Source organism: Bacillus sp. DX3.1 (genome assembly GCF_030292155.1).
In the GTDB taxonomy this organism is placed as follows: Bacteria; Bacillota; Bacilli; order Bacillales; family Bacillaceae_G; genus Bacillus_A.
In genome coordinates, this window is record NZ_CP128153.1 from 1,980,054 (window position 1) to 2,095,396 (window position 115,343).

General features: G+C 35.9%; 117 protein-coding genes and 9 pseudogenes (1 of these 126 only partly in view). 86 read left to right on the forward strand and 40 right to left on the reverse strand.

Annotated elements, in window-relative coordinates:
• The first annotated feature begins 279 nt into the window (after window positions 1–279).
• Complete coding sequence (locus tag QRE67_RS09540; protein WP_286124634.1) at window positions 280–1,113, forward strand: VanW family protein; 834 nt, start codon at window positions 280–282, stop codon at window positions 1,111–1,113.
• Window positions 1,114–1,368: 255 nt separating this feature from the next.
• Here QRE67_RS09540 and QRE67_RS09545 read toward each other — a convergent pair whose 3' ends face one another.
• Window positions 1,369–2,331, reverse strand: coding sequence for a patatin-like phospholipase family protein (locus QRE67_RS09545; protein WP_286124635.1), 963 nt, complete (start codon window positions 2,329–2,331; stop codon window positions 1,369–1,371).
• Between the two features lie 89 nt (window positions 2,332–2,420).
• Window positions 2,421–2,552, reverse strand: a complete 132-nt coding sequence (gene yjcZ / locus QRE67_RS09550; protein ID WP_286124636.1) for a sporulation protein YjcZ — start codon at window positions 2,550–2,552, stop codon at window positions 2,421–2,423.
• Between the two features lie 237 nt (window positions 2,553–2,789).
• On the opposite strand from yjcZ, the gene QRE67_RS09555 reads away from it, so the two are divergent.
• Entirely contained in the window at window positions 2,790–3,563 is a 774-nt protein-coding gene (locus tag QRE67_RS09555) for a YwqG family protein (protein ID WP_286124637.1), read from the forward strand.
• Window positions 3,564–4,057: 494 nt separating this feature from the next.
• A complete protein-coding gene (locus QRE67_RS09560; RefSeq protein ID WP_286124638.1) occupies window positions 4,058–5,218 on the forward strand; it encodes a transglutaminase domain-containing protein in 1,161 nt (386 codons plus the stop codon).
• 335 nt (window positions 5,219–5,553) lie between these two features.
• Here the strand turns inward: QRE67_RS09560 and nadE are convergent, their stop codons facing one another.
• On the reverse strand, window positions 5,554–6,372 hold the full coding sequence (gene nadE / locus QRE67_RS09565; protein ID WP_286124639.1) for an NAD(+) synthase: 819 nt from the start codon (window positions 6,370–6,372) through the stop codon (window positions 5,554–5,556).
• Between the two features lie 424 nt (window positions 6,373–6,796).
• Here nadE and QRE67_RS09570 point away from each other — a divergent pair, with 424 nt between their 5' ends.
• Entirely contained in the window at window positions 6,797–8,677 is a 1,881-nt protein-coding gene (locus QRE67_RS09570) for an FtsX-like permease family protein (protein ID WP_286124640.1), read from the forward strand.
• A gap of 231 nt (window positions 8,678–8,908) precedes the next feature.
• Entirely contained in the window at window positions 8,909–9,859 is a 951-nt protein-coding gene (locus QRE67_RS09575) for a S8 family peptidase (protein WP_286124641.1), read from the forward strand.
• Window positions 9,860–9,896: 37 nt separating this feature from the next.
• Here QRE67_RS09575 and QRE67_RS09580 read toward each other — a convergent pair whose 3' ends face one another.
• A complete protein-coding gene (locus QRE67_RS09580; protein ID WP_286124642.1) occupies window positions 9,897–10,205 on the reverse strand; it encodes an ArsR/SmtB family transcription factor in 309 nt (102 codons plus the stop codon).
• 107 nt (window positions 10,206–10,312) lie between these two features.
• On the opposite strand from QRE67_RS09580, the gene QRE67_RS09585 reads away from it, so the two are divergent.
• Both QRE67_RS09585 and QRE67_RS09590 read left to right on the forward strand, forming a co-directional pair.
• Complete coding sequence (locus QRE67_RS09585) at window positions 10,313–11,248, forward strand: aldo/keto reductase (protein ID WP_286124643.1); 936 nt, start codon at window positions 10,313–10,315, stop codon at window positions 11,246–11,248.
• 55 nt (window positions 11,249–11,303) lie between these two features.
• Window positions 11,304–12,491 (forward strand): annotated as a pseudogene (locus QRE67_RS09590) (MFS transporter).
• Window positions 12,492–12,678: 187 nt separating this feature from the next.
• Here QRE67_RS09590 and QRE67_RS09595 read toward each other — a convergent pair.
• Window positions 12,679–13,536, reverse strand: a complete 858-nt coding sequence (locus QRE67_RS09595) for an alpha/beta hydrolase (protein ID WP_286124644.1) — start codon at window positions 13,534–13,536, stop codon at window positions 12,679–12,681.
• Window positions 13,537–13,750: 214 nt separating this feature from the next.
• On the opposite strand from QRE67_RS09595, the gene allC reads away from it, so the two are divergent.
• The 9 genes from allC to arcC are packed head-to-tail and all read left to right on the forward strand — an operon-like array spanning window position 13,751 to window position 24,120.
• Window positions 13,751–14,983, forward strand: coding sequence for an allantoate deiminase (gene allC, locus QRE67_RS09600; protein ID WP_286124645.1), 1,233 nt, complete (start codon window positions 13,751–13,753; stop codon window positions 14,981–14,983).
• A 12-nt stretch (window positions 14,984–14,995) separates the two neighbouring features.
• Window positions 14,996–16,270 (forward strand): MFS transporter, encoded by a 1,275-nt coding sequence (locus tag QRE67_RS09605; protein WP_286124646.1) that lies wholly within the window; start codon window positions 14,996–14,998, stop codon window positions 16,268–16,270.
• 26 nt (window positions 16,271–16,296) lie between these two features.
• Entirely contained in the window at window positions 16,297–17,082 is a 786-nt protein-coding gene (gene allE / locus QRE67_RS09610; protein WP_286124647.1) for a (S)-ureidoglycine aminohydrolase, read from the forward strand.
• Between the two features lie 41 nt (window positions 17,083–17,123).
• A complete protein-coding gene (gene allD / locus QRE67_RS09615; RefSeq protein WP_286125236.1) occupies window positions 17,124–18,176 on the forward strand; it encodes an ureidoglycolate dehydrogenase in 1,053 nt (350 codons plus the stop codon).
• Window positions 18,177–18,192: 16 nt separating this feature from the next.
• Window positions 18,193–19,242 carry an ureidoglycolate dehydrogenase gene (gene allD / locus QRE67_RS09620; protein ID WP_286124648.1) on the forward strand — a complete coding sequence of 350 codons (1,050 nt, stop codon included), beginning with the start codon at window positions 18,193–18,195 and terminating at the stop codon, window positions 19,240–19,242.
• 14 nt (window positions 19,243–19,256) lie between these two features.
• On the forward strand, window positions 19,257–21,023 hold the full coding sequence (gene fdrA / locus QRE67_RS09625; RefSeq protein ID WP_286124649.1) for an acyl-CoA synthetase FdrA: 1,767 nt from the start codon (window positions 19,257–19,259) through the stop codon (window positions 21,021–21,023).
• A gap of 21 nt (window positions 21,024–21,044) precedes the next feature.
• Complete coding sequence (locus QRE67_RS09630; RefSeq protein ID WP_286124650.1) at window positions 21,045–22,307, forward strand: YlbE family protein; 1,263 nt, start codon at window positions 21,045–21,047, stop codon at window positions 22,305–22,307.
• A gap of 22 nt (window positions 22,308–22,329) precedes the next feature.
• Window positions 22,330–23,157 carry an oxamate carbamoyltransferase subunit AllH family protein gene (locus QRE67_RS09635; RefSeq protein ID WP_286124651.1) on the forward strand — a complete coding sequence of 276 codons (828 nt, stop codon included), beginning with the start codon at window positions 22,330–22,332 and terminating at the stop codon, window positions 23,155–23,157.
• 21 nt (window positions 23,158–23,178) lie between these two features.
• On the forward strand, window positions 23,179–24,120 hold the full coding sequence (gene arcC / locus QRE67_RS09640; protein ID WP_286125237.1) for a carbamate kinase: 942 nt from the start codon (window positions 23,179–23,181) through the stop codon (window positions 24,118–24,120).
• 129 nt (window positions 24,121–24,249) lie between these two features.
• Here arcC and QRE67_RS09645 read toward each other — a convergent pair whose 3' ends face one another.
• From QRE67_RS09645 to QRE67_RS09655, 3 genes are all read right to left on the reverse strand, one after another.
• Window positions 24,250–25,917 carry a PucR family transcriptional regulator gene (locus QRE67_RS09645; protein WP_286124652.1) on the reverse strand — a complete coding sequence of 556 codons (1,668 nt, stop codon included), beginning with the start codon at window positions 25,915–25,917 and terminating at the stop codon, window positions 24,250–24,252.
• Between the two features lie 411 nt (window positions 25,918–26,328).
• Entirely contained in the window at window positions 26,329–26,553 is a 225-nt protein-coding gene (locus QRE67_RS09650; RefSeq protein ID WP_286124653.1) for a hypothetical protein, read from the reverse strand.
• 84 nt (window positions 26,554–26,637) lie between these two features.
• The gene (locus QRE67_RS09655) at window positions 26,638–26,985 is read right to left on the reverse strand and encodes a DUF4257 domain-containing protein (RefSeq protein WP_286124654.1); all 348 of its coding nucleotides are present in this window, start codon (window positions 26,983–26,985) and stop codon (window positions 26,638–26,640) included.
• A 487-nt stretch (window positions 26,986–27,472) separates the two neighbouring features.
• On the opposite strand from QRE67_RS09655, the gene rsgA reads away from it, so the two are divergent.
• The 3 genes from rsgA (at window position 27,473) to QRE67_RS09670 (ending at window position 29,601) form a co-directional block, all read left to right on the forward strand.
• Window positions 27,473–28,522, forward strand: coding sequence for a ribosome small subunit-dependent GTPase A (gene rsgA, locus QRE67_RS09660; protein ID WP_286124655.1), 1,050 nt, complete (start codon window positions 27,473–27,475; stop codon window positions 28,520–28,522).
• A 202-nt stretch (window positions 28,523–28,724) separates the two neighbouring features.
• Window positions 28,725–29,039 carry a hypothetical protein gene (locus QRE67_RS09665; RefSeq protein ID WP_286124656.1) on the forward strand — a complete coding sequence of 105 codons (315 nt, stop codon included), beginning with the start codon at window positions 28,725–28,727 and terminating at the stop codon, window positions 29,037–29,039.
• A gap of 193 nt (window positions 29,040–29,232) precedes the next feature.
• Window positions 29,233–29,601, forward strand: coding sequence for a DUF3979 family protein (locus tag QRE67_RS09670; RefSeq protein WP_286124657.1), 369 nt, complete (start codon window positions 29,233–29,235; stop codon window positions 29,599–29,601).
• Window positions 29,602–29,629: 28 nt separating this feature from the next.
• Here the strand turns inward: QRE67_RS09670 and QRE67_RS09675 are convergent, their stop codons facing one another.
• On the reverse strand, window positions 29,630–30,670 hold the full coding sequence (locus tag QRE67_RS09675) for a YkvI family membrane protein (protein ID WP_286124658.1): 1,041 nt from the start codon (window positions 30,668–30,670) through the stop codon (window positions 29,630–29,632).
• Between the two features lie 423 nt (window positions 30,671–31,093).
• Between QRE67_RS09675 and QRE67_RS09680 the strand changes: the two genes are divergently transcribed.
• Both QRE67_RS09680 and QRE67_RS09685 read left to right on the forward strand, forming a co-directional pair.
• Window positions 31,094–31,537, forward strand: a complete 444-nt coding sequence (locus QRE67_RS09680; RefSeq protein ID WP_286124659.1) for a Dps family protein — start codon at window positions 31,094–31,096, stop codon at window positions 31,535–31,537.
• A 97-nt stretch (window positions 31,538–31,634) separates the two neighbouring features.
• Window positions 31,635–32,090, forward strand: coding sequence for a DUF3939 domain-containing protein (locus QRE67_RS09685; protein WP_286124660.1), 456 nt, complete (start codon window positions 31,635–31,637; stop codon window positions 32,088–32,090).
• A 139-nt stretch (window positions 32,091–32,229) separates the two neighbouring features.
• Here QRE67_RS09685 and QRE67_RS09690 read toward each other — a convergent pair whose 3' ends face one another.
• Both QRE67_RS09690 and QRE67_RS09695 read right to left on the reverse strand, forming a co-directional pair.
• Entirely contained in the window at window positions 32,230–33,234 is a 1,005-nt protein-coding gene (locus QRE67_RS09690) for an LLM class flavin-dependent oxidoreductase (protein ID WP_286124661.1), read from the reverse strand.
• Window positions 33,235–33,338: 104 nt separating this feature from the next.
• Window positions 33,339–33,530, reverse strand: a complete 192-nt coding sequence (locus tag QRE67_RS09695) for a DUF3896 family protein (RefSeq protein ID WP_286124662.1) — start codon at window positions 33,528–33,530, stop codon at window positions 33,339–33,341.
• Between the two features lie 380 nt (window positions 33,531–33,910).
• On the opposite strand from QRE67_RS09695, the gene QRE67_RS09700 reads away from it, so the two are divergent.
• Window positions 33,911–35,389, forward strand: coding sequence for a flavin monoamine oxidase family protein (locus QRE67_RS09700; RefSeq protein ID WP_286125238.1), 1,479 nt, complete (start codon window positions 33,911–33,913; stop codon window positions 35,387–35,389).
• A gap of 111 nt (window positions 35,390–35,500) precedes the next feature.
• Complete coding sequence (locus tag QRE67_RS09705; protein WP_286124663.1) at window positions 35,501–36,061, forward strand: GNAT family N-acetyltransferase; 561 nt, start codon at window positions 35,501–35,503, stop codon at window positions 36,059–36,061.
• Window positions 36,062–36,430: 369 nt separating this feature from the next.
• Here the strand turns inward: QRE67_RS09705 and QRE67_RS09710 are convergent, their stop codons facing one another.
• Window positions 36,431–37,333, reverse strand: a complete 903-nt coding sequence (locus QRE67_RS09710) for an aldo/keto reductase (protein ID WP_286124664.1) — start codon at window positions 37,331–37,333, stop codon at window positions 36,431–36,433.
• 314 nt (window positions 37,334–37,647) lie between these two features.
• Between QRE67_RS09710 and QRE67_RS09715 the strand changes: the two genes are divergently transcribed.
• Window positions 37,648–38,598, forward strand: a complete 951-nt coding sequence (locus QRE67_RS09715) for a CobW family GTP-binding protein (protein WP_286124665.1) — start codon at window positions 37,648–37,650, stop codon at window positions 38,596–38,598.
• A 480-nt stretch (window positions 38,599–39,078) separates the two neighbouring features.
• On the opposite strand, the gene QRE67_RS09720 is transcribed toward QRE67_RS09715, so the two are convergent.
• Window positions 39,079–39,663, reverse strand: a complete 585-nt coding sequence (locus tag QRE67_RS09720; protein ID WP_286124666.1) for a LysE family transporter — start codon at window positions 39,661–39,663, stop codon at window positions 39,079–39,081.
• A gap of 113 nt (window positions 39,664–39,776) precedes the next feature.
• Between QRE67_RS09720 and QRE67_RS09725 the strand changes: the two genes are divergently transcribed.
• Window positions 39,777–40,331 (forward strand): helix-turn-helix domain-containing protein, encoded by a 555-nt coding sequence (locus QRE67_RS09725; RefSeq protein WP_286124667.1) that lies wholly within the window; start codon window positions 39,777–39,779, stop codon window positions 40,329–40,331.
• Window positions 40,332–40,546: 215 nt separating this feature from the next.
• Here QRE67_RS09725 and QRE67_RS09730 read toward each other — a convergent pair whose 3' ends face one another.
• The 3 genes from QRE67_RS09730 to QRE67_RS09740 form a co-directional block, all read right to left on the reverse strand.
• Window positions 40,547–41,389 (reverse strand): alpha/beta fold hydrolase, encoded by an 843-nt coding sequence (locus tag QRE67_RS09730; RefSeq protein ID WP_286124668.1) that lies wholly within the window; start codon window positions 41,387–41,389, stop codon window positions 40,547–40,549.
• Window positions 41,390–41,502: 113 nt separating this feature from the next.
• Window positions 41,503–41,970 (reverse strand): GNAT family N-acetyltransferase, encoded by a 468-nt coding sequence (locus QRE67_RS09735; protein ID WP_286124669.1) that lies wholly within the window; start codon window positions 41,968–41,970, stop codon window positions 41,503–41,505.
• A 178-nt stretch (window positions 41,971–42,148) separates the two neighbouring features.
• Window positions 42,149–43,099: a metal ABC transporter substrate-binding protein gene (locus QRE67_RS09740; RefSeq protein ID WP_286124670.1), complete on the reverse strand. Its 951-nt coding sequence runs from the start codon at window positions 43,097–43,099 to the stop codon at window positions 42,149–42,151.
• 268 nt (window positions 43,100–43,367) lie between these two features.
• On the opposite strand from QRE67_RS09740, the gene QRE67_RS09745 reads away from it, so the two are divergent.
• The gene (locus QRE67_RS09745; RefSeq protein ID WP_286124671.1) at window positions 43,368–43,520 is read left to right on the forward strand and encodes a hypothetical protein; all 153 of its coding nucleotides are present in this window, start codon (window positions 43,368–43,370) and stop codon (window positions 43,518–43,520) included.
• 126 nt (window positions 43,521–43,646) lie between these two features.
• Window positions 43,647–44,306 carry an oxidoreductase gene (locus tag QRE67_RS09750; RefSeq protein WP_286124672.1) on the forward strand — a complete coding sequence of 220 codons (660 nt, stop codon included), beginning with the start codon at window positions 43,647–43,649 and terminating at the stop codon, window positions 44,304–44,306.
• Window positions 44,307–44,396: 90 nt separating this feature from the next.
• Here the strand turns inward: QRE67_RS09750 and namA are convergent, their stop codons facing one another.
• A complete protein-coding gene (gene namA / locus QRE67_RS09755; RefSeq protein WP_286124673.1) occupies window positions 44,397–45,440 on the reverse strand; it encodes an NADPH dehydrogenase NamA in 1,044 nt (347 codons plus the stop codon).
• A 134-nt stretch (window positions 45,441–45,574) separates the two neighbouring features.
• Here namA and QRE67_RS09760 point away from each other — a divergent pair, with 134 nt between their 5' ends.
• From QRE67_RS09760 to QRE67_RS09780, 5 genes are all read left to right on the forward strand, one after another.
• Window positions 45,575–46,027, forward strand: coding sequence for a methylated-DNA--[protein]-cysteine S-methyltransferase (locus QRE67_RS09760; protein WP_286124674.1), 453 nt, complete (start codon window positions 45,575–45,577; stop codon window positions 46,025–46,027).
• Window positions 46,028–46,107: 80 nt separating this feature from the next.
• On the forward strand, window positions 46,108–47,052 hold the full coding sequence (locus QRE67_RS09765) for a DUF2628 domain-containing protein (RefSeq protein ID WP_286124675.1): 945 nt from the start codon (window positions 46,108–46,110) through the stop codon (window positions 47,050–47,052).
• Window positions 47,053–47,200: 148 nt separating this feature from the next.
• Window positions 47,201–48,859, forward strand: coding sequence for a peptide ABC transporter substrate-binding protein (locus QRE67_RS09770; protein WP_286124676.1), 1,659 nt, complete (start codon window positions 47,201–47,203; stop codon window positions 48,857–48,859).
• A 57-nt stretch (window positions 48,860–48,916) separates the two neighbouring features.
• Window positions 48,917–49,333, forward strand: a complete 417-nt coding sequence (fosB, locus tag QRE67_RS09775; RefSeq protein ID WP_286124677.1) for a FosB/FosD family fosfomycin resistance bacillithiol transferase — start codon at window positions 48,917–48,919, stop codon at window positions 49,331–49,333.
• A 156-nt stretch (window positions 49,334–49,489) separates the two neighbouring features.
• Window positions 49,490–50,107, forward strand: a complete 618-nt coding sequence (locus tag QRE67_RS09780) for a phosphoserine phosphatase 1 (RefSeq protein ID WP_286124678.1) — start codon at window positions 49,490–49,492, stop codon at window positions 50,105–50,107.
• 48 nt (window positions 50,108–50,155) lie between these two features.
• Here QRE67_RS09780 and QRE67_RS09785 read toward each other — a convergent pair whose 3' ends face one another.
• Complete coding sequence (locus tag QRE67_RS09785) at window positions 50,156–50,599, reverse strand: CotG/ExsB N-terminal domain-containing protein (protein WP_286124679.1); 444 nt, start codon at window positions 50,597–50,599, stop codon at window positions 50,156–50,158.
• 610 nt (window positions 50,600–51,209) lie between these two features.
• On the opposite strand from QRE67_RS09785, the gene QRE67_RS09790 reads away from it, so the two are divergent.
• The 7 genes and pseudogenes from QRE67_RS09790 to QRE67_RS09820 form a co-directional block, all read left to right on the forward strand.
• On the forward strand, window positions 51,210–51,827 hold the full coding sequence (locus QRE67_RS09790; RefSeq protein ID WP_286124680.1) for an NUDIX hydrolase: 618 nt from the start codon (window positions 51,210–51,212) through the stop codon (window positions 51,825–51,827).
• A gap of 189 nt (window positions 51,828–52,016) precedes the next feature.
• A complete protein-coding gene (gene uptA, locus QRE67_RS09795; protein WP_286124681.1) occupies window positions 52,017–52,619 on the forward strand; it encodes an undecaprenyl phosphate transporter UptA in 603 nt (200 codons plus the stop codon).
• A 97-nt stretch (window positions 52,620–52,716) separates the two neighbouring features.
• Window positions 52,717–54,096, forward strand: a complete 1,380-nt coding sequence (locus QRE67_RS09800) for a putative polysaccharide biosynthesis protein (RefSeq protein ID WP_286124682.1) — start codon at window positions 52,717–52,719, stop codon at window positions 54,094–54,096.
• Between the two features lie 184 nt (window positions 54,097–54,280).
• On the forward strand, window positions 54,281–55,222 hold the full coding sequence (locus QRE67_RS09805) for a magnesium transporter CorA family protein (RefSeq protein ID WP_286124683.1): 942 nt from the start codon (window positions 54,281–54,283) through the stop codon (window positions 55,220–55,222).
• A gap of 200 nt (window positions 55,223–55,422) precedes the next feature.
• Window positions 55,423–56,319, forward strand: a complete 897-nt coding sequence (locus tag QRE67_RS09810; RefSeq protein WP_286124684.1) for a permease — start codon at window positions 55,423–55,425, stop codon at window positions 56,317–56,319.
• A gap of 3 nt (window positions 56,320–56,322) precedes the next feature.
• On the forward strand, window positions 56,323–57,192 hold the full coding sequence (locus QRE67_RS09815) for a TIGR03943 family putative permease subunit (protein ID WP_286124685.1): 870 nt from the start codon (window positions 56,323–56,325) through the stop codon (window positions 57,190–57,192).
• A gap of 11 nt (window positions 57,193–57,203) precedes the next feature.
• Window positions 57,204–57,377: pseudogene (locus tag QRE67_RS09820) on the forward strand (acyl-CoA thioesterase); the annotation flags it as partial.
• A 133-nt stretch (window positions 57,378–57,510) separates the two neighbouring features.
• Here QRE67_RS09820 and QRE67_RS09825 read toward each other — a convergent pair.
• Complete coding sequence (locus tag QRE67_RS09825) at window positions 57,511–57,597, reverse strand: YjcZ family sporulation protein (protein WP_286125239.1); 87 nt, start codon at window positions 57,595–57,597, stop codon at window positions 57,511–57,513.
• A 158-nt stretch (window positions 57,598–57,755) separates the two neighbouring features.
• Between QRE67_RS09825 and cls the strand changes: the two genes are divergently transcribed.
• Both cls and QRE67_RS09835 read left to right on the forward strand, forming a co-directional pair.
• Entirely contained in the window at window positions 57,756–58,940 is a 1,185-nt protein-coding gene (cls, locus tag QRE67_RS09830) for a cardiolipin synthase (RefSeq protein ID WP_286124686.1), read from the forward strand.
• Window positions 58,941–58,972: 32 nt separating this feature from the next.
• Window positions 58,973–59,431: a spore coat protein gene (locus QRE67_RS09835; RefSeq protein ID WP_286124687.1), complete on the forward strand. Its 459-nt coding sequence runs from the start codon at window positions 58,973–58,975 to the stop codon at window positions 59,429–59,431.
• A gap of 42 nt (window positions 59,432–59,473) precedes the next feature.
• On the opposite strand, the gene QRE67_RS09840 is transcribed toward QRE67_RS09835, so the two are convergent.
• Entirely contained in the window at window positions 59,474–60,259 is a 786-nt protein-coding gene (locus QRE67_RS09840) for an SDR family oxidoreductase (protein WP_286124688.1), read from the reverse strand.
• Window positions 60,260–60,448: 189 nt separating this feature from the next.
• Between QRE67_RS09840 and QRE67_RS09845 the strand changes: the two genes are divergently transcribed.
• Entirely contained in the window at window positions 60,449–60,628 is a 180-nt protein-coding gene (locus QRE67_RS09845) for a hypothetical protein (protein ID WP_286124689.1), read from the forward strand.
• Between the two features lie 108 nt (window positions 60,629–60,736).
• Entirely contained in the window at window positions 60,737–61,357 is a 621-nt protein-coding gene (locus QRE67_RS09850) for an NAD(P)-dependent oxidoreductase (protein ID WP_286124690.1), read from the forward strand.
• 25 nt (window positions 61,358–61,382) lie between these two features.
• On the opposite strand, the gene QRE67_RS09855 is transcribed toward QRE67_RS09850, so the two are convergent.
• The 3 genes from QRE67_RS09855 to QRE67_RS09865 all read right to left on the reverse strand — a co-directional run bounded on the left by QRE67_RS09855 (window position 61,383) and on the right by QRE67_RS09865 (window position 64,341).
• Window positions 61,383–61,865 (reverse strand): DUF456 domain-containing protein, encoded by a 483-nt coding sequence (locus tag QRE67_RS09855; protein ID WP_286124691.1) that lies wholly within the window; start codon window positions 61,863–61,865, stop codon window positions 61,383–61,385.
• Window position 61,866: 1 nt separating this feature from the next.
• Complete coding sequence (locus QRE67_RS09860; protein WP_286124692.1) at window positions 61,867–63,174, reverse strand: hemolysin family protein; 1,308 nt, start codon at window positions 63,172–63,174, stop codon at window positions 61,867–61,869.
• A gap of 279 nt (window positions 63,175–63,453) precedes the next feature.
• Complete coding sequence (locus tag QRE67_RS09865) at window positions 63,454–64,341, reverse strand: hypothetical protein (protein WP_286124693.1); 888 nt, start codon at window positions 64,339–64,341, stop codon at window positions 63,454–63,456.
• Window positions 64,342–64,820: 479 nt separating this feature from the next.
• Here QRE67_RS09865 and cbpA point away from each other — a divergent pair, with 479 nt between their 5' ends.
• The 4 genes from cbpA to QRE67_RS09885 all read left to right on the forward strand — a co-directional run bounded on the left by cbpA (window position 64,821) and on the right by QRE67_RS09885 (window position 68,581).
• The gene (cbpA, locus tag QRE67_RS09870) at window positions 64,821–65,468 is read left to right on the forward strand and encodes a cyclic di-AMP binding protein CbpA (protein WP_286124694.1); all 648 of its coding nucleotides are present in this window, start codon (window positions 64,821–64,823) and stop codon (window positions 65,466–65,468) included.
• An 843-nt stretch (window positions 65,469–66,311) separates the two neighbouring features.
• Window positions 66,312–67,649 (forward strand): branched-chain amino acid transport system II carrier protein BrnQ4, encoded by a 1,338-nt coding sequence (gene brnQ4 / locus QRE67_RS09875; RefSeq protein ID WP_286124695.1) that lies wholly within the window; start codon window positions 66,312–66,314, stop codon window positions 67,647–67,649.
• A gap of 68 nt (window positions 67,650–67,717) precedes the next feature.
• Entirely contained in the window at window positions 67,718–68,047 is a 330-nt protein-coding gene (gene csaA / locus QRE67_RS09880) for a chaperone CsaA (RefSeq protein WP_286124696.1), read from the forward strand.
• Between the two features lie 18 nt (window positions 68,048–68,065).
• Window positions 68,066–68,581, forward strand: coding sequence for a DUF1572 family protein (locus QRE67_RS09885; RefSeq protein ID WP_286124697.1), 516 nt, complete (start codon window positions 68,066–68,068; stop codon window positions 68,579–68,581).
• Here QRE67_RS09885 and QRE67_RS28855 read toward each other — a convergent pair.
• Window positions 68,572–68,855 (reverse strand): annotated as a pseudogene (locus tag QRE67_RS28855) (permease). The gene QRE67_RS09885 and the pseudogene QRE67_RS28855 sit on opposite strands and share 10 nt — an antisense overlap.
• Before the next feature lie 27 nt (window positions 68,856–68,882).
• Window positions 68,883–69,176: a hypothetical protein gene (locus QRE67_RS09890; protein ID WP_286124698.1), complete on the reverse strand. Its 294-nt coding sequence runs from the start codon at window positions 69,174–69,176 to the stop codon at window positions 68,883–68,885.
• Between the two features lie 89 nt (window positions 69,177–69,265).
• Between QRE67_RS09890 and spoIIP (QRE67_RS09895) the strand changes: the two genes are divergently transcribed.
• From spoIIP (QRE67_RS09895) to QRE67_RS09910, 4 genes are all read left to right on the forward strand, one after another.
• A complete protein-coding gene (spoIIP, locus tag QRE67_RS09895) occupies window positions 69,266–70,420 on the forward strand; it encodes a stage II sporulation protein P (RefSeq protein ID WP_286124699.1) in 1,155 nt (384 codons plus the stop codon).
• Window positions 70,421–70,625: 205 nt separating this feature from the next.
• Entirely contained in the window at window positions 70,626–71,123 is a 498-nt protein-coding gene (locus tag QRE67_RS09900; protein ID WP_286124700.1) for a GNAT family N-acetyltransferase, read from the forward strand.
• 11 nt (window positions 71,124–71,134) lie between these two features.
• Window positions 71,135–71,875 (forward strand): M15 family metallopeptidase, encoded by a 741-nt coding sequence (locus tag QRE67_RS09905; RefSeq protein ID WP_286124701.1) that lies wholly within the window; start codon window positions 71,135–71,137, stop codon window positions 71,873–71,875.
• A 23-nt stretch (window positions 71,876–71,898) separates the two neighbouring features.
• Complete coding sequence (locus QRE67_RS09910) at window positions 71,899–72,342, forward strand: NUDIX hydrolase (RefSeq protein ID WP_286124702.1); 444 nt, start codon at window positions 71,899–71,901, stop codon at window positions 72,340–72,342.
• A 17-nt stretch (window positions 72,343–72,359) separates the two neighbouring features.
• Here QRE67_RS09910 and QRE67_RS09915 read toward each other — a convergent pair.
• Window positions 72,360–72,590: pseudogene (locus QRE67_RS09915) on the reverse strand (MFS transporter); the annotation flags it as partial.
• A 397-nt stretch (window positions 72,591–72,987) separates the two neighbouring features.
• On the opposite strand from QRE67_RS09915, the gene QRE67_RS09920 reads away from it, so the two are divergent.
• From QRE67_RS09920 to QRE67_RS09995, 16 genes are all read left to right on the forward strand, one after another.
• Window positions 72,988–73,416, forward strand: a complete 429-nt coding sequence (locus QRE67_RS09920; protein WP_286124703.1) for an NfeD family protein — start codon at window positions 72,988–72,990, stop codon at window positions 73,414–73,416.
• A gap of 2 nt (window positions 73,417–73,418) precedes the next feature.
• Window positions 73,419–74,387, forward strand: a complete 969-nt coding sequence (locus QRE67_RS09925) for an SPFH domain-containing protein (RefSeq protein WP_286124704.1) — start codon at window positions 73,419–73,421, stop codon at window positions 74,385–74,387.
• A 638-nt stretch (window positions 74,388–75,025) separates the two neighbouring features.
• The gene (spoIIP, locus tag QRE67_RS09930; RefSeq protein WP_286124705.1) at window positions 75,026–76,177 is read left to right on the forward strand and encodes a stage II sporulation protein P; all 1,152 of its coding nucleotides are present in this window, start codon (window positions 75,026–75,028) and stop codon (window positions 76,175–76,177) included.
• A gap of 239 nt (window positions 76,178–76,416) precedes the next feature.
• On the forward strand, window positions 76,417–77,892 hold the full coding sequence (locus QRE67_RS09935) for a 4-hydroxyphenylacetate 3-hydroxylase family protein (RefSeq protein ID WP_286124706.1): 1,476 nt from the start codon (window positions 76,417–76,419) through the stop codon (window positions 77,890–77,892).
• 157 nt (window positions 77,893–78,049) lie between these two features.
• On the forward strand, window positions 78,050–78,796 hold the full coding sequence (locus tag QRE67_RS09940) for an IclR family transcriptional regulator (protein WP_286124707.1): 747 nt from the start codon (window positions 78,050–78,052) through the stop codon (window positions 78,794–78,796).
• Window positions 78,797–78,823: 27 nt separating this feature from the next.
• Entirely contained in the window at window positions 78,824–79,372 is a 549-nt protein-coding gene (locus tag QRE67_RS09945) for an adenylyltransferase/cytidyltransferase family protein (RefSeq protein ID WP_286124708.1), read from the forward strand.
• Between the two features lie 208 nt (window positions 79,373–79,580).
• Window positions 79,581–80,120, forward strand: a complete 540-nt coding sequence (nbaC, locus tag QRE67_RS09950; protein ID WP_286124709.1) for a 3-hydroxyanthranilate 3,4-dioxygenase — start codon at window positions 79,581–79,583, stop codon at window positions 80,118–80,120.
• Complete coding sequence (locus tag QRE67_RS09955) at window positions 80,105–81,148, forward strand: amidohydrolase family protein (RefSeq protein ID WP_286124710.1); 1,044 nt, start codon at window positions 80,105–80,107, stop codon at window positions 81,146–81,148. The genes nbaC and QRE67_RS09955 overlap by 16 nt, the downstream gene beginning before the upstream one ends.
• Window positions 81,120–81,578, forward strand: coding sequence for a RidA family protein (locus QRE67_RS09960; RefSeq protein WP_286124711.1), 459 nt, complete (start codon window positions 81,120–81,122; stop codon window positions 81,576–81,578). The genes QRE67_RS09955 and QRE67_RS09960 overlap by 29 nt, the downstream gene beginning before the upstream one ends.
• A 12-nt stretch (window positions 81,579–81,590) precedes the next feature.
• A complete protein-coding gene (locus QRE67_RS09965) occupies window positions 81,591–83,060 on the forward strand; it encodes an aldehyde dehydrogenase (RefSeq protein ID WP_286124712.1) in 1,470 nt (489 codons plus the stop codon).
• A 97-nt stretch (window positions 83,061–83,157) separates the two neighbouring features.
• Window positions 83,158–83,937 (forward strand): 2-keto-4-pentenoate hydratase, encoded by a 780-nt coding sequence (locus tag QRE67_RS09970; RefSeq protein ID WP_286124713.1) that lies wholly within the window; start codon window positions 83,158–83,160, stop codon window positions 83,935–83,937.
• 32 nt (window positions 83,938–83,969) lie between these two features.
• On the forward strand, window positions 83,970–84,869 hold the full coding sequence (locus QRE67_RS09975; RefSeq protein WP_286124714.1) for an acetaldehyde dehydrogenase (acetylating): 900 nt from the start codon (window positions 83,970–83,972) through the stop codon (window positions 84,867–84,869).
• Window positions 84,856–85,881 (forward strand): 4-hydroxy-2-oxovalerate aldolase, encoded by a 1,026-nt coding sequence (gene dmpG / locus QRE67_RS09980; protein WP_286124715.1) that lies wholly within the window; start codon window positions 84,856–84,858, stop codon window positions 85,879–85,881. The genes QRE67_RS09975 and dmpG overlap by 14 nt, the downstream gene beginning before the upstream one ends.
• A 3-nt stretch (window positions 85,882–85,884) precedes the next feature.
• Window positions 85,885–86,673 carry a 2-keto-4-pentenoate hydratase gene (locus QRE67_RS09985; RefSeq protein ID WP_286124716.1) on the forward strand — a complete coding sequence of 263 codons (789 nt, stop codon included), beginning with the start codon at window positions 85,885–85,887 and terminating at the stop codon, window positions 86,671–86,673.
• Window positions 86,674–86,688: 15 nt separating this feature from the next.
• The gene (locus tag QRE67_RS09990; protein WP_286124717.1) at window positions 86,689–86,889 is read left to right on the forward strand and encodes a 4-oxalocrotonate tautomerase; all 201 of its coding nucleotides are present in this window, start codon (window positions 86,689–86,691) and stop codon (window positions 86,887–86,889) included.
• Between the two features lie 141 nt (window positions 86,890–87,030).
• Window positions 87,031–87,621 (forward strand): histidine phosphatase family protein, encoded by a 591-nt coding sequence (locus QRE67_RS09995; RefSeq protein ID WP_286124718.1) that lies wholly within the window; start codon window positions 87,031–87,033, stop codon window positions 87,619–87,621.
• A gap of 56 nt (window positions 87,622–87,677) precedes the next feature.
• Here the strand turns inward: QRE67_RS09995 and QRE67_RS10000 are convergent, their stop codons facing one another.
• Window positions 87,678–88,139, reverse strand: coding sequence for a DinB family protein (locus tag QRE67_RS10000; RefSeq protein ID WP_286124719.1), 462 nt, complete (start codon window positions 88,137–88,139; stop codon window positions 87,678–87,680).
• 171 nt (window positions 88,140–88,310) lie between these two features.
• Between QRE67_RS10000 and alr the strand changes: the two genes are divergently transcribed.
• Window positions 88,311–89,486 carry an alanine racemase gene (gene alr / locus QRE67_RS10005; RefSeq protein ID WP_286124720.1) on the forward strand — a complete coding sequence of 392 codons (1,176 nt, stop codon included), beginning with the start codon at window positions 88,311–88,313 and terminating at the stop codon, window positions 89,484–89,486.
• Window positions 89,487–89,753: 267 nt separating this feature from the next.
• Here alr and QRE67_RS10010 read toward each other — a convergent pair whose 3' ends face one another.
• The 3 genes and pseudogenes from QRE67_RS10010 to QRE67_RS10020 all read right to left on the reverse strand — a co-directional run.
• A complete protein-coding gene (locus QRE67_RS10010) occupies window positions 89,754–90,626 on the reverse strand; it encodes a GNAT family N-acetyltransferase (protein ID WP_286124721.1) in 873 nt (290 codons plus the stop codon).
• 40 nt (window positions 90,627–90,666) lie between these two features.
• Entirely contained in the window at window positions 90,667–91,083 is a 417-nt protein-coding gene (locus QRE67_RS10015; protein ID WP_286124722.1) for a GNAT family N-acetyltransferase, read from the reverse strand.
• A 156-nt stretch (window positions 91,084–91,239) separates the two neighbouring features.
• Window positions 91,240–91,443 (reverse strand): annotated as a pseudogene (locus QRE67_RS10020) (nitrate reductase); the annotation flags it as partial.
• A 177-nt stretch (window positions 91,444–91,620) separates the two neighbouring features.
• On the opposite strand from QRE67_RS10020, the gene QRE67_RS10025 reads away from it, so the two are divergent.
• Window positions 91,621–92,487, forward strand: a complete 867-nt coding sequence (locus QRE67_RS10025) for a YitT family protein (RefSeq protein ID WP_286124723.1) — start codon at window positions 91,621–91,623, stop codon at window positions 92,485–92,487.
• A gap of 214 nt (window positions 92,488–92,701) precedes the next feature.
• Entirely contained in the window at window positions 92,702–94,372 is a 1,671-nt protein-coding gene (locus tag QRE67_RS10030) for an IS200/IS605 family accessory protein TnpB-related protein (RefSeq protein WP_286123812.1), read from the forward strand.
• A 283-nt stretch (window positions 94,373–94,655) separates the two neighbouring features.
• Here the strand turns inward: QRE67_RS10030 and pdxR are convergent, their stop codons facing one another.
• Window positions 94,656–96,056, reverse strand: a complete 1,401-nt coding sequence (gene pdxR / locus QRE67_RS10035; RefSeq protein ID WP_286124724.1) for a MocR-like pyridoxine biosynthesis transcription factor PdxR — start codon at window positions 96,054–96,056, stop codon at window positions 94,656–94,658.
• 129 nt (window positions 96,057–96,185) lie between these two features.
• Here pdxR and QRE67_RS10040 point away from each other — a divergent pair, with 129 nt between their 5' ends.
• Window positions 96,186–96,611: a GNAT family N-acetyltransferase gene (locus QRE67_RS10040; RefSeq protein ID WP_286124725.1), complete on the forward strand. Its 426-nt coding sequence runs from the start codon at window positions 96,186–96,188 to the stop codon at window positions 96,609–96,611.
• A 43-nt stretch (window positions 96,612–96,654) separates the two neighbouring features.
• Here the strand turns inward: QRE67_RS10040 and QRE67_RS10045 are convergent, their stop codons facing one another.
• Both QRE67_RS10045 and QRE67_RS10050 read right to left on the reverse strand, forming a co-directional pair.
• Entirely contained in the window at window positions 96,655–97,695 is a 1,041-nt protein-coding gene (locus QRE67_RS10045; RefSeq protein ID WP_286124726.1) for an ABC transporter permease, read from the reverse strand.
• On the reverse strand, window positions 97,692–98,588 hold the full coding sequence (locus tag QRE67_RS10050) for an ABC transporter permease subunit (protein ID WP_286124727.1): 897 nt from the start codon (window positions 98,586–98,588) through the stop codon (window positions 97,692–97,694). The genes QRE67_RS10045 and QRE67_RS10050 overlap by 4 nt, the downstream gene beginning before the upstream one ends.
• Before the next feature lie 159 nt (window positions 98,589–98,747).
• On the opposite strand from QRE67_RS10050, the gene QRE67_RS10055 reads away from it, so the two are divergent.
• The 6 genes and pseudogenes from QRE67_RS10055 to QRE67_RS10080 all read left to right on the forward strand — a co-directional run bounded on the left by QRE67_RS10055 (window position 98,748) and on the right by QRE67_RS10080 (window position 102,624).
• Window positions 98,748–99,314, forward strand: a complete 567-nt coding sequence (locus QRE67_RS10055; protein ID WP_286124728.1) for a GNAT family N-acetyltransferase — start codon at window positions 98,748–98,750, stop codon at window positions 99,312–99,314.
• Window positions 99,315–99,371: 57 nt separating this feature from the next.
• A pseudogene (locus QRE67_RS10060) lies at window positions 99,372–99,533 on the forward strand (2'-5' RNA ligase family protein); the annotation flags it as partial.
• A complete protein-coding gene (locus QRE67_RS10065) occupies window positions 99,530–100,015 on the forward strand; it encodes a GNAT family N-acetyltransferase (RefSeq protein ID WP_286124729.1) in 486 nt (161 codons plus the stop codon). The pseudogene QRE67_RS10060 and the gene QRE67_RS10065, both read left to right, overlap by 4 nt.
• A 115-nt stretch (window positions 100,016–100,130) precedes the next feature.
• Window positions 100,131–100,565 carry a GNAT family N-acetyltransferase gene (locus tag QRE67_RS10070; RefSeq protein ID WP_286124730.1) on the forward strand — a complete coding sequence of 145 codons (435 nt, stop codon included), beginning with the start codon at window positions 100,131–100,133 and terminating at the stop codon, window positions 100,563–100,565.
• A gap of 429 nt (window positions 100,566–100,994) precedes the next feature.
• Window positions 100,995–101,552 (forward strand): hypothetical protein, encoded by a 558-nt coding sequence (locus QRE67_RS10075; protein WP_286124731.1) that lies wholly within the window; start codon window positions 100,995–100,997, stop codon window positions 101,550–101,552.
• Window positions 101,553–101,559: 7 nt separating this feature from the next.
• Window positions 101,560–102,624, forward strand: coding sequence for a hypothetical protein (locus QRE67_RS10080; protein WP_286124732.1), 1,065 nt, complete (start codon window positions 101,560–101,562; stop codon window positions 102,622–102,624).
• A 547-nt stretch (window positions 102,625–103,171) separates the two neighbouring features.
• On the opposite strand, the gene QRE67_RS10085 is transcribed toward QRE67_RS10080, so the two are convergent.
• The 3 genes and pseudogenes from QRE67_RS10085 to QRE67_RS10095 all read right to left on the reverse strand — a co-directional run bounded on the left by QRE67_RS10085 (window position 103,172) and on the right by QRE67_RS10095 (window position 104,625).
• Window positions 103,172–103,429, reverse strand: a complete 258-nt coding sequence (locus QRE67_RS10085) for a hypothetical protein (protein WP_286124733.1) — start codon at window positions 103,427–103,429, stop codon at window positions 103,172–103,174.
• Between the two features lie 62 nt (window positions 103,430–103,491).
• Window positions 103,492–103,662, reverse strand: a pseudogene (locus QRE67_RS10090) (SMI1/KNR4 family protein); the annotation flags it as partial.
• A gap of 177 nt (window positions 103,663–103,839) precedes the next feature.
• Window positions 103,840–104,625: a GNAT family N-acetyltransferase gene (locus QRE67_RS10095; protein ID WP_286124734.1), complete on the reverse strand. Its 786-nt coding sequence runs from the start codon at window positions 104,623–104,625 to the stop codon at window positions 103,840–103,842.
• Window positions 104,626–104,755: 130 nt separating this feature from the next.
• Here QRE67_RS10095 and ytfJ point away from each other — a divergent pair, with 130 nt between their 5' ends.
• The 4 genes and pseudogenes from ytfJ to QRE67_RS10115 all read left to right on the forward strand — a co-directional run bounded on the left by ytfJ (window position 104,756) and on the right by QRE67_RS10115 (window position 106,768).
• Window positions 104,756–105,181: a GerW family sporulation protein gene (gene ytfJ, locus QRE67_RS10100; protein ID WP_286124735.1), complete on the forward strand. Its 426-nt coding sequence runs from the start codon at window positions 104,756–104,758 to the stop codon at window positions 105,179–105,181.
• 161 nt (window positions 105,182–105,342) lie between these two features.
• Window positions 105,343–106,119 carry an oxalate:formate antiporter gene (locus tag QRE67_RS10105; RefSeq protein WP_286124736.1) on the forward strand — a complete coding sequence of 259 codons (777 nt, stop codon included), beginning with the start codon at window positions 105,343–105,345 and terminating at the stop codon, window positions 106,117–106,119.
• Between the two features lie 52 nt (window positions 106,120–106,171).
• A complete protein-coding gene (locus QRE67_RS10110; protein WP_286124737.1) occupies window positions 106,172–106,492 on the forward strand; it encodes a hypothetical protein in 321 nt (106 codons plus the stop codon).
• Between the two features lie 73 nt (window positions 106,493–106,565).
• Window positions 106,566–106,768 (forward strand): annotated as a pseudogene (locus tag QRE67_RS10115) (hypothetical protein).
• A gap of 28 nt (window positions 106,769–106,796) precedes the next feature.
• Here QRE67_RS10115 and QRE67_RS10120 read toward each other — a convergent pair.
• Window positions 106,797–107,135, reverse strand: a complete 339-nt coding sequence (locus QRE67_RS10120; RefSeq protein WP_286124738.1) for a permease — start codon at window positions 107,133–107,135, stop codon at window positions 106,797–106,799.
• Between the two features lie 363 nt (window positions 107,136–107,498).
• Between QRE67_RS10120 and QRE67_RS10125 the strand changes: the two genes are divergently transcribed.
• The 4 genes from QRE67_RS10125 (at window position 107,499) to QRE67_RS10140 (ending at window position 111,774) form a co-directional block, all read left to right on the forward strand.
• Window positions 107,499–108,176: a class I SAM-dependent methyltransferase gene (locus QRE67_RS10125; RefSeq protein WP_286124739.1), complete on the forward strand. Its 678-nt coding sequence runs from the start codon at window positions 107,499–107,501 to the stop codon at window positions 108,174–108,176.
• A 100-nt stretch (window positions 108,177–108,276) separates the two neighbouring features.
• Window positions 108,277–109,965, forward strand: a complete 1,689-nt coding sequence (locus tag QRE67_RS10130; RefSeq protein ID WP_286124740.1) for a formate--tetrahydrofolate ligase — start codon at window positions 108,277–108,279, stop codon at window positions 109,963–109,965.
• A 92-nt stretch (window positions 109,966–110,057) separates the two neighbouring features.
• Window positions 110,058–110,585 (forward strand): hypothetical protein, encoded by a 528-nt coding sequence (locus tag QRE67_RS10135; RefSeq protein WP_286124741.1) that lies wholly within the window; start codon window positions 110,058–110,060, stop codon window positions 110,583–110,585.
• Between the two features lie 19 nt (window positions 110,586–110,604).
• Window positions 110,605–111,774: a DEAD/DEAH box helicase gene (locus tag QRE67_RS10140; RefSeq protein WP_286124742.1), complete on the forward strand. Its 1,170-nt coding sequence runs from the start codon at window positions 110,605–110,607 to the stop codon at window positions 111,772–111,774.
• Between the two features lie 162 nt (window positions 111,775–111,936).
• Here QRE67_RS10140 and QRE67_RS10145 read toward each other — a convergent pair whose 3' ends face one another.
• The 3 genes and pseudogenes from QRE67_RS10145 to QRE67_RS10155 form a co-directional block, all read right to left on the reverse strand.
• A complete protein-coding gene (locus tag QRE67_RS10145) occupies window positions 111,937–112,581 on the reverse strand; it encodes an alpha/beta hydrolase (protein ID WP_286125240.1) in 645 nt (214 codons plus the stop codon).
• A gap of 293 nt (window positions 112,582–112,874) precedes the next feature.
• Window positions 112,875–113,508: pseudogene (locus QRE67_RS10150) on the reverse strand (hydrolase).
• A gap of 29 nt (window positions 113,509–113,537) precedes the next feature.
• Window positions 113,538–114,524: a quinone oxidoreductase family protein gene (locus QRE67_RS10155; protein WP_286124743.1), complete on the reverse strand. Its 987-nt coding sequence runs from the start codon at window positions 114,522–114,524 to the stop codon at window positions 113,538–113,540.
• A 365-nt stretch (window positions 114,525–114,889) separates the two neighbouring features.
• Between QRE67_RS10155 and QRE67_RS10160 the strand changes: the two genes are divergently transcribed.
• A protein-coding gene (locus QRE67_RS10160; RefSeq protein ID WP_286124744.1) for an IS200/IS605 family accessory protein TnpB-related protein crosses the window boundary here: on the forward strand, window positions 114,890–115,343 show its 5' end (the start). It continues 1,217 nt past the right edge of the window; the window shows 454 of its 1,671 coding nt (coding positions 1–454); its start codon is at window positions 114,890–114,892; its stop codon lies beyond the right edge, outside the window.

Here is a 115,343-nt window from a genome sequence, read left to right on the forward strand (position 1 = left end):
TTAATCCAAGCTTTTGTAGAACCTTTGTGATGGTTGGTTAGCAATACTTGTTGTTAACAGAGATACTTCATGAGGTATGTCTTGTAAAAGTGCGTTTTGCAACTAGTTTCAATTGTTATTCCTTTGTTTCTAAAATAATACTATAATAAATTTGACTTTCTTATACATTAATTTGTAAAAATAGTTAATAAACGGTGATTGAAAATGTAAATGAAGAAATAGTTTGCAATCTCAATGTTAACTTGGGAAAATATGAAGCCGATAAAGAGGGGAAATAAAATGAATATAGTGAACTTACGTCCTAAACAGCGGTCTAAGTACCGTATTATACTAGGAACATGGTATTACTCTACAAAGAGGTACATCCAGTGGTTAACAGATGGAAAAATATACGCAAAAACCTTACAACAAGAAAAATTACCCTGTACAGTGATTCAGCACCGAACGATACTACTTCGTAAGCTCAAGGATGTAGATATGTGGTATCAACAGAATAAAGTTGTTAATTTAAAGATTGCCATTAAACAGCTAGATGGTATCGTCATTAGACCGGGAGAAACATTTTCTTACTGGCGTTTAATAGGTAAACCTACGAGGAGAAAAGGGTATGTAGAAGGTATGATACTACATTATGGATCTTTTCAAGCAGGCATTGGAGGAGGACTTTGTCAGCTTTCAAATTTAATATATTGGATGACCTTACATACACCACTGACAGTAACAGAGCGATATCGTCATAGCTTTGACGTTTTTCCTGATTCTAAGCGTACCCAGCCGTTTGGAAGCGGAGCGACTTGTTCTTATAACTATTTGGACTTACAAATTAAAAATGAAACGGACCAATCGTATCAACTTCACCTTTGTATCACAGATAAACATTTAGTTGGTGAATGGAGAACAGCCTATCCTCAACTTTATCAATATGAAGTATATGAAAAAGAACACTCAATCCAAACTGCGTACTGGGGCGGTTATCTACGACACAATGTTATTCAACGTAGAGTATATAACCAACAGAAACAGTTTGTAGAAGATCAATATGTAACGGAAAATCACGCTATAATGATGTATGAACCACTACTAGCTTGTAATAATGAGGGAAGTGGAGATTAGTATAGCGCACTAGTAGTTTATCCCACTATTTGTGGGTAGTAAAAACCCCACCTCAAAACTTGCCAGGAAGTCAAGAAGTTAGGTGGCGGATAAACTGTCCGTAAAAGCCCGATTGGTGAAGGCGAATGATTAGTGGAAAATGAAGAAAAACCTACTAATCATTCGCCTTCACTTTATAAATAGTTCGAGCTCATACATAAGAATACCTAATAAATAAAACAATATTTTATTTATTAGGTATTTTTCTTTTCATAATTAATTTAGATGTTGACTTCGATTATTTTCTTTTCGGATCGGAGTTCCATTCCGATGTTGATTGATATATCTTTTAAAATTCCATGTTTTTAAAAATTTTTCGGCCGCGTCAAAACCAGATTGATAGAGCCATTCTTTTTCTTTATCAGTTAATTGAAAGTTTGTACTTGTTATTGTTCCAGTTGGAATTTTGATTGTCCGTGCGTTTGCTTCTTTATCTAAGTGACGTAAGTCGTGTGCTTGCATCATCGTTTTAAATAGTCCTTTAAACATGGAGAAGGGTTCATTGTAATGAACAGGCTCAGCTTGTATATCGTCTTTTACAAAATGAAAACCAAAAGTGGGCCAGCGCGGTACGTTTGGTGAATCGAAGATCCAGATAGGATAATTGCTAAGAAGGCCTCCATCCACCATATAACAAGGTTGTTTCCATTTTGGTGTTTTCCATTTCACAGGTTCAAAAAAGAATGGAATAGTTCCGCTCATTCTTACTGCTTTTGCGATAGAGAAATGATTATTGGTAAATCCGTAGTTTGGTAAGTCATCTGGGAAAATAACCATTTTACCATTACTAATATCAGAAGCGATGATTTTCAAGTTTTCAGGATGAGGTAAATCACTAAAGTTATGAATTCCTTTTTTGTGTAGTAAGTCTTCCAACCATTTTTCTAAAAAGTCATTTGTATATATTCCTAATTTGGCCCATGCGCTTAATCCCTTTCCGATAACAGGAATTTTGTCGAGCCATGTTTTTGTTATAAATTTATGATAGTTAGCATTACTTATAATTGTTTTTAATTCTGCACATGTATAACCGGCCGCTAGAAGAGCTGCAATAATAGCACCAGCCGAAGTACCTGCTACGCGTTCCCATTCGTAACCATGCCCTTCTAATGCACAAATTGCGCCAACGTGTGCGATTCCTCGAACACCGCCACCTTCAAAGACGCCATCTATTTTCATGAAAAAAGTTCCCTTCAAAAAATGGATTTGGTGTAAAGTAAAAAAGCACGTGGGTAACGTGCTCTTTTACAATAGTTAGTAAAGTTTACTTAGCAACTGAAGCCGCCCCAACAGCTAGCTCCAATGATAATTAGAAGGATAAATAAAACGATTAATAAAGCGAAACCGCCAAATCCGCAGCCGCCAAATCCTCCGCAACCGCCGCCATATCCGTAACCCATGTGGAATGCCTCCTTATAATAGAAATTGAGATGAAACAAAGTGAAAAATACGGGAGTCTACTGCAAAGAATTATGAGATATCGTGTTTGTAGGAACAATGTATACTATGTTGTTTTAAACTAGTTCGCGTCCGAAGGATAAGCCTTTTTTTCGAATGACTTGTATTAATCTTCGAGGTGAAGTGCATGCAGAATTTGTGCTATGATACAGATAAATACATTTACATAAGGAGTTTTTATGAAAAAACAGATTGAATCATTAATTGATAAATATGAGTTAACACATATAAAGCAAGAACTTTTATCCACAATATTTACATGTGTAAAAGTTTTTCCGAGGCAGGAGGATTCGCTTCCAATTGGTTGTTCAAAAATGGGCGGAGTTCCTGATGTACCAGATGCGTTTCAATATCCGACGTATAAAGGATACCCACTTGACTTTATTGCGCAATTTAACCTAGCTGATTTACAGGAAGTGGGTATGAAACATGACCTTCCTGCAACCGGTATGCTATATTTCTTTTATTTTGCAGATCAAAAGCATGAAGATTTCCATGAAGTGTATGGAAATCCGAATAGGAAGGAAGGGTGGCGTGTTCTGCATTATGATGTTCAAGCTGAACAGCTACAAAGAATGAGCGACATAAAAGGGACGTATACGCAATGTGCGATTACATTTGAATTAACATATAAACTGCCAGAGCTGTTTATTGAAGACGAAGCAGATTCGGATCGCTTTTTACAATTATTAGAGGAACTAAGCCCAGATCAATATGATAATCATCAACTATTTGGCGAGCCATTTTCAGTTCAAGCAGAAGTATTTGAAGAAGCAGAAGAATACATAGGTGTACCTCATCATGATATGACACTTTTATTCCAAATTGACTCCGATCAGCCGAATTGCAACATGATGTGGGGCGATTTAGGGATGCTTTATTTCTGTATTGCCAATGAAGATTTAAAACATCGCCGTTTTGAAAATACGTGTTGTTTATTGCAGTCGTGTTAAAAAAAGAGAAGCAGTAGTAATTCTCACTGAATTACTACTGCTTCTCTTTTATTCTTTGGTTATTTTAAATCCTCGTTTGTTCGAACTGTATAAATCCATTTTGATTTTTCGACATATAGCTGCGGCTATGGATAACAAAAGGTGACCTGCACTCGTTTTCTCTCTTTGTTTTCACTATGTCTGGGCAGGAAAAGAATCTGATCGCTTCTATGCATGGCCGGATGCTCTCTCCCACCTAAAAAGAAGGATTTTATGTCGTTTTTTTAATTTGTATTTATATATACTCGATAGTATGATGTATCGTAAATAGAAGTTGCTATTTTAGTACAGACACAAACTTGTTATCCGTTTGCTTGCTCTTATGTCCTTTGTAATATTAAAATCGAATTAATAAATATGGAAAATCGCATGTTTTCTTTTCAGAAAATTATTATATACTCTAAGAGTATATGAAAATATCTTTCATATGATTTTAAGTAGAAGGATGTGACGAGATGAAGAAGACGAACAAGTATTTAACAACTGTCGCACTTTGTTCAACGATTATGATTGGTGGTTTGCAAATTCCTGCAGTTTCCTATGCAGCTACAAACCAAAAAGTGGCGGCTCCGCAAACTGATGCGAAATTATTAGAAGGATTTCAAAAGGAATTAAAAAAGCATATTGATAATCGTGAAGAGAAAATTACAATCACATATAAAACAAAACATAATAATATTAAAGAAGTAATGAATACGCTTGTTAAAGAGTATAACAAGACAGTAGATTCAGATGAGTACGTAAAATATAATGTGGCAAGTACAAAGTATTCAATACGAGGCATACCAGGAAACTATGCGTTTACATTGAATATTACATATCGTGAATCAAAAAAACAAACACAATATGTAAAGGCCCAAGCAAAATCGATTGTGAATTCTATTTTGAAACCAGGAATGGATGAGCATGAAAAAGTAAAGGCAGTTCATGATTATGTTGTGAAACATGTTTCCTATGATACTACATACAAAGCTTATACGGCATATGAAGCATTAGCCAATCGCTCAGCTGTTTGTCAAGGATACACATTACTAACCTATCAATTACTAAAAGAAGCAGGGATACAATCCCATATCGTGACAGGAACTGGAAATGGGCAAGCACATGCTTGGAATCTAGTGAAAATTGAGGGGAAATGGTACCATCTCGACACAACGTTTGATGATCCAGTTCCGGACAAACAAGGACGAGTAACATATTCTTACTTTAATATGTCTGATGAACAATTAAGTAAAGATCATCAATGGGATCGTAGTAAATATCAGGCGGCAACAACAAATTACTATAAGGAACTAACGAGTAAAATAAAAGCAGGTAACCAAAAATCGGTAGTGTATCAGCAAATGTTAAAAGATACAAATCTTGTTTATTTATCTGCTCAATATGGAGCGGAAAACTATAATGAGTTTAAGAAAAAATTACAACAGCAATTTGCAACAAAACCAAAAAAAGTAGAAGTACGTTATAAGCAATCCATGGACGGAACAATGCAAGATGTAAAAAAAGTATTAAATGAAATTTCGTGGCCAAAAGGGGCAAAGCGCGTATCTTATCAAGTAGCACCATATAGTGCACAAGCTGGCTATTCATTAGCGACGATTACGTTTTCGTATTAAATAATGAAAAGGACATCTTTCGTAGATGTCTTTTTTGTTATTTTCTATCCTGAGTAGTAATACTCCATCTCAAAGTTCTGTAAGAAGCAAAGAAGATAGGTGGGGGGAAGGAAACATCACTGATTAAAGTTTCACTTTATGTTCAATGATATGTAGAAGTACATACATAGATGGGGAAGAAATACTAGATTTGAAATTTTTCCTGCTGAATCACATGCCAGTCCTCTTCAATGAACAGTACCAGTAATGTTTACAAGCTATTCTTGATGATAAAACAGCGATATATCGTTAACGCAAAAAGAAGCTAATCACATTTAGCTTCTTTTTGCATTTCCTTATTTCCACCAATCATCAAACATAGATGCCGGTACGTGTCTTTTATGCTCACTTACCATATATCGTTTTTCAATTTTCTCTGCAACTTCTTGTGGAACTGTTTTGCCTTCTAAATAATCATCTAGTTGATCATATGTAATTCCTAGTTCTGTTTCGTCAGCTTGTCCTGGTTTCTCATCTAATAAATCTGCTGTTGGCATTTTTAAGTATAGGCGTTCTATAGCTCCTAACTCTTGTAATAATGCTCTTCCTTGACGCTTTGTTAAGCCTGTAAGTGGTAAAAGGTCAGCACCACCATCTCCAAATTTAGTGAAGAAACCTGTTACAGCCTCAGCTGCGTGATCTGTTCCGATAACAAGCAAGCCCTGTTGTCCACCAATCGCATATTGTGTCACCATCCGAATGCGCGCTTTTACATTTCCTTTATTGAAATCTGTTAATGATTCGCCTAATAATAGATTGTACTGTTGTGCAAATTCATTTACTGTCGATGCAATATCAAAGGCAACAGATTTATCAGGTTTTATAAATTGCAAAGCTAATTGTGCATCATCTTCATCTTTTTGTACTTCATACGGAAGGCGTACTGCGATAAATGTAGCGTCATAACCTTCTTTTCGGGATTCCTCTACTGCAAGCTGTGCCAATCGTCCTGCTAGTGTAGAATCCTGTCCACCGCTAATTCCGAGTACAAATCCTTTTGCACCTGTTTTTCTTAAGTAGTCTTTTAAGAAATCAATTCTTTTACGAATTTCTTCTTTTGGATCGATAACAGGTTGAACATGTAATGTTTTCATAATTTCATTTTGTAATGTCATTTCGTTTTCCTCCTGTTCATATGCCATGTTGGAAGTCGTACTTCCTATAGAGTGAGAAATAAGTTTTTATGTATCGATTCATACATCTCCATCTTTTATTATTTCGCAAAATAACAGAATACACAATAGTATTAGCGTATGAATGTAGTTATTATAATGAAACTGTTAGTTTTAAGCAATTTTCTGATATGCGTTACTGGATGCTCAGAGTTTTGAATACAATCTTGCACCTGTATCGTTTTAAAACAACAGGTTTTGCTGAGAATATAGAAAAATGAAAGTACACTGTTGTTTATGTAAAATGCTATACCTCATATGTGTTAACCTTTCAAAAATGTAAGGTTTTTGTCATTTGAATCGATAGAAGGTGTTTCTCTGCTTCGGTATGATAGCAATGTAGTCATTAAAGAAACGGAGGGACACCATGAACATTAGGGAATTAGCGTTTCGTAACGTAACGCGAAACCGACGTACATATTCTGCCTATTTTTTAAGTAGTGCGTTTGCAATTATGGCCTTTTTTGTATACTCATATTTTGCTTTTCATCCGGCACTAAGTGCAAATCAATTAGGGCAATATGTATTTGTCAGTATGTCGTTTGCACAAGTTATAATTTATGCCTTTACGTTTTTCTTTATTTTATATTCGATGGGAATGTTTTTGAAATCAAGAAAGCGTGAATTAGGGATTTTAATGATGTTAGGAATGACGAGATTCCAATTAAGACGTCTTATCTTTTTTGAAAATGTCATGATTGGGATTGGTGCAATCATAGCAGGTATTATTTGCGGAATTCTATTTTCTGGCGTATTGATTTTCGTAGCACCACTATTGTTAAAGGTAAATCTACCTTTGTCACTTTATTTTCCAACGATGGCTATCGGTGTGACAAGTATTATGTTTTTTATTTTATTTATTATCATTTCGTTCTTTAGTGCAGGGATGATCCGTAAAAATCAAATTATGAAATTATTTAGAGGATCAGCAAAAGCAAAGCCAGAACCAAAGGCTTCTATTATCGCATCTGTTCTCGCGGTGCTATTGCTTGGCGGAGGATATGTAGCGGCATTATCTTCATTTGGTGTAGTGGTCTTCTTTATGCTGATTCCGGTGACAACGGTTGTCATTATTGGTACGTATTTGCTGTATAAGCAACTAAGTGTATTTATTATTCGCACATGTAAAAAAAGTAAACGTTTCTACTGGACAAGAACGAATATGATTACTCTTTCTGATTTAGCATATCGAATGAGAGATAATGCACGGATGTTCTTTATCGTAACGATTATTTCGACAGTTGCTTTTTCAGCAATCGGTACGTTAGTTGGATTATCTTCGATGATGCGAGGAGCGATGGATCAGCCTTATGCATTTAATTATCATTCGAACCAAGGTAACGCAAACGAATCACAGCACGTGCGGTTCATTGATCAAACGTTAAAGAAATATAATGTTTCCTCTCAAAAAATCAATGTTGTATCCAAACAGAATAAAAGGGAAAAGCCGCGAGATATAACCTTTGTCAAAGAGTCCGATTATAAAAAGTATGCAAAGGCTACAAATGAATTAGCTGTTTCAGTGGAACCAAATACAGCAATTTTCCTTTCATTTGAAATTCCAATGTCACAAAAACAAGAGAGAAAAACAATCGAACTCCCAAATCAAAATGTAGCATTAAAAGTAAAAGAAGTTGATAGCTCTACACTTGGTAAGGTTTTGTCTAGTCACGTATATGTTATTTCAGATGCTCAATATAATGCATTGCAGGCAGGGTACAAAGAAGTAAAAGATTATATGTATTATACAAAAGACACGAAAGACCTTTTTGAAGTTGGAAAAGAGCTGACAAATGAATTGAAATTACATCAAGAAAACTCTAGATTTAGTGCAACAGAGTACGAACAGAATGAAGCATTGCAATTACTAGGACCAATTCTATTCGTAGGATTCTTTATCGGTATTGTGTTCTTTGTTTGTGCAGGTAGTTTTCTATATTTCCGTTTGTTCTCGGATTTAGAAGATGATTGCCGTTTATTTGAATCAATTCGAAAAGTAGGTTTAACAAGCGGAGAACTATCAAAAGTTGTAACAATTCGATTAGCGTTACTATTCTTCGTTCCAATTGCAGTTGCGACTGCCCACGGTGCCGTTGCATTAACGACTTTAGGACAAATGTTTGAATACTCGCTTCTGAAAGAAAATATGATTGTTTTAAGTATATTTGTAGGTATTCAAATTGTATATTTCATCATCATCCGATATCGTTATTTAAAACAATTGAAAGAAAGATTGCATATGAATTAGCAAAAGGCTTCCAGCTTACGGGCTCCTTTAAACAGTGATTTTACAGATGATTTGATGAACGCCTTTTTCTTCATTACGGCTGAAGAAAAAGGCGTTTTTGTATGTTGAGAAAAAGTATAAGACGTATTGTAATGCAGGAAAACAAACGTCTGAAAACGAATGTTACATATATATGTAAGCGTGTTCATTTTAGAGCTAAAGTAATAACAATAAATATTAGGAGGGAATTTGATGAACAGTAGTACAGTGAACAAGCAAAAAGGAGTTCAATTAATTCCGTTTACGGTTAATAAAGTGGTAGAACAAGTCAACGAAATTCCGCCAGGTGTACAACTGATTCATGCTCCGCAAGTTTGGGAAAAGAGTGTAAAAGGAAAAGATATTGTTGTGGCTGTGCTAGATACAGGGTGTGATGTAAATCATATTGATTTAAAAGATCGTATTATTGGCGGAAGAAATTTTACTAATGATTACGAAGGCGATCCAAAAGTATATCTTGATAACAATGGACATGGAACGCACGTTGCTGGAACAATTGCAGCAACAGAGAACAGCGCTGGTGTACTCGGTGTTGCGCCGCTTGCTAAATTATTAGTGTTGAAAGTATTAGCAGGAGATGGATCAGGAAGCTATCAACAAATTATTGAGGCGATTGATTATGCGGTACGCTGGAGAGGCCCAAATCAAGAGCGAGTTCGAATTATTTCTATGTCACTCGGCGGCTCGGAAGATGTACCCGAGCTACACGAAGTTATTCAGCATGCGGTGAAGCAAGATGTACTCGTTGTATGCGCTGCAGGAAATAACGGAGATTGCAGCGATAAAACAGAGGAATTAGATTTTCCGGGTGCCTATTCAGAAGTTATTGAGGTGGGTGCGGTAAACTTAGAAAGGAAGCTTGCTTGCTTTAGTAACTCGAATCAAGAAATTGATTTAGTAGCTCCTGGAGAAGAAATTCTTTCCACTTATCCGGAAGGGAAATATGCAGTGTTAAGTGGAACATCAATGGCAACACCGCACATAGCAGGTGCATTAGCACTTCTTATTAAGCAATGCGAAAGAGAATATGGCAGAAAATTATCAGAGCCAGAAATTTATGCGCAGTTAATAAAACGAACCGTTCCTCTTGGGTATGAGCGTACATCGGAAGGGAATGGATTAATAGATTTGTTAAAAGAATAGTTGGCATAAAAAAGACATCTCATATGAGATGTCTTTTTCAATAGGGTTCTGTAGCTTGTGATACAACGTCTAATAATCCTGGGAATCTGGCGTTTAAATCTTCTGTTCGAATCGAAATAAAACGCTGAGTACCTTCCATACGTGTATGCATGACACCTGATTCACGCAACACTTTGAAGTGATGGGATAAGGTCGATTTTGCAACGGGGATGTTTAAAGCACCGCATGATTGTTCATTTTGTACTATTAACATTTTGACAATTTGTAAACGGATTGGATCACTCAGTGCATATAAGACAGAAGAAAATTGAATTTCTTCGCGATTTGGATGGTATAGTGTTCGCATTTTTTCACCTGCTTTAATAAGTTCATTTATTTGCACTATAGCATATAACGTGCTATATTTCTATTGTTCGATTATATTCGAACGATAGAAATATAGGGGGATAAAAGATGAAGTACACGACATTACAAAAAGCAGGACTACAGGTTTCACAAATGGGTTTGGGGACAAATGCAGTAGGAGGCTATAACTTATTTTCTAATGTAAACGAACTAGAGGGGACAAAAATGATTGAAGAAGCTCTTCAGCAAGGAATTACATTTTTAGATACAGCCGATGCATATGGATTTGGAAGATCTGAAGAATTAATAGGAGAGACATTAAAAGGTAGAAGACATGAAGTTGTACTTGCTACAAAAGGGGGCATACAGCCACTATCAAATGGTTCTACCAGTATCAATAATGAGCCGAATTATTTGCGAAATGCCGTTGAGAATAGCCTAAGAAGACTACAAACGGACTATATTGACTTATATTATTTACATTTTACTGATCTAGAAACTCCATATGAGGATTCTATTGGAGAGCTCGTTTGCTTGAAAGAAGAAGGAAAGATTCGTTCTATTGGGATATCAAACGTAAACTTAGCACAATTAAAAGAAGCAAATCAGCATGGCGATATTGATGTATTTCAGTCACCTTATAACATGTTAGATCGAACAGCAGAGAAAGAACTCCTACCATATTGTATAGAACAAGATATTTCATTTATTCCTTATGGGCCTCTTGCTTTTGGAATTTTAGGTGGGAAATATACTGGGAATTTGCAATTAGATGAGAAAGATTGGCGTAGAAGTGTTTCATTATTTGAGGAGAATACATATAAAAAGAATTTTGTGAAAGTTGCAAAACTAAAAAATTTTGCACGAGAAAAGGGCACGGCAGTTTCAAACATAGCGTTAGCTTGGCTTCTGAATCAAACTGGTATTGATACGGTGATTCCTGGAGGGAAAAGAGCAGAGCAAGTAAGAGAAAATGTGAAAGTAATGGATGTAACATTAAATGAGAGTGATTTGAAATATATTCAATCTGTTTTAGAGGATTAAAATAAAAAGGGCTGTGAATACAGCTCTGAATTTATAAATTAAGGAGATGCAAACAATGAGTAAAATCATGAGTTTATTTTTTATCATGATGTTTATGATTGGTACAGATACATTTTTGATTTCACCACTTTTGCCGACTCTGCAAACGGTATATAGTATCTCTACGGAAATATCCGGTTGGATGGTAAGCGCGTATGCGTTAGGGTATGCACTATTTGCGCTCATTGCAGGGCCTATTTCTGATGGATTAGATCGAAAAAAAGTGATGCTTGGCGGCATGAGCTTTTTTGCGATTAGTACGTTTTTATGCGGGTTAGCACCAAGTTTTTGGTGGATGATTACGTTCCGCTTTTGTGCTGGTGTTAGTGCAGCGTTTGTATCACCACAAGTATGGGCATCTATTCCACTTCTTGTTCCAAAAGATCAAATTGTAAAATGAATCGGAATTGCAACTGCAGGCCTATCGTTGTCACAATTGCTCGGGTTACCAATTGGCGCTTATTTAGCTACGAATCACTATTCAACACCATTTTTTACAATCGGAATTTGTTCGGGATTACTTATTGTTTTAATCTATATGACATTACCGCAGTTACGACCAGTAGAACAAACAAAAGTAAGAAATAAATCGATTATGAATCGTTACAAAGGTTTATTACAAGAGCGAAAAGTTTCATATTCATTTTTTGCGTATTTTCTCTTCCAAACAGGAAATTTTGCAGCATTTTCGTTTTTTGGCGTATGGCTTGCAAGTCAATTTGGATTACAGGTAAGTGAAGTGGGAAGTGCTATGCTTATACTCGGATTAGGGAACTTAACAGGAAATATTTTAGGACCTAAGCTTGTCAAAAAACTTGGTCATGCGTATTCATTTTATGGAGGCATAATACTGATTACGATTTTATATGTAATTTTGCCACATTTGAAACAAATACAATTGGTAGAACTATTTTTCTTTATTTTATTTTTTATTACAGGAATTTTATTTGTTTTAATGATGAGTCAGCTACAACATTTATCTAGTTCGGCAAGAGGGACTGGAGCAGCACTCGCAAACTCTTCTATGTATATCGGACAAACGATAGGGGCAGCAGTTGCAGGGCTGTTATTTGCGACATTCCATAGCTTTGTAGCAGTTGGAATATTTACAGCACTTTTATATGTTATTTCACTAATGGTATTTAGAAAAAGCGATTGTATGAAACAGGTAGAAAAAAAGGAGATAACAAAAGTTTTTTCATAGAATATACAATAAAAATATTATGTAAATAAATTGAACGTGATTTATATTGCAAAAGCACTGTTTTAGTAAAACAGTGAAGAGGCTTTCCAAAAAGTAATATATTTGGGAGGCCTCTTTCTTTTATACGATGTATTTTTGTAGAGTTAAAAAATAGATTACAAACTAAAAAAGTAGAAATACTAAAAAATCAATGAATTTTGTTAATTAAAAATTGAACAACATTTTGGTATACCTCTAAACCAAGAGTAATCGTAGCATCGAAATCATGATCCGCTTTCTCAATGGATAAAAAATGATTATTAGGAATCATATCCTTATGGCGTAGTGCGACGGAATACGGAACATCTTGATCTGTTTGGCTATGAGCTATGAATGCCCGAGGAAGTTTAGTTAATTCATCTTTCGTTAAGCTAAAATAACTCATATCGCTATAAATATCTTCGAATAATTCATTCAACCAAGTTCCATTTTGTCGGCAGTGTATATAAATTGCATATCTGCTTTCAATACTTCCAGAACAAATGGCCTGTTTACCAACTAAACTATTTTTTGTCTGTAAAGTTACTTTAGGAAACTTTACATAATGTGAGTTGGGTCTTAAATAAAAAGATTCACGAATAGAGCTATATCCATAGAATATAATTAGGGCGTCTGCTTTTGGTAAAGTTGTATCTTTTGCTGCTAAAAAAGCTAAATAGGCTCCAGCAGAACGACCAAATAATATAAATGCTGAAGAATTTAAATGAAGTGTTTTAGAGAACTCATTATGAAACCAATGAAAACCATCTTGAATATCTTGATAAATTCCATCAAGTTTTGTTTCGGGTGCCAGACGATAATCAAATGTTAAAAAATGGAATACGTTTTTTAAAAATAACTGAATATAGTCTTTAGGTAAATCATTTCGATCTCCCCAAATTAAGCCACCACCATGAAAATAAATAATGGTTTTATTCTGTAATTCTTTAACTGTTGAGCGGTAAAAAGAAGCATGTAATGTTAAACCATCTTTTTGAGCATATGTAAAAACTTCTTCCCTAGTCATTTTATTCACCTCTTCTATAATATGTATTTAGGATATATAATTTTTTCAATTTATGAAACTGTTATAGCTGTCTTAAACAAAAATTAAATCAAATTTAGCTATAATGAACAAAAAAGACGATACACTTTTAGCTCATTCAAACAATGAAAACCTCTTTGAAATCGTTTACAATTTAAGTGTAGTAAATGAGCACAAACGAAAGGTGGAGAACGTAATGGATTGTATTTATCAAGATGTAGAAGAAAATGTAAAGTGGCTTTCCAATATTGGTGCGGATCCAACTGGTGGAACAACCCGATTATTATATTCAGATAGTTGGCTTAAAGCACAAGAGAGTGTTAAAGAAAAATTAGAAAATATTGGGTTGACAACATATTATGATCCAGTTGGTAATTTATTTGGTCGTTTAGAAGGATCTAAATATAAAGATGAAACGATAATGTCAGGTTCACATATTGATACAGTAGTGAACGGTGGGAAACTAGATGGTCAATTCGGTGTGCTTGCAGCATATTTAGCGGTTAAATATTTACAAGAGAAATACGGACAACCATTACGTTCTTTGGAAGTTATTTCAATGGCTGAAGAAGAAGGCAGCAGATTTCCTTATGCTTTCTGGGGAAGTAAAAATGTCTTTGGTATTGCAAAAAAAGAGGATGTACAAGACATTGAAGATTTTAATGGAGTACCTTTTACAGAAGCAATGGAAAAAGCAGGTTTTGATTTCCGTTCAGATGATGAAACGATTCGTGATGATATTAAAGCCTTTGTTGAAATTCATATTGAGCAAGGGAATGTACTTGAAAGAGAGAAACAATCGGTTGGTGTTGTAACAAGTATTGTTGGTCAAAGACGCTATACAATTACGCTAAAAGGTGAAGCCAATCATGCCGGAACTACACCAATGGGATATAGAAAAGATGCAGTTTATGGATTTAGTAAGATTTGCGTTGAATCTATTGAAAAAGCTAAAAAAGTCGGGGATCCACTTGTTTTAACATTCGGTAAGGTAGAACCAAAGCCAAATACAGTTAATGTTGTACCAGGCGAAGTTCTATTTACAATGGATTGCCGTCATACAGATAGTGAAACACTCGTTCAATTTTCAAAAGAAATTGAAGCAGATATGAAACGTATTGCAGCAGAACTTGGTATGGAAATTGACGTTCATTTATGGATGGATGAAACTCCTGTACCAATGAATGAACATATTATTGAGGTAATTAAAAATGCATGTGACGAAGAAAAATTAAACTATCGTGTTATGCATAGTGGTGCAGGACATGATTCTCAAATATTTGCTCCTCGTGTACCAACTGCAATGCTATTTGTTCCAAGTATTGGTGGGATTAGTCATAATCCGGCAGAAGATACAAAAACTGAGGATTTAGTTGAGGGAGTAAAAGCACTTGTTGCGACGCTACATCGATTAGCCTACAAAGAATAGGAAGTGAAGTAAATGGAAGCAAGTACCGCACAAGTAAAAAAAGGTATTGAATACTGGAAACAAATTATTATTATGCTCTGTATGGGCTGGGTTGTAATTTGGATGTATCGTACGGTGTTAACACCAATTTTTCCAGAATTACAACAAACTATTGGCATTCACACAGATATGCAAATGGGTTTGATTTCTAGTTTTTATTTCTTTGGTTATACAGGTATGCAGATTCCGGCAGGTATTTTAGTAGACAAACTTGGAAAAAAAGTAGTTTTAATACCGGGTTTCACACTATTTGCTATAGCTGCTATTTTAATCGGGATGGCAAGTAATATTACTATGATTTACATAGGTAGTTTACTTGCCGGAATTGGATGTGGCTCTTACTATGGTTCAGCTTACTCACTGTCTTCTGAAAATATCCCAGCAGAACGCCGAGGTTTGTCGACAGCAATTATTAATAGTGGCTCGGCAGTCGGTATGGGGATTGGTTTAATTGCTTCGAGTTTGCTTGTGAAATCTTTGCATATTCCATGGCAAGTCATGATGTTTAGTATTGCTGCGTTTATTGTGATATTAATCTTTGTTTTTGCCAAAGTTATTCAGGAAACACCTAGAAAAGAAAAAGGAATAGAGCAAAAAGAAAAGGTTGCCAAAACAAAAAGTACAGCATCTATGTCACAACTGTTTTCAATAAAAATGATATCTGCTTATGTATTGTACTTTGCTACTTGTTATGGCTATTACATGATTGTTACTTGGTTACCGTCCTTCTTACAGCAGGAACGTGGTTTTGAAGGCGTTGCAATTGGTTTTTCCTCTGCTCTTGTTGCAATTACTGCTATTCCAGGTGCACTTTACTTTAGTAGAATGTCTGATAAATTCCGAAATAAGAAAGTTAGTCTGATTATCGTGCTCGAATTACTTGCGGCAGCAATGTTAGTGTTAACCGTCCTTGCACCGACTTCAAGTATTTTATTAATAGGACTTATTTTATATGGACTGTTTGGTAAATTAGCAGTTGATCCGATTTTAATTTCATATATTGCAGATAGTGCGCCAAAAGAAGGATATGGCACATCGTTTGGGGTATTTAACTTCTTTGGTATGAGTTCATCGATTTTGGCACCGTTAGTGACAGGGTTTATATCTGACTCAACTGGTTCAAAAGTAATGGGTTTTTATGTCGCAGCTATTATTTTAGTAATAGGAGCTTCCGTATTCTTACTAGCTAATATGAAAAAAAGTAAAGCAAAACAAACGATTGAAAATAATGATAAAAATGTAATGTAATTAACTTATAGAAAAGAGGACTTATCATGGGTTATAGAAATAATAATACAGGTTATGTAACAAGTTTACTTGCAACACGTTCAATTATTAAAAAGGATAATTATGCCATTATCACACCAGATGGCTTAGTGAAAAATACGATTCCAGGATTTGAAGATTGTGATATTTCAATTTTAGCTACACCAAAATTAGGTGCTACATTTGTTGACTATCTCGTAACAGTTCTACCAAATGGAAAAAATAAAGCGGGCTTTGGAGGAGATGGAATCGAAACTTTCCTTTATGTTATTGAAGGTAATTTAAAAGTTGAAGCAGCAGGTAAAACTTTTGAATTAACGTCTGGCGGTTATGTATACTGTCCACCTGAAAGTAAACTTTACTTTGAAAATACAGATCAAGAAAATGCAGAGTTATTCTTATACAAGAAACGCTATGAAGCTATTGAAGGGCATCATGCTTATATTGTTTCTGGTAATGTAAACGATACTGCAGTAGAAGAATATGAAGGTATGAAAGATGTACTAATTAAAGATTTATTACCAAAAGATTTAGGATTTGATATGAATTTCCACATTTTATCCTTTGAACCAGGTGCAAGTCATGGGTATGTTGAAACACATTTCCAAGAGCACGGAGCATATATGTTGTCTGGTGAAGGTGTCTATAACCTTGATAATGAATGGATACCAATTAAAAAAGGTGATTATTTATTCATGGGAGCTTACGTGCCGCAAGCAACTTATGCTGTAGGCCGAGGAGAAGCATTTAGTTACATCTACTCTAAAGATTGTAATCGAGACCCAGAAATTTGAGGGGTGGAAAGTAGGTAAAACAAATGGTAAAGAATGAAATCATTAAGACGGATGAAACGGAATTACACGAACTTATACAGAAAAAGCTAGAAAAAGCAGGTTTGAGTAGTAAGCATGCGTCAGGAGTAGCTGATTTACTTGTATTTGCGGATGCAAGAGGCATTCATTCACATGGTGCAGTACGTGTAGAGTATTATGCAGAACGTATTGCAAAGGGGGGAACGAATGTAGAACCAAACTTTCGTTTTCAGCAAACAGGTCCAAGCACAGGTGTTTTTGAAGCAGATAATGGTGCAGGTCATGTTGCTGCAAAAGAAGCAATGGATGAGGCTATTCATTTAGCAAAAGAAAGTGGTATCGGAGTTGTTGGCATTCATCAATTGGGACATAGTGGAGCGCTAGCTTATTTTGTGAAGCAAGCGGCCGAACAAGATATGGTAGCTTTATCTGTTTGCCAATCCGATCCGATGGTAGTTCCATTTGGCGGAGCAGAACCTTATTTTGGAACAAATCCAATTGCATTCGCAGCTCCAAGTAAAAGTGGGACACCAATTATTTTTGATATGGCGACCACTGTACAAGCATGGGGAAAAATTTTAGACGCTCGTTCTAAAGACATGGAAATACCCTCGAACTGGGCGGTTAACGCAGAAGGGCAACCAACAACTGACCCACACGCTGTCAATGCTTTATTACCAGTTGCAGGCCCTAAAGGGTATGGCTTAATGATGATGGTTGATGTTTTATCAGGTATTTTACTTGGACTTCCGTTTGGAAAACACGTTTCATCTATGTATACGGATTTATCAAAAGGACGTAACTTAGGGCAACTACATATTGTAATAAATCCAAGTTACTTTACCTCATTAGATACTTTTAAAGAAAATATTGAAAAAATGACTCAAGAACTGCACGATATAAAACCAGCACCTAATTTTAAACAAGTCTTGTATCCAGGTGAACTGGGTGAAGTTGTTGCAGCTGATTATAAAGAAAATGGTATTCCAATTGTTAAAGAAATTTATGATTATTTAATAAGTGATACAGTGCATTTTGATAAATATAATCATGCAAATGCCTTTGCAGAAAAATAACAAAGGAGTTGGAACTATGAGAGTGATGAAAAAAGAACTACACAATTTGATCCAAAATAAAATTGAAAAAGCAGGATTAACAAAAGAACATGCTGAGATTGTAGCAGATGTTTTAACCTTTGCAGATGCAAGGGGAATTCACTCTCATGGTGCTGTTCGAGTTGAATATTATTCCGAAAGAATTGCCAAAAATGGCATTGCGCATCATCCAAACTTTCATTTTGAAAAAACAGGACCGGCAAGTGCAATTTTTGAGGCCGATAATGGTTCGGGTCATGTGGCTGCTAAACTAGCGATGGAAGAAGCCATTCATATAGCAAAGGAAAATGGTGTGGCGATTGTTGGTATTAAGCACATGTCTCATAGCGGAGCATTAGCCTATTTTGTAGAAATGGCAGCAAAACAAGATATGGTAGCTTTATCTGTTTGTCAATCAGATCCGATGGTCGTACCATTTGGTGGTGCAGAAGAATACTTTGGAACAAACCCAATTGCATTTGCTGCACCAACAGCAGATGAACGCATGCTAACATTTGATATGGCAACGACAGTGCAAGCGTGGGGAAAAATTTTACATGCACGTTCGAAAGGTGAATCTATCCCACCAACTTGGGCAGTTGATGAGCAGGGAGCTCCAACAACAGATCCATCAAAAGTAAATGCCCTCTTACCAATTGCAGGTCCTAAAGGATACGGATTAATGATGATGGTTGATGTTTTATCAGGTATTCTTTTAGGATTACCATTTGGAAAACATGTAAGTTCGATGTACGCAGATTTATCTAAAGGAAGAGATTTAGGGCAGTTACACATTGTTATTAATCCAGCTTTCTTTACTGATATGGATCTATTTAAACAACACATGTCGACTATGCTAGATGAAGTGAAGCAAGTAAAACCCGCTCCTGGACATGAACAGGTATATTTCCCAGGAGAACGAGGTAGATTGCGTGAGAAAGCTTATGAAGAAAATGGTATTGAGATTGTAGATGATATTTATGAATACTTAATTAGCGAAGATATTCATTACAATCGTTATGACCATAAAAATAAATTTGCAGAGTAAGAAAGGGGAAAGACATGTTACATACGATTATTAAAGATAATGCGTACCAAGATTCAGTGGTGCTTATGTTATTAACAAATAAAATTAGTACAATGGATGGTGTTAACCGAGTATCTATTATGATGGGAACACCAGCTAATAAAGACATCTTTGCAGGTAGCGGGCTACGTACACCAGAACTTGAAAAAGCATCAGCAAATGATATGGCAATTGTTCTTGATACTGATAATGAAAATATCATTGGCGATGTACTAAAAGAAATAGATGAATTTTTAACAAGTCAAGCTACAAGTGAAAAAGCTGAATCAAATGAAACAGCAAGAACATGGGGAAAAGCAATGAAATTAGATCCAGATGCGAATATTGCTTTACTTTCTATTCCAGGAATTTACGCGGCACAAGAAGCTGAACGTGCTTTAGATGAAGGTTTACACGTATTTATTTTTAGCGATAATGTACCAATTGAAGATGAGTTAAGATTAAAACAAAAAGCACATGAAAAAGGTTTGCTTGTTATGGGGCCAGACTGTGGAACAGGGATTATTAGTGGTGTCCCAATGGCATTCACCAATGTTGTTCGTCCAGGTAAAATTGGAATTGTTGGTGCTTCTGGTACAGGAATTCAAGAAGTATCAACTATTATTGATCGACTCGGCGGTGGCGTAACAAATGCGATTGGAACAGGTGGTCGAGACTTATCTGAAACAGTCGGTGGTATTACAATGATGGATGCTATTGTTGCTCTTGATCAAGATAGTAACACAGACGTGATTGTGGTAATCTCTAAACCACCTGCAAAAGTAGTTCGTGATAAAGTTTTAGCGCTTCTTCATACAGTGAACAAACCGGTTGTAACAATTTTTCTTGGTGAAAAACCAACCTACCATGAAGAGAATTTATATCATGCCTATACTTTAGAAGAAACGGCACGAATTGCTGTAGCACTTTCTAAAGGTGAAGAAATTACAGCAACAGAGACAGAAATTATTACTCCTGCTGTTAAATTAAAACCAGAGCAAATACATATTAAAGGATATTATTCTGGTGGAACATTAGCGAGTGAAGCAGGAATGTTAATTGCTGATGCTCTTGCATTAAAAGAGGGACCTATTAAACAAGATGGTTACATTTTAAAAACAGAAGGCCATGAAGTCATTGACTTAGGCGATGATATTTATACACAAGGAAAACCTCATCCTATGATTGATCCAGAAAAACGTATTGAGTTTATCCGTCAAGCGGCTAATGATCCAGAAACAGCAATTATTTTGCTCGATGTAGTTTTAGGATACGGAGCACATATCGATATGGCAAGTCAGTTAGCACCTTTTATTCGTGATGTACGCACGAAAACGAAAGCAGAAGGACGTGAAGTTGTATTTATTGGTACAGTTTGCGGAACAGATTCTGACCCACAAGGTTATGATAACCAAAAAAATATTTTAGAAGAAGCAGGAGTTATAGTCTGTGAAAGCAATAATCAAGCTATACGTACCGCACTTAAATTAGTTGGTTTTGAAGTGAAAGAAAATGTAAAAGAAGTACGCGCACAAGTAATAAATACAGAAGCGCCTCAAATTGAAGCGTCAGAGGCAATTTTAGAGATGCTAAAAGTTCAGCCTCGCGTTATTAACGTTGGTCTAAAAAGTTTTACACAAGCAATTAAAGAAACAGGTGGAAAGGCTACGCAATTTGATTGGAGACCAATTGCTGGTGGAGATGTCAAACTTCAAAAAGTTTTGCAATTTTTAAATAATTATCAAGCTGTAGCACGCGTTTAAAACTTAGGAGGTTAATTAATTATGACATATAGAACAATTGATGAAGCAAATCAAGCGGTGGCAGATAAAATAGTTGCAGCTGCGCCATTTTTATTAGATGTAGTGCCTGCAAAAACAGTAATACCAGAATTAGAAGGAAAAGTGTTACTTCATGCTGGTCCGCCGATTAAATGGGAAAATATGACGAATCCAATGCAAGGCTCTTGTATCGGTGCAGTTCTTTTTGAAGAATGGGCAAATGACGAGGAATCTGCTAAAGCGCTTTTAGAATCAGGAGAAGTCAAGTTTATTCCTTGTCACCATGTTGATGCTGTTGGACCAATGGGAGGAATTACATCAGCTAATATGCCTGTTTTTGTTGTTGAAAATAAAACAGATGGTAACCGCGCTTATTGCATAATGAATGAAGGAATCGGAGCAGTTCTTCGATTTGGAGCTTACTCTGAAGAAGTTGTTAACCGTCTTCGTTGGATGCGTGATGTTTTAGGTCCGATACTTGGTAAAGCATTGTGCACGCTAGAAAATGGTATGAATTTGAATGTTATTATAGCAAAAGCAATTGCAATGGGAGATGAATTCCATCAAAGAAATATAGCAGGTTCCTTAGTGTTTCTAAAAGAAATAAGTCCTATTATTGCGGGCCTTGTTTTAGATGAAAAAGAGCGCCAAGAAGTAATTACTTTCTTGGCAGATACAGATCAATTCTTCTTAAATATCATGATGGCTGCTTCAAAGGCAGTTATGGATGGTGCAAGAATGATTCAAGAAGGCACAATTGTTACTGCTATGTGTCGTAACGGTGAAAATTTTGGAATTCGTATAAGTGGTATGGGGGATGAATGGTTTACAGCTCCAGTAAATACGCCACAAGGATTATATTTCACAGGTTATTCAGGAGATGACGCTAACCCTGATATTGGTGATAGTGCAATCACAGAAACTTTCGGTGTTGGAGGAATGGCAATGATAGCTGCTCCAGCTGTTACGCGTTTTGTTGGAACAGGTGGATTCCAAGATGCACTAAATACTAGTAATGAAATGTTAGAAATCGTTATCGACCAAAACCCTAACTTTACTGTTCCAACGTGGAATTTCCAAGGGATTTGTTTAGGAATTGATGCTCGAAAAGTAGTAGAAACTGGCATTACACCTGTTATCAATACAGGTATTGCACATAAAAAAGCAGGAATTGGACAAATTGGAGCTGGAACAGTTCACCCACCAGTTGCATGTTTTGAAAAAGCTGTCATAGCATATGCTCAAAAATTAGGTTTAGAAGTATAAAGCTAGAGAGGAAGAGCTCAAAATGCTAATTATCGCAGAAAAAGCTAGCCAAAATATCGAACAATTGAGCAAAAGCAGCCAGCGATGGTATGTTCATAGTCTTTTTCAAAATGGATTTAATTTATCTAATGGAAAACATCTTGTCTTTATTGGAACAGATAAAAATGGCGAGCTACCTTTTGCGATAAATTTGTCAGATTTTCATGCCAAAAGCCTTCTAAAACAAATAAAACAAAACGATATCTTTTTTAGTAATAGAAGTACTTTTGAAAATAAAGAAAAAAATATAAGAATAGAAGTAAAAAATAATCTATTTAATAACAAGCTAGAGAAACAAAGAAAAATAGATATAGATAGAATCCAATTATGGTTTGATGCTATTTCGAAGTGTCAAACCATAAATGGATTTGATAAAACTATCGGGCAATTTATAAATGAAGAAGTGAAGTTTCGGAAAATTTTTAAAACAGAAAATATACAAGATGTTGAACAAATCTTACGTTATTTTCTAGGAAGAGGAAAAGGATTAACACCTTCAGGGGATGATATTATTCTTGGTATTTTAAGTGTTGATCAAGCATTTCCTTTTTTACAATCAGCATTTAAACAAATATTAAATACATTACTATTAGAAAAAGGATTAACTACAACGGTTAGTGAGGAATATTTAACATATGCTTTGAAAGGACAATTCAGTACAATTTTAATAAAAATCATGCGTTTTTTGAGTGGTAGTCAAAATGAATCAGCCAATGATTTATTAGAGGAATTACTGCAAAATGGACATACATCAGGCTTAGATACTGCAACAGGCATATGTTTAGCTTTAGTAGAATACAAGGAGGAATGATGAAATGGGAAAAAAGTCGTAATTGCTCTTGGTGGAAATGCAATTTTGCGTCCAAATCAAGAAGCAACTTTTGAAAATCAGTTAAGCAATGTTGAAGCAAGCTGTGTACTTATTACTGAAATGGTTCAAGCTGGGCATAAAGTTATTGTAACTCATGGAAATGGTCCACAAGTAGGTAATATTTTAAGACAAAATGAAGAAGCAAAAGGGGTTGTTCCTGCTTTACCAGTGGACGTTTGTAGTGCGGAATCACAAGGATTTATTGGCTATATGATGGAACAATCACTTAAAAATGCTTTAAAAGAAAGAAATTTAGATACACATGTAGTGACATTGTTAACGCAAACAGAAGTAAATGCTGAAGATAGTGCATTCCAAAATCCAACAAAACCAATTGGTGTTTTCTTTACAAAAGAGGAAGCAGAAAAAATAAGCAAAGCAAAGGGATGGCAAATGGTTGAAGATGCGGGTAGAGGTTATCGCCGCGTCGTTCCATCACCACAACCACTTAAAATTCATGGAGTAGAAGCTATTAAAAATTTAGTAGATACAGACACTATTGTTGTATCTACTGGTGGTGGCGGAATACCGGTGGTTATGGATAAAAATGGTCATCTAAAAGGTGTGGAAGCAGTTATTGATAAAGATCGTTCAGCTTTGCGCCTATCAGAACAAATAGATGCAGATGTATTTATGATTCTAACAGATGTAAGCAATGTTTATTTACATTTTGGAAAGCCAAATCAAATGAAATTAGAAGCAGTTTCACTAGATGAAGCAGAAAAATATATGGCTGAAGGTCATTTTGCAGATGGTAGTATGGGACCAAAAATGGAAGCGGCAATTTCTTTTGCTAGGGCAGGGAAAGAAGCGATTATTTGTTCGTTAGAGGAAGCGGCTGTAGCACTTGAAGGGAAAGCTGGAACAAGGATTTTGTCTAAGAAAAGTGAAGTAAGCATATAATGACTGGAGAGCCAGAGAATCTGGCTCTTTTTTACCCCGCTTTAACGGGCAGTAATACCCCCATCTCAAAGTTCGATATGAAGCAAAGAAGATAGGTGAGGGATGAAGAAATCCCTGTTGATTAAAGTTTCACTTTATTGCTGAATTGCGTTCTATTTTTGTTGAACACCCATTCTCTGATAACAATAAAGCTAAGCGTAAGCGTAGTGAAAAATCAGGGTGTGAAATGTCATAATCAAATAGTTGATTACATTTTGCGATACGATATTTTACTGTGTTTTTATGAATATATAATCGTTTGGCAGTTTCTGTAATTTCACATTGACAATCTAAATAAACTTGTAAAGTACGGCGCAACTCTTGCCCGGTTTCATTTGTTGGGCAAGCTAAAGATTTTAACGTATGTAAGCAAAAATATTGACCATGTTCGGTTGGTATAAATTGAATAAGCTCCATAATTCCTTTTGATTCATAGAAATGTATAAAAGATTCATAAAGGTTTTTTTGACTTTGCGTAAATGTTTCCATTGCTTCAACGAATGAATAATGAATGGCCTCTGTTTTAAAAACCTCATTTCCACCAGCAAAGGATAATGAAACAGGAAAAATTGTACTGAACTCGGATGAAATAGTAGCTAATGTATCCTTTAAGTTTTTTTCTTGATTTTGAAGCAATATAGCAAATTTATCATCATTATGAATGGGGAAAAGTAATGCATCAATAAATTTTTCATCCAGTTTTTTTTTTAGCCATTCGTAAGCAAGAGCATAAATGTCTTCTTCAAATTTTACTAGATCTTTTGTGTTTGTTGTTTGATCCATACCGGCTACTAAAACTCTATAGAATTTTGAAGCAATTAGCCCAAATGGTTTGCCGTAATCTAACCAATTTGAAATATATTCTGCATCTTGTGAATTTCTTTGAGTTAATGTATGGAAAAAATCTTCACGTAATAGACGAGTACTTTCTTCTAGCTTTAAATTTTTATAAATTGTAAAGGAAAGAACAATATTAGCTTGTTCTATTGCTAGTTGAGAAAATGGGTATGGAATTTGATCAGCTTTTAGAACAATAAGTAAATATGGATAGTAGGCAGTAATTTTTATGGGAAATACTGAAACTAGAAGATTACCTTCTTCAGCATGTTCTAGTACAAAAGAAATTTCTGTATTAAGATCTGGTTCTTTTTTTAGTTTATCTTTAATTAAAGAGACGGTTTTTTCTTCAAATATAGGGTCTTTTATTAAATGTCGCGATGTTGCAATAGTTTCCATAAATGGGTTTAACAGGAGAACGGGTCTTTTAAGCACTGTACTTAAATGTCTCGTTAAAGATTGTAAAGTGGCACCATGAATTAACATTTTAGAAAATTTTTGCTGAATATCTAAAGCATAGTGCATTTTTTCTGTTTGATGATCCCAAATATAGGAAAGTAATTGATGCGAAATAGTTCCAAGAGTTGTCGTCATTGGAATTCTTAAAATAGGGAAATGAAGGCGGTTAGCTGTTTCAATGACTTTTTCATCTAATTCGTCAATGAAACGACCTAATTTTATTCCTAACCCAGCAGCAGGTAGTTCATTTAATTCTTCAATCATTTGGCAAAGTAAATCAGGATTATCTTTAAAAGCCATTGCAGTAGTTAGTAGAAATGTATTTTTAGGGACATAAGCAGCAACGTCAGGTGTTTCCGTTATCTCTATTGTATCTGCAACCCTACTTAAATCAGCTTTATCATTTAATAAACTAATATTAGAGAAACGAGGAATGTTTAATAAATCTGCAATCGTTATCATTTATGGTTCTCCTTTATATTTACATGTAAGTATATTGTACTTTGCTTAAATTTATAAAGTCAATTTATTGATTGTTTATTATGAACATAAGTGTGGCAATCATTTGCTTTCTTTACATAACTTTTAATCCTCTTTATTCATTTAAATGATAAAGTTGAAAAATTGCTCACAAAAAACCAATGAGCAAAGCTGTTTTATAAAGTGAAACTTTGATTAGTGGGGGGGCATCACCGGCTAATCATTAGCCCTCACCATTCGGGCTTTTACGGGCAGTTTATTCCCCAACTAACTTTTTGACTTCCTGCCGAATTTTGAGGTGGGGGTATTACTGCTCGTTAATGTGGGATAAAGTGCACTATAAAAATATTATGTCAACAAATATAAGATGGATACAATAAAAGCACTGTTTTGCTAAAACAGTGCTTTTCGTTTTGATTGAACGGTTGCAGCATTTTCATCTTGTATTCCAGCTTCAGCAATAATTCGTTTCTTTGCTTTATCTAATAGATGATTCACTGTTTCGCCAAAATAGTTCGCTTCTTGCTTTGTGCGGGCTTCTCGTAAACATCGATAGTTTTCTATCAGTTCCTCTTTTTCAGAGTCTGTTAAGAAATCTTCTACTTTCTTTTTTGTCATACGAAACACCCTTTCTTCTGACAGACGACGCATTTCAGAATATTTATTTCTCATTATAACAATAATTTTTAGCGGAAGTACATATTAACGTCGTAATAGTTTGTCAATTTCTTGTATTTTTTCATCTGCTTTACCAATCTGTGTATTTTTAGCTTGTTCACCGCCAAGTGCTTGATGAAGTAAAAAGGTTTGTCCAGAAATAGCAGTAACGATGGAAACTTTCACAATCTCCTTCACTGTTGTCGCATCAAATAAAACAAGTCCAAGAAGTGCAGTAAGGCTACCAATCAAAATATCAGTGAAAAAACCAAGATGAAAAAATGTTTTTAGACGGCGTGGAAGCAACAATTTGCCTTGATGATTAATAAGATGGGCAACAAAACCGGTAACGCCACCAACGAGAACAGCTGTTAGCCACTGATACATCTCCATCAAATCCACTCCTTTTAGTGAATACAATTCGGTTTGTCGCGTCTTCACTCCTCTTTTAATTTTATATACACATATTGAGAAAATTTGGTTTGACTGTATGTCTGCTTATCTTTATTTTAATAGAAAGTTAAAGTTTATTTCAGTCTATTCTATTGTCAATGTTTTTATTATGATAAAACTAGAAAATGGGATAACGGTGTATCGTATAATCAACACTACTTATGTTTTCATGTATTAGAAGATGAAATCAGCCATCGTGGGCAAATAAGAACAATAAAAAATACATATCTGAAAATTTCGTGAAATGAAGTAGCTTTTCAAAATGAAATTACATATAATGAGAATAATTATAAAAAGAACGGAGTGATGTATAATGGCGATTATTTATATGAATGTAACAGCGAATACAAAGGTGGATGGAAAGAGCGGTACTTTGTAAAGAATCGCTAAGTCCTTCCACTGGGCTTATAATAGGGAGGATACAAAGTTGAATCAAAATCGTTTAGAATCGTTTGGATGGGATTCTTTTTTTGAAGATCAATCCTTAAAACAATATGAAGTAGGACGTATTTTACTAGAACATAAACACATGTACCGTGTGATGTGTGAGGATGGGGAATGTGTCGCGGAATTATCAGGAAAGTTTCGTCATGAGACACTAGTAAAAGGTGATTATCCAGCAGTTGGTGACTGGGTGCATATAAAGAAAATACAAGATGAAAATAAGGCGATTATTCACAGTGTCTTTCCGAGAAGAAGCTCCTTTTCTAGACAAGCAGCTGGTGAGAAAACAGCAGAACAGATCATCGCAGCAAATGTGGATTATCTTTTCTTAGTGAATGCATTAAATGCTGACTTTAATGTGAGACGAATTGAGCGTTATTTATTATTAGCATATGAAAGCGGTGCCGCGCCTGTTGTTGTGTTAACAAAGAGTGACCTATGTGAAGATGTAGAACAAAAGATACTGGAAACAGAAGCGGTTGCAATAGGTGTTCCCATCTTTGCCGTTGATAGCGTGCAGCAAGAAGGCATTCATTCATTACAGCAATTTGTAGCTTCCGGAAAAACGATTGCTCTTGTTGGCTCATCTGGTGCAGGAAAATCAACATTGCTAAATGCTTTAATAGGGAGTGAAGTTGCAAAGACAGGTGGTATTCGCGAAGGAGATAGTAAGGGGAGGCATACAACGACCCATCGTGAGTTGTTTCAATTGCCAAATGGTGGATTAGTTGTTGATACACCTGGAATGCGAGAACTACAACTTTGGGAAGGAAGCGGTGCAATTCATGCAACGTTCTCTGATATTGAAGAGGTAGCGAAAGAGTGTCGTTTTCGTGATTGTGAACACGAAAATGAACCGGGTTGTGCAGTTCGCTCTGCCATTGATAACGGTGTTTTAGCAGCAAATCGTTTGTTGAATTATAAAAAACTCCAAAGAGAAATTTCTTATGCTATGAGAAAACAAGATCCGGTTCTTGCTCGTGCTGAGCGAGACAAATGGAAAAAGATGACGAAGCAGCATAGGAAAAAATAGTAAACTAAAAACCAAAGGCTTCTGTAGGAAGCCTTTGGTTTTTAGCCGTGGTATCGCATGTTAATTAAGAAATTTAAAGTGAATCGTGAAAAAAGTTAGACAACTATATCCACTTATTATTAAAATGAAGTCGGAAAATAGAGGGATTTGTCATATGAGTGTATAATTCTTTATAAGAAAACTATGTAAAAAGGAGACAGGTATGGGAGTTTATTGGGGAGAGAAGAGGCATTCCTGGCTTAGTTATGCTTCATTTTGGTTAAGTATTTCATTTTTTCTTATCTTTTTGATTGAAGTGTTTGTACTTAAGACACTTTTAAATAGTTCAACCAGTGTGGTACACATGATTAAATATTTCTATTTCATATTTGTACCATTAAACCTTATCCTTAGCGTAAGGCTACTGCTTAAAAAAAATGAAAAAAAGACATTACCGATATTTAGTTTTATCGTATCATTATTATTTACAAGTTTTATCGTCGTATTAGCTCTAGCTGCGGCGGGTAAAATACTTTAAAGAAAACAGGAATGATAAAAATCATTCCTGTTTTTTTCTTTGAAATTTATTCATAAGTAGAAGTTTAGCTATGTATATAATAGGCAGATGAATACGGTAAGAGAAGGGATGTATGGTACAATAAGTGTGTAAGTGATAGAGAAAAAGGGTATATAAAATACTCATTGTTTTTTAGTAAGAGAGGGGTTATTTTATGCTACACGAGGCTTTGATGTCATTATTTCAAGTTGCTCCAATTGAAGATGGAAAAAATGGCTGGAAATATGTAATCCAAGAAAAGGATAGCAAGTATTCACTTGTTGATTCTGTATCCACAGCACATATGAATGTGGAATTACTTTTTAATGAATATGATGAGCTGCGTCTTACTTTATATAAAGACGGTCACCCAATTACAACAATACAGCGTATAGCGATTTTAAAAGCTGAGTTAGAAGATGATGAAGAGGGCATTCGATTTGTTTTAGAACGTATGCCAAGTCGAATGATTCGCTTACAATTACAACCATTTCTTGCAATAGAAATGGGGCTGTATTGGGAAGTATGTGAAGACTGTGAATGAAAAAGCATCCGTGTATAGCGGATGCTTTTTACGTCTTTTGTAATTGTTTGAAAGCGATAATTGGAAGCAGTATGATACTGACCCATCCGATGATAGGGTACAAAATGTGAAGAAGTTCACTGTAGCCGATATAGCTAAAGCAATAACTGATGAGTAAAATAAAATAAATAATGGTGTTATTTTTCCAACCTGTGATAGATTGCATTTGTTTTGTCATACCAAATATATTGCCGACTAGTGTTGTAAACACTTCTCCAAAAATAATTAAAACAAAAAAGAAATGAAAAGTAGCATTAAAACGGCGTACTACTTCTGCCATTGGAATGTTATATTGGTAAAATTGCTCCACAGATAAAATGGCTAAATGGCTGCATAATAGAATGAAACATAGTCCAGCTCCTCCTAAAATACCGCCCCACCAAATGGCCTTTCGATCTTTCACTTCACTTGCTAACGGTACAAGAACACTTTGGGCGAGAGATAGATTTAAGGCGACATATGTAATCGGACTTGTAATCCATTTCATATTCCAACTTTCAGCAGGAACAACGTTAAGTAGTGGTGTCGTACCATGAATAAACGTTGTAATGGAAAGTCCGATAATGAAAATCATCATGATGGGAACTACGAGTGTATTCACTTCAAATACGCCTTGTAGTCCGCGGCTCCCTATGACGATACAAGCGAGTATCGTTATAAAAATACCAAGCTGTCTTGGAAGACGAAGCTGTTCTTCAAATACAGCTCCAGCACCTGAAAGCATCACGCTTGTCACACCAAACAGAACAAGTAGCAATAAAGTATTTACAACATTTCCAAATACATCACCAAATAAATATCTATTAAATTCCTGTGCAGAAAACGCCCCGATTTGTGAAGAAAGTAGCATCATTTTCGTACCTAACCAAATAAAAAAAAATCCGCTCACACATATGCCTATTGTTCCGTAGATACCGTTTATCGTAAAGAACTCGACAATTTCTCGTCCCGTTGCAAATCCAGCTCCGACGACAGTCCCGATATAAGTAGCAGCAACCTTTTTGGCTACTTGCCATTGCTGATTATCCATGCGATCCCTCTTTCTACTATGATGGGCTTGACTTACTACATGCATATGAGCAAGCTTGGACAATTAGACATGAGAAGTGAAAGAAAGATTACATGTTTTTCTTAAGGTTGTGGGAATATTAGCGTGGTTGAATGATTAATCTCTAATATTTTGTCGAGCTGTTTGAAAGAAAAGCGTTGTATCCCGCTATTTGCGGGCAGTAATACTCCTACCTCAAAGTGAGGCAGGAAGCAAAGAAGTTAGGTGGGGGCTAATGATTAGTGGAAGATGAAGAAAACTCCGATTAAAGTTTCACTTTATTGGATTACTGTTAAAACTTTGTGACATATATGCGAATGGTTTCGGTGAGCAGGAAAAGTATGGTACAATAAATGTGTATTATTAAAAGATAATAATTCTAAAATAATAAGAGGAGTGGATAGAATGAGTACAAAAACAAATGTTGTTGAAGTATTAAACAAACAGGTAGCAAACTGGAATGTATTATATGTAAAAATACATAACTATCACTGGTATGTTACAGGGCCACACTTCTTTACATTACATGAAAAATTCGAAGAGTTTTATACAGAAGCCGCAACATATATTGATGAATTAGCAGAGCGTATTTTAGCATTAGAAGGAAAACCGTTAGCAACAATGAAAGAGTATTTAGAAACATCTACTGTACATGAAGGTACAAGTAAAGAATCAGCAGAAGAAATGGTACAAACGCTCGTAAATGATTACTCTGCACTTATTCAAGAGCTAAAAGAAGGTATGGAAATAGCAGCTGAGGCTGGAGATGAAACGTCAGCAGATATGTTATTAGCTATTCATACGACATTAGAACAACATGTTTGGATGCTAAGTGCGTTCTTAAAATAACACTGCAGGGCCCTATTGAAAGAATTTTCAATAGGGCTTTTTTGTAAGTTTTAAGTTTTCCTTTTATGGTATAATGTAGTAAAAAGGAGGCGATGGAATGTTTCGCTTTTTCAGAACTGGAAAAGAGGAGAGGACGATTACAAAAGATGAATTAGAGCAAGCGATGGCGAAGTTTCTTGAAAAGAATGCTAGCATTGTATATACGGTGTTAGTAAATGAAGATTATACAGTGAATTATGACTTGTTAAAACCATATTTACCAGCATTTCCTACAAATACGTTCATTATAACGAAGGAAACGCTTGAGGTATTTGAACATACATTAGAAAATATTGAATTAGTAAAAGAAATTGATGTGGTGCAGCGTGCGGTCGATCAATATGTAACTGAAAAAGAAAGATTTCCAATTGTAGAAGACGACGCTGATCGTTTAATATGTGGAATGAAATTAGCACCCTATTTAGAGCGTGTGTTAAAGAGAAAGCTATATATTTCAGAGAAGCATTATTTAGTATCGAGTCAACCAGATAAAAGTAAAAAGAATATTGTATAACAAAAAAACAACAATGAAATATTGTTGTTTTTTGTTTGCAAGGGAAGTTACCCCGCATTAACTCCCCGTAAAAGCGCGATTGGTGAGGGCTAATGATCAGTGGAGGATGAAGAAAAGCCCCACTGATAAAAGTTTCACCTTATTGTAAATCAAAAGCTTCTGCTAATAAACAATAAGATTTCAATTTATCCTTAAAATCATGGGTAATCGTTACAATCATAAATTCTTCCGTATTGTAAGCTTTACTCAACTCTAGAATTTGCTCTTTTACTTTTGCTTGATCTCCAACAATCATACGCTGGCGATTTTCTTTTATGCGGAACAAATCATAGGCACTATAGGAATAGTTTTGAGCTGTTTCAATAGAAGGAGTACCAGTTGTACGCATTCCTTGTTCTAGTAAAAGAATCGATAAGTCCAGACTGGAAGCAATTTTTTCAGCCTCTTCAGTTGTTTCGCCGCAAACGACAAAAATAGAAACAATTGATTGTGGTTTATCACCTAAGAAAGATGGCTGAAATTGTTCTTGGTATGCTTTCATTACTTCAGGTCCGCCATATCCGTTAATAAACTGAGCAAATGCAAAAGAAGTTCCTTGCTTTGCAGCAACCATTGCGCTTTCTCCGCTTGATCCAAGCATCCATAGTTCAGGAGCAGTTGGGATAACAGGAGCAGCTTGAAGGTTAGCAAATTGATGATTGCCTGGCACTTTATCATGTAAGTACATTGCTACATCTTGAATTTGTTCTGGATAATGGTCGAGTGAAATCATTTTTCCTTCTTGTAGTGCACGCGTTGCAATTGGCATGCCGCCTGGTGCTCGTCCAACCCCAAGATCGATTCGGTTTGGATAAAGCGCTTCTAGTACACGGAAGTTTTCAGCCACTTTATAAGAGCTGTAGTGAGGAAGCATAACGCCACCAGAACCGACGCGAATACGATTTGTTTTTGCTGCGATATGAGAAATAAGTATTTCCGGACTTGATCCAGCTAAACTTACAGAGTTGTGATGTTCGGATACCCAAAACCGAGTAAAACCAAGTTTTTCAACCTCTTGAGCGAGTTGTACAGTGTTTGAAAAAGCCTCAGTCGGTGTACTCCCCTCTGAAATAGGGGATTGATCTAATACGCTTAATTTAATCATGGCATATACCTCTCTATCTTAATTTACATTCTATTATATATTTACTTACGAAAAATGCGTAAGTAAATGCTCAAAATAAAAAGCGAATGCTTTCACATCCGCTTTTAGTGAGAAATACCACGTTCGTAATGATTCATTTCCACTAAGTTTAGAATATATTCGTAGTTATCGATTGCCATTTTAATTTGATTACGATCTTCTTCTGTTAAATTCACGCTTGTAAGTTGTCTACATAACAGTTGTTTTTTCAGTTCTAATTGTTTTTTTGTTTCACGATAGTCGTAAGTACGTTTCATTTTTACCATCCCTTTCCTTACAGTGCCTATCTATATAAATACAAATTAAAAACCCGACATAAAACCCTTCTTTTTAGGTGGGAGAGAGCATCCGGCCATGCATAGAAGCGGTCAGATCCTTTTCCTGCCCCATGCGAAGTGAAAACAAAGAGAGAAAACGAGTGTAGGTCACCTTTTGTTATTCATAGCCGCGGCTATATGTCGAAAAATCAAAATGGATTTATATATATCTTTATTATATGGCAAGAGAGAAGGGGTGAGAGCATATTTTAATGAATTTTTAGTGAATATTCAGAAATAAGTTGTGTTATGTTCTACTATACTTTTGAATACAATGCAGTGAATTACTGTTTTGTATTTATGAAGTAAGGGGTGGGATGATGCAAGAGCCTATGCAGTCCCGTTTCACAATAGATGAAATGCTACGAATAATCGATAAGGGTTTACCAAAAACGACACATCCAAAGCATATTCTCATTATTGGTGCTGGAATGGCCGGCTTAGTATCGGCCTCGTTATTAAAAAACGCTGGGCATCATGTGAAAATTTTAGAAGCAAATTGCCGAGTAGGAGGCAGAATAGAGACTGTTAGAATGCAAGATACCGGGTTGTATTTAGATGTCGGAGCAATGCGTATTCCGTATATACATACGCTTACGATGGCGTATATAAAAAAGTTTGGCTTACAAGTTAATCCATTTATCAATCGAAATGAGACAGATATTATTTATGCGAATGGTAGAAAAACAACCTTACAGCAATATGAAAAAGATCCAAGCATATTGCGATACCCAGTTACGATGAATGAAGAAGGAAAAACGTCAGAGGAGCTATTGTTATTAGCTGTTCAGCCGATTATTGATTTTATTAAAAGAGACCCTGATAAGAACTGGACCATTGTTGAAAAGGAGTTTGGAATGTATTCAATGGCGGCGTTTTTAAAACATCATCCGTATCAGTATAAGACATACTTTTCACCAGCAGCAATTGAAATGATTGGCGTATTACTTGATTTAGAAGGGTTTCAAGAAAGGTCAGTTGTGGAAGTTTTACGTTTTCTTTATATCTTGCAGCAAGAGACTGGATTTTGTGAAATTGTCGGGGGAAATGATGCTTTGCCAAAAGCGTTTTTACCGCAGCTACAAGACGATATTGTATACAATCAAAAGTTGATGAAGCTTCATCAGCATGAAAATGGAGTGACAGCCTATCTTCGGCATGAAGAAACGTATGAGTATAGTAGCATAACAGGGGATCTTGTGATTACTACGATTCCGTTTTCTACAATGCGCTTTGTCGAGATTGATCCATTTGATTCTGTTTCACATGGAAAGTGGAGAGCAATACGAGAATTACATTATATGGCGGCTACGAAAATTGGCATTCAATTTAAAAGTCGCTTTTGGGAAGAACAGGGGCAAAAGGGAGGGAGGATTATTACAGATTTGCCAATTCGGTATGCGTATTATCCAAGTTATGGTATCGGTTCTAAAGGTCCTGCTATGATGCTTGGGAGCTATACATGGTCATACGATGCATTATTGTGGGACGGTTTATCAAAACATGATCGCATCTATTATACATTACAAAACTTAGCTACAATATTAGGTGGTCAAGTATATGATGAATTTATATCAGGTATAGCAAAAAATTGGGCATTAGATCCATATGCATTAGGGGGCTTTGCTATTTTTCAACCTAGTCAAGAAACAGAACTACAACCTTATGTTGCGAAACCAGAAGGGAAAATATTTTTTGCGGGAGACCATACAACACTCACTCATGGCTGGATACAAGGAGCGATTGAATCAGGAATACGTGCTGCGGCAGAAGTGAATCAATTACGAGTAACTGAGTAAATACTAATTTTTTATTTTTAGATAAATTTCAGTGAAAATTCAGAAAAACATTTACTAGGTGTTTCTCTTTATATATCATTATATATAAAGGAAAAGTTAGGGGTGTTTTGTATGGATCCATTGTTATTAGATTTCCCTTCTGAATTTTACACAAAAAGGCTCCTCATACGGATGCCAAAACCAGGGGATGGAAAAGCAGTATATGAAGCAATAAATGAGTCTATAAAAGAATTGAAACCATGGATGGCGTTTGCACAAAAAGAACAAACGAAGCAAGAAATAGAAGCGAGTATAAGAAGGTCTCACATTCAATTTTTGCAACGTGAGGATTTAAGACTGCTTGTGTTTTTAAGAGAAACAGGAGAGTTTGTTGCATCTACTGGTTTACACCGTATTAACTGGGATGTCCCGCGATTTGAAATCGGTTATTGGATTGACTCTCGTTTCAGCGGAAAAGGGTATATGACAGAAGCTGTTGAAGGGATAATAGACTTTGCCTTTACCGAATTAAAAGCAAATCGATTGGAAATTCGCTGTGATGCTAGAAACGTAAAAAGTCGTGCTATACCTGAAAGGTTAGGATTTAAGTTAGAAGGTATTTTAGAAAGTGATAGTGTAGCCGTAGATGGTAGTGAATTAAGAGATACGTGTGTGTTTGCTAAGAGAAGGTAGAGCTTATATATAAATACAAATTAAAAAACCGACATAAAACCCTTCTTTTTAGGTGGGACAGAGCATCCGGCCATGCATAGAGGCGGTCAGATCCTTTTCCTGCCCCAAGCTAAGTGAAAACAAAGAGAGAGAACGAGTGCAGGTCACCTTTTGTTATCCATAGCCGCGGCTATATGTCGAAAAATCAAAATGGATTTATATAGTAACTGTTTTATAATCTTTATCCAGCCTAAATTTGAAAATTATAGAATGGATATCTATAAAAAGGAAATTATTTCATGTGGTATCATTCGTTTCGCTCCTTTAAGAATAAAAAAGCACAAACCATGAATAATACGAGGTTTGTGCTTTTTTATTACAAAATTTTCATCACGGTACAGGATGCCCATTAGAGCTTTCAAAGATTGTAAACCATTGTTGACGATCTAGTGTAAGTTTTGTTGCTTCAACAGCGGTTTTTACACGAACAAGTTTACCAGAACCGACAATTGGTATCATGTTTGCTGGATGAGCAAGTAGCCATGCGTACATGACAGAATCGATTCCATCTACGCCTAAATCATTTGCGAATTTTTGTAATGTTTCACGCAAACGTACAGCACGTTCACTTTCACCTTTAAAGATTTCTCCACCTGCAAGAGGTGACCAAATCATTGGGGCGATGCGTTTTTCTTGGCATTGGTCAATTGTACCTTTTTCAAAATGTTCGAGCTGCATAGGAGAAACTTCAATCTGATTTGTAATGAGAGGAAAATCTAAATACGAACTCAACATATTAAATTGAGAAGGTAAAAAGTTCGATACGCCAAAGTGACGTACTTTTCCATCTTGTTTTAAACGAGAGAAAGCTTTTGCTACTTCTGCTGGATCCATAAATGGGTCGGGACGATGAATGAGTAATACATCAATATAATCTGTATGTAAGTTTTTTAGAGACTGTTCAGCACTGTGTACAATATGCTCGGCACTTGTATTATAGTGAGCGGCATATCGTTCTGGAAATTTAGGAGATGGGGGAGCGATTCCACATTTCGTGATAATTTGCATTTGATCACGTAAATGGGGCTTTAATTGCAGTGCTTCACCAAATAATGATTCGCACGTATAACCTCCGTAAATATCGGCATGATCGAACGTTGTAATTCCCATTTCCATACAAGATTCAATAAAAGACAGTAATTCTTGGTCTGACATATTCCAATCTGCTAAACGCCAAAACCCTTGAATAATGCGAGAAAATTCGAGGTTGTTAGCCATTTGAATTCGTTCCATGTGGATAGGTCCTCCTTAATGATTAACGTTAGTTTCATTTATGAAAAGGCTTTCTTGTTCGGTAATATTATATAGTTATCAGGATGTACTTACAACAAATAAGTTTCATTATAAAAGCAAGCTTTTAATTATGGTATAATATACAAATATTTATCCCGCTCTAAAGGGTAGTAAGCCTTCCACTTCAAAATTTTGAGGGATCAAAAAAGTTAGGTGGAGGACACTGCACGTAAGAGCCTAATTGATTCAACTAACCTTCAGCTAAAATTATGCTGAAGGAAGTTTCACTTTATAGTCATAAGGAGCTGCACAAAATGATTCCAGTAACAATATTAACGGGATTTCTCGGTTCAGGGAAAACAACGTTATTAAATCGTATTTTGTCTGAAGAGCACGGTAAGAAACTAGCGGTTATTGTAAATGAGATTGGTCAAATCGGTATCGATAATCAACTAATTATGAATGTTGAAGAAGAAATCATGGAAATGACGAATGGCTGTCTATGCTGCACAGTACGTGAAGATTTGCTAGTTGCGTTAAAACAGTTATTAGATGTTAGAGCGGAAGGGAAAATGGATTTTGATGGTTTAGTGATAGAGACGACAGGGCTTGCGAATCCAGGACCAATTATTCAAACGTTCTTTTTAGATCCAGTAATTCAATCAGCATTTCAAATTAATGGTGTGGTAACAGTAGTAGATAGCTATCATATACATAAACATTTTGAAAAAGGATTAGAAGCAAAAGAACAAATTGCTTTTGCGGATATGGTCTTATTGAATAAATTAGACTTAATTGAAGAAGCAGAGAAAGAGAATCTGCTTGCTGAACTACAAGGGATAAATCCAACTGCAAAAATGATTCAGACGATTAATTGTGAAGTAGATATCCCCGCTTTATTAGAAATCCAGACGTTTAAAACACGTGATACATTAGAAATTTATCCACATAAAGAGCATCATCATTTAGAAGGTGTAAAATCATTTGTATTACGTGAAGAGCGTCCGTTAGATCTACAGAAGCTGAATGAATGGATGTCAGCTGTTGTTCAAGAATTAGGGGAGTACTTATACCGTTATAAAGGGATTTTATCAATAGATGGAGTAGATCGCCGCATCGTCTTTCAAGGTGTTCATACACTATTTGCTGCGTCTTATGATAGGGAGTGGCAAGAGGGAGAAGAACGCGTGAGCGAAGTTGTCTTTATCGGAAAAGATATTAATAAAGAGTGGTTTCAAGAGCATTTTCAAGAATGTATTAAATAAGCCTGCTTTATTATTATCAAGACCTAAATTTTAAAAATGCTTGAAAAATAAAAACGCTAACATATTATATATGACTAATATGTTAGCGTTTTTTATTTTATCTTGCTATTTGCGGGTAGTAATACCCCCACCTCAAATTGTTGCAGAAAGAAAAGAAGTTAGGTGGAGGATAAACTGCCCATAAAAGCCCGATTGGTTCAACTATATAAATCCATTTTAATTTTTCGACATATAAGCCGCGGCTATGGATAACAAAAGATCACCTGCACTCGTTTTCTCTCTTTGTTTTCACTATGTCTGGGCAGGAAAAGGATCTGACCGCTTCTATGCATGGTCGGATGCTCTCTCCCACCTAAAAAGAAGGGTTTTATGTCGGTTTTTTAATTTGTATTTATATAATAATCAGTGTTATCAGAAGTAAATACATATGGGTTGCTTAACATTAGCTTACTGTTAGTGAAAGAAGTAGTCTCACTTTCTTTATTCCACAAGTATCGAAACGGCACTATATATCAACAATAAAGCCATAATTACATTAAATTGACTTCTATACTTTGATAAGAAATTTTGAAAAATGGAACCAAACACACTCCAACAAAAAGTGCTCATAAAACCAACAAAAGCTAGAAATAACGAATAAAATATTAAGACAAAATTTGAAGTGTGATAGGGAAGGATGAAGGTTGATATTGCAGTTATGCCATATAAAATACCTTTCGGATTTATGAATTGTAAAAACATTCCTGTTAAAAAACTGTTATTCTTGTCCCCATCATTGTCTTTATCATTATTTTTACTGGTAATAATTTTTATAGCCAGATACAACATATAGATTGCACCTAAGATAGTCATAATAAATTCAATTTTAGGAATAAAATTTTTAAGCAAAAGATTAAAATAACTAGACAATAACATGATTACAAAGAAACCTGCACCTACCCCAAAACAAAATCGAATTGTCTTTTTTAATCCGTATTTGTTAGCCAATAACATTGCCATAATATTATTGGGACCTGGAGTAAAGCTAGTAACAAAAACATATAACAAAAATGATAATAAAGGCATATTGGAACCCCCTTTGTAATGTATGTTATAATGATCAAAATGAACATTATAACGATTTTCATTTTATTGTACAATACGTACGTTATATTGTACAGAAGTAAGGGAGTGTGTTTATGGAGGAAATACATCTTATCATTGCAAAAAACTTAAAAGCCTTTAGAGAAAGCGAGAAATTAAGTCTTGAAAGGGTTGCAAATTTAACTGGAGTAAGCAAAACGATGATAGGTCAAATTGAAAGGGGGGAGTCGAGCCCTACTATTACAACTATTTGGAAAATAGCAAATGGATTAAAGATTTCTTTTACTTCACTAATAAATAATCCGCAACCAGATACAAAAGTTGTTTTAAGAAGTGAAATTCAAACATTATCTGAAGACAACGGAAAATATCGAGTCTATCCCTACTTTCCCTTCGAAGATGATAGACGCTTTGAAGTTTATTCAGTCGAGATAGAAAAAGGTGGATTCCTAAGTGCTGCTTCGCACAGAGAGGGAACTGAAGAATTCTTAACTGTTTTTGAAGGGGAACTAACTGTACGTGTAAATAACAATGAATATACAGTAAGAAGTGGTGATTCTATCAGATTCAAGGCTGACAGACCCCATACCTATCATAATTCAGGGGGAACATTAACTCGATTAAGTATGATTATATATTATCCGGCTTAAAACCCCCGTTCTTGTAGAACGGAGGTTTGCTTCTGTTTTTATTTGTGCCTTTGTAACAATACAGTTATTGGGCTACGTCTCCCATCTCAAGATTCTGAGAAATTAAAAGAAGATAGATGGGGATAACTGCCAGTAAAAGCTCGATTGGTGAGGGCTAATGATCAGTGGGGGATGAAGAAAACCACCACTGATCAAAGTTTAACTTTATAATGTGCTTAGTCTCTTCCAGCTTCCACTAGTTTTTTCGCAACAATTGCTGGCTTAACATGAAACATCGTCATATGATCACCTTGCGTAGTTACTAATCGGAATAAACCAAGGCGACTCGACATATGAGGATGCCAACTGTATTGTTCACCTTGCGGAACAGCTATATCTTCTGTTAAGTAAAAATAGCTTTTGGGAATGTTTGACTTATAAAATTTAGAGAGATTAAGCTTCTCAAAGAGTGGTCCAGCAGGTTCTGGCGTGACTGTTTCATAAATTTTTTTCGCTAATGAAAGGTCAGCATTATTCATAAATGTTTCTCTCCAAATAGGAAAAGGTAATTGGATAGCATGATCTTTTGATTTCTTCGTAAGCTCAGTCCATAGCTGTTTTCCTTCAGCAGGAATTTCATCCGCTACACTATTTCCATCTGCGAGAACAAATGCATCCATAAAGACGAGTCTTTTGATTCGATCTGGAATTTGTTCCGCAACTTTAGAAATAACAGTACCACCAAAACTATGGCCAACAAGAACAAAATCCTTTAAATTTCTTTCTTTCACATAGTTTACAACTGATTTTACATAATCCGTATGTTTTACAGATTTATTTTTATCTTTTCCATGCCCCGGTAAATTAGGCGTATGTACTTTATGTCCCATTTGTTTTAATTCATTTGCGGTTTTGTCCCAATAGCTAGAATCCCCCCAAGCGCCGTGAATTAAAACAAAAGTAATTGGTTTTTGCCGCTCTACATCTATTTCAGCCTTTGCTGAAACATGAAACCAATTACTGCTAAATAAGATGAAAATAGAAGTGAGAACGACAAATGAGAACTTTAATAATTTCACGATGTAACCTCCGTCGTATTATGATTTTGCATACACAATCATATAATTTCGCTGGAAGATTGTTTTTATTCCTGATAAATATAGAAAGGGATATACAAAAAAGACAATCTAAATTAGATTGCCTTTTCCTTTATATATAACTCCATTACAACCCCAACAACAGGCCCGTCATCGTCAATATCACCAGTCAAGCGAAAGCCGAACGACTCATATAATTTCATTGCTAGTTTGTTATCGGGATGAAGACTTAAATAAATTTTTTTACAATTGTATTTTTGTTGTAAATGCCCAATTAATAAACGGAGAAAACGTTTCGCATAGCCGTTTCCTTGAAATTTGTGATCGATCATAAAGCGGTCTAGCCATGCACTTTCATCTTTTTCGGAATGCCAGCCGTACATTGCATATCCAACGAGTATTTCTCCATCATATAAGCCAACTGACGTCCCGTTTTCTTCAAATATCGATTCTGCTAAAGAAAACGCATTGCTTTCAATGAATTGCTGCTGCCCCTTTGCTACGTCTAAAGCAGCGACTGAACGCCAATTATGTGCTGTTACTTCACAAATGTGAAGATTCATAGTTCCATCTCACTTTCTAAATCGTTATATCTTTAAAACTAATATGGATAATTTTACTTGTTATTTCTTGTAAGTCAAGCTGAAAAGTAGAAAGATAAGGAAGAGGAGAGAAGAGAAGGTAAGATATAAAAAAGACCGCTGAAAATAGTTCTCCAGCAGTCTATAATGAAATGACATTTTAATTTGTTGCTTCTTTTAATGAATTCACGTTTTCTTCCATTAATGTAAAGTAATCTTTATTTTGTTTTGCGTCATCTTCTGAAATGGTTGCAAGATGATTTAATCGTAAAATTTTTGTTCCTGTTTCTTTTTGAATGACTTCTGCTACTTTCGGAGTAGAGAATGTTTCAAATAATATATATTTTAAGCCATGTTCTTTCGCTGTTTTTGAAATGGAAGCAAGTTCTTTTTGTGACGGTTCATCAGAAGCGGAAATCCCGGCAACTGGAATTTGTTTGAGACCGTAGCGTTGTTCCCAATATCCATATGCAGCGTGAGAAACTAAAATTTCTTTCGTTTTGGCATTATCTACGACTGCTTTAAATTGATCATCTAAGTCAGTAAATTTTGTTTGTAAGGCAGCGAAGTTTTTCTCGAATTCTTTTTTGTGCTCTGGTTGTAATTCAACGAGTGCATTTTTTATTTTTTCAGCTTGTTTCATCGCAAGCGTAGGGTCAAGCCATACGTGTGGATCTTTATCATGATGATGCTCTTCTTTATGATCTTTTTCGTCATGTTCATGATGTTCCTCTTCAGATGAAGAACGAAGCTCGATACCTTTAGAAGCATTAACAATTTTCACATTTTCTTTTTTTAATGCCTTTTCCATCTTTTCAGCAAATGGTTCTAATTCAGCACCGTTATATACGAATAAATCTGCTTTCGCAACTTGCACCGTTTGTTTTTGACTCGGTTCATATGTATGAGAATCCGCACCTGGTGGATAGATTGTTTCTACGTTTACATAGTCACCACCGATCTTTTTAGCAAAATCAGCAAGTGGAAAAATTGTTGTATACACAGACAGTTTTCCATCTTTTTTTGCCCCTCCATCTTTTTTGTTGGAGCATCCAGCAAAAATTAATGTAAAAATAAGTACAAAAGAAAATGCGATTAACCTTTTGTTCATGTAATTCTCCTCTTTTCTTTCTTTTCCAATTTTATTTTCCCCAAATGAGGGAGAAAATATATTTTTGTTGCAAAACGGAATAATTACGTTTTACGTTGCGAACTTAGTATAATACATCTTTACGAAAGTTGCAATAAATAATAATCATTACGATTTGTATTTTGTTATAAAGTTGTCAAAAAGAACTGTATTATTTTTATGATTGTTGCATATGTGACAGTGCTGCTTTCATATATTGAGGGAGAGGGTATGAAAAGGGGATGAGCGATTGGATTACTTAATGGAAGCGATTCTATTGCTATTAGCAGTAGTCTTACCGTTAACGTGTGTTCTTATCTTTTTAAAGACATTAATAGGGAATTTAGGCGATTCTACGATCATAACAAAGATACGAACAGAGAAAGAGAAAGAAAAAGAGTAAGCAAAGCGCTTGCATCATGCATAGTGCTTTGCTTATGATAAAATGAGATAAAGTGAAACTTCTATAAGCGGAAGTCTCACTGCCCGTTAAAGCGGGATAAAAGTAGATAAAGAGGTATAAAAATAAATGAACAAACGAACAGCGTTAGTACTCGGTGCGAGTGGCTTAGTTGGACAAGAAGTGACGCAGCTATTATTAGACTCAGATTACTATGAGTCGGTTACAATTTTTGTAAGGAAACCGCTTCAATGGGAGCATGGAAAATTGCAGCAAAAACAAGTAGATTTTTCTATTTTAGAAGAATATAAAGAATTTTTTGCTGTGGATGATGTATTTAGCTGTCTAGGGACAACAATTAAGAAAGCAAAAACGAAAGCTAATTTTAAACAAGTTGACTATGAGTATACATTGCGTGCGGCTTGTTTAACAGAAATACAAGGTGTACAAAATTTTCTTACCATTTCTTCTATGGGTGCAAATCCAAAATCTCTTTTCTTTTATTCACAAGTAAAAGGGAAGATGGAAGAGGAAATTAAAAAATTGGTGATTGGTGGTATTCATATATTTAGACCGTCATTATTGCTAGGAGAACGAGAAGAATTTCGTTTCGGGGAAAGATTGGCGGAGAAGATATTGGGTATTATGCCATTTATATTTAATGGTGCTTTTAAAAAGTATAAACCGATTACAGCCGAGCAGGTTGCAAAAGGGATGTATTTAGCGGCATTGCGCGAAGAATCTGGTGTTCATATTTATAATTCATCAGAGATTACAATGATGAAATAACGAAAACGAGAAGGGGAATCCTTCTCGTTTTTTGTTTTATCCCGCTATTCGCGGGCAGTAATATCCCCACTGATTAAAGTTTCACTTTATTTAAGATTTAGTATGGGTAGCGATGTTTCCACGAGCACGACGATATTGATACGGTTCTTGTAATTCAAAGCCGAGTTCGTTTGCTGCTGTTCTTGGAAAGTATGGATTGCGTAGTAGCTCACGGCCAATAAAGATTAAGTCAGCTTCACCCTTTGTCAAAATTTCTTCTGCTTGAGTACCACTTGTAATAAGACCAACTGCGCCGGTAGCGATATGAGCATGTTCTTTTATATGTTTTGCATATTGAACCTGATACCCTGGGTATACGTCGATATGAGCAGGAACAACTGCTCCAGAGCTACAATCAATGACATCTACACCTTGTTCTTTCATCCACTGTGCAAATTGAACATAGTCATGCGCTGTTAAACCTTCAGGATGATGATCATTTGCAGAGATACGGACGAATAAAGGTCCATTCCAGACCTCATTTACAGCGTCAATAATTTCATTTAAGAAACGGTAGCGATTTTCTGGTGATCCGCCGTATTCATCACTCCGTTTGTTGGATAATGGAGAGAGAAATTCATTAATGAGATAGCCATGTGCTCCGTGTAATTCAATGATATCAAACCCAGCTTGTTTGGAGCGGTATGCACCATCTTGAAAAGCTGCAATTGTCTCTTGAATTTGGTCTTTACTCATTTCAACAGGAATTTTCATTGTATCATCAAATGGAATTGCTGAAGGAGCAACGGAATCGATATGTAGTTCTGCTTTTCGTCCAGCGTGTGCAAGTTGAATGGCTGCTTTTGCACCGTTTTCGTGAATCAATTTCACAGTTTCCTGCAATCCTTCAATATGATCATTACTCCAAATTCCTAAATCTTTACTAGAAATGCGCCCTTCTAGTGCTATAGCTGTAGCTTCTAGCATAACGAGACCGACTTGACCTGCTGCTCGTGATGCATAATGAACATGGTGAAAGTTTGTTACTTTTCCATCTTCATTTACAGAAGAATACATGCACATTGGTGACATGACAATACGATTTTTTAATGTAATGCCTTTAATCGTATAAGGTGAAAAAAGTTGATGGTTCATATTTATTCCCCCTTATTGCAGTTTCTTCCATTGTAGCATTATCATTTTTTGTTTCCATAATAAAACGCTTATTCTCGAAATTTTTGATCTTTGTGATACAATTACGAATATGAGTGGAATTGGAGGATAAGAGCATGTACCAAGCATATTATGATAGCGAATTAGGATGTATTGAAATCACTGCAAATGATGAAGGAATTACTTCAGTTATATTTGTAGAAGAACGAAAAGAAGAGAACAAGAATCCGATTGTGGAGCAATGTATTACGGAGTTAGATGAATATTTTCAGCAGAAGCGTACCGAATTTACAGTACCGCTACAAGCGGATGGAACGCCGTTTCAAAAGAATGTATGGGATGCTCTTTACACTATTCCGTATGGACAAAGTGCTTCCTATTTAGATATTGCGGAACAAGTTGGAAATACAAAAGCAGTGCGTGCAATAGGTGGTGCAAATAGTCGAAATCCAATCTCTATAATTGTACCTTGTCATCGTGTAATTGGAAAAAGTGGTAAGTTAGTTGGTTATGCAGGTGGCTTATGGCGGAAGGAATGGTTATTAAAACACGAGGGTATTTTGAAATAATTGTATAATCCTATACCACTTAAATGAGCGGTGAACCAACCAGTTGGGGGAAAGGATAAATCGAGGAAAGAGGGATTGTTTTGCGTTGTATAAATTGTGGGAATCCTTGTCCTGACGGTCAGTTCAATTGTGAAGATTGTCAGCGAATCGTGCATCATGGAAAAATAGAGGAGATCTCACCGATTGAAAAAGATATGGAACAATATGTTGGGTCTCATTATCCACACTTTAAAAGAAAATGGGATATAGAAGAGAAACGAATAGCAAGGTGGAGTTGGAATGGGTGGGCTGCCATATTCCATGCAGGGTGGTTTGGCTACCGGAAATATTACTTACCTGTATTTCTATTTGTATTTTTACTAGTTGCCTGTGATGCCTTTTCATATTATATGGGATTCAATGTGGCACTTCCCATTATTAATATGGTTCCGCTCACTTTTATATTGCTGATCCTTGGTATGATTGGATTTGGAATTTTTGCGAACAGCTTATATTTTCGATTTGCTGAGCGGAAAATTTATCGCCTAAAAGCAAAAGGTATCGAAAATGAAGAGGTAGAGCGTTATCTCATTCGTGATAGTGGAGGAACCAGCAAGATTGGAGCAGCTATCGTTACGATTTTGACAGCTGCTAGTATATTTATGAGTCATTTTTTCTTTCCAACGGATCGGGATGTCATTCAAGAAGTACGAACAAGTTCATTATATGAATATCCATTCTTTTCAATTGGAGAATCATTTGAACAATATTTTCAGCAGCCAAGTTGGACGTACTATCGTGGTACGGACAGATTAGAGCTTGTTGAATTTCATGGATATAGTCGCGGTGCGAACCGGCAAAAAGTTGTGATACAATTTGTTGTAGATTACCATTTACATGAAGTTGAACCGTATGCACTTGAATTAAATGGTGAACCACAAGGAGAAAAAGAGTTCTTGAAAATGATGGAAGACGTGTTTCGCATACAAAATCCTTTTGAGTTAGATGATGGATTGCAATGGGACGATGAAAAAGAAATGCTATAAGAGTTGGATTCAAAGACACATTACGTGTTTTTTGAATCTAGCTCTTTTTAATTTAAATAAAGAAAAGTATTTTAAATTATCAGAATGTTTTGTATAATACTATCATACATGCACTATCGTATACATATAGAGTGGGGGGAAAGGGAGAATGAAGAAAAAAATTTCAATGCTTGCTGCACTTACGTTATCAACAAGTATATTTGTTGCAGGTTGTGGAAGTGGGGAGAAAGTTTCCACAACAAAAAAAGATAAGGAGAAGGGAGTCGCTGATAAACAAGTATTAAATCTAATAGAAGCAGCTGAAATTCCTTCGATGGATACGTCCAAATCAACAGATTCGGTTTCGTTTCGCGTATTCGTAAATGCAATGGAAGGGTTATATCGTTTAGATAAAGATAATAAGCCGACTCCAGGTATGGCGAAAGATGTGAAAATTAGTGAGGATAAGAAAACATATACATTTGAACTCCGAGATGCGAAGTGGTCAAATGGGGAACCTGTTAGAGCACAAGATTTTGTGTACGGCTGGCAACGTACGCTTGATAAAGCACTCGCTGCGGAATATGCATTTATTTTATTTGATATAAAAAATGCGCAAAAAGTTAATAAAGGGGAATTGCCACCAGATCAGCTAGGTGTGAAAGCAAAAGATGATAAAACACTTGTAGTAGAATTAGAACAACCAACCCCATACTTTATTGAGCTTACATCATTTCCAACGTTCTTTCCTTTAAATGAAAAGTTTGTGAAAGAGCAAGGGGATCAACATGCATTAGAAGCTGATAAGGTTTTATACAATGGCCCGTTTACTTTAAGTGAGTGGAAGCACGAACAAAGCTACCAATTAAAGAAAAACCCAAACTATTGGGAGAAAGATAAAGTGAAATTAGAAGAAATTAATGTAAGCATCGTAAAAGAAACGAGTACCGGTGTAAACTTATATGATAGTGATCAGGTTGATCGTGTTATTTTAAGTTCTGAGTTTGTCGATAAATATAAAAAGAATAAAGCTGATGAGTTTAAAACGAAATTAGATCCTCGCATGTATTTTCTTCGTTTTAATCAACAAAATGCGACGTTGAAAAACCAAAAAGTACGAGAAGCAATTGATTTAGCATACGACAAAAAAGGAATTGCGAATGTTATTTTAAATGATGGTTCATTACCAGCTTATTTCTTAGTACCAGAAAAGTTCACAACAGGACCAGATGGGAAGGACTTCCGTACAGTAAATAAAAATTTCCGCGATAGTAAAAATAATGCGGAAAAAGCAAAAAAACTATGGGAAGAAGCAAAAAAGGAACTTGGCCAAGATACAATTACTATTGAATTGCTAAACGATGATAATGGTACTCGGAAAAAAGTTGGCGACTTTATTAAAGAAGAGCTTGAGAAAAATTTACCTGGATTAAAAGTGAATATTAAACAGCAACCATATAAACAAAAATTAGATTTAGAGAAGAAATTGCAATATGAGTTTTCTCTATCGGCATGGAGCCCAGATTATCCAGACCCAATGACATACATCGATATGTTTGTGACAGGAAGTTCATTTAATGAAATGGCGTATTCGAATCCGAAATATGATGACTTAGTTACAAAAGCAAAAGGTGAATTATTAAACGATGATAAAGCACGTTGGAAAGCGCTTGTGGAAGCAGAGAAAATTTTATTTGATGATGCAGCAATCTCACCTGTGTACCAACAAAGTACTGCCTATTTAGAAAAAACGTATGTAAAAGGAATTGCGAATCATACATTTGGTGGTGATTTTAGCTATAAGTGGGCGTATGTTACAAAAAAATAGTATAATGTAAGATGCGTGAATTTTCACGCATCTTTTTTCGTATGAGGAGGAGCAGCCTTGATAAAAGGGATAAATCATCTTTGTTTTTCAGTTTCGAATTTAGAAAAATCTATTTGTTTTTATGAGAAAGTATTGGAAGGGAAGTTATTAGTCAAAGGAAGAAAACTTGCTTATTTTGATGTATGTGGCATTTGGTTGGCTTTGAATGAAGAAGTAGATATTCCGAGAAATGAGATTCATCAATCGTATACACATCTTGCATTTTCTGTTGAGCAGAGTGATTTTAAGCAGCTATTACAGCGCCTTGAAGAGAATGAAGTACATATTTTACAAGGGCGAGAGCGTGATGTGAGAGATTGTCAGTCTATTTATTTGATTGATCCAGATGGACATAAGTTTGAATTTCATTCAGGTACATTGCAAGATCGCTTGAACTATTATAAAGAAGCGAAGCCACATATGAAGTTTTACTAAAGATTTAGGATGGCTAATAATCGGTGAGGGTATTACTGCCCGCGCATAGCGGGATAAACAAAGAAATTGCAGGAATTCAAAATAAAAAAAGCGAATGGATTGTAGGTATAGTAGAATCGTAGGAATTACGGTCAAGTTAGTAAGGGGGAATAGAAGATGAAAACAACATTATATGTAACACGTCATGGAGAAACAGAATGGAATGTAGCAAAGCGCATGCAGGGGAGAAAAAATTCTAATCTAACAGAACAGGGAATGCTACAAGCAAAGCAATTAGGTAATCGTATAAAGGATATGCCACTTCATGCTATATACAGTAGTCCGAGTGAACGAACGCTTCATACGGCACGGTTAATTAAAGGAGAACGTAATATACCTATACTAGCGGATGAACATTTTTATGAGATTCATATGGGGACATGGGAAGGGCAGACGCTAGAGGAATTAGAAAAACAATACCCAGATGAAGTCAATCTATTTTGGAATGAGCCACACCGTTTTGTATCAACCTCGGGAGAAAATTTTGCTGCTGTAAATAAACGAGTTATAGAAGGAGTAAACCTTATTTTAGAAAGACATAAGGGCGAAAGTATATTAATCGTTTCGCATGCGGCTGCGGCAAAATTACTTGTTGGACATTTTGCGGGTGTTCCAGTTGAAAAAGTATGGGCGGATCCGTTTATGTATAGTGCGAGTCTGAGTGTAATAGAAATAGAAGATGACAAAGGCATTGTTAAGCTCTTTGCAGATACAAAGCATTTTCAAGAAATATAGGCAAAAAAATAGACCGCATAAAGCGGTCTATTCATAAAATGGTTAAGATTAATCGTTACGTTTTTTATACCAAAAATGATCGAATTTTTTCTTTTTGCGTATCGTAAGTTTATCAGTATCCCAGTCAGGGCATGATGGATGTTTGTGATTATTCCAATCATGACAGTGTGATTTCTTGTCATCACCGCATTTGTGGTGATGTGATTTCTTGTCATCACCGCATTTGTGGTGATGTGATTTCTTGTCACCATTGCATTTGTGGTGGCGTGATTTCTTGCCATCATCGCATTTGTGGTGACGTGATTTCTTGCCATCATCGCATTTGTGATGGCGTGGACGTTTGCGATCTTTTTTACATTTGTGGTCATGAGATTTTTTATTATCATGATCGTAAGAATGGTCGTCATCAAAAGAAATAGGATCTTGATTTAAAAATTCTTCTATTCCCGCACTCTTGATTTCTTCTACAGCTTTTTGGATATCATGTTTCATAGAAACCCTCCTTAACTTTTATTAGCATGAAAAGGCATCCCTTTTACACTACTTATCATATGAAATTAGGTTTCCATCTGTATGAGACAAGTGTTTAATTTTGTGGAAATAGATATATAGCGGATATATGGTAAAGGAAATGAGCATACATTAAATGGAGAGAAAAAGAAGGGAAGGGAGAACATGTTACCTTCTTATGATTTTTTTATTCATCCGATGTATTTTGTTATCCATAGCCGCGGCTTATATGTCGAAAAATCAAAATGGATTTATATAGTAGGGGTATTACTGCCCGCAAATAGCGGGATAAACGAAAAAAGAGATTGAGATGCTGTCAATCTCTTTTTTGTATTATATAATAAAGTGAAACTATATAAATACAAATTAAAAGACCGACATAAACCCCTTCTTTTTAGGTGGGAGAAAGTATCCGTTCATGCATAGAAGCGGTCAGATCCTTTTCCTGCCCCATGCCAAGTGAAAACAAAGAGGTGCAGTTCACCTTTTGTTATCCATAGCTGCGGCTATATGTCGAAAAATCAAAATGGATTTATCCCCGTTAGAGTGGAATCCATATAAAGTTAAATATATCTTGTAGGATGGTGAGAAAATGGAAGCGAAATGGATTGAGTGGGTAAAACAAATACAGGCTATTGCTCAGGCTGGGTTAACGTATTCGAAAGATGTGTATGATGTAGAACGTTTTCAACAATTACGAGAGCTTTCTGTTTCAATGATGTCTCATTATACGAAGACTGATTGGGAAGTGGTGGAGAAGTTATTTGCTAGTGATACAGGCTATCAAACACCAAAAGTGGATATTCGGGCTGTTATTTATCAAAACGGGAAAATGTTATTTGTGAAAGAAAAAAGTGATGGGAAATGGGCACTTCCAGGTGGCTGGGCGGATATTGGCTACACACCAACGGAAGTAGCGGCAAAAGAAGTGTGGGAAGAAGCTGGTTATAAAGTAGATCATTTTCGCTTATTAGCTGTATTTGACAAAGAAAAACATCATTCTTCACCATCAGCAATCCATGTTTATAAAATATTTATAGGCTGTGAAATTGTTGGGGGAGAAAAACAAACGGGTATTGAAACAGATGATGTAAATTTCTTTGCAGAAACAGACCTTCCCGCATTATCAATTGCTAGAAATACCGAGTGGCAAATTCAGCAAATGTTTGCTTATATGAAAGATAGCAACAAAAAAACACTGATTGATTGAACAAATGAAGCGCGTAGGTTTTATTTTTATCCCGCTATTCGCGGGCAGTAAAACCCCCCACTGATTAAAGTTTCCCTTTATCGTAAACCTTGTATATTTTTATTAGAGGAGTAGTAATATATTGGCATGTGCATAGCTTTGTGTGATAATAGAAGAGTATGTGAACAGAAAAGGAGATATGGAAAGAAAATGCTAGCAAACTTAATAGAACAATTGTTACAATTTTTTGCGAGTCTAGGATACTTTGGAGTTGCCTTGGGACTTATGATTGAAATCATCCCTAGTGAGATCGTCCTTTCGTATGCTGGTTTTTTAGTTGCGCGAGGGGAAATTAACTTCGTGGGAGCTGTAATTGCCGGTACAATTGGCGGTACATTAGCACAAATCTTTTTATATTGGCTTGGCTATTACGGAGGACGTCCGGTCGTTGAGAAGTATGGTAAATATTTATTGATAAACAAGAAACATTTAGATACTGCTGAAGGTTGGTTTAACCGCTATGGTGCTGGGGTAATATTTTCCGCACGTTTCATACCAGTTGTACGTCATGCAATTTCAATTCCGGCAGGTTTAGCGAAAATGTCACTGAAGCGTTTTACATTTTATACGGTACTAGCGATTATTCCATGGTCTATCCTATTTATTTATTTAGGAGAGAAACTTGGTGGGAATTGGCGTCATATTAAAGATTATGCAGCTGATTATACACATTACATAATTATTGGAGCCGTGCTCTTTGGTGTTCTTTATTTTGGTTTAAAGGTTTTGAAAAAAAGAAAAACAGTTCGTTAAAGCCGATGATTTCATTGGCTTTTTTTTCATGCATTTTAGTTCTAAAATAAAGAAGTTGTCCATAATGTGTAATAATACAACGTAGCGGGGGAATGAAATGAAAGGGTCACCGTTTTTACGTGGAACACTGTTCTTAACTATGGCAACGATGATATCTAAAATGCTCGGCTTTATATATGTCATTCCGTTTACGGCGATGGTGGGGACAAGTGGATATGTGTTATATACATATGCATATCGTCCTTACACGATTATGCTCAGTATTGCAACGATGGGACTGCCGCTAGCTGTTTCCAAAATGGTTTCAAAATATAATGAGCTAAATGATTATCATACGGTAAAACGGGTGTTAAAAAGCGGACTGGTCTTTATGATTTTTATGGGTATTGTTTCATTTCTAATGTTATATATGTTAGCTCCGTATCTTGCAAAGCTTGTCATTGACGGCAGTGATCAAACGGGGAATAGCATAAAGGCGGTTACATATAACATTCAAATTGTTAGCTTTGCGTTATTGATTGTACCAGTGATGAGTTTATTGCGCGGCTTTTTTCAAGGGTTTCAATCTATGGGACCATCTGCATCTAGCGTTGTTGTGGAGCAGTTTTTTCGCGTATTAACAATTTTAATTGGAAGCTTTATCGTTTTGCATCTGTTAAAAGCTCCTGTTTCACTTGCTGTTGGTGTATCAACATTTGGAGCATTTATTGGTGCTGTAGCTGGATTAACGGTACTGATTGGATATTACATGAGAAGAAGGAAGTACTTGAAGAAAAAAGAAATAGCAAGTATTCCACAAACAACGAAATCTTTTTTTTCACTATATAAAGAGCTCTTTACCTATTCGATTCCGTTTGTCGTCGTTGGATTAGCAATCCCGATGTATCAAACAATTGATACGTTTACAATTAATAAACTATTAATGCAGATAGGTTATGTACAAAGTGAAGCAGAAAAGATCAATGCAATCATCGGACTCGTTCAAATGGTTGTGCTCATTCCTGTATCTGTCGCAACAGCTTTTAGTATGTCACTTGTTCCTGAGATGACACGAGCTTACACAGCGGGAAATGTACAACTACTATACAAACATTTTACAAAAACAAATCTACTTGTTGTTGGTATTACTATACCAGCGGCGATTGCAATGATAGGCTTAGCTAAGCCTGTATATACGTTATTATTTGGAGTAGGGAATGACCCAAATATGGGCAGTGTCATTTTACAGTATTATGCACCAGCATGTATCCTATTTTCGCTATTTGCTATTACTGCTGCGATGTTACAAGGAATTAATCAGCAACGAAAAACGGTACTTGGTTTAATTGTGGGTGTTATAGTTAAAATTGTATTAAATCTCATGCTATTACAGCACTTTGATTACACAAGTTTTATTATCGCAACGTATGCAGGCTATACAGTTTCTGTTTCATTTAACTTGTGGATGCTTTCTAAATATGTTATAAAGGCAACATGAGCTTTTGAAAAGACAGAGCAACCTCTGTCTTTTTCTATTTTAAAAAAATTTATGAAAAAAAGCGTTTTCAAAATAATTTCCTATTGAAATTTGAACGTTTGTTTCATATGCTGAAAATGGCGGTTCAAAAACTGTTGTTTAAGTGAGGTAGATTCCCACATGTAAAAAGAATCGGGGTGATAGTATGTTAAATATATATTTAACAGACCGAAACGGAAAACTACAAGAAATAGAAGAGATTCAAAAAGGTTGTTGGATCAATGTACTTCATCCAACAGAAGAAGAAATTCAATTTCTGGTGCAAACATTAAATGTAGAATTGGATTTCATTAAAGACCCTTTGGATGATGAAGAACGTTCGCGTATTGAAAAAGAAGATGATAATGCCTTAATTATCGTGGATATCCCTACAGTAAGGCATGATGAAGAGGGAAATTCGATATACGATACGATTCCAATTGGTATGATTGTAATGCCAGAATGTTTTGTTACAATCTGTTTAGAAGAGAATCCGATTTTTGAGCGCTTTATTAACCAACGTATTAAAGAATTTTATACTTTTAAAAAGACGCGTTTTGCGTTGCAGCTCTTATATACAATTTCTACTTATTATTTACGTTACTTAAAACAAATTAACCGAAAAACAATCGACTTAGAGCATCAATTAAATAAATCGATGAAAAATAAAGAAATTTTCACATTGCTAGGCCTTGAAAAAAGTTTAGTGTACTTTACGACATCTTTAAAAGCAAATAAAATCGTGATTCAAAAATTAATGCGTAATAATACCTTTATAAAAATGTATGAAGATGATCAAGATTTGCTAGAAGATGTGTTGATTGAAAATAAACAGGCCATTGAAATGGCTGAAATATATAGCAATATTTTAAGTGGTATGATGAACACGTTTAGTTCAGTTATTTCAAATAACTTAAATAGTGTCATGAAACTGCTGACTTCTATTACAATTATTTTGTCATTACCAACGATGGTTTCGAGCTTTTTTGGAATGAACGTGGAAATTCCACTTGGTAATAACCCGCATGGTTTTGTCATTGTAATGATTATATGTGCAACATTATCTTGCACTTTAGCTTTTATTTTTTGGAAAAAACGTTATTTTTAAAGATGAAAAAAGCTGCTCTAGAATAGTTGCGAAACTACTCTAGAGCAGCTTTTTTATTATAGTAAAGTCTTTTTTCATACATCCTAAATGTATGACTAACCAGTCCGTTATAATCATTTTCATATCATATATGACTTGTTCAAATTATTAATAGGGGTTAAAATTACATATTGTTAATGAAAAAGTGGAGGAAATACATCATGGAAATGTTTCAATTACCAAAAGCATTCCTGCAAATGAATACGATTTTTATCTCTATCTTAATTGAAGCACTACCATTTGTGCTTATTGGTGTATTTATTTCAGGATTCATTCAAATGTTTGTGACAGAAGATATGGTGGCAAAGTGGATGCCGAAAAAACGATTTCTGTCAGTATTATTAGCTACTTTTCTTGGCATGATGTTTCCAGGGTGTGAATGTGGAATCGTTCCAATTGTGCGTCGTCTTATTGGGAAAGGTGTACCGCCTTACGCTGGAATTGCATTCATGTTAACGGGACCAATTATTAATCCGGTCGTATTATTTGCAACGTATGTTGCATTTGGAAGTAGTATGCATATGGTGTGGTATCGTTCAATCGTTGCCATTATTGTAGCTATTATCGTTGGACTTATCTTATCGTTTATGTTTAAAGATCATCAATTACGTGATGAGCATTTTCCAGAAGTGAATCATAAGCGTCCGTTACGTAAAAAAATGTGGGATGTTTGTACACATGCGGTCGAGGAATTTTTCTCAATGGGTAAATACTTAGTAATGGGGGCATTAATTGCAGCTGCCGTCCAAACGTTTGTACAAACGTCAACATTACTCGCAATTGGACAAGGACCGTTTTCTTCATCAGCGGTTATGATGGGACTTGCCTTTATTTTATCTCTATGTTCAGAAGCGGATGCTTTCATTGCATCTTCGTTCCAAAGTACGTTTTCAACAGCATCACTTGTCGCGTTCCTCGTATATGGACCGATGGTGGATATTAAAAATATGTTTATGATGCTTGCGACATTTAAAACGCGATTCGTAATCGTTGTGACAGTTACCATTACACTCGTTGTTTATGCAAGCTCACTACTCATTTATGCGATGGGGTGGTAGGTTATGTTTCGAGCATACATTTTACTTGGTTTTACAATTTTAATTACACAGCTCCATATTTCGGGAAATATTACGAAGTATATTAATATGAAGTATGCATATTTATCAAAAACAGCAGCGATTATTTTAGGTTTTTTAACAATTATTCAGATCATTGTTGTTTTCCAAAAAGAACACAAAAAAGAAAAAGAGCAACACGACTGTGGTTGCGATCATAGTCATTGTGGACATGATCACTCGAAAGATGAAAACACATGGTGGAAACGTATTTTTGCTTATACGTTATTTTGTTTCCCTATTATTTCAGGACTATTCTTTCCGATTGCGACGCTAGATTCGGATATTGTTAAAGCGAAAGGATTCCATTTTCCAGTTGCACAGGCAGAAAGCACAGATCCATTTATTACAAGGCAGTTTCTAAGACCAGATACAAGCATTTATTATGGAAAAGAAGGCTATCGCGGTGTGATGGAAAAAGGGAAGAAAGCATATGTAACAAAAGATAAAATTTCTTTAAAGGATGAAGACTTCTTAAAAGGAATGGAGACCATCTATAATTATCCTGGGGAATTTACTGGGAAAGAATTATCCTTTAAAGGGTTTGTATTCCGTGATGATTCTGCAAAGAAAGAGCAGTATTTCCTATTCCGTTTTGGTATTATACATTGTGTAGCAGACTCAGGTGTATATGGTATGCTAGTTAAAAAACCAGAGGGAGTAGAGTGGAAGAATGATGATTGGGTTGAAGTAGAAGGTACAATTGCAACTGAATTTTATCAACCATTCCACGCAAATATTCCAGTTTTAGAAGTAACAAAGTGGAATAAAGTAGAAGAGCCAAAAGAACAATATGTATTTAGAGGAGCCGATTGATCATAATCGGCTCTTTCGTTACATTTGTGGCGCTTGGGAAGGAAAATAATCCAGTTCCTGTTCCTCATGTGATTCCGGAAACAGAGGGTGAAAAGAAGCTTCATGAAATTGCTGTTTTACGTGCGCAGCAACGTCATATTCGTAAGGCAGAAAGTAAGAAAATGGCTATGTTATTATCTTTATAAAGTGAAACTTTGCTTAGTGGGGGATTACTGCCTGTTAATGCGGGATAAATAGTTGGAAATGAAAAACGGACACCTAAAAATAGGTGTCCGTTTTTATAGTTTTTTCATCTGCATATCGTTGTTGGATAGCTAACTAGCAAAAGCAAGCAGCACCGACGATAATCAAGAGGATAAATAATACGACAAGTAACGCAAATCCATTGCCATGTCCGAAACCCATTGTTTTTTCCTCCTTTTAAATTAAGATACAAGATACAATATGCAACTCGGCTACTGTTTGATAGGGCATATATCACGAAGTTCATGATTTTTTTGTATGTTAATTTGAAAAAGAGGGAAAATATAGAAATAGCAGCTTTTGAAAGAAGGGTTATATCAGTGAAATACTTTATCCTCATTTTATTATGTATCATAGGTGTATTTGTATGGATGAAAGTTGATGTAGAGACGGGGAGGGAAATGATTAATCAACAGGAAACATCGCAAATTCGAGTTGGGAATTTTCAATTGTACACAAATGGGGAAGATTTGTATCGAAATATGTTTGAAGATATAAATCGTGCGGAAAAGTTTATTTATCTTCATTTTTATATTGTAGGTAAAGATAAAGTGAGTCGTGATTTTTTGCAACTATTAGAGCGAAAAGCATCGAGTGGTGTGGATGTGAAATTATCAGTGGATCGAGTTGGTGGTTATAAAATAAAGAAAAAAGTGATAGGGCAGTTAGAAAAGAAAGGTGTCAAATTTACTTTTAGTAATAAACCTAAGCTGAAAAATTTTTTTTATTCACTACATCATCGTAATCACCGCCGCATTGCAGTGATTGATGGGAAAGTTTCCTATATAGGTGGTTTTAATATTGGAGAAGAATACCTCGGAAAAGATCCTAAGTTCGGAAAATGGCGTGATTATCAAATGCGTATTGAAGGAGACGGGGCAGAAGATATGGAGCGTCAATTTGCGAAAGATTGGTACGCGGATACAGGTGAAAACCTTTCTTTACATAAAAGTTCATTTGTACAAGGAGACTTAAAGTATCAATACGTATTTTCTGATGGAAAAGGGTTATGGCAAGAATATAGTGGATTATTAAAGAAGGCAAAACGGTCAATTGTCATTGCAACGCCATATTTTGTACCAAGTCAAGAAATGATGAACGGTTTGCAAGAGGCACTACGAAGAGGAGTTGACGTAAAGCTTCTCGTCCCCTTTAAAAGTGATGCACTGTTACTAAAGCAAGCTGCTTATCCGCATTTAAAGAAGATGCTGGATGCTGGTGCAAAGATCTATCAATACCGGGATGGCTTTTTTCATGGAAAGGCAACAATAATTGACGAGAAAGTTGCCGACGTAGGAACAGCTAACTTTGATAATCGTAGCTTTTATATTAATGATGAGTCAGAATGTTTTATATATGGAGAGAAAGCTGTTACGGAAATATGGCAACGAGTGCAGAAAGATTTTCATGATGCTAAACAATTGACAGACAAGGATTTTGAAAAAATTAGTAGTTGGGACTGGTTTCTAGCAAGGATAGCAAATGTTCTGTCGTTCTACTTATAGCATATATTTAAAGAAGAAAGGAGGACTGTAATATGAGATGTATGCATGAGTTAATGGATTGTAGTTATGAAATGATATATAGGATTGGCGAGTATATGAAACAGGTGCAAGATGAAGAGTTGAGAGATTTATTGCAGCAGCATTTACCATATATTTTACAAGCTTACAATGAACAGGTAAATTTTCAAGAGGGTGAAAATGTACAGCATATGATTGGTGAACAACTTGCTTCTCCTTTTTTTCAAATCGACATAGCGATGCGAAATACGAATAAAAGCGATATTGAAATTGCGATTTTCTATATTTCGCATTTGAAAAAATTAACCCTTGGCTATGCCCAAGTCGCTGTGGAAGTTGCGAATCCAGAATTTCGGTCTTTTTTGGAAAATTGCTTTGTTAAGATGAATCGTTATGCATATAGTGTGTGGCAATATATCGTGAAAAAAGAATATAAGATAGAAAATATATACGAAGACGAGAAATTTGCATAGAATAAAAAAACAAGACGGTATAGGAGCCGTCTTGTTTTTTATTCATAAGCTTTTAACCATACCGCCATCAACGAGGAAAGATTGTCCTGTCATATATGTATTTGCATCCGATACAAGGAATGCGGCGAATGTTGCAAATTCACTTGGATGGCCGTAACGACCAAGTGGTATGATAGCTTCAAACTGCTTCTGTACATCCTCTACTGTAATACCTCGTTTTTCAGCAGCTATTTCATCTAAAGAAGCAATACGGTCCGTTGCAATGCGTCCTGGTGCAATTGTATTAATTAAAATATTATAGGGAGCAAGTTCGGACGCTAATGTTTTTGATAAGCCTGTAATTCCTACGCGGAATGTATTCGATAATAGTAAACCAGGAATTGGTTCTTTAATAGAAGACGAAGCAATATTGATGATTTTACCGCCTTGCTGTTTCATATGTGGAAGTACTTCACGAATCATACGAACGTAGCTTAATAAATTCAGTTCAAATGAGCTGTACCAATCATCGTCTGTTAATTGTTCAAATGTGCCTGGTTTTGGTCCACCAGCATTGTTAACTAAAATGTTGATCGTTCCAAATGTTTGTACGGTTTGTTCTACAGCTTGTTTTATGTTTTCTTTATTTGTAACATCACAAACTGTATAAGCGATAGTACCTTTGTTAAGAGCAGTAAGTTCTTGTTGTAAGGATGCGAGCTTCTCTTCATTACGGCTGAGTAGCATTACATTTGCTCCTTCTGTTACAAGCTGCGTAGCAATGGCTTTTCCTAAACCTTGACTAGAAGCAACGATAAGGGCTGTTTTTCCAGATAATCCAAGTTCCATATGTATCAACCTTTCTCTCGTATATTACTTTTTATTATAAATGAAAACGCTGCAAAATAAAAAATATACGATTTTAGTTATTGGAAAATTTACAAACATTTACCGTTTCTTTACTTTTTTCTCATATTTCCTTCAAGAAAGAGAAGTAATATGAGATTGTACATATTCTATCAAAAGGGGGATAAGCAAATGAATAAATGGGTTAAATCTTTAACTGCTATGGCACTTGCGAGCTCTTTGTTTATGGTAGGTTGTGGTAATGGTGATGACAATAAGAAGGAAGACGAGCCAACACAGCAAGATGAAGAAACGAAAGATGAGGAAACAAGCACAGATAGTAACTCTTCTGATTCAAAGGAAAAGAAATAATATCGTTCATAATGGGGCTTCCTTGGTAGATGAGGAAGCTTTTTTTGTTGTTTATTTTTTTGTTTTGCGGAACAATAGAGAGGGAAGTAGAAAGAAAGGAAAGATAATATGAAAATATGTTTATTTGGAGCAACTGGAAGAGTTGGATCCGAGTTGCTGAAACTAGCATTGCAAGATGCACATGATGTAACAGTATTAGTCCGTGATAGAAATAAGATTGATGTGCAGCACGAGAGTCTACATGTAATAGAAGGAAATGTATTACATGAGCAAGATGTGAAGGCTGCTCTAAAGGGAAATGACATCATTATAAGTGCTCTTGGAACAGATGGGAATGGAACTTTATCGAAAAGTATGCCGGAAATTATTCAATATATGCAAGAGGAGAGGATAGAAAGGATAATTACGATTGGAACAGCTGGTATTCTGCAGGCAAGGTCTAATCAGAAAATATATCGGTTTCAATCAGAAGAATCAAGAAGAAGAACAACAACAGCTGCAGAAGATCATGTAGCAGCATATGTAGCTTTAAAAGATAGCAACGTAACGTGGACGGTTGTTTGTCCCACACATTTAATTGATGGGGAAGAAACAGGAGAGTACCGGACAGAGTCTCATATGTTACCATTAGACGGATCAAAAATTACAGTAGGAGATACTGCACATTTTGCTTGGTCTTTATTACATAAAAATGAATATGAAAATAGTCGCGTAGGCATTGCATACTAAAAAAACCATCCCTTTAGAGGGATGGTTAAAAAATAATATAACAAACAAAAACGATAATCATAATGATTTGTAAAATCGCTTTTGCTACGGTGCTGCTTAAAAAGCCAACAACTGTAGCAATTCCGACCATAAACGCTTCTTTTGGTGTTTTTTTATGCATGAGTTCTGTCACGAAAACAGACAGGAACGGAATAATAATCAGTCCAAATGGTGGAAAGAAAAAGGAACCGACAATAATAGAAACCATACCCACTCGTTCGCCCCATTTTGTACTTCCATATTTTTTTAAGAAGTAGCTATTTGCGATAAAGTCAGCCAAGAAAATAATCGCAGTAAAAATGATTTGAATGATCCAAAAAGTCGTTGTTAGTTCCGCTCCGTTTATGCCAAAATGATAAATCAAATATCCAGCCCATAATGCGAGTATTCCTGGGATAATCGGGTAGATAAACGCAATGAACGAAATGATAAAACAAGCAATTATACAAAGTGTTAATAGAACAGTCACTTTATATCTCCTTTTTAATGTCTAGTTTTTGTACAGCAATTTTTTTAATTTGATGTCCATCAAGTACTAACGCCTTGAATTGGAAACCAGCGTATTCAATTGTATAGCCAGGTTCAATATTTAAATCGATTGCTTGAGAAAGAAGCCAACCACCGATTGTATCTAAATCACTTTCATCAATATGAATACCAAACATATCATTCACTTCAGAAATGAGCACTTTTCCATCGAGTACTGTAAGCTTCGGTGTACGCTTTTCAATCATTGGTGATTCATCTGTATCGAACTCATCTTGAATTTCACCGATAATTTCTTCGATAATATCCTCCATTGTTAACAGACCAGCTGTTCCGCCGTATTCATCCATGACGATTGCCATTTGAACACGATTTTTTTGAAGGTGAATTAATGTTTTTCGAATTGGAACTGTTTCAAAGACAGTTAAGACAGGATGTATGTATGCTTCTAACGGCTTATGGATACCTTTTGTTTGATCATGAAAAATTTCTTTTGTATTCAGCATTCCGATAATGTCATCCTTATCTTTTTCAATAACAGGATAGCGTGTGAATTTTTCTGATGCGACAATATCCATATTTTCTGCCAACGTATTTTCAGTAGATAGACAAATCATTTCTGTGCGTGGCACCATAATTTCTTTTGCAACGCGATCATCGAACTCAAAAATATTGTTTACATATTTATATTCAGTTTGGTTAATTTCACCGCTTTTATAGCTTTCACCTAAAATAAGTCGTAGTTCCTCTTCTGAGTGAGCAAGTTCGTTTTCTTTTGCTGGTTCTAAACCAAACAGTTTCGTAAAGAATAAAGCGCTATGGTTTAGTAACCAAATGAAAGGATACATGATCTTATCAAACCAAATAAGTGGTTTGGCAAACTTTAACGTAATCGCTTCTGCTTTTTGAATCGCAAATGATTTCGGAACGAGTTCGCCCAGCACGACGTGGAAAAAGGTAATGATGCTAAACGCAATAATGAAAGATAATGTATTAGCCATTGCTCCAGTTACGTTTGCTTTTTCAAATAATGGTCTTAATAAATGTTCTACAGTCGGTTCACCAAGCCAACCCAGTCCTAAAGATGTAATTGTAATACCGAGCTGACAAGCTGATAAATATACATCTAAGTTAGATACAACGCTTCTAGCAGCTAACGCTTGTTTATTTCCTTCGTTTGCTAGCTGGTCAATTCGACTTTTTCGTACTTTTACAACTGCAAATTCTGATGCAACGAAAAAGCCGGAAACGAGGATAAGTACAAAAATGAGAAAAATATTTAATATGTCCAAGTGTGTTCTCTACTCCGAAGTGGGAATAAAGATGTCACCTCCTGCAAGTATGTTATACTTTTATAATAAATCGAAACCAAAATAATAGTCAAAGAAAATGAGTAAATAATGGCATGTTTTGTTAATTGTTCATAATTTTGTTTTTATTTTGCCCTGTATGAATGGGTAATAACCCCGCAACTTAAACTTTAAAGGTGGAGGGTTACTGGTTAATAACAGTGAAGGATTGTTACTTTATCCCGCTATTCGCGGGCAGTAATACCCCCACTGATCAAAGTTTCACTTTATCATTGTTCTTGTGAAAGCGTGTGTCTGTTGTTTCGAATTGTTTGTTGTCCAAAGCGATTGAAGAAGGGAGAGAATCAAGTAGGGAATATATAAAAGCAGCAATCCGATTGCCACAACTGTCGGCGAGCTTCCTCCAAATTGAATGATAAATTGCAGCAATCCTTTCGTGTGAAAAATACATTCCATATAAAAGAATGAGATAATGATTGAACCTATAATAGATTTATGATTGGTAAGCAGTGCAATAAACAACGTATTGATCAGAAAGGATGGGTCATTTATTGCTTGGTCTTCTGTTTTATATAAAAATGGTAACCATTTCTTTATGGCTTGTATGACGATAATCATAGAAGTACTACATATGATGATAAGAGAAGAGAAGAATGGTATCGTTATGTATTGAGCGACGTATAGAGAGAGTAAAACAATGGAACATTGCATGGCAACGGTACTCAATGAGTATGGAATCCAGCTCAGTAGTAAGACGTACTTTTTAAAAGGGCTGGATGATTTTAAGAAAGAGCGTCCGATTGCGAAACTAATGAAAAATCCGACCGCAAGAGTGAAAGTGAAACGAACCATTGATAAAAAATATACCCCCCATAAATAAGGAAATAACAGTGTGGAATGACCTGGTACATGTAGTACGGTTGTGGAACTTACAATTGGTTGGGCAGAGAAAAGAATGGATTCATGCATCCAATCAATCATTGGGATGGAAATGGACGGCATATGGACGAAGCTGTAAAAAATCCCAAGTAATCCTTTCAAATAAGATGAATCATGGGTTAATAATATAGAGGGAATGGGACTTATCATGAGAATAATGAAAAAGCCAATAAACAAGCGATATGTGTAAGAGCGAATTAAGGAAGTCATATCATTCACCTACTCTTAGAGGATTCAGAAAATTCTTATTTTTATTGTATCGTTTTTTTAGGAAAGTTACAATCTCTTTTTCTTCACATATCGGTATAAGCTGTGATGCTGAGTAACTCTTTTTTTTGTAAGTTACAGGGGATTCATCATTGTTGTCAGGGATGCATTACTAATCATTACATTCTAAAAACTCCATCCTGTATCAAGTTTCAGGATGGAGCAGGAAAAGGATCTGATCGCTTCTATGCATGGCCGGATGCTCTCTCCCACCTAAAAAGAGGAGTTTTATGTCGGTTTTTTAATTTGTATTTATGTAGCTTCTTACTTTGTATAGAATAGAAATCTACTAAACTTCCAAAATTGAATAATTCATGAACAAATCATGACAATAATATGAAAAATAAAATAAATATTTATTTTATTCTGAAAATATTATATAGTTATGGCACAGAAAGTATTTCAACATAAGGAGGATTTTTATGAGAATAAAAGGAAACTATGTGCCCAAAAAAGAAGTTTTATATTGTTCAGAGTCACTTACAATTGGTGAAGCGTTAGATCATTTAAATAAAACAGGATATCGCTGCGTACCAGTTTTAGATGAAAAACGAGAGAAATTTCTAGGTAATGTTTATAAAGTAGATATTTTAGAATATAAAGGTTCATTAGAAGATGAATTATCGGAATTATTAAAAAATAAAGATGGATATGTAAGAGAAGATTCTTCGTTTTTCAAAATATTCTTTGCGATAAAGAAACTTCCATACTTATCAGTAGTGGATGAAAAAGGGGTATTTCTAGGGATTTTAACCCATAAAAAAGTATTTGAGTTATTGGAAGATGCGTGGGGTGTTCAGTCTAGCATCTACTCTGTCATGGTTGGAACTCAAGACTATAACGGAGCGATTCAAAAGCTATCAACAGTACTGAAAAAATATAGCGGCATTCAAAGTTTAATGACGTTCGATAATAATGCGTTATTAGTACGTAGAATTATGTTTACGTTAGGTGAAGAATTTCAAGCGGAAAAATTAGATTCGCTTATAAAAGACTTAGAAGATAGCGGATTTCGCGTTGTGTATGTAGAGGAAATGAATAACCCACGTGAAGTGGAGACGATAGAGTAGAAGACAGAAAAGCCATCTATACGATTTAGATGGCTTTTTTTTATTATATAAATACAAATTAAAAACCGACATAAACCCCTCTTTTTAGGTAAGAGAGAGCATCCGGCCATGCATAGAAGCGGTCAAATCCTTTTCCTGCCCCATGCCAAGTGAAAACAAAGAGAGAAAACGAGGGCAGGTCACCTTTTGTTATCCATAGCCGCGGCTATATGTCGAAAAATCAAAATGGATTTATATAGCCGATGGCGGGAGATTTCACTTTATGATATATATTAGGAAAGGGTTTGATAAAGATATTTTAGAAAAATGAAATGCAAGTATGACTTTTTCTCCTAAAATGTTTTAGTATAAGAATATATTGAAAAAACGAGTGCATACTATTTTGTTTTTCAAAAAATTCCCTATAAAAAATATATTTTTATTTTTCAACTAAATATGTTACTATATGGATGACTGAAGTGAAGAGGTCTGACAAGTAAAACTCCATATTTATAGCGTTCTAATGTCTTGAAAATTCAAAAAAATCAATTATTTAACAAGCTGAGTAAGAAAAAGGGGCAAGGGAGAAATTATGGAGAAAGGCATTGCTTTTTGAGGGGTATATAAAGTGAAACTTTGATCAGTGGGGGGGTCTTCATCCCCCACTGATCATTAGCCTTCACGAATCGGGCTTTTACGGGCAGTTTATCCCCCACCTAACTTCTTCGCTTCTTGCAGAACTTTGAGGTGGGAGTATTACTGCCCGCGAATAGCGGGATAAAATCACCATGAGCAGAGAGGAGGATGTATAGCATTATTGTGAAAGAGATAAAAACAATAGAGAATATGCTATGCAAATGAGAAATGAAGGGACGATTAAGGCCAGGAGACACATTAGCGATTGGTTTAATGTTGTTTGCACTATTTTTAGGAGCAGGAAATTTAATTTTTCCACCAGTATTAGGACAACAAGCAGGAGAAAATGTTTGGGTTGCTACAATTGGATTCCTTGTAACGGGGGTCGGACTTCCCCTACTAGCTGTAACTGCTGTAGCTTTTGTAGAGGGAGACCTGAAAGCGCTATCTTCTAGAGTGCACCCTATATTTGCATTTATTTTTCCACTGATTAGTTATTTAGCGATTGGACCATTTTTTGCAATTCCACGTACAGGGGCTGTTTCGTTTGAAATGGGAATGAAGCCGTTTCTATCGGAAACAATGGCAACAGAGTGGTATATGCTGCTTCTTTACACAGTAATCTTCTTTGGCATTACTTGGTATTTATCATTAAACCCGTCAAAATTGATAGATTGGTTTGGGAAGTTCCTTACTCCTTTATTGGTATTAATTGTTGCTGTAATCGTTGGTAAAGCGATGATTGATCCAATTGGAGCACCTGCTGCACCGTTAGAAACGTACAAAGATAATGCATTCTTCGGTGGATTTATTCAAGGATATTTAACGATGGATGCGATTAGTGCACTTGTCTTCGGTATTGTTGTTGTACAAGTTATTCGCTCAAAAGGCATAAAAGAAAGCGGACAAATTGCGAAAACAACAATTATATCAGGGGTTATTGCAGTAATCGGATTAACGTTAATCTATTTATCACTTGCTTATCTTGGTTCAACAAGTACATCTCTTGGAGTTTCTGAGAATGGTGGTCTTATTTTAACAAATGTAGTAAATGAGTTATTTGGAACAAGCGGCAAAGTATTATTAGGTCTTGTCATCACACTTGCTTGTTTAACAACGTCTGTTGGACTTGCTTCAGCTTGTGCGGAGTTCTTTACAGGTCTATTTCCGAAACTCTCACATAAAACGATTGTAACAATCGTATGTTTGTTTAGTTTAGTGGTATCTAATTTAGGATTAACACAACTGATTGCAGTAACATTACCAGTATTGATTATTATTTACCCTGTTGCGATTGTTCTAATTGTGCTTTCGTATTTCCATAAATGGATTGGACAGCGAAATACTATATATATAGGGGCGATTTTAGGGGCATTTGTAATCAGTCTGTTTAACGGTTTAGAAAGCGTTAATGTGAAGTTTGGAGAACTATCAAACTTATTACAACTGCTTCCATTATATAAAGAAGGAATTGGTTGGTTATTGCCATCGTGTATTGGTGGGGTTGTTGGCTTCTTCCTGTATAGACCAAAAGAATCAAGTGAGTTACAAAAGAAAGGTGCGTAAGCACCTTTCTTTTTTTAGAGAGGAAAAAGATAGATTTTGTCTAAATGTTAGAGAGGAGGAGTGATACAATGGCTAATTTTGAAGATTTTTTACAGTTAGATATTCGTATTGGAACGATTCGGCAAGCGGAAGTTTTTGCAGAAGCACGCGTACCTGCAATTAAGTTAGAAATTGATTTTGGTGAACTAGGTATCAAGCAATCAAGTGCTCAAATAACAAAGAGATATACGCCGGAAGATTTAATTGGCAAACAAGTTGTAGCGGTCGTGAATTTCCCACCAAAGCGAGTTGCTGGTTTTAAATCCGAAGTGCTTGTGCTAGGAGGAGTTCCAGAAAAGGGTGATGTAATCTTGTTACAACCTGATATAGAAGTACCAAATGGAACATCTATTAGTTAGTACATAGGAGGATGTTAAATGGAAGTTGGAAAAGCTTATTTACAGTGTGCAATTACAAACTTTCAGGCGATTCAAAAACAAGGAGAGCGGACACTTTCTCAGTTGTCATATGAACAAATATGCTGGGCACCTCATGAAGAAGCAAATAGCATTGGGATTATAATTAAACATTTACACGGAAATATGCGCTCTAGATGGACAGATTTCTTAACGACGGATGGAGAAAAAGAGGATCGAAATCGCGATGATGAGTTTGAAGGTGAATATGCGTCAAAAGAAGAAGCATTGATGGTCTGGCGCAGAGGCTGGAATTATGTTTTTCAAGCAATGGAGGCATTAACACCACAAGATATTTTAAAGAAAGTTTATATTCGTGGCGAGGATCAGACTGTTATGCAAGCAATTGAAAGGCAGATTGCTCATTATGCTTCTCATATTGGACAGATGATTTATATTGGAAAACTACAACAAGAAAAAGAATGGGATTGCTTAAGTATTCCAAAAGGACAGTCCAATCGATATCTTCAAAAATAACGTTCAATTCTAAAGTACGAAATGAACCGATACAGTGCTGGTATAAAGAAAAAGGTCCATAGTGGTAAAGGTTCAGTAATCATTAGAATACTTCCAGCACACACTGTATAGCAAGTGAAGTATAATCCGAAAAGTGTGTTAATCGGGATAAAACTTTTGTTCAAAACAGTGATAGTGAAATAAATCGATTCGAATGAAGAGAGTAGCTGTAATTAAGATCTTGCCTCTTTACAATCTGTTTTCTACATACATGACATGTGAAAGGATGCTTCATTTTATCACCACCTTTTGCTAGGAACAGCTATATCTTCCTTATGTTTGTAAAGAGTTTGAAGAGAATAAGATATAATAAATAAACACCGATGTATGCACCAGTGATAAGGAAAAGTGGATTTAATAAAATACGATGAATGGTCGTCATAAAGACCATGTTATGTACTAACACATCGTATACTGTGAAAGCAATAATGGTACCAAATCCGTATAAAGAGAAGTATGCACATACGTCTAAAAAGATACGGAATTTAGGATGGACTGTGAATAAGAGAAAAACAAATGATATAACAATCGGAAGTAAGCCAATGATAAGCTTCAATTCTTTTCACCTCAATGACAATATAGCCGAAATTTAGGTGGTCTATTCTCTACAGCTTGTACATAAGTTGAAATAGAGAGGGTGATGTTATGAATCGAGGCTTTTTCTATGTGAAATTAACAAGTTTACCAAAGCTTATTTTGGTTTTTTTGGCTACAATATTAGCTACTTTTTTTCTGATTAGCATGATGGTGACTTCATTGAAAGAGACGAAGTCAGCCTATTTATATAATTGGTTAAACGAGCTGTCTATGACCGGATATATGTATGTTGTTGGGATGGAGAATCATTACTTTACGCAAGAATATCGAAACTTAAATCAAGATTTTTCTATTTCATCTTTTCTTTTTTCGACAGCAACTAATATTCGTTTTGATGATGTGCGCAGTTTTGTTGGAAAAGAGCTTCCTGGCTTTGGAAAGTATGATACAGAAATTCTGATTGCGGGTGAAGGAACAAACTATTCTAACTTACCAATCGAGTCAAGTGTTCCACTGGAAGAAGTAGTGAAAGAACGGACAGGAGAAACAGGACAAGTACCTAAAGCAGACACGAATAAAGAGAAGAAACAGCCTTCACAAACAACGGGCAATAGACAAGTTGCATTTATTTATCATTCTCATAGCTGGGAGTCTTATTTGCCGTTATTAAATTTAGCAAATGATCCGAATCCCAATAAAGCTACGAGCTCTGTCACAAATATTTCTATATTTGGAGAGCGATTGCGTGAACAATTAGCAAGCGATGGTATCGGTGCTGTTAATGATACAACAGATGTCGGGAAGAAGTTAATTAGTAAAGGGCTCAATAGTAATAGCTCTTATAAAGAGTCTCGTGAAATTGTACAAGAGGCAATGGCCAGTAATAAAGAATTACAATACTTTTTTGATTTGCACCGGGATAGTGCTCGCAAAAATGTAACAACAAAAACGATTGAAGATCAATCGTATGCAAAGCTTGCGTTTGTTATTGGAAAAGGAAATAAAAATTATGCGAAAAATCTACAACTAGCAACTGCACTGCATGAAGCAATTAACAAAAAATATCCTGGGGTAAGCCGAGGGGTTATTCAAAAAGGATTCCAAACAGGTAATGGTGTATATAATCAAGATTTGTCTGGGCAAGCGATTTTAATTGAGGTGGGCGGTGTAGATAACACAACTGAGGAACTAAATCGTTCTATTGATGTACTTGCAGCAGCTTTTAGTGAATATTTCTGGCAGGCTGAAAAGGTAAATGGCTGAACGTAAGTGAGATACTTACGTTTTTTTATGTCCAAAAAAGAAAAAATAGGAGCTAACCTTTTATTACTACAATTTTTCTTCATTATGTTACTATCGAAATTTGTCTATTTCTCCTAGAGAAAATAGACAGGAATTTCATAAAATAATAGCGAAAATCTCTTTATAAAGAAAATTTTTATGCTATAAAATTGACAGGATGATAGGGATGATTCGAGAAATTTTAGTAGAGGATGCAGCAGCATTTTTGCAATTAGGAAAACAATTAGATGAAGAAAGTACATTTATGTTATTAGAACCAGGTGAAAGAGATATGACAATAGATCAGCAAAAGAATATGATCAAACAGTTTTTAGAGAGTGAAAACTCTACGATATTTGTAGCAATAGAAGAAGGACGGTTAGTCGGATTTCTCTTGGCTGCTGGTGGGAAAGCAAAGCGAAATCAGCATGCTGCACGTATCGTAATTGGGATTTTACAGGAATATGCGAGAAGAGGATTGGGAACGACATTGTTTAAAGAACTAGAAAAATGGGCAAGAATACATGATGTATGGCGTTTGGAGTTGACGGCGATGGCCCATAATACACGAGCACAGGTACTGTATAGTAAAGTAGGCTTTGAGGAAGAAGGTGTCAAAAAAGATTCGCTTATAATAGCAGGGAAGAGCATCGACGAGTATTATATGGCCAAATTATTAAAATAAGAGGATCCTTTATGAAAAAAAGATGGACACTACTGAGTGTCATAATTGTTGTAACGATTATTGTAGTTGCAGGCGTGAAATACAAAATGTATAAAGATATACAGGCGCAAGAAGTGAATAGTAGTGTAGCATTTCCGAAAGAACAAGAAACAATTGTGAGGACAGAAGATGATGTGGCGGTTGTTAGTAATCCACATTCCCTTCTCGTACTTGTAAATAAGAAAAGACGTTTACCAAATGATTATAAACCACAAGATTTAGTCATTCCGAAAGTACGTTATTCGTATGAGGGAGACCAAGAGAAGAAAAAGATGCGTAAAGAAGCAGCGGAAGCATTGGCGAAAATGTTCCAGCAGGGGGATCAAGAAAGAGTGTACCTCTTTGCGGTATCCGGATTTCGTTCTTTTGACCGTCAAAAAGCATTAAATACAATGTATAAGATACAGGACGGGGAAGCCAAAACGGCGATGTCTAGTGCAGTGCCAGGAACGAGTGAGCATCAAACAGGATTAGCTATTGATATCACATCCCAATCAGCAAAATTTCAATTAGATTCTTCATTTGGGGAAACAAAAGAAGGCAAGTGGCTTTCTCAAAATGCACATCGATTTGGATTTATCATTCGTTATACAAAAGAGAAAGAGTCAATAACAGGCTATACGTATGAGCCATGGCATGTACGTTATGTTGGGAATCCGCATGCTACCTATTTGTATGAAAATCAACTCACCTTAGAAGAAGCGATGAAGTAAACATTTGAGGGGAGACGGTTGGAATGACGATGTTATATAAGAAAAAAGTATATGCATATATTACGAGGGAAAAAGATGGTGTTATGCAATTGCTTGTTTTTACACATCGCGATGTGCCAGATGCAGGTGCACAAGTCCCAGGTGGAACGGTTGACGAGCGAGAAACATTGAAAGAAGCAGTATTACGCGAAGTTTTTGAGGAAGCGGGACTCCGTCATATCTTTATCGAACGTTTTATTGACGATTACATTATTTATGTAAAAGAGAAGCAGGAATATGAAAAACATCACTTTTTCCACATGACGTTATTAACAGATGTAAAGGATACTTGGGATCATACGGTGAGCGCAGGAGAAGAGGACCAAGATCTTGTGTTTTCTTATAAATGGATCGATGTGACAAAAGCTTCAGTTTTAGCAGGAAAACAAGGTGAATTTGTTCATATACTAGAAGAAATGTATGTATAACAAGAAAAGGATGTTTCTTACAGAGAAACATCCTTTTCTTGTTGTTTCGTGTGCTTTAATAGGAAAAAAGATAAAATAAGAAAAGAAGCAATAACATATATGATGCGGACACCGAAAAAATCAGTGATAATACCAATACTTAACATAGATAGGCCAGAAACAGTGGAAGTAAGTGTGCCATGAGCTGTATACATGTTGGAGAGCAAAGAAGGATGCACACTTGATTGTAAGACAGTCGTTGAAAGAATTTTATTTTTTGTAACTTTTATACAGGAATTTCTATGTATAATAAAGAATATATTAATATATTGTTTTAATGATTTTTTTGTATATAAATCCATTTTAATTTTTCGACATATAAGCCGCGGCTATGGATAACAAAAGGTGACCTGCACTCGTTTTCTCTCTTTGTTTTCACTTCGCATGGGGCAGGAAAAGGATCTGACCGCTTCTATGCATGGCCGGATGCCCTCTCCCACCTAAAAAGAAGGGTTTTATGTCGGTTTTTTAATTTGTATTTATATAAAACAGTGATTATGAATGACAGCTTCTATTGAAACGCTTCATATTTAAATATGAGAGCGTGATAAACAACTCCTTTTTTCATATACATATAGAAAATAGAAAAGTAAGTGAGGGTTGCATATGACTGTATGGGGAATTTGGTTTATCATAGCCAGTATATTATTTATTGCAGAAATGGTATCAATTACGTTCTATATGCTATGGCTTGGAATTGGGGCGGTTGTCGGAGGTCTTATTGCATTATTTGTTCCAAATGCATTATTTTTACAAGTTGCTGTAGCAGCGATTGTGAGTTTAACATTGACTTTCTTTACAAAGAAAATTTCAAAAAACTTTCGAGAAGCAAAAGGATTTACAGATACTGTGGATAAACTCGTTGGTAAAAAGGGGATAATCGTGCAAGCGATTACAAAAGAAGCAAATGGTATTGTAAAAGTTGATGGTGATATGTGGACCGCTATTTCTAAGGGACCAATTCCAGATGGAGAACGAGTTATTGTTGTAAAGAGAAGCAGCACTGTTTTACATGTGAAAAGGGAGAGTGAATAAGAATGGTTGGTATAACTTTAACTATTATTTTTGCGTTAATTGTCATTGTATTTGTTGCTTTAACAATTAAAATTATTCCACAGCAAAAAGTAGGTGTTGTCGAGAGATTTGGGAAATTTCAGCGCATTATGCATCCAGGTTTAAATATGTTAATTCCAATTGTGGATCGTGCTCGTGTTTACCATGATTTACGTATTCAACAAACAAATGTGCCACCGCAAAAAGTGATTACAAAAGATAACGTGCAAGTAGAAATCGATACAATTATTTTCTATCAAATTGTTGATCCAGAACTTGCAACATACGGTATCTCTAACTATGAATTTGGTGTTCGTAACATTACCTCTGCAACAATGCGTCAGATTATCGGGAAACTGGAGCTTGATGAAACGTTATCCGGCCGTGAAAAAATCTCAACAGAAATCCGTTTAGCACTTGATGAAGCAACGGAAAAGTGGGGCGTTCGTATTGAACGTGTTGAAGTTGTTGATATTAACCCGCCAAAAGATGTGCAAGCAGCGATGGAAAAACAAATGAAAGCAGAGCGTAATAAACGTGCTATTATTCTAGAAGCCGAGGCAGCAAAGCAGGATAAAGTTCTTCGTGCAGAAGGGGAAAAACAAAGTAAAATTTTAATGGCGGAAGGGGATAAAGAAGCACGTATTCGCGAAGCAGAAGGTTTACGAGAAGCAAAAGAATTAGAAGCGTACGGGGAAGCTAGAGCAATTGAAACAATTGCGAAAGCGGAACAAAATCGAATTGAATTACTACGTGCAGCAGATTTAGATGAGCGCGTTCTTGCATATAAATCATTTGAATCATTGATAGAAGTTGCAAAAGGACCAGCAAATAAAGTCTTCATCCCATCAAATGCGATTGAAACACTCGGCACACTTGGTGCAATTGGAGAAATTTTCAAAGAAAAACAAGTGAAGAAATTACCTTCTTCTGATACACCAAAAGAACAATAAAGCGAAACTATTCTCAGTGAAGGCTTTATCCTCCACTGAGAATAAGCCCTCACCAATCGGGCTTTTACGGGATAACGACGAGAAAGAGAAATGGGCCGCCATTTCTCTTTCTTTTTTTGAGGAGGAAATGATGAAAGATACCATTTTTCATTCTATATATATCCATTTTGATTTTTCGACATATAAGCCGCGGCTATAGATAACGAGAGGTGACCTGCACTCGTTTTCTCTCTTTGTTTTCACTATGTCTGGACAGGAAAAGGAACTGACCGCTTCTATGCGTGAATGGATGCTCTCTCCCACCTAAAAAGAAGGGTTTTATCCCGCTATTTGCGGGCAGTAATACCCCCACCTCAAATTTCTGCAGAAAGCAAAGAAGTTAGGTGGGGGATAAACTGCCCGTAAAAGCCCGATTGGTTCAACTAATAATCAGTGGGGGATGAAGAAAACCCCCACTGATTAAAGTTTCACTTTATGTCGGTTTTTTAATTTGTATTTATATAATATGAATGATTCAGTTGGGATGTATTGATTGTATAAGATAAATAGTAAATGTTTACATGCTTACTCTTTTTAGCAGTCGTATTGAATGTAACGAGTCTGTTAAAATGTATATTACATAAAGCTTGTACATATCCATGTATAGAGAGGGTGATACATTGAAAAAGTATACAACTCACATACATGGGAAGAAATTGATATTTTTAATAATGTCATATGTGTTTGTAATGATAGTAGCGGCGTCTATGGTGACTTCGCTTTTACATACGATGAAGTCATATTACGCAAATCAATGGTTTGGAAAAGTATCCATACAAGGATTTATGCAAATGATTGAGACAGAAAATCGTTATTTTGCAGCTGATTTTTTTGAAACAAACAAACGTGAGTCTGTTGGTAGATTGCTTTTTTCACTTGCAACCGATCTGCGCCTGCAAGATTTACGTACGTTTGTAGGAAAAGAAGTACCAGGTATGTCAAATTATTATTCTGATATTTTAGTAGCTGGAGAAGGTACAGACTATACAAATGTTCCGAATGAATCGAGTGTACCGTTAGAAGAAGTGACGAAAGAACGTGAGGTAGCAAAGAATAAAGTGGCAGAAGCTGATAAAAAGAATCCGGTGCAAAAAAATAAGAATGGGATTGAAGGAGAAAGCGCGGTATTTATTTATCATACGCATAGTTGGGAATCATTTTATCCTTTATTACCTGGAGCTACAGATCCATCCAGTCCAGATGTGAATGTATCGCTATTAGGAGAGAGGTTGAAGGAGCAGCTAGAGGGAGAAGGAATACCGGTCTTTCATGATAAAACAAATATGGGAGATTTGTTAGCAAATAAAAAGTGGCAATGGCATCAGGCATACAAAGCATCGCATGGGTATGTGAAAGAAACGTTGGCACAAAATAAAAAAATCATGTTTCCGATTGATATTCACCGAGATGATCAGCGGAAAAAGGTAACGACGAAAGTGATAAATGGTAAGTCATATGCCCGATTATATTTCATCATTGGGATGGAAAATGAAGGGCGTACAAACAATGAGAAAATCGCTCGAGCAATTAACTCATATTTGGACAAAAACTATTATGGATTAAGCAGGGGAATCTTTCCGAAATATAAAAACAGTGGCAATGGTGTATACAATCAAGATTTATCAAAAAATGCAATGCTTATAGAAGTTGGTGGTGTCGATAATACGTTAGAAGAGCTCTACAACACAATTGATGTGTTAACTGAAGCGTTTAGTGAATATTATTGGGATGCGGAGAAAGTGAATCAATAAGGGAAGAAGGGGGACGGGAAACCGTTCTTTTTTTGTTTCTCGGACGGATCAAAAATATTAATGTATTTTAAAAAAAAATAATAGAATTTCATAATGTGAAATAAGTATGTTGTTTCAAAGGGGTAATTCTTTTTATAATAATTAAAAATTCTGTTAATTTAACAAAGGAGGTATGTATTGCGTTTCTAAACTTATTTGTTTATTAATATTTGAAAACGTATACATTGGAGGGGTTATGTGTGGCGATTCGAACAGGGGCTCAATATATTGAAGGGTTAAAAGAGAGGAATCCAGAAATTTGGATAGGTGGTAGAAGAGTAACGGATATTGTGAATGAAGATGTCTTTCGAGAACCAATTTTACAAATTGCGAAACTATATGACATGCAGCACGATCCAGCGTATAGTGAGAAAATCACACATATTTGCGAAGAAACGGGAGAGAGGGTTTCTAATGCATTTTTAGTACCAAGAAACTATGAAGATTTAAAAGCACGCCGTGAACTGTTTGAAGTATGGGCAAAAGCTACTTTTGGTTTAATGGGAAGGACACCAGATTTTTTAAATGTTACAGTGACTTCAATGGCAAGTAATGCTTGGTTTTTTGAAAAGTTCGATCCTGAGTGGGGAGAAAATATCAAAAACTATTATAAACATATACGTGATAAAGATTTGTTTTTAACACACGCAATTATTAACCCACAAAACGATCGAAGTAAGGCGTCTCACCAGCAAGAAGATGCGTCGATGCACTTAGGTGTTGTAAAGGAAACAAAAGAAGGAATGTATGTGAGCGGTGCAAAAATGCTAGCAACGCTTGCTCCAATTACAGATGAAGTTATTATTTATTCCTATCCAAGCTTTAAGCCTGGTGATGAACGCCATGCGATTTCATTTGCGGTTCCAATTGATGCGCCGGGGTTACGCATTCTTTGTCGTGAGCCAATGCAAGATGGAAAACGCTCTTTATTTGATCATCCGCTCGCATCAAGGTTTGAAGAAATGGATGCACTGTTAGTATTCCACAATGTGTTTATCCCATGGGATAAAGTTTTTATTTATCAAAGTGTTGAGGCTGGAAATCAGCTATATCCCAAAACAGGAATTGGTCATCAGCCTGCGCACCAATCAGGAGTAAGAGGTCTTGTGAAACTGTCATTTGCAGCGGAAGTGGCAATTAAGCTAGCAGATTCTATTGGAGTAGATGGTTTTTTAAATGTACAAAATCAATTAGCAGAACTCATACAAGACGTGGAAACAATTCGTGCTCTGCTTCAAGTTGCAGAATATGAGCATGAAATGAATGCATATGGTGAAGCAGTACCGGCAAGATTGCCACTGGATACGATTCGTAGTTTATTACCAAAAATGTATCCGCGTGCAATTGAAATTATCCAAACGATTGGTGCAGGTGGTCTTCTTATGTCACCAACAGAGGCAGATTTTATGAATCCTGAGATTGAAGATGATATGCATAAATATTATATTGGCCGTGAGGGAGTATCTTCTGAAGAACGCGTAAGGTTATTTAAGTTAGCTTGGGATTTATGTGGTGAAGCGTTTGGACAACGGTTATTACAATATGAGCGTTATTACTCTGGTGATCCAGTTCGAAAAATGGGCATGTTTTATAATGCGTATAAGAAACAACAATCGCTTTCGTTAGTGGAAGAAGCTTTACAAGGAGCTAATTCATCCGAAAGTGCAATAAAATAATTTTTATTATTGATTACGCTTACATTTTTGAGCGGAAGAGGAAGGAGCAATAAGTGAATAGCAAGAATTTTACTGTTAGGATGTAAAACTTCTTACGAGTTTTAGCTATGTATCAACCGAATTATATATGTAACTGAAATAGAGGAGGTAACGTATTTTGATAGCGTCCGTCAGTAAAATTTGTAAAATTCTAAATTGTTTCACGAGTGATGAACCTGTACTGGGAAATGCTGAAATCGCGGCAAAACTGAGTATGAATGCAAGTACAGTTCATCATCTTGTTCGCACATTATGTGAAGAAGGAATGTTAATTCAAGATGATCAAAGAAAATACCGTCTAGGTTGGAAATTACTAGAGTGGGGCAATCAAGTGATGTTTCAACAAGAAATTTATAGCGGGGCAATTCCAATTGTGGAAGATCTCGTACGAAAATTTAATGGAACGGTGCATATTGGTATGTATGATCGAGGAGATGTTGTCTTTATTTTGAAAGTATCGTCAAAAGATTCTATCCAAATATCTACACATGTTGGATCAAGAACGCCAGCATACTGTACGAGTACAGGAAAAGTACTTCTTTCTTTTAATCCTTCTTTTCTAGAGCATACTGCGGGAAATGGTCTTATACCACGTGCACCGAACACGATTACCTGTATGAAACAATTTCAAGAAGAGCTACAGATGATTCGCAATCGTGGTTATTCCATTAGCGATAACGAAAATGAACACGGTTTATATGGAATTGCTGCTCCTATTCGTTCTTATACAGGGAGAACAATTGCCGCTCTTAATATTGTTGGTCCGATATCTTATATGCAAGGAAGAGACCGTCAAGTCATTATTCAAAGTGTGATGAACACAGCACAAACGATTTCAAAGGAGTTTGGTTACTTAGATATTTGATTGTAATTTCGTTAAAGAGATGAGGAGGTGTGGATCATTTATATACATGAGGAAGGTGTACTAGAATTACAACAATCAGTTGTCGCAATCGGTGCTTTTGATGGTGTGCACAAAGGACATCAAGCTGTAATTCGAAGTGCGGTAGAGAAAGCGAAAGAGTTAGAAGTTGTAAGTGTTGTGTATACATTCGATCCACCGCCGCGCTCGTACTTCCAAGGGGCACGCGTGCTAACAACACTTCCAGAAAGGTTACATCGGTTCAATGAATTAGGTGTACAGCATGTGGTCGTTGTACATTTTGATGAGTCATATGTAACAAGACAAGCTCATTGTTTCATTCAAGAGTTACAACGATTGCATCCAATTGAAATATGTGTTGGAGAAGATTTTCGGTTTGGAAAAAATCGTGAAGGTGATTTAAATTTACTTGCAGATTACTTCACTGTTTCTATCGTTGAAGCAGTTTGTTGTGAAGAGGGAGAACGGATTTCTTCGACAAGAATTCGGGACCAATTATTTAAAGGGGAATTAAAACGATCTCATTCTTTATTAGGATGGCCGATTGAAACGATGTGAATGTGATATATAAATACAAATTAAAAAACCGACATAAAACCCTTCTTTTTAGGTGGGAGAGAGCGGTCAGATCTTTTTCCTGCCCAGACATAAGACATAGTGAAAACAAAGAGAGAAAACGAGTGCAGGTTCCATTTTGTTATCCATAGCCGCGGCTATATGTCGGAAAATCAAAATGGATTTATATAAAAAACGAGGAGGAATAAGTATGTCAAAAACATTACAATCTTTTAACCTATTAAAATGGATTGATGAAAATAAGGAATTATTAAAACCGCCGGTGAACAACAAAGTCATTTGGCAAGATTCAGAGTTTATAGCAATGATTTTAGGTGGACCAAATAGAAGACGTGATTTTCATGTGGATCCTTCAGATGAATTCTTTTATCAAATTCAAGGTGAATGTTATGTGGAATGTATTACGGAAGAAGGAAAACGTGAAGTTGTTACAGTGAAAGAAGGCGATGTGTTTATGTTGCCAGCCATGATTCCACATTCACCGCACCGCGTTGCTAACACGTATGGATTAGTGATTGAACGAAAGCGTAACAAAGGCGAACTTGAGGACTTTGTGTGGTTTTGTGATGAGTGTAATCATGAAATGCACCGTGTTCGTGTGCAATTAGAAGATATTGAAAAACAAGTGAAGCAAGCCATTCATAGTTTTAATTCAAATAAAGAAGTGCGGGCATGTAAAAATTGCGGACATATTATGCCAGAAGAAGTGGAGGAATGGAAGTGCGAATAGACTTTCATACGCATATTATCCCTGAAACATTCCCTGATTTTGAAAAGAAGTTTGGCGGTGGACGTTGGCCTATATTGAATCGTACTTGTACATGCGGAGCTGCCATTATGGTTGGTGGGAAAAACTTTCGTGATGTGACAGATCAAGTATGGAGTCCAGAAAAACGAATTGAAGATATGGATCGTGAAGGTGTCGATATGCAAGTTTTATCGCCAATTCCCGTTACTTTTTCATACTGGGCGAATCCAGACGAAGCCGAGCAAATGGCACGTATTCAAAATGATTTTATTGCTGAAACAGTTGCAACATATCCAAATCGTTTTGTCGGATTAGGGACGGTTCCGATGCAAGATGGGCTTACTGCAGTTCGTGAAATGGAGCGATGTATGAACGAGCTGAAACTACATGGAATTGAAATTGGTACAAATGTAAATGGGAAAAATTTAGATGATCCGTCTTTTATAACGTTTTTTCAAATGGCTGAAAAGTGGCAAGTACCAATCTTTATCCATCCGTGGGAGACACTCGGGCGTGAGAGGATGCCTCATCATAATTTTATGTACACAGTTGGTATGCCGAGTGAAACGGCACTTGCAGCAGCTACTCTCGTATGTAGTGGAATAATGGAGAAGTTTCCAAGGTTAAAGATTTGTTTTGCGCATGGCGGGGGCTCGTTTCCATATATTCTTCCTCGGTTAGATCAAGGATGGAAAGTATGGCCACACTTGAGACTTACAACGTATCCACCAAGCCATTATGCGAAGAAATTTTACTTTGATTCTTTAAACTATGATCCGATGAATATCAAATATATGATGGAGCGCTTCGGTCATGAGAAAATTTTCATGGGTTCAGATTACCCATTTTTACTTCGTGAAATTCATCCAGGAAAAGTAATTGATGAGACATTGGAATTAACGGAGAAACAAAAGGAAGATATGCTTGGTGGAAACGCCGCGCAGTTTTTAAATATTGATATAAAAAAAAGAGGTGTGGTATATGCAGAAAGTACAAATACCAGAGAGTAAGCTAGCTGAAATGGGGCTCATATTACCAGCTATTCGTCCGGCAGTCGGTAACTATGTAAGTTGTGTAAGAGTAGGGAATTTATTGTTTACTGCTGGGCAAGGTGTTGATCAATATCATGGGAAACTAGGTAAGGATGTTTCGGTAGAAGATGGATATAAAGCAGCAAGGCAGTCTATGTTGAATTTATTAAGTGTTGTAAAACATGAACTTGGAGATTTGAATCAGGTAAAACGAGTTGTGAAATTACTTGGTTTTGTAAATAGTACAGAAGATTTTACAGAGCAGCCAAAAGTGATGAATGGTGCATCTGATTTATTAGTAGAGGTTTTTGGGGAAAAAGGAAAGCACGCTCGTTCCGCTGTTGGGATGGCACAATTACCGAATAATACAACGATTGAAATTGAAATGATTTTAGAAATTGCAGAGTAGGAGGTATGTAGTTTGAATAGAGAACTGTTAGCTGAAAAAATGAAGGTAAAAGATGCAAAGTTATTTATTGATGGACAATATATCGATGCAATTTCGGGTAAGACATTTGATACCCTTAACCCAGCTACAAACACGAAACTTGCATCTGTTGCACAAGGTAGTGAAGAGGATGCAAAGCGTGCAATAGATGTTGCACAGCGTACATTTGCAAGTGGTGTTTGGAGTAAAATGCCTGTGGAAGAGCGCTCGGAAATTTTGTGCAAAATGTCCGATTTAATTATGGAGAAAGTGGATGAACTAGCGTATATAGAAACGCTTGATGTTGGAAAACCAATTAAAGAGAGCCGTGGATTCGATATTCCACGTTCTGCACATAATTTTCGCTTTTTTGCCGAGATGGCAAAGTATATGGTACATGAACATTATGATAAACATAACTTTATGTCGTATGCGAAATATGCCCCTGCTGGTGTAACGAGCTTAATTATCCCTTGGAATTTACCATTTATGCAAATGACATGGAAAGCTTCTGCTGCATTAGCCGCTGGTAATACTGTTGTCGTAAAACCAGCCTCTTATACACCGTTAAGTGCAGTCATGCTCGGTGAGATTGCCAATGAAGCGGGGTTACCTCCTGGTGTGCTCAATATTATTACCGGTCCAGGCAGTACAGTTGGAACGACAATGACGACACATCCTTCTGTAAGACGTATTTCATTTGTTGGAGAAAGTAATACAGGAAAAACAATTATGCGAAATGCTTCTGAAAACTTAATACCTGTTTCATTAGAATTAGGCGGAAAGTCAGCTAATATTGTATTTGAGGATGCAGATATAGATGAGGCAGTACAAGGATCGATTGAAGCGATTTACCGTAATCAAGGAGAAATTTGCTTAGCTGGTTCGAGATTACTCGTACAAGAAAGTGTCTATGAACAGTTTCTTGATAAGTTTGTGACAGCTGTGAAAAAAATAAAAGTTGGGAACCCACTAGATGAAGAGACAGACATGGGAGCACTTGTCTCAAAGTCACATTTAGAAACGGTCGACAAATATGTAGAAATTGGCCTTTCTGAAGGAGCAAAACTAGCTTGCGGAGGAAAAAGAATCGAAAGTTTAGTAGAAGGGAATTTTTACGAGCCAACTGTTTTATATGACGTAGACAATAGTATGCGTGTAGCTCAGGAAGAAATCTTTGGTCCTGTTTTAGTTGTGATCCCGTTTAAAACAGAAGAAGATGCGATTCGCATAGCCAACGATTCCATTTACGGTTTAGCTGGTGTTGTTTGGACAAATGATCTCAGAAGGGCACAGCGTGTTGTTTCGCAAATTGATTCGGGTTTATTATGGATCAATTGCTGGTATGTTCGTGATTTACGAACACCATTTGGTGGTTCAAAGGCGAGTGGAATCGGTAGAGAAGGTGGCCGTCATAGTTTTGAGTTCTATACAGAAGCAAAAACAATCACAATGAAATTGTAAAGTGAAACTTTCATCAGTGAAGGGATTACTGCCTGTTAATGCAAGGTGAAAATCAGAACCCATGATATAGAGGAGTTCTAAAAAAGAGGTGAAACACATGCAAGTGTTGATAAAGAAATTAGCAGATGAACTATTGCAAGCAGAAAACTCATGTGAATCCATTTTACCATTTACGGAACGCTATCCAGATTTATCTGTTTCAGATTCCTACTACATTCAATTAGAAGTAGTAAATCAAAAGCTAAAACAGGGGCGGAAAGTAATTGGGAAAAAGGTTGGACTTACAAGTATGGCGATGCAGCAAATGCTTGGAGTAAATGAACCGGATTACGGACATTTATTAGATGATATGAAAATTGACAGTGGAAGTGAGACTTCGATTGATTCATTCGTATCTCCAAAAGTAGAAGCGGAAATTGGGTTTATTCTAGCGGAAGATTTAAGTGGCCCCAATGTTACATATGTGGATGTGTTAATGGCGACAAAATATATTGTGCCGACACTTGAAATTATTGATAGTCGTATTGCTGATTGGAAGATTAAACTTGCTGATACAGTTGCAGACAATGGCTCTTCTGCAAAAGTAGTTGTTGGCGAAAAGCTTTCTATTGTATCCGAAGTGGATTTACGTACAGCTGGAATGGCGCTTTATAAAAATAATGAATTGATTGCTACAGGTGCAGGAGCGGCAGCGTTAGGGCATCCAGCACAAGCAGTTGCTTGGCTAGCGAACAAGCTAAGTGAATTTAATATTTCATTGAAAGCTGGGGAACTTATTTTACCAGGGGCGTTATCTGGTGCTGTGGCAGTGGAACGTAATGATGTAATTTCTGCACAGTTTGGCCCTCTTGGTTCAGTGTCCGTTACATTTTCATAGTTTTTAAAGTGTGTAAGAAGGAGGGGACAGGCGTGGTGAAAGTGAAAGCAGCCATTATTGGCTCTGGAAATATTGGCACCGATTTAATGTATAAGTTGAAAAGAAGTAATGTAATTGAACTGACGGCTATGATTGGTATTGACCCTGAATCAGACGGATTGAAGCGAGCGGAACAAGAAGGATACGCTATTTTTGATAATGGTATACAATCGATTATTGAGAATCCTAACTTAGCAGACATTGTATTTGATGCGACTTCAGCAAAAGCACATGTTCATCATGCGAAAGTGTTAAGAGAGCTCGGGAAACTAGCAATTGATTTAACCCCAGCGGCATGTGGTCCATTTATTTGTCCAGCAGTAAATTGTGAAGAACATGTTGAAGCACGAAATGTCAATATGATTACATGCGGCGGGCAAGCGACAATACCGATTGTCTATGCGATTAATGAAGTAGCAGATGTGTCGTATGGAGAAATTATCGCAACCATTTCTAGTTTAAGTGCGGGGCCAGGAACGCGAGCAAATATTGATGAGTTTACGATTACAACAAGGCGTGGAATTGAAGATGTGGGCGGAGCAGATTGCGGAAAAGCACTGATCATATTAAATCCAGCTGATCCACCAATCTTAATGAGAGATACGGTATATTGTGAAGTGAAGCAGATGGATGAAACAGCTATTCGACAAGCAATTTATAACATGGTTGAAGTGGTTCAATCATATGTACCGGGCTATTCATTGAAACAAGAACCCATGTTTGATGGGAATCGTGTGACTGTCTTTTTAGAAGTAGAAGGAGCGGGAGACTATTTTCCTCCCTATGCGGGTAATTTAGATATTATGACAGCAGCAGCTCTGAAAGTCGGAGAAGATTATGCACGTCGCATGATTGCGTTAAAGGAACGAGGTGTTATGAATGAAACGAAATAGTGAAGTACCTATTAAACTGACAGAGGTTTGTTTACGTGATGGTAGTCATGTGATGAGACATCAATTTACAGAAGAGCAAGTTCGTTCAGTAGCAGGTGCGTTAGATGCAGCTGGTATGCATTATATTGAAGTAAGTCATGGAGATGGATTAGGTGGTTCAACACTACAATATGGAAAATCATTGGTAGATGAAATGAAGCTCATTGAAGCGGCAGTTGAAGAATGTAAACAAGCCAAGGTAGCTGTGTTGCTCATTCCTGGTATCGGTACTGTCCATGAATTAAAACAAGCACAAGGCATCGGTGCAGAACTTGTACGAGTGGCAACGCATGTGACAGAAGCAGATGTGTCTGCGCAGCATATTCATTTTGCACGTGAGTTAGGTATGGAAGTGTGCGGATTTTTAATGATGGCGCATTCCGCTCCTGTCGAAAAACTAGTAGAACAAGCAAAGCTAATGGAACATTACGGGGCACAAGCTGTGTATGTAACAGACTCAGCGGGATCGCTATTGCCACATGAAGTACGGGAACGAATTAGGGCATTGCGTCAATCATTAAACATAGAAATTGGCTTCCATGGTCACAACAATCTTTCTGTTGCAGTTGCCAATACAGTTGCAGCGATTGAAGAAGGAGCGACGCGTATTGATGGTAGTGTTCGCTGCTTAGGAGCAGGGGCTGGAAATGCACAAACCGAAGTGTTGCTTGCAGTCTTGGATCGTATGGGATGTGATGTTGGCATAGATTTATATAAAATGATGGATTTAGCAGAAGATATTGTTGCTCCCATGTTACCAGGACCACAAGAAATTCAAAAAGGTAGTCTTGTGATGGGGTACGCTGGTGTGTATTCGAGCTTTTTATTACATGCGGAACGAGCGGCTAAGAAATTTGGTGTTGATGCTCGTGATATTTTAATAGAACTTGGCAAACGAAAAATTGTTGGGGGCCAAGAAGATATGATTTTGGACGTAGCGGCTGAGTTAGCAAAAGCAAAAACGGGGGTGTAAGATGTGGTGCTAGTTAAAGGTACGGGTACAGAGATTATTGAATATTTACTGCAAGCAGAGCGAGATAGAAAAGAAGTTGTAAAAGTGACAGACAGGCATCCTGATTTAACGGTAGAGGATGCTTATGTATTGCAAAAACAACTTGTGCAGCAAAAAATGGCAGAAGGATCCAAACGAATTGGAGTAAAACTTGGATTAACAAGTAAGCCAAAACAACAAATGATGGGGATAAATGAAGCGATTTACGGATATTTAGTTAGCGATATGTTAGCGGTTGAATGGGAACCACTAAAGTATGAAACATTGATTCATCCAAAAGCAGAACCAGAAATTGCATTTTTAATGGGAGAGGATTTACAAGGTACAAATATTACAGCGGACGATGTACTGAAAGCGACGAAATATGTTGCTCCAGCTTTGGAAATTATCGATAGTCGCTATTTAAATTTTAAATTTACATTACCTGATGTAATTGCTGATAATTGCTCCTCTTCAAAATTCGTATTAGGAAGCAAATGGATGAATCCAGGGGAAATGGATTTAGCGAATGTTGGAATGGTTATGTCGAAAAACGGTAAAATGGCAACAGTAGGAACGGGAGCGGCTGTCCTTGGGCATCCAGCTGCTGCAATTGCTTGGGCAGTAAATAAGCTTGGTTTACAAAATGAAGGATTGAAAAAAGGAGATATCGTATTAAGTGGTGCTTTATCCGAGGCAATTGCCTTTCAATCTGGAGATTCAATTATCGCTCAGTTTGAAGGATTAGGTAGTGTATCGATGTTTTGCGAATAAAGAGTAAAGCGAGAGATGAGTATGCCAATTGTACAAATTCAAGTGATTGAAGGAAGAAATCAGGAACAAATTCAATATCTCATTTCGAATGTTACAGATGCGGTAGCAAAAAGTTTAGACGTTGATGCTGAGCGTGTGCGAGTGTTAGTGAATGAGATTCCAGGTTCCCATTGGGGTGTTGGAGGAAAGGCGAAAGGTATTGTGGGAGGAAAATAGTTTAATAGAAGTTAGGATAAAGGGCTATTCTTATTAATGAAATGAGAATAGCCTTTTGATGTGAAAAGTATAACTAATATGTTAAAATTTTCTTCTAGTTCAAAATAATACAAGGGGATTTAAAAAAGGGAGGAGACCAATATGCAAATACTATTAATTCGGCACGGAGAGTCAGAAGCAGACATTTTAAAGGTTCATGAAGGAAGAGCAGATTTTGAATTAACTGAAATGGGTAGAAGACAAGTATCGAGTTTAGTTCAAAAAGTGAAACAAGACTTTCCACCAGATTTTATATGGGCAAGTACATTAAAAAGGGCGCGAGAAACTGCCGAAACATTAGCGAAAACCGTTGGGTGTCCAGTGCAATTGGAAGAAGAATTGATGGAATTTAATAATGGTATACAGGCCGGATTGTCCTTTGAAGAAGCGAAAAAGTATCCAGAGCTAAAATTTCTTCATGATCGTTTTGAAAATGGGGAATCATTCATAGAATTTCGAATGAGGATTGAAACGATATTTTCCAAGATTGTGACAGAAAATAAGTATGAACGAATTGCGATCGTTGCACATGGTGGGGTAATTAATAGTATATTACGTGCGTTTTTCCAAATGCCAATTAATATGGACTATTATTTTAAAATGGGAGATACAGGAATTAGTTTAATTGAACTTACGGATAAACAGAAAATCATTCATTTTATTAACGATACGAGTCATTTGGAACATATATAAGGAAGAGCCTGTTTTTTTTATAAACAGGCTTATATTTTTGTTGGAATCATACAATGCTATTCAAATAAAGAAACACAAGGATCGGCTACATGTTCAACTAATAAAATATGAAGTTGTCCACGATGGTGATACACATGAGCAATGATTTCAAGTAACCATTCGAACCGTGAATAAGAAACACCCCAGTAGGCTGGCATTATTTCGGTTAGTTCCGTGTTTGAATAGGATTGAAATGTTTGGGATAGAAGCTGAAAGCCTTGGTGCATTGTTTGTTGCAGTTGATCGATTGTTTGCGGTGTATGTTCTAAATAAAAGCTGTCTAACTCTTCTTGTGTAGCACCGTTCAAAATAAGAAGGTCAGCATGACAAATGAGAGAAAGATGGGCGCACATTTCAAATAATGACCGTTTATTTTGTATCGGCTTACATTGTAAATCTTCATCTGTGAGTTGTTTTAGCATTTCTATGGCTGAGTTTATGGCAACTTCAAGTTGATGGAGTGCGGCTATAACAAACATTGAAATTCTCCTCATCTCCGTATATAATAGTTTCTTAAGAGTATTATACCATATTCAAAATTCCGAAAATTCTAGTAGTTTGACTAGAAAAATGAAAAGTATTATATTATTTAAGTTCCAATTGAACGATAATAGAATGGAAAGCAATTATTGAGTTAGGAGTTTAGACCAATGAGTTCGAGATACGGAAGAGATACAATTGTTGAAATTAATTTAGATGCTGTGAAACATAATGTGAGAGAATATAAAAAACGTGTAAACGATAAAAATATTGCAATGATGGCAGCAGTAAAAGCAAATGGGTATGGACATGGGGCAGTTGAAGTCGCAAAATCAGCGATTGAGGCTGGTGTGAATCAACTTGCTGTTGCATTTGTAGATGAAGGTATTGAACTGCGCGAGGCAGGGATTACTGCACCAATTTTAATTTTAGGATATACACCAGTAGAAGCGACTGCAGAAGCGATTCAATATGACATTATGATGACGATATATAGAATAGAAGATTTAAAAGGTATCGACCAAGTAGCAGAACGTTTAGGAAAGAAAGCTCGTATTCAAGTGAAAATCGATACAGGAATGAGCCGTATTGGTTTACAAGAAGAAGAAGTGCTCCCATTTTTAGAAGAACTAAAAAACATGAAGCATGTGGAAGTAGAAGGTATGTTTACGCATTACTCCACTGCCGATGAAATAGATAAAACATATACAATAATGCAAACAACTCTATTTGAGAAAGCTGTAAATACGGCCAAAGAGCTAAGGATTCACATTCCGTTTATTCATAGTTCAAACAGTGCCGGATCGATGGAACTAAGTAATACGTTTCAAAATATGGTACGCGTTGGAATCGGAATTTACGGCATGTATCCTTCAAGAGAAGTAGATCATACAGTTGTTGCGATGCAGCCAGCTTTATCGTTAAAGTCGAAAGTAGCACATATTAAACATGCCAAAAAAGGTCGCGGTGTTAGTTACGGTAATACGTATGTGACATCGGGTGAGGAATGGATTGCAACGGTTCCGATTGGCTATGCAGATGGGTATAACCGTCTACTTTCAAGTAAGGGACACGCATTAATCAACGGTATTCGTGTACCTGTAATTGGCCGTGTTTGTATGGATCAATTAATGCTCGATGTGACGAAAGCAATGCCTGTACAAGTAGGAGACGAGGTTGTTTTCTATGGTAAACAAGGTGAGGAAGAAATTACAGTAGAAGAAATAGCGGATATGTTAGGTACAATTAACTATGAAGTGACTTGTATGCTAGATAGAAGAATTCCGCGTGTATATAAAGAAAACGGTGAAACGGTTTCCGTTGTAAATATATTAAGAAGAAAATAAAATGAAAAAAGACTGAATCATTACTTGATGATTCAGTCTTTTTTGTTTATATAAATCCATTTTGATTTTTCGACATATAACCGCGGCTATGGATAACAAAAGGTGACCTGCACTCGTTTTCTCTCTTTGTTTTCACTATGTCTGGGGCAGGAAAAGGATCTGACCGTTTCTATGCATGGCCGGATGCTCTCTCCCACCTAAAAAGAAGGGTTTTATGTCGGTTTTTTAATTTGTATTTATATAGTTTGATTGTCATGAAAGCTATTATTATAAATGTAATAGAGTATAGTAATCATGACTTGCAGTAACTTCAAAACCACATTGCTGATAGAGCTTGAGGGCATTATTATTTTTTGTTTCAACCTCTAGTCCAATATTTCGATGTCCTTCATTTATTAATGTATGAACGATAGACTGTAATATTTGTTTTCCGAATCCTTTTCCTTGGTAGGTGGGATCAATAGCAAATCCAGAAATAGAAACAAATTCCTCTTTTTTACATACTGTAATTGTTCCGACTATTATCTTATCGATACAGACAGCATATACATGATGAATAGGTGAGGAAGAGGTCTTATGAAGCCATGCTGAGATGTTTTCTATTTCATCGTTGAAAGCTTTGCTAGCGACAAGTGCTATAGTAGGTAATGTTTCAGAAGAAACAGAGACTATTTGGAGTTTCGGGGTGTTTCTCGGTTGTATAGTTGTATCTGATTTGAAACTCATACTATACTCACTACATATGTATTGAAATGTAGCAGCACGGGTAAATTCTTTTCCACTTGTAGACGCTCCATTTATGATTAGTAAGGCTTCGTCGATATTACGTTTTTTTATTTCTTCCATAGCTATTTGTAAGAGAAGACTGCCGATTTTTTGTCTTCTGAAATCAGGATGTACAAGGCCTGTTAATTCCAATTTTGTAGGTCTTTCAAATTCATACATACTGACAAATCCAACTAATTGGTCTTCTTTATAATAAAGAAACTCATTGACTTGATATCCATTTCGTTTGTTGAGGATTTCTACATGTATATCTGATTGGTATTCGATTTTATCATTTTGTTCACATATATAAGCTAAATCTATCATTTCTTGAATTTCATCCATTGTTAATGTTTTCTTTTTTTGAATATGCAAGTGGTCACGCTCCATTTTATATAGTGTGAAATTTCTACTATTAGAATCTTTTTTCTAAGTAATACTGTGTATGTCCTTGCGGGAAATCTTCAACAACACCATACACTGTAAAACCATGTTTCTTATAAAATTCAGGTGCTTGGAAGCTAAATGTATCTAGCTTTATCAGCCTGCATTTCTTTTCTTTTGCAATTGTTTCGGCTTCCTGTAACAATTTGCTTCCATAACCGTGATGACGTATGTTCTCATCAACCCATAGGATATCAACATGTAAACATTGCCAAAAGATGACACCAGTTAGTCCAGCGACAATTTCTTCAGCTTCATTCTTAATTGTTAAACAAACATCTTCAGTAGGTGAATTGGCTTTTGGAGGGACTTTTGTTTGATTAAATGAGATTAATTGTTTTCTAATATAATCTTTATCTTTTTGACTCCATTTATTTTGAATATGCATGTTTTATTCTCCTTATGAGTAGTATGATAAAGCGATTAAAAGAAAGCGGAGTGATGTAACCATTCCTCTAAATCTACATGCCCTTGGACAGATAGTAAGCGATACACATATCGGTAGGGTTCTCTGCACTGCTCTAAATCAGGAATAGGCATACTTATGTACATTTCTTGGATCGATCCCGAATATTTGCTTACATCCCCACCAAAAATCATTATTAGGTTCTCCCTGCATTTCGGAAGAGCGGGCAATTACTTCTTCAGCTTCTGTTTTTACGAGCCAGACGTCGCTTACGTGATTTTCATAGCCAGGATGTAATGTTTGTATAAATAGAATAGGGGAAGAAAACAGTTTTTGTAACATGGACAACCTCCTTTTTTCTAAAAATTCAATAAAAACATTATATACTACATGGGGAAATAATGCGTAAAAATTTCCAATTAAGTGTCAATTTTGTGTAAATAAAGCAATTTCTTTGCGTATAAAGTGAAAATTCGATATGATAAAACTAAGAAAATATATCTGTTTTGGGGGTAATGAATGAAGAAATTATTTGAATATGTGTTGTTGACAATTGGAGCGATTATTGTAGCTGGTTCGTTAGAGCTTATTTTAGCACCAAACGGATTAGTAGATGGCGGGGTAACGGCTATTGCGATTATGGCGAATAAGGTTGCAGGATTACCGCTTTATGGCGTGTTTTTAGGTTTGAATATTCCTATCTTGTTATTCACAGCAAAGGTTATGGGGAAAAAGTTTTTCATACGAACGTCTTATGCGAATGTTATAACTACGCTCGGTTTAATTTATTTAAAACCGTTTCCAGCTATTACAACATCTGAATTACTCATTGTATTATACGGTGGTGTATTGTTTGGAGTAGGTGTTGGGATTGTTGTGAAGATGGGTGGTGCCATTGACGGAACAGAAATGCTAGCGGTCTGGATGAATAAACATTTTAAAGTACCAATTAGTACATTTTTAATGGCTGTGAATGCCGTTATTTTCGTATTTGTTGCTATTTTGTTCTCAATCGAGCAAGCGATGTTCTCGTTAGCGATTTTCTATATCGTTACAAAAATGATTGATTTCATATTAGATGGTATTAATCAAGGAAAGAGCGTAATGATTATATCAGGCAAGAATAAAGAAATTGGCGAGCTGCTTATGAAAGAGCTGCAACTTTCTGTTACGTATCTGCACGGAGAAGGTGGTTTTTTAGGAGAGCAGCGGAAAATTATTTATTGTATTACAAACCGCTTTATTTATCCAAAAATGAAAGATCTCGTTCTCTCTGTAGATCCAAGTGCCATTATAGAAGCTTCTTTCTCAACTGAAACAACAGGTGTTAAACGGCCAGGTATCTCCTCTCGTTCAGGGCAGTCACCAACTGAAACGAATAGTTAGAGTATGTAAATAAAAAGAGCTTTCACCATCAATCTTTTTGATGATGGAAGCTCTTTTTTTATCATTTCAACCGAGAAGACCCCCTCCTCTAAACGAAGTAAAGGTGGGGGATGAATCGGTTTTTTCTTTTTTTAAAGAAAACCATCTTTTTTGTAGAACGTACGTTCCGTTTTGTTGTATAATTGTCTTATCAAACAAAATGAGGTGAGAACAGGTGAAGAAAGCGTATTTTTCGAAACGGATCTATAAAAGGGATGTACCGTATGAAATGGTAGATACATTGACAAAGACAATGGAAACATTTAATCGGGCGAAACGCTTTGCATTTCAAACGATTGTTCGGGAAAAACGTTGGAGCCGTAAGATGCATACAGATAGTCTTCATCTTGTTCTCAAGCGGAAATATCAATTGAATGATTACTATGCAAACAGTGCGGTGCAAGAAGAAAAGGCGTTGTTTACAGGTTTAATAGAGTTGCAGAAGATATATGAGAAACAAACACAAGAGAAGCTCAAGAAAATCAAAAAGAAGTTGAAGCAAGAACGTACAAAACTGACAAAGCTTCGTAAAATCAAACAAAGTTGTGTGAAAGGAAAGATTACGTTTCCCAAAAACTCCCGCTTTTCGAAGAACAATAATATTATCTCCTTGTCTCGTAAAGAGGACACATTCATTTGGCTGAATGAATATCTGTTTGAGCACCAGTACTTAGATGTTCAAATCAAAAGGATTCAAGCAAAAATCGGTCGTTTGACTCACAGGCAATACCGTTTAAAGCAGAAGCTTGAATCGTACCAAACGCATATTCCTAGCGCGGTGTTTGGGAGTAAAAAACTGTTTCGGTCTCAATTTACAATCGATGAGTTTATACATAACCATGACAAATGGAAAACATTATTTTTCCGCGCTCGAAATAAACAACTCATTTTATCTGGCCGTAAAGATGCCAAACACGGAAATTTTGTGTTTCAGTATGTTATTGAGAGTCAGGAATTATGGATGACGACAAGTACAGGAAAACCGGTTATGTTTCCAACTGTCACATTCCCGTATGGACAAGAAATCATTGAGGAAGTAATCACAAACCAATTACAGTGTAAGAATAAGAAAAAACACGGCAAACCGATTGCGTGGTCTGTTGAAGACTATGGTGAGTATTATATTGTGAAATGCCTAGTCGATGTACCGGAAAAACCTCACACGAATTACAGTAAAGCGGATGGAGTGATTGGTGTAGATTGTAATCTAAATCATTTTGCTTGGGCGCATGTAACGAAGGATGGGAATTACAAAGGAAGTGGTTCCCTCCGTTTTTCCATGATAGGTAAATCTACCGGACAAATCACAAAGATAATTGAAGCGGAAGTCATTCGATTAGTTGACTTAGCAGAGCGGTATAACAAGCCGATTGTAATAGAAAAGTTAGATACCACGCAATCTAGGGCAGGGGATCGGTACGGAAGTAAGCGAGCGAATCGAATGAAGAGTATGTTCGCTTATAAGAAGATGACAGACGCAATTCTGGGTCGTGCGGATAAAATGGGCGTGGCTGTCTTTCAAGTCAATCCAGCATATACTTCTATCTCAGGGAAGATGAAATATATGCGGAAACTTGGCATCTCTATTCATCAATCTGCGGCCTTTACGATTGGGCGTCGTGGATTAGGGTATAAAGAAAAAGTGCCTCAAGTGCTTCAACCTTATATTCTAAAGAAAGAAGCGCACCACTGGACCCATTGGCATCAATTAAACAATCGATTTGATATTCGTACGCATCATTTCTATCAGTTATATCATGTGAATCAGCCGAAAGAGGCATTACAAATCGAACGATTAGACTTATTTGAAAGTGAAAAGAAAAAACTAGCAAAACTGTTTGCATAATGAAAAAGACGCCTTGTCCCAGTCTCTTACACTTGTCACCAGAGCAGATAACAGGTCTAGGAACTGGATGAATGACAGGGTGTTCTTCGCCTCGATATAAGAAAAAAGTAGCTGTACCTTTTCTGTTCTCCTCGGAAGACAGAAAGAGGTCGTCTTGCCTAAGGACACTACCGAATTTCTATATCGTTGTATCCTCTTTGTTGAACGAGAGGAAGTGTTTTTGTTAGGGCAGAAACAGTAGAATCCCCCACCTCAAGCTCGTGTAGAGGTAGGTGGGGGTAGTTCAATAAGAAAACCATGCCTTTCTTAATAAATGTACGACAGTTGTAATTTCATCTTCCGTTAATCCACCAAATCCTAGTAAAATATAGGATTCCTTCTGTAGTTCATTTACTGAATCGTATATAGAAACGGGATAAACCTTTACTTTTTTTTCGGCAGCTGTTTGGATCAGTTCTCGTTCGTTCATACCGTTATGAACATGTAACACAATATGAAGCCCAGATTGATCTCCGAGTATATCAACGTGTGTCCCCATTTGTTCGTGCAATGTTTTTATTAATCGCTGGTGCTTCTTTTTATATAATGTACGAATCCGGTTTACATGCCGGTTCCAATCACCTTTTTTAATAAATGTAGTGAAAGCAAGTTGCTGTATTTTTGAGACGGTTTGCTTAAAAATTATGCCGTGCTTTTTATATATTTCTAATAGATGATTCGGAAGTACGATATAACCCATTCGTAAAGAAGGTAAAAATGATTTTGAAAAAGTTCCCATGTAGATAACACGTTCATTTGTATCTAAACCTTGCAAGGAAGGAATAGGCTTTCCAACATAGCGGAATTCCCCATCATAATCGTCTTCAATGACATAACTTTTATGATCATTTGCCCATTTTAATAATTCCAGTCTTCGTGATAATGGCATAATCATGCCATAAGGAAATTGATGCGAAGGAGTGACATAGGCAACATTTGCATCACAATTATACAGAGCTGGAACATGAATACCTTTCTCATCTAATGGAATAGGATGGATAGCCAGTCCGCAGCTTTGCATAATTGCTTTTACACGGTGAAACCCAGGGTTTTCGACCGCATATGTTTTGTGATGTCCAAGTAGTTGGATGAGTAACCAGAGAAGCGGCTGTGTACCAGCACCAATAATAACTTGATCTGGTGAACAATGAACGCCGCGTGCATGATACAAATAATGAGAAATGTGAGCTCGCAGCTCATATTCTCCTTGAGGGTCTTCTTTTGTAAATAAGTCATTTTCGTTTTCTAATAAACAATCCTGTAGAGCACGTTTCCAATTGGTGAGTGGGAAAGCGGTTTGGTCTACACGTCCTTGACTACAATCAAAAAACTCATCTTCCTTTTGTGTTATTACAAGAGGAAGAGATGAAACGGGCTGTTTGGTTGGTATAATATCAACATCTACTTCAGCAACAAAGATACCACGTTTCGGTTTACTTTCAACATAACCCTCTGCCGATAACTGTTGATAAGCGGATTCCACTGTGATTCGGCTTACGCCAAGCTGCAGTGCTAAGTTACGATGAGAAGGAAGACGTGTTCCAGTGAGAATTGTTCCTTTTACGATTTCTTGTTTTATAAAGTTGTAAATTTGTACGTAAATAGGAGTTGTACTTTTTACTTGTAACGGAATAATTAAATCCATGGCATTCTCTCCTGAAAATCTGGCCTTATAAAAAAGAAATAAACTGTCACTTAAGAAAAGGGCACATTCTTTTTATACTGATAATATAACATTTAGAAAATTTCATAAAGTGATAAGGGGAGAAAATCGATGGACGTTCAAGAAATAAAAACAGTAGGGAAATTTTGTGAGGTATTACCGATTTTGCAACAGTTACGACCTGCACTTACAAACGAGGAAGCACAATTGTTATTGAATCAGATGAAAGAAGAACGGTATCAATTATTATCGTTATCCAATGAGGAAGGTGAAGCGGTTTGCCTTGCTGGAGTGGCAGTTTGTACAAATTTTTACAACAAGAAACACGTCTTTATATATGATCTTGTAACTGCAGAATCTCATCGTTCAAAAGGATATGGAGAAGCATTGCTATCGCATATAGAGAGGTGGGGGAAAGAACAGGGGTGTACTTGCGTGGTCCTTACGTCCGCTTTTCCACGCGTGGATGCGCATCGTTTTTATGAACGAGAAGGGTATGAGAAGGTGAGTTACTCGTTTCATAAGGAATTAAAATAAAGAAGAGACATGCCTCTTCTTTATTTTTGATATTGCATTTTTCTTAAAAATGCGCAGAAGAACGCTTTGCATCTTTTGGAGAAACGAATGAAAAAGAATCTTTATTTGTTTCATTTGTTTTTTGAACTTGAACTTGCTGGATTGCTAGTACTTGATTATTTCTAGTTGCGAGTGCGTCTTGTATTCCCCTTGTCATAAGTTTAATGAAGAGAATTGTGATAAAGAATGCAACGAGTGTATAAAAAATAATCCACATCGAAAGATTCATTTCATAATAATTTAAACCAATTAGACCTGCCCAATCGTTAGAGAGAGAGGCGAACTTAATTTCGCCATGACCCGTGTCTCTTTGCTGCACGCCACCGATAATAATTTGGAATAATGATAAATGAATAACAAGTATGAGCGTTTGGACAATGTGTTCCATAAATAATATAAATAAACGGTTAAGTAATAAAACTCGTAAATGTTTTTTAATAATATGAAAACGGCTGGCGCCCATTAATTGTGAGCTTAATATATAGTCACGTTGCATAAACTCATCAACTTCTGAAGAAATATATAAAGTAAGTGTTGGGAGTGCAACGAAAATGAGTACAATAGCTTGATAAAAGGCAAACGAGATATTTGGATTTAAGTCATCCGCATTAGAAACCATCCTAATATTGACTGGTGCTATGAGTATAAAAGCAATAAAAACAGTTGGAATATAATAAAAGATTTCTGAGCATGCTCGTACAAATTTTTTCAGACGTGCTGTGTATAAACTTAGTAGAACACCTAAAAATGTTCCAAATACAATGCGAAGAAAACTAATTGCAATGGCAAATAAAATTGTGAATTTCGCACCTTCTAAAATTTGAAGGGAAATAGCCTCTCCAAAACGATCAGAGCCAAAGGGGGGCATCAGTGTTGGTGAAAAAGGCGCCTTCCCGAGGAGTTCGTGATTATCGTTGTAAAGAAGTCGAGGTGCTATAGTAGTATCATCTTTAAAGAACCAGCCGTAAATGAAACTTGCAGAAACAAGAATGACAAGATAGGTAAAGCCGATAACAAACCGTTTCGATCTCCAGATAGACTTCATACTGTTTCTCCTTTCACTTGTTTTTGCCATCTATCCATCATGTAAGAAATGATTTGGAAGAGTATATAGAATGGTAGTAAGATCATTATGAGCAAAACGAATGTAACGGAAGCAGAAAATGAACCCATTCTAAATAAAAATTGAATAATCCCGCTCATATTAAATACAAATTCTAAAACGAATAAATTAGAAAGTAAGAAAACAAAAATCGTTTTTAAATGGTGAAAGAAATGAATAGATATATTCTTTAATAAATGTATACACAGTATATAACTTGATGAAAGTCCTTTTCCGTAAGCTACTTCTACATATTGCTTTTCATGTTCTTCTTTTATGTATAAACCCATCATACGAAACATTTGTAATGTAGGTAAAACTGTTAAAGATAAAATAGGGAGCAAATATGCACGGTTTTCTCTAAACGAAATAATTGTAACAGGAGAATCACCAATTTGTTTTATAATCCAAATGAAAAACATCTGCAAACAAATCATGATCATCATATCAGGAACAGCTTCTAATACAAATACCATTCTATCAATCCATTTTTTTATATTTTTCTTTGATAAGAAATATACAAATGCCATACTGGATGAAATAAATAGAGCGAGAAAAAAGGCGGCAAATAAAATAGTCAATGAATAGATATAAGGATCAAAAACGGTTGGGAACAGAGGTATCGTTTTGAAATTACCAATGCTTGGTATGTGAATAGTCAACGATTGTAAGGAAGTAATTTCTTTTAACATGGTAGTGAAATGTTGGATAAACTGATTTGGTTGAAACGAAAATTCACCTTGATTCATAAATAAATAAGGTATGTTTAATAATAGTAAGAGTGATAGAACGATTGCTAGTAACTGTAATATAAATTGAGCTATTTTTTTTAACATCAAACCCCTCCATAATATGTTTTTTACAATATTATACAACGAATTACAAAGAGATGTTTTGTTTTTTCAGAAAATATATAATAATATAATAAAATGATGGAGACTGTATGAACGAGGTTTATGAACAAGGATATATGTTTTAACAGTATAGGAGGATATATGAAACAAATGTATTTGCATGGGAAGAAAGTTGTTGTTAGAACAATAGAAGAGGCTGATATAGAGACGTTATGGAAACAAATGTATAAGGAAGAAAGGCCGGAATGGAAAAAATGGGATGCACCATACTTTCCATTTTCCATACAGGAGTATCCAGTTTATAATGAAAATTTAATATTAAGATTGGAGAAAGAACCATATTCTCAATTTCTAATTGAAAGTGACAACGGCATAATTGGAACAATCGGTTACTATTGGGAGCATAAAGCAACACGTTGGTTAGAAATAGGAATCACGATTTATAATCCAGCGTATTGGAATGGTGGTTACGGTACAGAGGCGCTACGGATGTATGTTGATTTTCTATTTCAGAACATGGAGATTGGTAGAGTAGGATTAACGACATGGTCTGGAAATGAACGGATGATGAAAGTTGCAGAAAAAATCGGCATGAAATTAGAAGGTAGAATGAGAAAATGTCGTTATTATAACGGTGAATATTATGATTCAATCCGCATGGGAATGATACGTGAAGAGTGGGAAGAGTTAAGGGCAGTGAAGGAGTGACGAAAGAAGATGTATGCTGTTATCGCTACATTTGATGAGAAGTTTTCGAGGCAAGTAAAATTTATTCGTGTAATGGAGTTTGTATATAAAGAGTTCAGTGCACAAAAAGCAGATTTAGAAAGTTTAAAGTTAATCAAAGTGAACTACGAGAACGACAATCCGGTTTCTTGTAACATACTAGCAGAATACAATTTTAAGAGAATGGAGACATCAATATGACGTATGTAGTTAGAAAGATGAATGTAGAGGATATTGCTGCTGTACAAGAAGTAGCAACATTAGCTTGGCACGATACATATAAAGGGATTATCCCGCAGGAAACGCAAGATAAATTTTTAGGACAAGCATATTCCAATGAAATGATGAAGCGGCGTTTAGAGCAATCTCATTTACTCGTAGCGGAGCTAGAGGAGAAAATTGTTGGATTTGCTAATTTTTCTTTTGTTAAACATCAAAATGAAGCGGAATTAGGAGCGATTTATATATTGCCAGAACAACAAGGGAACGGAATCGGGACAAATCTATTACAAAGAGGACTAACAGTTTTAGAGGATGTAAAAAAGTTATATGTATACGTGGAAGCGGCAAATGAAAAAGGAAAATCATTTTATGAAGCAAAAGGATTTGCGATTGTTGAACAGTTTGAAGAAGATTTTGAAGGTCATATGTTGCAAACGATTAGAATGGTTCTACACATATAAGGTGAATTCCATGAAACGAGTACGGAAACGGGACTTGTGGCAATTGTAAGTGAGTCGGAAAATCTTAAAGATAATATTCAAATGCCTATTATAGGGGAAGTAAGGGGGATGAGAGATGCTTGAACGGGCTAATGAAGCAGAGGTAACGAAAATATTAAAGTATGCAGCACAATCTCTATTCGAAGGAACGAGAGAAACGTGTCAGCTAAGTCAAGAAAGGGCAATCGAAATTACAAAGCCGTTATTAGAAAAAGAGGCATATTATTTAGTTGTGAAGCGAGAAGGCGTGGTAGTAGGATGGATTCTTATTGGAGGGAATACAGATTACTTTTCAGGAGAAGCAATTGGTTTTATTTACGAGTTATATGTTTTCCCTGAGTATCGTGGAAAAGGTCTGTCGCGAAAATTAATGAAGGCTGGAATTGATGCATTACAACAAGAATATGTAGAGATTCGATTAAATGTATTCGCTGGAAACTTTGCAAAAGAGATGTATAAAGAATTTGGTTTTGTTGAGAGACAAATAGTTATGACTTTGAAACGAGATTAGAGGTTAAGAAGATGTTTATATATAAAATAGATGAGGAACTATATAAATACAAATTAAAAAACCGACATAAAACCCTTCTTTTTAGGTGGTAGAGAGCATCCGGCCATGCATAGAAGCGGTCAGATCCTTTTCCTGCCCCATGCCAAGTGAAAACAAAGAGAGAAAACGAGTGCAGATCACCTTTTGTTATCCATAGCCGCGGCTATATGTCGAAAAATCAAAATAAATTTATATAAATCGTTAAAATGAGAATGTTTCAAGTTCCAGAATAGGTACTCAAATGAGTATCTATTTTTTATTCGTCAAAATACGACAATTAATGATGTTGTTATTTGCTATAATTTTGTCGGAGAAATAAATGTTTTATATATTAAGAAATAAAATTCAATTTCTTTATTTGGTATTTATCTAGAAGGGATGAGATGAAATTTGAAAGGGTGTTTAACTGTATTATTGTGTTTGTTTTTCATTACAGGTTGTTCGAATACGGAAGTAAATCCAATTGAGTATGAATCGAAAGATATTTCGTTTAAATCTCCATCAAAAGATACACCAGTTGATATAAACGTTTCGCTTTCAATGAATTATGTATATCGTGGAGAAAATGCAAATAAATTCATTCATCAAGAGAATGTATATAATCCAGAGCCTGAAGAAGGGTATGAGTGGGTTGTTGTGAATGTAGAGATCTATACTTCAGATCCTAATGAACCTGAAAATAAGGATGAAGAAGAACGTATAAAGTATCATGTGCCATATTATTATGCTTCTGAGCACTTATTTTCTTTTGTTGATAAAAATAAGGAAGTACTCACTAACACTGGAAAGGCCGTGTTAGATGCAGCATTGAATGAAATGATGCCTACTAATAGTAATAAAAGCGGATGGATAGCAGGACAAGTTAAGAAAGGGGAACCTTTCTACATTAAGTTTCATCCGTATAAAGGAGAAGATTTATATATTCCCTCTAAGAGTATAAAGGAGTAGAGAAACCATGTTAAAAAGAATTCGATGGGTATACATATTTTTTGCGATTTTTTTGCTAACAGGTTGTTCTGAATCAAAACAAGAGACAGATGATACTATTCGGCAATATACGAAAGAAAAATTAGGGTTTGATGTGAAAATTGTTTCACGTGATAGTGTTGATTCAGGAAATATGGGTAACCGTAGTTATGGTGTGCAATCGAAGGAACCACCCTATATTAATTTTGACGTACATGTAACAGGTTTTTTTTCTTCTACTGCAGAAGAAGATGATTATGCTACTCAAAAGAAGATTTATGGTGTATGGAAGTCTTATGAAAAAATGTGTGAACGTCCAATTAAAGAGTTTGCCGGAACGTTAGAAAGAGTAGAAGACGGTATTGGGGGAACGGACATTTTTGAGAAAGAAGAAAAGAGTAACCCTGAAAATTTATATATATCGCTAAAAACGCCTTTTTTTGTAGATACAAAAAATCCAAAACAATTGGAGCAATTATTAACAGTCGTACAATGTGCGAAATCATATAACGAGCAAATTGAATCACCATATATGCTGAAGAGTATAGACATAGAGATGGAAGGATACAAAAATAATCTTAAAGATTTAGATATCACTTCTATAGAAACGATTGAACAATTATCACAACAAATGATTGGCAATAGACTGAATGATTTTTATTTATTAGACCAAATGTATTTTAAACATAGAGAGCAGATTGACAAAATGATATACGACATTAGGCAACAAGAATATATATATACTGAGACCAAATATGACTCACCACCAATTTCGTGTATAGATAAGGAAGTAGAAGATGCAACATGTAAAAAAGGGTTTGTTATGGAATTAACAGATACAATATATAATCATAGTAATCAACCTGATATGAATCGTGTATGGCAACTGGTACAGTACTTACAATCAGCACCTATTAAAATTCAAGAGTTAAACATTAACTACCCTAGCTATAAAATTAAGCTTTCCAATCTAATGGATATTTCATTTGAAGAAGTAGAGAATCAATTCGTTCAACAGGTGCAGGGATATCAAAAGAAGGAACAAGAACAATAGGATAATTCATTATTACCATAATGAAAATATTTAGTCTTATTAAGGAAAATGAAAAGTAATGAAAAGCTTTGCGAAAAGGCCATTCCTAAAGGGAGGCTTTTTGCAAAGCTTTATCGGTCTCTAGCGCTTGGTTTTGAATAGAGAATACTAAGCGCAATGAAAACGATAGGTAACATAAGTATGATTGATAGACTTACTACAGAGTCCCCAATAAAGAGTTAGAGAATCATAGGTATATCCCAATTTGTCTACATATTTCAACTATCACACCACCGATATATTTTAATTACATTATAAAGTGAACGAGGTAATTGATTTCATTGAAAAATATGACATAATTTTTTACTCGCAAGTTCCTGCCATGCTGCATCTACATTTTTTTTTACTGAATTTTTTATATATTACCCAGTCGCCCAGTAAACTCATTAGATGTGAAAGGAATTTGATTGCTTGCAGATCGTACCATTTAGTACTATAAAAACCAATATTTATTTCTGTATCATCAAAAAGCCGGGTTGCTTAAAAACAACCTGGCTTTTTGATGATTTTATGACTGTGAAAATAAGAATTCAGGAAATTCATCTGAGTTTGATGAATTTCTGACATGTTTTTGTATAGCACCAACTGCTTTAAGAAAATAATAGTTTGCACCTTCACCTTTAGCTGGTTTTAATTCTATAGATCTTTTTTCTAGTTTATTAAATTGAATTTTCCCTGCGTTTTTTTCATCTTCATAAGGAAAAAAACGATAAATAACTTCCTCTTCATTTTCATATTCTTTAAATAAATCTACACATACTCCCATATTATTAAGTTCCTTTCTAGTTATATTTATTAATTAAGGAACGCAATACAAGACTTTTCTAACTATGGCAATAGTTCTTCCACTCCTATGCCATCTACTAATAATGATTTTAAAGAAGGTGCTATTTTAATTTCTTCCTCAATGTCTAAGTCCCCAAAATCCACTATATATAATCCAAAACCTTCTTTTCCATTTGCATATAATAAAGTTTTTCCACCTTCATCATCACCAATCTCAAAAGCGAAGGTATATGAGACAACGGAAGCTACACATTACGGCTTATACAAATAGTAAGATGTAGGGTGAAATGAGGATAGCGATAAACATCTTTAAGAGTGAATGGTATCAATAACCGTATTGAAAGGCCTTCAACACTTATATTATCGGTAATCATTAAAGTATGCACAGTGTTAACGATACATCGTCCAAGTACCAATATCCCTAAACCCTAATCGCTTATAAATCCGCCCAGCAGCGGGATTGTTATAAAATAGACAAAGTGTTCTTCCTTCAGAAATAAAATCTTGAATCATTTTTTGCAATATAAGTGAAGCATATCCTTTCCCGGGGTGACTCGGATGTGTACATACACCAACGACCATAGCGGATAACGAGTTCTCAGCGGACGTTGAGGCAGAAGCGACGATTTCTCCATCTTTTTCAATGTAATACGTTCGGCCTGTATTGGTTTCAAGTGATTGCCGCAAAATCTTTTCTGCCTGTTCTGTATGAGGAAATTCTTCAATGTTGTTTCGCAGCTTCATAATTTGTTCTACATCATGTATTGCTGCAAGCTTAATCGTAGAGTCAATTTTGGTTTCAGGTAGTGCAGAGTCATTTGTACATTCACAAAAGTACATTTTATTTTTTGTACTAAGCTGCAATGCCGGAATGTGTTCAAATTGCTCTACTATATTTGATTTTCCAGAGATTTTGAGTGGTCTATGAGAAGAAAGAATCGTTGTATAGTCAGCTGCAGAGAAGTCACTTTTTCCATATGGTATGAACGCATCATGAAAGCGTAGTAATACGGATTTTAATTCATTTTCTGCTGTGAAAATGACCCATAATTCTTGAAAATCTGTATCGTATCCAAATGCTTCGATGTCTCCAATTATAAATAAATTAATCGCTGCTTCTTGCTTTAAAAACGTAAGAACTTGTTCATGGTCTTCTTTTGTTAGTTTCCGAATCATAATATCCCCTCTTTATTTATTTTTTCTAAATATTAGTACTTATTGTTTTGGAAATCAATACAAAGTTTTATGTTTAGTTCACAAGGTTTCGGAAAAACTAGGAAAGATATGACAAAGGAGGTTATGAACGGTGGATCATCCAATTCAAGGATTAATGAAAGCAGCGATGGAAAATTTAAAGGAAATGGTCGATGTCAATACGATTGTTGGGGAACCTGTTCAAACAGCAGATGGCGGAGTAGTATTAACTGTTTCGAAAGTAGCGTTTGGATTTGGAGCAGGTGGATCGGATTTTCAAGTGAATGAAGGGCAGAGGGCACAAGGTAATCCGGCATTTGGTGGTGGTAGCGCGGGTGGTGTTTCTATTACACCAGTAGCTTTTCTTGTGGTAAATAAAGATGGCGTAAATATTCTTCATTTACAAAATGCAACACATTTAGCTGAAAAGATGATTGAGCTTGCACCACAAACGATTGATAAGATCCAATCTATTTTTCAAAAGAATGAAAAACAAAATGGAACGCATCAGCGACAAAATCCAGACGAAATCGCGTAAAAAATGCCTGTTTTCTAACAGGCATTTTTTCTTGTAATCAGTATGTAATAAAACTTACGAAATTGTAAATAGTTTTTGAAGTTTTTTCTATGTTTCTAAAAATTTTCATGATAAAATATGCTATAGAATTGAAACATATAAAACGAAGGTGGCTAGGTGCTTTGTCTGGAGGATCTGACCAAGTAAAGAATATGATATATATTAATGGTAATCGTCGAGGTCATTGTTTTATTACATCTGGAATAACGTTTGAAGAGTTTGCAAGTAACATCCCTTCACCACTTCATCAAGTTTTGCTTTTAAAGCATAATTTTGAGTGGACAGATTTTCATTATCATACTTTATTCGAATATGTCGAAGAAGAGAACATACATAAATTAATTAAAGCAGAGATTGATGAATTTGATGAGTTTTGTTGGGTTGATTTTGATGATGCAAGCGATTTAGACGAATTGGAGCCAAAGGAAATTGCAGAATTGCTATATTTGGCTCACAAAAAAGAACCACTTGGAAGAGCGTTTTTCCCACTCTTGAAAAATAGATTTGTATATTTTTCACATGATGACGATTGGTACAATAAAGTGTACTACCGCAGAATGTCGGATTTTGTAGGGATGCTTAGTAAAGTTATTCCATATAAGCTCGGTTCATTTGGGAAAAAACGATTTTCTTTCTTTCAAAAATCGAAAATATTTCCAGCTATTTCAAAAGAAGTTATTATTGGGCTTGTTCCGTTAATGGAAGATGGCATGTATATTGATTTAGCGGGGAAAATTGAGACAAGACGGGGTCTAGAAATTCCTGTATACGTAATCGGTTCGTATGAAAGTACGGATGAGGTGTTAGATAATATACAAGAGTTAAAAGAGGGCGCGTCAGAAACTGGTTGGCTCATTTTTGATAAGAAAGAACAAGAGTGGCAATGGGTTGTGGACTGAGAGAACTTGACGGTATGAGTCAAGTTTTCTTTCTTTTTAGAAAGGAGAAAAAATGAAGAAATATTATACAGCAATGGGTATTGTAAGTATTCTGCTTGTTGCAGTGCTACTTTTAACTTGTCCGAAAGAATCTGATTTTCAAGTTTATTTAGAGGACAAGTACGCTTTAATTTGTAAGGAAGATAATTTTGAATGTACGCAAAATATAAACAAACAAGAAGAGAAAATGAAGTTTGTGAGTAGCGACACGCGAAACGGTGTGTTCTTTATGAACGTAAAGCAAACTTTTGAAACAGAAGCTGGGAAAAAGAAAGAATACAGTGGAGTTGGACTCTTCGGCATGTTCCTCTTTGTTTCGGAAAAGACTTTCTAATTATGATTAGAAGGTCTTTTTTTTGTGCGTTCGTTCATATAAATGAAATAAGACAAGCTAAGGGGGCATTGTGATGAAGAAAACATGTATTATTTGCGGAGGAGAGGAATTCTTTTCCTCCACCTTATATGCGCGAACAAAACAAGATTGGGCGTATGCGCCAAATATGTATCGTTTTGAAAAGGTATTTATTGAGCACCGGGATGAAGAAAATTATCCTGTTTTCCAGGAAATCACTGCTGTGGATGTGGGCATATTATGTTATTTCATCAATGAACACACCAAGCAAAACTTGGTGTGTTTTTTAGAGTGCAGATAAAGCAAGTGGATACAATAGTGTGAATAAAACAGAAAAACTGCCAAATCCAATTGCTGTATATCCAAGTGTTCTTGCTCCGAAATTTACAGCTAATAAACCAATTAATATGGAAAGAGATCCTAACGTAACTGGATAGAAGGCAATCGAGAATAAAGAAAGGAACAGTGCTGCATAGCCGATAAGCGTACCAGTATTCGTTCCCTCTATTTCATGTGCAATCTCTTTACGACGACTTCTAATCGGAAGATGTTGCGGTGAGATTTCAGCTGCATATTCTTCCTTTTTTTCACCACTTTTAAAATGATGCGTCCGTTTTTTGTGCAATGTACATCCCTCTCTTTCAATTGGGTGTATCTTTATTATTTTGCATATCGAAGAGAACATGAGTATGAGTTATATCCAAATAAAGCAAAATTTGGAGAAATCGTTGGTCTGTTGCTATCTTATCCATCTCTCATTCAGAATAAACAGGAATTTGGGAAAATGATGTAGAATGCAATGAATGATAAAGTGAAACTTTTCTCAGGGTGGGGGCTTCATCACCCACTGAGAATGAGTCCTCACCAATCGGGTTCTTATGGGCAGTTTATTCCTTTACCTCACTTCTTTGCTTCTTGCAGAACTTAGAGGTGGGGGACGGATTACTGCCCATTAGTGCGGGATAAACAAGTGAAAGTAGGGAGAGAAATGACAAAGTTTAATTGGCATGAAGCAGCACAGAAAAAATGGGATGATCGAGCGGACTTTTGGAATCAAAATAGTCAAGAAATGTGGGATCACGGGAGCCGTAGCACAATTATTCCTTTTTTTGAAACGTATGTACAAAAGGGAGTGGGTGTTCTAGATGTCGGTTGTGGTGATGGATACGGTACATATAAATTAAGCCATGCAGGATATAAAGCATGTGGTGTAGATTTATCAGAACAGATGATTCAAAGAGGAAAAGAGCGAGGTGAAGGTCCTAATTTGTCATTTGTAAAAGGAGACCTGTCATCTTTGCCGTTTGAAAATGAACAGTTTCCAGCAATCTTAGCTGTCAATTCATTAGAATGGACAGAAGAACCACTGCAAGCATTAAGTGAAATAAAGCGTGTTTTACAGCAAGATGGATATGCATGTATTGCTATTTTAGGTCCTACAGCGAAGCCGCGTGAAAATAGTTATCCTCGCTTATACGGAAAAGATGTGATTTGTAATACGATGATGCCATGGGAGTTCGGACAGCTTGCTCAGGAACAAGGATTTACATTCATCGATGGCATGGGTGTGTATAAACGAGGTGTAAATGAGCAAATGCTTGGACAATTATCGTTAGAATTGCAACAAGCATTAACATTTATGTGGGTGTTTATGTTCAAAAAATAAAAAAACTATTTTATTAGTTTTTTAACTAGGTAAATAAGTGCAGAAAATACAAAAAACTGATACAATATGGGCAGAACCAATTAAAGGGGGACTAGGGTATATGACAACTACTACAACAGTAAAATCCGATATTGAAATTGCACAAAAAGCAAGTATGAAGAAAATTCAAGAGATTGCAGCTGAATTAAACCTTTTAGAAGAAGAGTTAGAGCCGTATGGCCATTATAAAGGTAAGCTATCACTTGATGTTTTTAAGCGCTTACAAACAGAGAAGGATGGAAAAGTTGTTTTAGTAACAGCAATTAACCCAACTCCAGCCGGAGAAGGTAAATCAACAGTAACAGTTGGTTTAGGTCAAGCTTTTAATAAAATTGGTAAAAAAGCAGTAATTGCACTTCGTGAACCATCTCTTGGACCAACGATGGGATTAAAAGGCGGTGCAGCAGGTGGCGGTTATTCACAAGTTGTGCCAATGGAAGATATTAACCTGCACTTTACTGGTGATCTTCACGCGATTACAACTGCAAATAACGCATTAGCAGCGTTCATCGATAACCATATTCAACAAGGAAATACACTTCGTATTGATACGCGTAAAATTGTTTGGAAACGCTGTGTAGACTTAAATGACCGTGCTCTTCGTAACGTTGTCATTGGTCTTGGTGGACCAGTTCAAGGTGTACCTCGTGAAGATGGCTTCGATATTACAGTTGCGTCTGAAATTATGGCTGTATTCTGCCTTGCTACAGATATTCAAGACTTAAAAGTACGTTTAGCTCGCATTGTAGTAGCTTATAATATGGACAATGAACCTGTAACAGTAAAAGATTTAGGTGTAGCAGGTGCATTAACACTTCTGTTAAAAGATGCGCTAAAACCAAACTTAGTACAAACATTAGAAAATACACCAGCAATTATTCATGGTGGACCATTCGCAAACATTGCTCACGGTTGTAACAGCGTAATTGCAACAACAATGGCAGCCAAACTTGGTGATTATGTCATTACAGAAGCTGGATTTGGTGCGGATTTAGGTGCTGAGAAATTCCTAGACATTAAAGCACGCGCAGCTGGTATTAAACCAGAAGCAGTTGTAATCGTGGCAACAATTCGTGCGCTTAAAATGCACGGCGGTGTAGCAAAAGATGGATTGAAAGAAGAAAATGTAGATGCGTTAGCAAAAGGAATGGAGAACTTACAAAAACACGTAGAAACAATTCAAGCGTTCGGTGTTCCATTTGTTATTGCAATTAACAAATTTATTACAGATACAGATGCAGAAGTTGCATACTTGCAAAACTGGTGCAACGAGCGTGGCTATGAAGTATCCTTAACAGAAGTTTGGGAAAAAGGTGGTCAAGGCGGCGTGGACCTTGCAGAAAAAGTAATAAAAGTAATTGAAAAAGGTGACAACAAATACGCACCACTCTATGACTTAGAAGCATCATTAGAAGAAAAAATCCGTACAATTGCACAAAAAGTATATGGTGCAAAAGATATTGAATTTGCTCCGAAAGCTCGTAAGCAGTTGACTCAATATGAAGGAGAAGGCTGGAGTAATCTACCAGTTTGTATGGCGAAAACACAATATTCTCTTTCTGATGATGCAACAAAGTTGGGTCGACCATCTGACTTTGTTGTGACGATTCGTGAATTAAAACCATCTATCGGTGCAGGCTTCATCGTAGCGTTAACAGGAACAATGTTAACAATGCCTGGTCTTCCAAAAAAACCAGCTGCACTGCAAATGGACGTAAATGAAGATGGAAAAGCAGTTGGTTTATTCTAAAAGGTTGTAATTCCTCTCTTTTATCTGTAAACTATATATACATCACGCGTGGCGCCTTTCGATGGAAAGGCGCCTGTTTTTTGGAGGAAATTATGTTTGATCCAACTGCTTTTGAAAATTTAAAAGTAATCGTTGAAGGGGCTGTATATGATTTTGATTTGCATGGCAACATCCTTGTAACAGATCGAAAAGATATGATGGACCTTGCTTCGCTTAGTCGTATATATAACATTTCATTTCAACTGAATGAGCAAATTGAACCGTTAGTAGAAGCTACATTTTCACTAGCAGTTGATGCGAAGAATTTGTCAGGTGAGATATTAGAGGTACCACAGTTTGTACCAGGTTGTGAAATGAAACTATTTTTTTCATTCCCGTTGCAGCATCCAGAAAAAGATTGTCAAGAAATCGAAGCGTTGTTACAATCCATATGGGGAAAAGAGCGAATGATTACGCAACAAATTTCATACGAATATAATAAGCAAGCGATTTCATATCATAACAAGGTAGGTATCGTATTCCAAAAAGCGATTACAGAAGACCATGTTGATGACTTAATAGCTGTTATTTCTCACATGATAGAAACGATAGGGACAATACAACATTTTCTTCAAAAATAGAGATAAAGGAGAAAACAAAATGATAAAAGACATGCAACCATTTTTACAACAAGCTTGGGAGAAGGCGGGTTTTAAAGAGTTTACAGAAATACAAAAACAAGCCATTCCAACTATTTTAGAAGGACAAGACGTTATTGCTGAATCTCCAACTGGAACAGGAAAAACATTAGCATACTTGTTACCACTTTTACATAAAATCAATCCGGAAGTGAAACAGCCACAAGTTGTAATATTAGCGCCAACACGCGAACTTGTGATGCAAATTCATGAAGAAGTACAAAAGTTTACGGCAGGAACTGATATCTCAGGAGCATCATTAATTGGTGGTGCGGATATTAAACGCCAAGTAGAAAAGCTGAAGAAACATCCAAAAGTAATTGTCGGCTCACCAGGACGTATTTTAGAGCTCATTCGTATGAAAAAGTTAAAAATGCATGAAGTAAAGACAGTTGTATTTGACGAATTCGATCAAATTGTAAAACAAAAGATGATGGAAGCTGTGCTTGATGTGATTAAATCAACAATGCGTGATCGTCAACTCGTATTCTGCTCTGCAACAATGACAAAAGATGCAGAAGAAGTAGCGCGTGATTTTGCAGTCGAACCACAATTGGTTCGTGTTAAACGTACGGAAACGAAGAGCCTCGTTGAGCATACGTATATCGTTTGTGAACGTCGTGAAAAAAATGATTACATTAGAAGAATTATGCATATGGGCGATGTAAGAGCAGTTGCCTTCTTAAATGACCCGTTCCGCTTAGATGAAATTGCTGAAAAGCTGAAATACCGTAAAATGAAAGCTGCAGCTCTTCATGCGGAAGCAAACAAGCAAGAGCGTGAAGCAACAATGCGTGCATTCCGTACTGGGAAATTAGAAATCCTACTGGCGACAGATATTGCTGCACGTGGATTAGATATTGATGATTTAACACATGTAATTCATTTAGAATTACCAGATACACTAGATCAATATATCCATCGTTCAGGACGCACAGGACGCATGGGCAAAGAGGGGACAGTCGTTTCTCTTGTAACACCGCAAGAAGAGAAGAAATTACTTCAATTTGCAAAGAAGCTAGGTATTCAGTTCACAAAGCAAGAAGTATTTAAAGGTTCGTTTGTTGAATCAAAGCCGAAAGCGCCAAAGAAAAAGAAACCTACATTTACTGGGAAGAAGAAACCGAGATAAATAATAAAAAGACGTGTCTTGTAAGATTAACGGGTTCGGATTTGAAGTACAAAATTATAAATAACCATTTAAAAAGAGGTGCAATTAGCACCTCTTTTGCATTTATTTTAGCAATTAAATTAACACCTAAATTGGTTATCTTTTGATAATCTCAGTATATCGTTAAATCGTCCTTATCGATTTCTGGAGCTTTTCCATTACACTTGATAAAGCTAATATTGAATTTATTGTCTCGAATTCTCCAATATCCAAGGAATGGTTTGCATTTTGGATAACCTCTATTTTAAAATTTGATTTACTTAATTGCTCGATTTGATTTGAATTGAAATGAGGGTCTTTGTCTCCGATAACTAAAAGCCCTTGATGTTCACTATTCAAGATTGAATCAAAAATTGAATCAAACTTTAACAGCGGAGTAAGTAAAATCATTTTTGACTTTAAAAAGTCATCTCTTTTCATTAGGTCATTAGCGATTGGTATAGTTCCGAGTGATTTACCTAAAAAAATCGTTTCATTGTATTGACCATTTTTAAGAACATCCAATATGACTGGATTTACATCATCCATCATTGTTTTTGATATTTCTTCAAGAGATTTTTTAAATAAATGTTCATCATAGTTGTAATGGATATGAGCAATATCAATTTTGTTTTGAAGCATTGTCATAGTCGCATAATAAAATAGGGGCTTATCGTAATTGTATCCTGAACCTGAAAACATAAAGCAAATCGTTTTGGAACCCATTTCAATATGTGTATAGCTAATTGCTTCGTCGTTTGTTTGTATATTCTTTTTATTTCCTTTCATCATTTTCCCCTCCGAATGTATTTATAACATTCTAACATAAATTGCCAATTATTTCATAAAAAAATCATTCTCTTTTATCCCGCATTAACGGGCAGTAAGACCCCCACCTCAAGATTCAGAGAGAAACAAAGAAGATAGGTGGGGGATAACTGCCCGTAAAAGCCCGATTGGTTCAACTAATTATCAGTGGGGGATGAAGAAAACCCCCACTGATAAAAGTTTCACTTTATAGCAAAGGATGATTTATCGGAAATAAAGTATATCCTGTAAGTCAAAAACTTTTTTAGCAATTCCTAACCGTTGTGCAAGAGTACCAATGACTTCTTTTTTAAGAAGAAAACGCTTTTCTCAATAGCAGTTTCTATGTATCCAATAATCTGATCAAATGTGAAAACTTGTAAGTTTGTATGTAGATCTTGTTCGGGGTACAACATATCATCAAAAATAAGCTTTCTAAAAGCTAAAACGTTCTCTTCTGTCACTTCCTCAATCTTTACTATATTTGCTTCCTGATTAAGGAGAGGAAAAATTGCTTATCTCTATCGTAGTGATGTAACAATTTGCCGTTTAATAATTTAAAATCATGATGGTACATAGATAAAATCGTTTGATCGTGTTCTATTCTATTTTTGAGCCAAGGAAGAAAAAATCCGTTTAGCCAAGTATCATCGTCAATAAGGTGTGTGTAATACCCTAAAATAAAAGGGGAATCCATATATGATCCATATTTATGAAAAAATGAATCATAATCTATTCTTCTTGTATAGTTTTTTGTTGTACCAGCATAGAAATGTGAAGTTTCTTTTTCCTCTTTTGACCGAACTGCATTAGGAGCTACTCCACCGAGCAAGCAAGAAGTTTTATCCCGAATGGATAATTTCTCTGCAATACCATTGCAATAATCAAATGCATAATTCGTGATCCCATGATTGACACCTCTATTTAATATATTCATTTTATGGTGTAGGCTGGGTGTCTAATATGATTTTCCCTGTGCTTTCTCTATTTTCAACCCATTCATGCGCTTTCCCTGCATCCTGAAGTGAAAAGCGTTTTCCAACTTTCATTTGTAAGCTACCATCGCTCAAATAACGAAATACTTGCTCTGCAGTATGGCGGAGTAGGTGAGGACGTTTCTTACGAGTTGTTCCAAAGCTAAAACCAAGAATGGAACGGCAGCTTGCATGTAAATCCTTTGTCCGGAATGTACCAATATCACCACTAGTATTACCAAAATGGACGAGACGACCGTAGAAAGCAAGACACGCTAAACTTTTCTCTGATACTGTACCGGAAATAGAATCTAATATGATGTCAGCACCTGCGCCGTTCGTGAGGTCATTTACTTTCTGTACAAAGTCTTCATCCTTATAACAAATAACATGATCAGCACCAGCCTCTAAGGCAATTTTCTTTTTTGTTTTACTACCGACTGTTCCAATGATTTGTCCATCACCTAAAATTTTGGATAATTGAATGGCTGTCGTTCCAATTCCGCCAGCTGCTGCATGAATAAGAACTGTTTCACCTTGCTGTAATCTTGCTATATTTGCAAGCAAGTTATAACTCGTAAAAGATACAATAGGACAAGCGGCTGCGGTTGTGAAGTCAACTTCATCAGGTAATACAAAAGTGAGATTTTCATTTGCGACAACATATTCAGCATATGATCCGTTAAGAGGGAAGGCGATCACACGCTGTCCGACTTTAAGATTCTTTACTTCTGAACCGATCTGCTCTACAACTCCAGCTGCATCTATACCAGGGATAAACGGAAGCTTTCCGTTTCCTTTTTTTCCGTAACGAGATTTAATGTCAGCAAAATTGACACTTGTAGCGATTACACGGATTAAAACTTGCTTCGCGTTAATCGTTGGCATATCTACTTCTGTATACTTCATCATTTCAGGGCCACCAAATGCAGTTACAACAATCGCTTTCATATGTATGTCCTCCTCAATAGATTCTATATTTTATCCCGCTATTTGCGGGCGGTAATACCCCAACCTCAAAGTTTCACTTTATTTTAAACTACATTCAATATTTGGAAAATTATATAATAGTTATGAAAGGCTATAAGCAAACATTATAAAACAGACGACCTTAAATCAATTTATTGATTTATATAAAAATTCTTAGATAAATATAAAATTTATCATTTCAACCGAGAAGACCCCCTCCTCTAAACGAAGTAAAGGTGGGGGATGAATCGGTTTTTTCTTTTTTTAAAGAAAACCATCTTTTTTGTAGAACATACGTTCCGTCTTGTTGTATAATTATCTTATCAAACAAAATGAGGTGAGAACAGGTGAAGAAAGCGTATTTTTCGAAACGGATCTATAAAAGGGACGTACCGTATGAAATGGTAGATACATTGACAAAGACAATGGAAACATTTAATCGGGCGAAACGCTTTGCATTTCAAACGATTGTTCGGGAAAAACGTTGGAGCCGTAAGATGCATACAGATAGTCTTCATCTTGTTCTTAAGCGGAAATATCAATTGAATGATTACTATGCAAACAGTGCGGTGCAAGAAGAAAAGGCGTTGTTTACAGGTTTAATAGAGTTGCAGAAGATATATGAGAAACAAACACAAGAGAAGCTCAAGAAAATCAAAAAGAAGTTGAAGCAAGAACGTACAAAACTGACAAAGCTTCGTAAAATCAAACAAAGTTGTGTGAAAGGAAAGATTACGTTTCCCAAAAACTCCCGCTTTTCGAAGAACAATAATATTATCTCCTTGTCTCGTAAAGAGGACA

Bases quoted from the DNA above. Each gene is read 5' to 3' on its own strand.
- QRE67_RS10040 (WP_286124725.1), top strand. From the start codon at position 96,186: ATGGACGTTCAAGAAATAAAAACAGTAGGGAAATTTTGTGAGGTATTA.
- QRE67_RS09715 (WP_286124665.1), top strand. From the start codon at position 37,648: ATGATTCCAGTAACAATATTAACGGGATTTCTCGGTTCAGGGAAAACA.
- QRE67_RS09905 (WP_286124701.1), top strand. From the start codon at position 71,135: ATGAAAAAAAGATGGACACTACTGAGTGTCATAATTGTTGTAACGATT.
- QRE67_RS09580 (WP_286124642.1), bottom strand. From the start codon at position 10,205: ATGCGAACACTATACCATCCAAATCGCGAAGAAATTCAATTTTCTTCT.
- QRE67_RS09885 (WP_286124697.1), top strand. From the start codon at position 68,066: ATGGAAGTTGGAAAAGCTTATTTACAGTGTGCAATTACAAACTTTCAG.
- QRE67_RS09725 (WP_286124667.1), top strand. From the start codon at position 39,777: ATGGAGGAAATACATCTTATCATTGCAAAAAACTTAAAAGCCTTTAGA.
- QRE67_RS09690 (WP_286124661.1), bottom strand. From the start codon at position 33,234: ATGATTAAATTAAGCGTATTAGATCAATCCCCTATTTCAGAGGGGAGT.
- QRE67_RS09750 (WP_286124672.1), top strand. From the start codon at position 43,647: ATGAACAAACGAACAGCGTTAGTACTCGGTGCGAGTGGCTTAGTTGGA.
- QRE67_RS09835 (WP_286124687.1), top strand. From the start codon at position 58,973: ATGAGATGTATGCATGAGTTAATGGATTGTAGTTATGAAATGATATAT.
- QRE67_RS09780 (WP_286124678.1), top strand. From the start codon at position 49,490: ATGAAAACAACATTATATGTAACACGTCATGGAGAAACAGAATGGAAT.
- QRE67_RS09990 (WP_286124717.1), top strand. From the start codon at position 86,689: ATGAGTATGCCAATTGTACAAATTCAAGTGATTGAAGGAAGAAATCAG.
- csaA (WP_286124696.1), top strand. From the start codon at position 67,718: ATGGCTAATTTTGAAGATTTTTTACAGTTAGATATTCGTATTGGAACG.
- QRE67_RS10085 (WP_286124733.1), bottom strand. From the start codon at position 103,429: ATGGGAGTATGTGTAGATTTATTTAAAGAATATGAAAATGAAGAGGAA.
- dmpG (WP_286124715.1), top strand. From the start codon at position 84,856: ATGAAACGAAATAGTGAAGTACCTATTAAACTGACAGAGGTTTGTTTA.
- QRE67_RS09630 (WP_286124650.1), top strand. From the start codon at position 21,045: ATGACATATAGAACAATTGATGAAGCAAATCAAGCGGTGGCAGATAAA.
- QRE67_RS09695 (WP_286124662.1), bottom strand. From the start codon at position 33,530: ATGAAACGTACTTACGACTATCGTGAAACAAAAAAACAATTAGAACTG.
- QRE67_RS10095 (WP_286124734.1), bottom strand. From the start codon at position 104,625: ATGATTCGGAAACTAACAAAAGAAGACCATGAACAAGTTCTTACGTTT.
- QRE67_RS09805 (WP_286124683.1), top strand. From the start codon at position 54,281: ATGTTAAATATATATTTAACAGACCGAAACGGAAAACTACAAGAAATA.
- QRE67_RS10110 (WP_286124737.1), top strand. From the start codon at position 106,172: ATGAAGAAATATTATACAGCAATGGGTATTGTAAGTATTCTGCTTGTT.
- QRE67_RS09710 (WP_286124664.1), bottom strand. From the start codon at position 37,333: ATGGAACGAATTCAAATGGCTAACAACCTCGAATTTTCTCGCATTATT.
- QRE67_RS10015 (WP_286124722.1), bottom strand. From the start codon at position 91,083: ATGCATATTCAAAATAAATGGAGTCAAAAAGATAAAGATTATATTAGA.
- QRE67_RS10045 (WP_286124726.1), bottom strand. From the start codon at position 97,695: ATGAAGTCTATCTGGAGATCGAAACGGTTTGTTATCGGCTTTACCTAT.
- QRE67_RS09955 (WP_286124710.1), top strand. From the start codon at position 80,105: ATGGAAGTGCGAATAGACTTTCATACGCATATTATCCCTGAAACATTC.
- QRE67_RS09540 (WP_286124634.1), top strand. From the start codon at position 280: ATGAATATAGTGAACTTACGTCCTAAACAGCGGTCTAAGTACCGTATT.
- QRE67_RS09740 (WP_286124670.1), bottom strand. From the start codon at position 43,099: ATGAACAAAAGGTTAATCGCATTTTCTTTTGTACTTATTTTTACATTA.
- QRE67_RS09850 (WP_286124690.1), top strand. From the start codon at position 60,737: ATGAAAATATGTTTATTTGGAGCAACTGGAAGAGTTGGATCCGAGTTG.
- QRE67_RS10065 (WP_286124729.1), top strand. From the start codon at position 99,530: ATGACGTATGTAGTTAGAAAGATGAATGTAGAGGATATTGCTGCTGTA.
- QRE67_RS10155 (WP_286124743.1), bottom strand. From the start codon at position 114,524: ATGAAAGCGATTGTTGTAACTGCATTTGGTGGCCCTGAAATGATGAAG.
- nadE (WP_286124639.1), bottom strand. From the start codon at position 6,372: ATGACATTACAAAATGAAATTATGAAAACATTACATGTTCAACCTGTT.
- QRE67_RS10070 (WP_286124730.1), top strand. From the start codon at position 100,131: ATGCTTGAACGGGCTAATGAAGCAGAGGTAACGAAAATATTAAAGTAT.
- QRE67_RS09595 (WP_286124644.1), bottom strand. From the start codon at position 13,536: ATGACTAGGGAAGAAGTTTTTACATATGCTCAAAAAGATGGTTTAACA.
- QRE67_RS09655 (WP_286124654.1), bottom strand. From the start codon at position 26,985: ATGGAGATGTATCAGTGGCTAACAGCTGTTCTCGTTGGTGGCGTTACC.
- QRE67_RS09670 (WP_286124657.1), top strand. From the start codon at position 29,233: ATGCTACACGAGGCTTTGATGTCATTATTTCAAGTTGCTCCAATTGAA.
- QRE67_RS09840 (WP_286124688.1), bottom strand. From the start codon at position 60,259: ATGGAACTTGGATTATCTGGAAAAACAGCCCTTATCGTTGCTTCTAGT.
- QRE67_RS10130 (WP_286124740.1), top strand. From the start codon at position 108,277: ATGACAACTACTACAACAGTAAAATCCGATATTGAAATTGCACAAAAA.
- QRE67_RS09960 (WP_286124711.1), top strand. From the start codon at position 81,120: ATGCAGAAAGTACAAATACCAGAGAGTAAGCTAGCTGAAATGGGGCTC.
- QRE67_RS10025 (WP_286124723.1), top strand. From the start codon at position 91,621: ATGAAGAAATTATTTGAATATGTGTTGTTGACAATTGGAGCGATTATT.
- QRE67_RS10000 (WP_286124719.1), bottom strand. From the start codon at position 88,139: ATGTTTGTTATAGCCGCACTCCATCAACTTGAAGTTGCCATAAACTCA.
- QRE67_RS09760 (WP_286124674.1), top strand. From the start codon at position 45,575: ATGTACCAAGCATATTATGATAGCGAATTAGGATGTATTGAAATCACT.
- QRE67_RS09810 (WP_286124684.1), top strand. From the start codon at position 55,423: ATGGAAATGTTTCAATTACCAAAAGCATTCCTGCAAATGAATACGATT.
- QRE67_RS09735 (WP_286124669.1), bottom strand. From the start codon at position 41,970: ATGAATCTTCACATTTGTGAAGTAACAGCACATAATTGGCGTTCAGTC.
- uptA (WP_286124681.1), top strand. From the start codon at position 52,017: ATGCTAGCAAACTTAATAGAACAATTGTTACAATTTTTTGCGAGTCTA.
- QRE67_RS09560 (WP_286124638.1), top strand. From the start codon at position 4,058: ATGAAGAAGACGAACAAGTATTTAACAACTGTCGCACTTTGTTCAACG.
- QRE67_RS09925 (WP_286124704.1), top strand. From the start codon at position 73,419: ATGGTTGGTATAACTTTAACTATTATTTTTGCGTTAATTGTCATTGTA.
- QRE67_RS09910 (WP_286124702.1), top strand. From the start codon at position 71,899: ATGACGATGTTATATAAGAAAAAAGTATATGCATATATTACGAGGGAA.
- QRE67_RS09790 (WP_286124680.1), top strand. From the start codon at position 51,210: ATGGAAGCGAAATGGATTGAGTGGGTAAAACAAATACAGGCTATTGCT.
- yjcZ (WP_286124636.1), bottom strand. From the start codon at position 2,552: ATGGGTTACGGATATGGCGGCGGTTGCGGAGGATTTGGCGGCTGCGGA.
- QRE67_RS09825 (WP_286125239.1), bottom strand. From the start codon at position 57,597: ATGGGTTTCGGACATGGCAATGGATTTGCGTTACTTGTCGTATTATTT.
- QRE67_RS09995 (WP_286124718.1), top strand. From the start codon at position 87,031: ATGCAAATACTATTAATTCGGCACGGAGAGTCAGAAGCAGACATTTTA.
- namA (WP_286124673.1), bottom strand. From the start codon at position 45,440: ATGAACCATCAACTTTTTTCACCTTATACGATTAAAGGCATTACATTA.
- QRE67_RS09920 (WP_286124703.1), top strand. From the start codon at position 72,988: ATGACTGTATGGGGAATTTGGTTTATCATAGCCAGTATATTATTTATT.
- QRE67_RS09900 (WP_286124700.1), top strand. From the start codon at position 70,626: ATGATTCGAGAAATTTTAGTAGAGGATGCAGCAGCATTTTTGCAATTA.
- QRE67_RS10125 (WP_286124739.1), top strand. From the start codon at position 107,499: ATGACAAAGTTTAATTGGCATGAAGCAGCACAGAAAAAATGGGATGAT.
- QRE67_RS10050 (WP_286124727.1), bottom strand. From the start codon at position 98,588: ATGTTAAAAAAAATAGCTCAATTTATATTACAGTTACTAGCAATCGTT.
- QRE67_RS09700 (WP_286125238.1), top strand. From the start codon at position 33,911: ATGCAAGAGCCTATGCAGTCCCGTTTCACAATAGATGAAATGCTACGA.
- allD (WP_286124648.1), top strand. From the start codon at position 18,193: ATGAGAGTGATGAAAAAAGAACTACACAATTTGATCCAAAATAAAATT.
- QRE67_RS09665 (WP_286124656.1), top strand. From the start codon at position 28,725: ATGGGAGTTTATTGGGGAGAGAAGAGGCATTCCTGGCTTAGTTATGCT.
- spoIIP (WP_286124705.1), top strand. From the start codon at position 75,026: ATGTATAGAGAGGGTGATACATTGAAAAAGTATACAACTCACATACAT.
- nbaC (WP_286124709.1), top strand. From the start codon at position 79,581: ATGTCAAAAACATTACAATCTTTTAACCTATTAAAATGGATTGATGAA.
- allE (WP_286124647.1), top strand. From the start codon at position 16,297: ATGGGTTATAGAAATAATAATACAGGTTATGTAACAAGTTTACTTGCA.
- QRE67_RS09675 (WP_286124658.1), bottom strand. From the start codon at position 30,670: ATGGATAATCAGCAATGGCAAGTAGCCAAAAAGGTTGCTGCTACTTAT.
- QRE67_RS09720 (WP_286124666.1), bottom strand. From the start codon at position 39,663: ATGCCTTTATTATCATTTTTGTTATATGTTTTTGTTACTAGCTTTACT.
- QRE67_RS09605 (WP_286124646.1), top strand. From the start codon at position 14,996: ATGGAAGCAAGTACCGCACAAGTAAAAAAAGGTATTGAATACTGGAAA.
- QRE67_RS09800 (WP_286124682.1), top strand. From the start codon at position 52,717: ATGAAAGGGTCACCGTTTTTACGTGGAACACTGTTCTTAACTATGGCA.
- QRE67_RS09545 (WP_286124635.1), bottom strand. From the start codon at position 2,331: ATGAAAATAGATGGCGTCTTTGAAGGTGGCGGTGTTCGAGGAATCGCA.
- QRE67_RS10135 (WP_286124741.1), top strand. From the start codon at position 110,058: ATGTTTGATCCAACTGCTTTTGAAAATTTAAAAGTAATCGTTGAAGGG.
- QRE67_RS09785 (WP_286124679.1), bottom strand. From the start codon at position 50,599: ATGAAACATGATATCCAAAAAGCTGTAGAAGAAATCAAGAGTGCGGGA.
- QRE67_RS09650 (WP_286124653.1), bottom strand. From the start codon at position 26,553: ATGACAAAAAAGAAAGTAGAAGATTTCTTAACAGACTCTGAAAAAGAG.
- QRE67_RS10080 (WP_286124732.1), top strand. From the start codon at position 101,560: ATGTTAAAAAGAATTCGATGGGTATACATATTTTTTGCGATTTTTTTG.
- QRE67_RS09680 (WP_286124659.1), top strand. From the start codon at position 31,094: ATGAGTACAAAAACAAATGTTGTTGAAGTATTAAACAAACAGGTAGCA.
- QRE67_RS09635 (WP_286124651.1), top strand. From the start codon at position 22,330: ATGCTAATTATCGCAGAAAAAGCTAGCCAAAATATCGAACAATTGAGC.
- cbpA (WP_286124694.1), top strand. From the start codon at position 64,821: ATGAGAATAAAAGGAAACTATGTGCCCAAAAAAGAAGTTTTATATTGT.
- QRE67_RS09575 (WP_286124641.1), top strand. From the start codon at position 8,909: ATGAACAGTAGTACAGTGAACAAGCAAAAAGGAGTTCAATTAATTCCG.
- QRE67_RS09815 (WP_286124685.1), top strand. From the start codon at position 56,323: ATGTTTCGAGCATACATTTTACTTGGTTTTACAATTTTAATTACACAG.
- QRE67_RS09865 (WP_286124693.1), bottom strand. From the start codon at position 64,341: ATGACTTCCTTAATTCGCTCTTACACATATCGCTTGTTTATTGGCTTT.
- QRE67_RS10145 (WP_286125240.1), bottom strand. From the start codon at position 112,581: ATGAAAGGAAATAAAAAGAATATACAAACAAACGACGAAGCAATTAGC.
- QRE67_RS09585 (WP_286124643.1), top strand. From the start codon at position 10,313: ATGAAGTACACGACATTACAAAAAGCAGGACTACAGGTTTCACAAATG.
- QRE67_RS10140 (WP_286124742.1), top strand. From the start codon at position 110,605: ATGATAAAAGACATGCAACCATTTTTACAACAAGCTTGGGAGAAGGCG.
- QRE67_RS09970 (WP_286124713.1), top strand. From the start codon at position 83,158: ATGCAAGTGTTGATAAAGAAATTAGCAGATGAACTATTGCAAGCAGAA.
- pdxR (WP_286124724.1), bottom strand. From the start codon at position 96,056: ATGGATTTAATTATTCCGTTACAAGTAAAAAGTACAACTCCTATTTAC.
- QRE67_RS09685 (WP_286124660.1), top strand. From the start codon at position 31,635: ATGTTTCGCTTTTTCAGAACTGGAAAAGAGGAGAGGACGATTACAAAA.
- QRE67_RS09555 (WP_286124637.1), top strand. From the start codon at position 2,790: ATGAAAAAACAGATTGAATCATTAATTGATAAATATGAGTTAACACAT.
- spoIIP (WP_286124699.1), top strand. From the start codon at position 69,266: ATGAATCGAGGCTTTTTCTATGTGAAATTAACAAGTTTACCAAAGCTT.
- brnQ4 (WP_286124695.1), top strand. From the start codon at position 66,312: ATGAAGGGACGATTAAGGCCAGGAGACACATTAGCGATTGGTTTAATG.
- QRE67_RS09645 (WP_286124652.1), bottom strand. From the start codon at position 25,917: ATGATAACGATTGCAGATTTATTAAACATTCCTCGTTTCTCTAATATT.
- QRE67_RS09570 (WP_286124640.1), top strand. From the start codon at position 6,797: ATGAACATTAGGGAATTAGCGTTTCGTAACGTAACGCGAAACCGACGT.
- QRE67_RS09845 (WP_286124689.1), top strand. From the start codon at position 60,449: ATGAATAAATGGGTTAAATCTTTAACTGCTATGGCACTTGCGAGCTCT.
- allC (WP_286124645.1), top strand. From the start codon at position 13,751: ATGGATTGTATTTATCAAGATGTAGAAGAAAATGTAAAGTGGCTTTCC.
- fdrA (WP_286124649.1), top strand. From the start codon at position 19,257: ATGTTACATACGATTATTAAAGATAATGCGTACCAAGATTCAGTGGTG.
- QRE67_RS09705 (WP_286124663.1), top strand. From the start codon at position 35,501: ATGGATCCATTGTTATTAGATTTCCCTTCTGAATTTTACACAAAAAGG.
- QRE67_RS10055 (WP_286124728.1), top strand. From the start codon at position 98,748: ATGAAACAAATGTATTTGCATGGGAAGAAAGTTGTTGTTAGAACAATA.
- QRE67_RS09770 (WP_286124676.1), top strand. From the start codon at position 47,201: ATGAAGAAAAAAATTTCAATGCTTGCTGCACTTACGTTATCAACAAGT.
- alr (WP_286124720.1), top strand. From the start codon at position 88,311: ATGAGTTCGAGATACGGAAGAGATACAATTGTTGAAATTAATTTAGAT.